Source organism: Chryseobacterium sp. GP-SGM7 (assembly GCF_049166575.1).
In the GTDB taxonomy this organism is placed as follows: domain Bacteria; phylum Bacteroidota; class Bacteroidia; order Flavobacteriales; family Weeksellaceae; genus Chryseobacterium.
This window is the reverse complement of the sequence record NZ_JBMHFF010000004.1, coordinates 1-115343: the sequence shown is the minus strand read 5'-3', so window position 1 is coordinate 115343 and position 115343 is coordinate 1. Positions and strand designations below refer to the sequence as shown.

Below are 115343 nucleotides of genomic sequence, written 5' to 3'. Positions count from 1 at the left end.
TCAACAAACATGAAGACGAAATGCGCCGTCTGATTGAAGAAGTTGAGAAAAAGATGAAGACTCAGAAAAAAGTGGCTGAAGAAAAACCTGAGATTCAGGATGAAGTAAACAGAGAGATCAGCTTTGCTGAAACCCAGGAATTTCATGTCGGTGAAGAGCAAAAAGCAGCTGAAGAAACAGTAGTAAAAATTGCTGAATCAATTGTTGAAGAACAATTAGAAAAAGGAAATTCTGATAAAAAGGTGAAAGATGAGAAAGAAGAAATGAATTCAGCTTGGAAGCCAATGAGCCTTGAATCTCATCCTCTAGATTCTTTTAGCAGAAAAATTGAAGTTAAATCTGAAGAGGTTTTAAAAACTAAAGATGCCAAAGATACTTCTGAAGAAAATGTTTTAGAAGAAAAGAATTCAGAAATTGTTGATGAAGCTGAAAATATTGAAGAAAATCTGGAAACTGAAGAAACTTCAACAGAAAAAAATAATGTTCCTGTGATGAATGTTTCATTCTTTGGAAATGATATTTCAAGTTTGCCGATTAAAAAGCAAGAGGAAAAAGAACAGCCTGTTGAAAAAATTCAGAAACCTATTTTAAGTACAGAATCTAAAATTCTGGACGACAGTAACGTTCCCGGATTCATCAATACTTGGCAAAGCTGGCTGAAAATCGACAGAACCGAAGAGGTTGAAAAGATTAAAACTGAGAATAAGAATAAAGTCATTGAATCATTTATTGAAAACAACCCAAAAATAAGTCAGTTAAAAGATGAGGTGAGTTTTGTAGTAAAAGAGAAAACAGACGATATTTCGCACTTAATGACTGAGACATTGGCTAATCTTTATATCGAGCAAAAATTATATACAAAAGCAATCAACGCATTCCAGGTTTTGGTTAAAAAACATCCTGAAAGAAAAGAATATTTTGAAAATAAAATTCAGGAGATTAAAGATAATCGGGGAAAAAATTAAGAAAAATATAAACGGCAGAATTTCAAAGTTCTGCCGTTTTTTATACATTATTTGAAGTTTCTTTTCGTTTCTTTAGCTTTTTTAAAGCTTTTCTTCCTAAAATGACGATTATAATTATTGTTGCAATTGCCAAAAACGCTGCAATTACCGGAACAATCATTGCTAAGATTGCCATAATTCCTGCTCCTGCAGTTTCTGTTGTTCCAACGACTGAATTTCCCAATCCTCCCGTTGTTGCTGTTGAAGCCGCCCGAATTCCTGCGAATCCCGAGCTGATTGTGGCTGCAGTTCCTCCTCCTGCAATCAAAGCCAATCCCCATTGCGAAAATGTACCCAGATCTGCAAACTGACTTGCAAAAAGTAAAGAACCGGCAATTGTCGCCATGGGAACGGAGACTGTGTCTAGAAAATTATCGATAACAGGAATATAATATGCCAGTATTTCTGCAACCGTCGCAATTCCGGTTGTAATTAACGCAGGAAGGCCGGAAAGCCAGTCGAAGCTTTCATGCGTTGGAATCCATTGAAAATAAGATGCTAAACTCACCGCAAACATCGGTAAGAAAACTCTGAAACCTGTCGCAGCGGCTAATCCGATGCCAATAAATGCACTCAGAATATATGGGAGATAGGGAATGTGATCAAGCATTTTGATTCGTCAGTTGTTTTCTTAAAGCTACAAAAAATATCAATATATAAGGCAGATTAAACTTTGGAAAATGATTTTGCTCCACAGGAACAAAATCTTTGTGGAAAAAATAATAGCCAAAGAAAATTGCGCTCCGGAGGAGCGCAACAATTATTTATAAATCTAAAAATTTATCTAAACTGACTGTGATTTTTTTTGAGATTGAGACTGACATAATTTAATAAATTCCGCCTCAACATCCTGAAACTTTTCCGGAAGTTCATTAGAAACCCAAAATAACATGGCAATAGTTTTATCTCCAAAACTTTCTCTAAAAAGATCTTTATTTAAACGGTAACATTCTCGTAAAAGCCTTTTAACACGATTTCTATACACTGCTTTTTTGAAATATCTCTTTGAAACCGAAACTCCTAATTTTACATTTTCAGCAGGTAAATCGGCATAATTTTTAAGAATGATGATTCGCAAATTTCCAGAGCTTCTCCATTTACCTTTTGCGAAAAGTAAAGTGATCTCAGTATCTTTTTTGAGTTTTTCCTGTTTTGGATATTTAAAATCAGACATTAATCGTTTTTCACTAGATGATTGATAACTTCCGCAGCAGCATACAACCCAAAAATGGCAGGTAAAAAGCTGATCGTTCCGTAAAAAGATTTTTTATAGTTGCTTCCGTCGGTCATTTTTAAACTGTCTTCATCCTGGATTTCATCAGAAAACACGCAACGAATTCCCTTGTCAATTTTCACCTCTTTAAGTCTTTTTCTGATTTGTCTTGCCAAATGGCAGTGTTGGGTTTTGCTGATGTCACGAACTAAAACTTTGGAAGGGTCAGATTTTCCTCCGGCTCCCATTGAGCTTACAATTTTTATTTTTCTGCGTTTCGCTGCGATAATCAGTGCCAATTTTGGCGTAACACTGTCAATACAGTCTAAAACATAATCGAAATTTCCGCTGTTAAGAATTGTTTCCATCCTCTCAGGGTTCAAAAATTCATTAATTTTTGTAAGATTCAGATTCGGATTAATATCTAAAAGCCTTTCTGCAACCACTTCTACTTTACGTTTTCCTACTGTGGAATGCAATGCGGGAAGCTGTCTGTTAATATTGGTAGTATCTACGGTGTCACCATCAACGATAGTCATGTTTCCTATTCCGGCTCTGGCTAAAAATTCTGCTGCGAAAGAACCGACTCCACCCAATCCCACAACTAAAACCGTTGCTTTATTCAACTTTTCTAAACCTTCTTCTTTGATGAGAAGCTCTGTTCTTTCCAACCAGTATTTATCCATTTTTTATCGTTTCTAAATTTTCTACAATTTGTTTGTTGAGATTTTCTAAAGAAATTTCTTTTAATTCTGAAACTTTTAAATATAATTCTTCAATATTAAAATCTTCATTATCTGTTTCTAAAAATATTTTATGTAAAGGAATTATCTTTAAAACATTCTGCAAAGATAGATTATACAAAACGGGTTTCCCAAAACTCAAATAAAAATTATTTTTGAGCAAATCGTCGGCAATGCTTTGTTTTTTATTAAATCCGTGAATAACCATCGCCTGATTTGCATATTTCCTAAATGAAACCACTTCGTAAAACTTCCTCACACAATGAATGATCAAAGGTTTTTTCAAGTCATTTGATCGTTCAATTTGCTTTCTAAAGACATTTTCCTGAGTTTTCTGATCTACCGAAATCAATCCATCCAAACCGCACTCTCCAATAGCGAAACAGTTTTCTGTGAGATTAGAATTTAACCAATTAAATTGATTTTCAATGTTTTGTGTCTGAATATCTTGCGGATGAATTCCAATTGAATACAAATGTTGAGGCGGAGTTTTCCCATACTCCAGATTGTAAATTCCCAGTTCTTTATTTTCTTTATGATGATGAAAATCAAAAAAATCCATATTCAAAAATACTATAATTAAGCAAGATTTAAAATAATTAAACATCAGTTTATAGATCTGTTTAAAATTGCTAACTTTACTGAAAACGTAATTATGGGAAAGAAATTCTCTGAGAAGCAAATTCATATTCTTGATATTGCCGAAGAACTTATCGCCAGAAAAGGGTATGAAGGAACATCTGTAAGAGATATTTGTACAAAAGCTAACATTAATGTGGCAATGATTTCTTATTATTTCGGGTCTAAGGAAAAGATGATGTCTTATCTTTATCAGTACCGGGTTTTGAAAACGAGAGAGAATTTTTCGGAATTTGCAGACACTATTAAAGACGGCAGACCGGAAATGCAGATGAAAGAAATGATTAAATATATTGTCAGTCAGCTTTTCAGATACAATTATTTTCATGGTTTTGTGACTCAGGAACTTCGCCACACAGAAAATTTAAAAGATGAGCTTTTAGATTTTTATCAGCTTTTCGTAAGAAAATTAGATGAAGTTATTAAAAAAGGGGTTACTACGGGAGTTTTTACTTTCACTCCAAAACCTGAAGATATTTTGACAACGATTATCGGTTCTACTTTATTTGTCATCAGAAATAAAAACTTCTATGAATTGTATGTTCCTCATAAAGATGATGAAACATACAGCAAGGAAGCTGAAAAAAAGGTGAGAATGAATCTCTTAATGAATGTTTTTGCAGTTTTGGGTTACGCAGCTGACTAATTTTACGTTAAATAATCATAAAAAAAAAACTTTTAGCAAAAAAGTTATATTTTTGCAAATTAATAGGTCGGTAAACCCGAGAACTGTTACATTTTATATGAAAAAGTATATTTTAGGTATTTTCGCTATTGCTGTTTTGGCAGCGTGCAAGAGTCAGCAGGAAAAAGCATTGAGAAGTGCAGACAAAACCTTTATTCTTAAAGCTGCAAACGAAAATTTTGCTAAAAAGAAGTGGAAAAATGCTTTGGCACTTTACGACAGACTTCCCAATTTGGTTGCGGGTACAGATGATGCTCCGAACGTAGTTTTTAATTCTGCGTATGCCAATTACTATGATAAAAATTACAGATTAGCTGGAAATCAGTTTAAAAATTTCTCAGTAAGTTTTCCTCAGGACAGCAGAAAAGAAGAAGCTGCTTATATGTCTGCATTGTGCTACTACAACGGCTCTATGGATTATAACTTAGATCAGTCGAGTACAGAATTGGCAATTAATGAGCTTCAGGAATTTTTAAATAATTACCCGACTTCTGAAAGATCAAAAAATATCAGTACATTAATTGATGAACTTTCTTATAAACTGGAGTTCAAAGCCTACGAAAATGCTAAGCAGTATTATAAAATGGCAGATTACAAAGCTACATCTACCGCTTTTGAAAATGTTTTAGATGATTTTCCAAGTACTAAGCTTCGTCCGAAGATCTATGATTATATGATGAAAGCCCGCTATTCTCTTGCTATGGGATCTACTTATGAGCTGAAAGATGAGCGTATAGAAAGTGCTTTGGCATTTACAAGACAGGTTGAAAAAGAGCTTCCGGATACAGAATATTCTAAAACAGCTTTAGATTTAAGACAAAAACTGGAAAAAGAAAAGAAAGATTTTGTTATCGTTAAAAAGCAAAACGAAGAGCGAATTGCATTGTTTACTGCAAAACAGAAAAAGATTGCAGATAGGCTTGCAGAGCAGAATAAAACAGAGCAGCATATCAAAGATCAAATCTCAAACGAGAAGCAGGCAATGCAAATGCAAAGAGATAGTGCGGCGTTGCAAACTCCTCCTCCTGCGGCGACTTTCAAAATCCAAAGATAATTCGTAAATTTGCCAACTTATAAATAATTAATTTTCTCAAAATGAGCGTAAAAGATACAAAAGCAGAAGTAAATACTATTACTTACGATAAAGACAAGATTGAAGACAAGGTAGGTTCAATCTATGAAGCTATTGTAATCATGGGGAAAAGAGCAGAGCAGATCAATGCAGAAATCCGTACTGAATTACACAATAAATTAGACGAATTTGCTGTTCATAACTCTACTTTGGAAGAAGTTTTTGAAAACAGAGAGCAGATCGAAATTTCAAAACATTACGAAAAACTTCCAAAACCAACATCTATCGCGATCCAGGAATGGCTGGATGATGATGTTTACTTCAGAAAAACTGAAGACAGAAAATAAAAACAATTTGATTTTTATAAAATCTAAGGTCATAGAAGATTCGGTTCTTTTATGACCTTTGCTGTTTGATATATACAGATAGATTTAATAAAAAAATAAGTAAATTAGTGCTTTAAAAAAATCTACATGAGTATTTCCGGGAAAAAGATTCTCATTGCCGTTTCTGGTGGAATAGCTGCGTATAAAATTCATTTCCTTATCAGGGATTTGGTGAAAAAAGGGGCAGAAGTTCAGGTGATTATGTCTCCTGATGCGGAACATTTTGTAACGAAACTGAGTATTTCCACATTATCAAAAAATCCCGTATACACTGAATTTTACAGCGACAACGGAACCTGGAACAGCCACGTAGAAATGGCTCTTTGGGCAGATGTAATGATTGTTGCACCTTGTACGGCAAATACTTTGGCGAAGATGATTCACGGGATTTGTGATAATCTGTTGATTGCAACGTATATGTCTGCAAAATGTCCTGTTTTCATAGCTCCGGCAATGGATCTGGATATGTATCAACATCCCTCGACCAAGAATAATTTGAAGGTTGCAGAAGAATTCGGTCATACTGTAATTCCTGCCGAAAATGGTGAATTAGCGAGTGGTTTGATCGGACAGGGAAGAATGGCAGAACCGGAAACGATTGTTAAAACTGTTGAAGAGTTTTTTAATTCAGATCAAAAAAAATCATTAGAAGGGAAGACGGTTTTAATTACGGCGGGTCCAACTTATGAAGCGATTGACCCCGTTCGTTTTATTGGAAATCATTCATCCGGGAAAATGGGTTTTTCATTAGCGGAAGAAGCGGCAAAAAGAGGTGCGAGAGTGATTCTGATTTCAGGACCGAGTTCTTTAAACGCTGCTCATCAGAATATAGATTTGCATAGAGTTACGTCAGCAAAAGAAATGCTCAACAAAGTTTTTGAATATTACGAGACAGTCGATATTGGAATTGCAAGCGCAGCTGTTGCAGATTATGCTCCGAAAGTGGTAGCTTCAGAAAAAATTAAAAAAAATGAAGATACCTTTTCCATTGAATTAATCAAAAATCCGGATATTCTGAAAACAATGGGCGAGAAAAAAACACATCAGTTTTTGGTAGGTTTTGCTCTGGAAACTCAGAATGAGGAAGAAAATGCAAAAGGAAAACTGGCTAAGAAAAATTTAGATATGATTGTTCTGAATTCACTTCGTGATGAAGGTGCTGGTTTTAAAAACGATACCAACAAAATTAAAATATTTACCAAAACAGAAAAACTGGAATTTGATCTGAAATCAAAAGAAAATGTAGCGAAAGACATTCTCGATTGCATTGAAACTCAACTTTTAAAATAAATGTTATAAATTTCCGTTTTCAATTTTTAATTAGATAATGAAAAAAATAATTATACTCTTCTTTCTCGCAGTATTCAATTTCGGGTTTTCTCAGGAACTTCTCGCTACGGTGCAAATCAACAATCAGCAAGTACAGGGAAGTAATCAGAGTGCTTTTAAAGCTTTGGAAAAAAGTCTCAGAGATTTTATTAATAATACGAGCTGGACAGGAAAAAAACTTCAGAATTTTGAGAAAATCAAGTCAAATTTTGCGATTGTTATAAGCAATCGTGATGGAAATAGATTCACGGCACAGATTGTTGTTCAGGCGGTTCGTCCAGTTTTCAACAGTTCTTATGAATCTCCTTTACTAAATTTAAAAGACAATAGATTTGCTTTTGAATATGCTGAAAATGAGAATCTTATTTTTAATGAAAGACAGTTTTCAGGTAAAAATTTAATCGATGTTATCAGTTTCTATGTATATGTGATTTTGGGTTACGATGCAGACAGCTTTCAGTCGATGGGTGGAAGTCAGTGGTTTTCAAAAGCACAGCAAATTGCTCAGAATTCTCAAAACAGAGGATATGAAGGATGGAATCAGATTAACGAACCAAGAAGCCGTTCAATTTTAATCGGTGAGATTCTTAATCCGAATATGAGCCAGTTGCGTTCTACGATTTATACATATCACAGAGCAGGTTTGGATGGATTATTTAATCAGGACCAGACGCAGTCTAAGAAAATTATTTTTGATGCGATTATGCAGCTGAAAACCTACGAAAACTCTTTCCAGCAAAATTATTTTTTCAATCTTTTTATGGATACAAAAGCAGATGAAATTTTTAATATTTTTAATTCTGGTAATAATGGCTCTATAAATATTAACGATCTTAAGCAACAGATGATTATTTTTTCACCGAAAAACTCAGAATCTAAGTGGAATAAATGGAAGTAAGGAGCATAATTATTAAATTTTCTAACTTCTAAATTTTATATTTGCAGTAACAAACGTAATCTGCTTCTGATCTATGCTTTCAAGAATTTACATTAAAAATTTTGCTCTTATCGATGCGCTCGAAGTGTCTTTAAAGAATGGTTTACAGGTGATTACCGGCGAGACGGGAGCAGGTAAATCTATCATTTTGGGCGCACTGAGATTGATTTTAGGCGAAAGAGCAGATATAAAATCAATTTCTAAAACTGAAGAAAAAAGTATTGTAGAGACAGAATTTGAGCTGAATAATCAGTTTAAAAAATTCTTTATTGAAAATGATCTCGATTACGAGCATCAAACGATTATCAGACGAGAAATTTTACCTTCAGGGAAATCCAGAGCATTTATAAATGATGTTCCGGTGACTTTGGACATTCTGAAAGAACTCACTTCTCAGCTAATTGATATTCATTCTCAATTTGAAACCTCTAATCTTTTCACTTCAGAATATCAGTTTAAAATAATTGACGGACTTTCTGATAATAAAAAATTGATTGATGATTATCAACGTGATTTTTATGAATATCAAAACTTAAAAACTCAGCTTAAAAAATTTCAAACCCAGCTTTCTGAAAATACTAAAGAAAGTGATTATAAGCAATTTCTACTGAGTGAACTGGAAGATTTGAAAATGGATGATGTAAATTATGAAGATTTGCAAAATCAGCTTTCTGTACAGGAAAATGCAGGAATGATCTCTGAAAATTTAGCTCAGCTTTTATCGAGATTTCATCAGGAAGAAATCGGAATATTTTCATTTTTTAATGAAGCGAAATCTAAACTTTCTAAAATTGCCGAAGTTTCAACCAATTTTTCTGAACTTAATGCAAGACTGGAAGGTTCTTTTGTCGAATTAAAAGATATTATTTCTGAACTGGAAGATGAATCTGAGAAAATAGAAATGAATCCTGAAACGTTGGCTCAGCTTTCAGAGTTTAACAATAAAATAAATACGCTTTTCCTTAAACATAATGTTTCAGAAATTGAAGCCTTAAGGAAAATCAGAGATCAGCTTTCGGGTGAACAAAAAGGAACGGCAGAAATTGAAGTTTACATTACGGAAATTATCGAAAATATTTCTAAAAAAGAAAAATCGCTTGAGTCTTTAAGTCAGAAACTTTCAAAAAACAGAAAGAAAAGTATTCCTGTTTTCATTAAAAAAGCAGAAGATCTGCTTAAAAAACTCGGACTTGAAAAAGCGAAAGTTGATATTGAAATTAAAGATTCGTCAGAATACAATCAATTTGGGAAAGAAAATATTCAATTGTTGTTTCAGGCAAACTCAGGGTTTCCTTTAAAACCTATTCAGACTGCAATTTCGGGCGGAGAAAGATCCAGAGTGATGCTTGCTGTTAAAAAAATTATCGCAGAAAGTGACGAACTTCCAACGCTTATTTTAGACGAAATCGATACCGGAGTTTCCGGGAAAGTTGCCGAAGAAATTGGAAATCTGATGCGTGAAATGTCTGAAGGTATGCAGCTGATCGTTATTTCTCATTTGGCACAAGTTGCTGCAAAAGGAAATGACAATTACAAAGTATTAAAACAAGATGTAGCAGGAAAAACCCAGTCGACTATTATTCCTCTCAGTGAAGAAGAAAAACTAAATGAAATTGCGCAGCTACTTTCAGGAAGTAAAATTACTGAAGCTGCTTTAACGCAGGCGAAAGAATTGATCGGTTGATTTAATACTTACTTACTAAATTAGGGATATTCAAATGAAATAAGTAAGTTGTTGAGAATCAGTCGGATTCATGTTTTTTTTGTTATTTGGGATATTCAAATGAAATAAAACTAAGCCCAATATGGAATATATGAAGCGAATTTTTTTGAAGCACTATCAGGATCGTTAGGTTTTATTAGTCCACTTTCAATTGTTTCAGCAATAATTTTGGAAGCAAAGGAAACGTTATTTTTGGATATATTAAATCTTTTTCTTACGGATTGATTATTTACGGCTTGGTTGTTAATATAATTAAGGCAAGTATGTTGGTAACAAGCTCTTATTCTATCTTCTGAACTCATTTTTGTCAATGGAGTTGGAGCATATATTATAACCCTCGTATAGTCATCCCCTTTTATAAATTTTGGAGCAGGTAATTGAAATATCTCAATAGCATTAATAGCTCTATCAACTCCACTACCCCTTTCTTCACAAATATTTAATCTTCTCATAAGAGATGCTAACTTTTCATTTCTAGATTTGGGAGCTGTGTCGATGAAACGATTAATATCTACTAAGGGAACTCCTGGATTAGTTATTTCAAGTCTGTCTTCAAATATTTCAATCATAATTCCTGTACCAGAAATAGTCAAATCTTGATGTATTAATGCGTTTGCAACAAACTCTCTAATAGCAACATCTGGATACATCTTTACTTTTCGTCTTAATGCATTTTCAATTACTTCGTTTGTTGGCAGTTGATCCATTATATAGTTTACAAGACCTTCAAATCCAGATGCATATCCTTTAATTCCTTCTTGTTCTTTAATAGCATTAATCCTACTTGTTCCTTTGTATATAATTACTCTGATGGCTTTACGTTGTAAGCTTTTAAATTCTCTAAGATCTTTAGAAAAAAGAATAGCTCCTAAATTGAGAATATCCCAATTATTATTCCTATTAGATTTAATCAAATCTTCAATTGCCAAGGTTTGTAATAATCCTTGCTTTGTGTCTGGAAGTCTCTTTTCTTGTAAAGAAAAATAACTATCAAAATCAACGTACTGAATTACTTCATCATCATTGACATCACTCATTGCTATTTGCATCTCGAAATCAATACCTGTCGATACGGCAAGCATATGACGAAATTCTAAATTAGAAATTTTAACAGTTTGTCCAGCACTTCTTTTATAACTTTGAAATATATCTTTACCCCTTAGATAAACAGGTTTTTCAATATGTTCAGGAATATGAATAATTAAAATTGATGCATTTTCAAAATCGATTACAGCATGGTCAATTGATATTGGTTGTGCTAAATTATTTCTAGCAATATTCCCCAATTTTTTTACAATCTCATCAATTTTGGATTTATCTAAACTGTGGGGAATTCCATTGTCATTTACTCCAAAAACGAGATATCCTCCGTTTGGATTATTTGCAAAGGCGGATATATGTTGCGCTATTCTTTCGCTTTTATCGGAAAGATCACTCTTCCAATCTAATTCATTAAGTTCTTGTGGAACAGGTTTAAGACTACGTATTAATGTTTGTTTAGCAGTTTCTATCCAATTACTCATAAATAAATTAGTTTAATCAAATTTAAAAAAAATAGATTTGAACTACAATATATATAATAAAGGGTATTTTTTTTATTCTCACAACTTTTCTTATTTTTGAGAAAATCCTTCACAATGAATTTTAAACCAATATTATTAACCGCTGGAGTTTTGTTTTCAGCAACTTTTTACGCTCAGAAAATGAATTATCCTAAAGCTATTATAGGAAATCAAACCGATACATATTTTGAAACAGCCGTCGCAGATCCGTACAGAGATTTAGAAAATGATTCAGAACCAACAAAAAAATGGGTGGATGAAGAAGTCGCTTTTAGTCAGAGATATTTGTCGCAAATTCCTTACAGACAGGAAGTTGTAAAGCAATTAACTGACATCTGGAATTACGAAAAGATTGGCGCACCTTTCAAAGAAGGAGATTTTACCTATTATTACAAAAACAACGGACTTCAGGCGCAATCAGTTTTGTACAGAACCAATAATAAAACAAAAGCAACGGAAGTATTTTTAGATCCAAATAAATTTTCTGAAAAAGGAACGACTTCTCTTGCCAATTTATCGTTCAACAAAAAAGGAAATTTAGCAGCTTATTCAATCTCAGAAGGCGGTAGCGACTGGAATAAAATTATTATTCTTGATGCGATCACTAAAAAACAAATCGACGAAACGATTGTTGATGTAAAATTCAGCGGGGTTGCGTGGAAAGGTGATGAAGGTTTCTATTACTCAAGCTACGATAAACCGAAAGAAGGAACTGTTTTGTCTGGAATGACAGATAAACACAAGGTTTATTATCATAAATTAGGAACAAAGCAATCTGCTGATCAATTAATTTTTGGTGGAGAAAAAACGCCAAGAAGATATTTAGGAGCTTATCTTTCCGAGGATGAAAGATATCTGATCATTTCTGCAGCAAACGCAACGAACGGAAACGAAGTTTTCATTAAAGATTTAAAGAAAAACGGTGATTTTATCCAAATAAACAAAGGTTTTGATATCAACGCAAATATTGTCGATACCGATGGTGACAATCTTTATATTTTCACAGATAAAGACGCTCCAAATATGCGTCTGGTAAAAACAAACATTCAAAATCCTTCACCAGAAACCTGGAAAAATGTTATTCCTGAAACGGAAAATGTATTGGGAATTTCTGGCGGTGGCGGTTATTTTTTCGCAACATATATGGTTGATGCGATCGATAAAGTAAAGCAATTCGATAAAAACGGGAAATTAATCAGAGAAATTTCTCTTCCCGGAAAAGGGAATGTGGGAGGTTTCGGAGGTAAAAAAGATGAGAAAGAAATGTACTATTCTTTCAGCAATTATATTACACCCGGAACAACATACAAATTCAATGCAGATACCGGAAAATCTGAAGTTTATCAAAAACCGAAAGTGAAATTTAATCCAGAAGATTATATTTCAGAACAGGTATTTTACACTTCAAAAGACGGAACAAAAGTTCCGATGATGATTAATTACAAAAAAGGAATCAAGCTCGACGGGAAAAACCCGACTATGCTGTATTCTTACGGTGGTTTCAATATCAGTTTACAGCCATCTTTCTCGGTAGTTAACGCAATCTGGATGGAAAATGGTGGGATTTATGCCGTTCCAAACATTCGCGGAGGTGGAGAATACGGTAAAAAATGGCACGATGCGGGAACGAAAATGCAGAAGAAAAATGTATTTGATGATTTCATCGCTGCCGGAGAATATTTGCAGTCTAAAGGGTATACTTCTAAAGAATATATGGCTCTTTCAGGAAGATCAAACGGTGGATTATTGGTTGGTGCAACGATGACGATGCGTCCCGATTTGGCCAAAGTTGCTTTCCCGGGAGTTGGCGTTCTTGATATGTTGAGATACAATAAATTCACAGCAGGAGCAGGGTGGTCTTACGATTACGGAACTGCTGAAGACAACAAAGAAATGTTTGATTATTTAAAATCTTATTCGCCTGTTCATAATGTTAAATCAGGAACTTGTTATCCATCAACAATGATCATTACAAGCGATCATGATGACAGAGTTGTTCCGGCGCATTCATTCAAATTCGGAGCAGAATTACAGGAAAAACAGAAATGTGCTAATCCAATTTTGATTAGAATTGAGAAAAATGCAGGTCACGGAGCGGGAAGAGCAACAGACCAAGTAATTAGCGAGAATGCTGATTTGATTTCTTTTGCTTTGTATGAAATGGGAATTAAAAAGCTTGGGAAATAGAATTAAGCTTTCTTAATTGAAATCATCAATGAATGTAAAAGATTTAGTGCCGAAAGAAAAAGGAGACAACAAAAACATTGAGAAACTTAAAACTCTCTCATTTGAAGAGATTGAGCCGATTATTCCTGATTTATTAGTTTGGCTTCAAGATATTAATTGGCCGATTGCAGGTGATGTTGCTAATGTATTACAACCATTTACAAAGAAACTAACTCCTTATCTGATGGAAATTTTCAAAACCAATGATGGTCTGTGGAAAATGTGGATTTTAACATTTTTCGGAAAAGAAACAAAAGATGAAATTTTATTAAAAGAGATTAATAGAATAGCTAAAAATCCGACGTTTGACGAGATTGACTGTGAAGTCAATTTGGAAGCACAAGCAATTTTAGATGGGAAATATGTCTAGATCAATTAATGATAAAGCGATTTTGTAGAAATATAAAATCGCTTTTTGTTTTGTCAAAGAAATATTTCTTGCAATACATTAATCCTGTAAGATGAAGATCATTGTTGGAAATATTTTACACAACGTAAAAAAATCTAAGATTAAATTCTTTGATACTAATGTGTTTAAAATTCTTCGTTTAAAATTGAAAATCAACCACAAAACATTCCCCCAAAAATGCTTACTTTTAAAATCTTAAATCAAAACTCATGAGAAGGGAAATTCAAAACAAAAATCCCCAGTTTAGCCTTTCAGAAAAGCATTTTGAAATCTATCAGTTCGAGAAAGACGGACTTGAATTAAAGTCAAAGTACGCTCCAGAAGATATAAAAGATAAAACAATTGCAGACAGTTCTCCGGGAATTGCGCCTTACATGAGAGGTCCTTACTCCACAATGTACGTTCAGAAACCGTGGACGGTTCGTCAATATGCAGGTTTTTCTACTGCGGAAGAATCGAATGCTTTTTACAGAAGAAATTTAGCGGCAGGACAAAAAGGGCTTTCTGTAGCTTTCGATTTGGCTACACACCGAGGTTATGATTCTGATCATGCGAGAGTTGTGGGAGACGTAGGAAAAGCTGGTGTTGCGATTGATTCAGTGGAGGATATGAAAATTTTGTTCAATGAAATTCCTTTGGATGAAATTTCGGTTTCCATGACGATGAACGGTGCGGTTTTGCCGATTCTGTCTTTTTACATTGTGGCAGCGGAGGAGCAGGGCGTTTCTCAGGATAAGCTTTCAGGAACCATTCAGAATGATATTTTGAAGGAATTTATGGTTCGTAATACTTACATCTATCCACCAACTCCTTCGATGAAAATTATTGCTGATATTTTTGAATATACTTCTAAAAATATTCCGAAATTCAACTCAATTTCAATTTCAGGGTATCACATGCAGGAAGCGGGCGCAACGCCGGTTTTGGAAATGGCTTATACTTTAGCTGACGGTTTGGAATATGTAAGAACAGGAATTAAAGCAGGAATGAATGTGGATGATTTCGCTCCAAGATTATCCTTTTTCTGGGCAATCGGGATGAATCACTTCATGGAAATTGCAAAAATGCGTGCTGCAAGATATATTTGGGCAACATTGTTGAAACAGTTTAGCCCACAAAATCCGAAATCTTTAGCTTTAAGAACACACTCACAGACTTCGGGTTGGTCTTTAACAGAGCAGGAACCATTTAACAATATTACCCGAACTGCGGTTGAAGCATTGTCTTCAGCTCTAGGCGGAACTCAATCTTTACATACAAATGCTTTGGATGAAGCAATTGCACTTCCTACAGATTATTCGGCGAAAATTGCAAGAAATACACAGATTATCCTTCAGCAGGAAAGCGGAATTTGTGATGTCGTAGATCCGATGGGAGGAAGTAATTTGGTGGAATCTTTGACTCAGCAAATGATTGAAGAAGCGATGAAGTACATTGATGAGGTGGAAAAAGAAGGCGGAATGACAAAAGCCATCGAAGCAGGAATTCCAAAAATGAGAATTGAGGAAGCGGCTGCAAGAAAACAGGCGAAAATTGACAGCAGCGAAGAATTTATTATTGGTGTAAATTCTTTTAAATCTGCTTTAGAGCAAACTCCAATAGAGATTTTAGATATTGATAACACAGAAGTTCGCAGAAAACAAATTGAAAGATTAGATTCAATAAAATCAAGTCGAAATTCTGAATCTGTTGAGCAAATTTTAAATGAAATCCGGGAATCTGCAAAAACCGGTAATGGAAATCTTTTAGCATTATGTATCGAAGCAGCCCGCAGGAGAGTTACTTTAGGTGAAATGAGTGATGCAATGGAAGAAAGTTTCGGACGTTATAAAGCGAATATCAGAACAATTCAAGGAGTTTACGCAATGAATGCAGGAAAAAACGAATACTTCGGAAAAGCTCTGGAGCTGACTCAAAAATTTGAAGAGCAAGAAGGTCGTCGGCCAAGAATTATGGTTGCAAAAATGGGACAGGATGGTCATGATCGTGGTGCAAAAGTAGTTGCAACGGCATTTGCAGATATGGGATTTGATGTGGATGTCGCACCATTATTTCAAACTCCGGAAGAAGTGGCAAAACAGGCGGTTGAAAATGATATTCACATTTTAGGTGTTTCAAGTTTGGCAGCTGGTCACAAAACTTTGGTTCCGCAGGTAGTTGAAGAGCTGAAAAAACTTGGAGCTGATGATGTTACAATTGTTGTCGGAGGTGTAATTCCTCAACAAGACTATGAATTTTTATATGCCAACGGAGCTGATTTTATTTTCGGTCCCGGAACAAATTTACCGAAATGTGCGGTTGATATCTTGAATCGATTTCTAGATTAAAATGTGATTAAAATCCAATAAGTTGCACGACGTTTGCACTGTAAGTTGTAACTAAAATAAAATATTATGGCTTATACAGTAATTTCAGTATTTCCGGAGACTGTTGATACAGCGGAAATCAAAACACAACTTATCAATAATGGATTTCAGGAAGCAGATGTGGTAGTTTCCACTTCAAAATTTGATAATGATTCTACTTCTGAAGATTATCAGGAAGATGAAAAAACAAAAAGTTTCTGGGATCACATTTTTGTCAATGATAATGAGATTTTAGCAGCCTACAGTAAGCAAAGTGTAGGGAAGATTAATTTGGTAGTTTATGCATCCACTCTTGTAGAAGCGCAAAATGCCAAGAAAATTTTAGATCAGCACGGCGCTTTAAAAATTTATAATAAGCCATCTTTCAATGAATCAGATTTTGAAACAGCAGGATTGCCGGAAGATGTGTACAACGGAATTATCGCAAAAGCAAAACACAATGTTTACTTTTTAGATGAAGAAAGGGTTTATTCGCCAAAAAGCAGAGGAATGGGAGATACCATGGATGGTTTGGGATCAAAAGATTAAAAATTAATTATTTAATGAATCTTAAAAATATATTGAAGCCCGCAAAAAGAAATTTTTTTCTTTTTGCGGGCTTATTTTTTATAGGATTTTTATTATTCGGAGCTATTGAAAAACAGAGAAATTTCCCTAAACCAAAGGTCTCAGCCGATATCAATTTAGTACAAAAAACATTTGAATGCTCTTGTTGAGACACCAGAGTTTCGCAATCATAAAAATATAGAACAACTTAATTCTGTTGCGGGCTATATCTTTAAAAATTTCAATGAATATAGCAATAATGCTAATTTTCAAGAGTATATGGTAGATGGCAAAATGTATAAAAATGTCATTTGTTCTTTTGGGACAGAAAATAAAAAAAGAATAATTATTGGTGCTCACTATGATGTTTGTGGTGATCAAAAAGGAGCTGATGATAATGCAACAGGCATTACTGCGCTTTTAGAATTGGCCAGAATGTTGAAAGGCCAGAAACTTAATTATAGAGAATCAATGTATACTCATATAAAATACCAATGCATTTATCCTTCTTGATTATCAGCATGATGAAAAGAAAAGATTTCTGAATTTTTTTTTTGCAAATTAAAAAATTCCTATATCTTTGCATCTGAAAATCAAGTTTAACCAATTAAAAAACAACGAAGCAATGTTCAAATTTAATTTACATTCATCAGTAGGATTGCCTTTTGCAAAGGCAAGGCTTCGTGGTTTGGTACACTCATAGAATAACAGTATATTGAAATATCAAAACCCGAAGTCATAAGATTTCGGGTTTTTTATTGCGCAATATTTCAAACTCAAAACAAGTTTCCCCGAAATCTTTTTTATAAAATTTTTAGGAGCTATTTCCCGCTTTCCACTATATCTTTTTTGCCAATGCTTTTTTCCAAGCCATGCAAAAAAAAGGATGTCGTTGCAATCGGGGCTATTAATAATGCTCTGCCAATTAGTAAACCTCATAGGTTTCAAAAACCTATGAGGTTTGAATCAACGACCAACTAAAAATCAAGTTGATAAACAGTTAATGTGATTTATGGAAGTCCAGCTTCAAATATCTCACCTTAATTTCTAAATTTATGGAAAAAGATAATCTTTTGCTTTTTAGATTACGAAGTCTGAGAAGCAGAAAAAGAATAATAAGAAAAGATGTAGAAAAACAGATCAGACAAAAGTATAAACGGAGTGATGATCTTTGTGAATTAAGAAGGAAAATCCCGTTAATGCCTCTCAAAGAGCCATATCAAAAAGGATTTGTAAGATTTTTCGTGGTAAGAGATGATGTGAAACGTTCCAAAGATGCTGATTTTTTTGATGGAATTCTGAACAAAATCAATACAAAAATGTATTCTCCAACCCGAAAATTTTTAAAAAAGAAAAGAAAATTCGGACGAAGAATCTATGTTGAAAGAGAGCAGAAATTGGTTCAGCTTTCAGTTCATCAATGGAACGATCCAAAATTGGCATTAACAATCAGAGAAAAGCAATATTTCCTCAGAATAGAAAACTATTGTCCGATCAGAAAGAAATACAACGTTTATTACAAATTTATCGAACCATGGAGATTTGTGTTAAGAGTGAAACCCAATATAATCACTCATTATAAACCTTTAAATTCAGATTTGGATAAAGAAATCGACGAACTCGATTCTTATTTAGGTCAACATAAAATTCGGGGAATTATCCATAAAACAATTTATGGCAGATCAAATTCCTGGAAAGATAGATACAAACGTGATCCGTTGAAAAGCAGAAAATGCTTTCACTACGAAATGTCTGCAACAGAGTTTGCAGAAAGTTTAGAAGACAGTTATGTCTAAAATTTTAAAACAAAAACAATGGGAAATTTAAAACTAAAAGGAAAAGATATATTAAAATTAGGCTATCCAAATAATCAGAGTGTCAACATTGCTCTGGAAGTAATGAAAAGAAACTTCGCCACTAAAAATATTCATCAGGTGAAATCTTTATTAAAGGAAATCCAGCAAAATCCGGAAAAATTTGAAAAAGATTTAACCTTCGGACAAATTGCAGAAGCTTTGCTTTCATCTAAGAAAACAGAAAAAAGAATGCTCAATACAAATCGTGCCTCTTTCCAGATTTTCGGAAACAATATTTCAGATGAAGCAAAAAACCAACTCTACACCGCTTTGAAACTGCCGATTGCAATACAGGGAGCTTTAATGCCCGATACACACAGCGGTTACGGACTTCCAATTGGTGGAGTTCTCGCCGTGGAAAATGCTGTAATTCCTTACGGAGTCGGAATGGATATCGGTTGCAGAATGTCGCTCAGTATTTTGGATACTCCTATTTCATATCTTGACGGATCGAGAGATAAATACGAAAAAGCTCTTGCCGAACACACCAAATTCGGAATGTATGAAACGCATAAATCTCACGTCGATCATGAAATTTTCAACAGAGATACGTTTGATTTGATTCCGATTTTGAGAAGATTAAAAGGAAAAGCCATCAAACAAATGGGAAGTTCCGGCGGTGGAAATCACTTTGTAGAATTCGGGGAAGTGGAAATTACGGACGAAGACCAACAAATGAATCTTCCAAAAGGAAAATACCTTGGAATTCTTTCGCACAGCGGTTCGCGTGGATTGGGAGCAGAAATCGCCCAGTATTATTCGAGAGTTGCAACAGAACAATGTCCGTTGCCGAAAGAAGCACAAAACTTTGCCTGGCTGGATTTGAATACGCATCTCGGAATCGAATACTGGACGGCGATGAACCTCGCGGGAGATTACGCTTCGGCTTGTCACGACGATATTCACAGAAGATTGGTGAAAGCAGTTGGCGGAAGAGTGAAAGCCAGAATCGAAAACCATCACAACTTTGCGTGGAAAGAAATCCACCACGGAAAAGAAGTGATTGTTCACCGAAAAGGCGCCACTCCAGCCAACGAAAATGAATTGGGAATGATTCCAGGTTCGATGACCGCAAAAGGTTTTATCGTACGGGGAAAAGGAAATCCAAATTCTTTAAACTCAGCTTCACACGGAGCCGGAAGGGAATTTTCAAGAGGAGAATGCAGAACCCGTTTTACTCAAAATGACATTAAGAAAGAATTAAAATTCAAAAATGTCACTTTAATGGGCGGAAATGCCGAAGAAGCACCAATGGCGTACAAAGACATCAATGAAGTGATGAACGCTCAAAGTGAACTGGTCGATATTCTCGGAACTTTTCAACCTAGAATCGTGAAGATGGACAAATAATTTATCAAGAAACCTTCAAGGTTTCAAAAACCTTGAAGGTTTAAATTAAAAACAAAATGGACAAAACCATACAAATAACCTCGGGAAGAGGACCTTTAGAATGTCAATGGATAGTTGCTAAAGTTCTGAAGGTTTTTCTTGAGGAAGCAAGACAAAGTAAAATAGATTACGAAATCATCCATCGTAAAAATGGTGATGAAAACCTGACTTTGAAATCTGTGACTTTACTTTTAAAAGGAAAAGAAGTCAATGAATTTCTAAAATCCTGGCTCGGAAGCATTCTTTGGATTGGAAAAAGTACTTTCAGAAAACTCCATAAACGAAGCAATTGGTTTATCGGAATTTTCGAAATGGAAGATTTGGAGAAAATTAATTTTAATGAAAAAAATATTCAGTTTCAAACAGCGAGAAGCCAGGGAAGTGGCGGACAAAACGTGAACAAAGTAGAAACCGCAGTTCGTGCAACGTATCTGAAAACCGGACAAAGTGTTTTCGTGCAGGATTCTCGTTCGCAATTGGAAAATAAAAAACTTTCGATTATCAGATTAAAAGAAAAGGTGATGGAATTTCACATTCAGCAATTAGAAAGAAGAATGCAGGAAACGTGGAATAATCACTTGAATGTTCAGCGTGGAAATCCCATCAGAACATTTTCAGGATCCGATTTTAAAAAGAATCATCAGAAAAAATCTTTTAAAAAGGACAGTCCATAAAAAATGGATTAATTAATTTTACATATCATTGGAATAAACCCTCTGCCTTTCATAGAAAGATAGAGGGTTATTTTATAGAGAATTGTGAATTTTATTACGATTTTATTTAGATGAAGCGGGGGCTTTTTTCTCTTTTTTAGCATAATATACACCTGCCAATATTATTATTATCCCAAGAATTTCTTTTAAAGATAGGGTTTCTCCGAAAATAAAATATGCATAAACAGCTGCAAATACAGGTTGGCTTAAAATAATGACAGAAGAAAGCAAAATGCTAATTTTCCCCAAACAATAGCTTAATAATCCTTGTCCTAACAGTTGAGAAAATAAAGCTAATCCTATTAATATGGATAATTCTTTGACGTTTGGCGGAAATATTATTGTTTCAGTGGTTTGCGCAGCAATTAATAATACAGGAATAGAGCCTAAACCGCTGATAAACATAAGTGTAGCTGCGTCAATTTTTAATCTGACTTTATATACACTTAGTAAAAATAAACCATAAAATACGGATGCCAGAAAGGCCAAAAAATCTCCTTTATAGTTTCCACTGCTAGAAATACTTAGTTTTCCGGACATTAAAAGCAGAATACCAAGAATAGAAATTCCTAAACCCAGTAAAAAATTCTTGCTGGGCTTTTCTTTAAACAAAAAATAAGATAAAGGTATCGTTGTAAAGGGGACTAAGTTTACAAACAGATTAGCATTTGCCACCGATGTAAGATGGAAAGAAGTATTCCAAAGTATCAGGTCAATTGCCAAGAAGACTCCACTGAATAAAATAATGATCCATGATTTTTTATCTACAGTTTTTATTTTTTTATACACAAAAGGTAATAAGAATATCAGAGAAAAAAGGATTCTGAATAAAGCTGTGTTAATGGGCGGAAGACTGCTTAATTTCACAAAAATACCACCTGTGGCTAAACACATTACAGCTAAAAATGCTAGAAGAATTGTAATATTAAATTTCATCAATTTATTTTTTGTTTAGCAAATCTCTACATTTAGTAAAAACAAATTACTTTTGTAATTAAAGAATTTTATCAAAAAACTTTCATTTCTAAATAATTATGCAGCTAGATCAATTACATCATGCTATTTTGCATGAGCTACAAATAAATTCTCGTTTTTCTAATACTGAAATCGGGAAAAAAATTGGGCTTACAGCTCCGGCAGTAGCTGAACGAATTCGTAAAATGGAAGAATCTGGTATCATAAAGTCTTTTACTGTAAACTTAGATTTTGAAAAATTAGGTTTTAATGAAAATGTAATCATCGGAATTGATATCCCTTATTGCGATATCCCACCATTTTTAAAAGAAATTGAAGATATAAACGGCATTCTGAAAGTGATGAAATCTACCGGGGATTTCTGTCTTATTGTACATTTAGTATCTAAAAGTGTTTCTCAATTAGAAGAAATTATTACTCGTTTCAGCAAGCATGGAAAAACATCCACATTTCGGATATTGGCATTTCCCTTAGAAAAACATATGGTGAGAATAGATTAAAATTATACTAAGAATTATATAAAAAATTTGAATTTTATGATAATTAATCACGAATTTCTAAAATTATTACTGCTGAATTCTTAGTAAAATACTTTGATCACCTCAGAACAGAAGACAGGATACATTATTACAAAATGTTTTTCTTCAAAGAAAATATTTTGTAATAATGTAATATTAAAAGAAGATAATTTTACAAGTCATAAGAATCAATGCTCTAAAAAGGCGACCTGCAATTAGTTTCGAGGAAAGCTCGAATAATTTACTATTTTGTATGATTCTTAAAACTACAAAAACTAAAGATTTACTCCTGAAAATAATGATTTGATTTTGGAATTAAAGTAAATGATTTCTATATAAAACAATTTTTCAGGAACAATATTTTTGAGGGCTTATTTTTTATTTACAGAAATCAAATAATCATAGACCATTTGATGCTGCTCATCACTCAATTTCGCTTTTGATGCCATTCTGCTTAATGTTTTTACCCATCCTTGGTCGTCATGTTTCGCAGGATCCGGTAATTTGTGACATCTGTTGCATGAATTTTCGAAAACCGTTTTTCCTTGGGCTAAATGTTCAGCCGAAGAAAATTTTGGTCCGGTTACGGCGGTACTTTTCGGCCCGCAGGAAACCATAAAAGCAGATCCTAAAATCATACTCAAAGCTACTTTTTTCATAATGATATTTTTTGCTGGTTGAATGTTTATTTTTTTACAGAAACCACATAATCATAAACCCACTGGTGTTGTTCCTCAGTCAGTTTTGCTTTTGGCGCCATTGCATTCATAATTCCTACCCATTGTACAGAAGTGAATTGCGTGGGTTCATATAATTTATGGCATCTATTGCAAGACGATTCGTAAATTGTTTTTCCTTGTGCGATCTGTTCTGCTGTACTTGTTGCAGATTTTGGAGCTTCGGCTACAGTAGTTGCTTTTGGAGTACAAGAAACTAATAAAACGAGAATAACAGTTGCTGATGCAAATAAACTTTTCATGAATTTTTATTGTTTAAAACAAAAATAATCAATTTTGCAGGCGATTGTTACCAAGATGTTTAATTTAGAAGCATTAAAATTAACGAACTTTTACTCGGATTTTGAAGCTTATTTTATATTTTTGAATTAATGAAAATTTCAACGGAAGACTTTATTAATGGTATTAAATCAGGCAACAAACGTCTGATTGCGAAAGCCATAACTTTAGTTGAAAGTATAAAACCGGAACACCGAAATCAGGCAGAAGACCTTCTGAAAAAAATTCTTCCTTTAACCGGAAAATCAATACGGGTGGGAATTACGGGAGTTCCCGGAGCGGGAAAATCTACTTTTATCGAAAATTTTGGTAGACTTGCAATTTCACAAGGAAAGAAAGTGGCGGTTTTAGCCATTGATCCAAGTTCTGCCATCAACAAAGGAAGTATTTTAGGCGATAAAACCAGAATGGAAGAATTGGCAAAAGAAGAAAATGCTTTCATTCGTCCATCCCCAAGTTCAGGTTTTTTGGGTGGTGTTGCCAATACCACTTTTGAAACGATGATGATTTGCGAAGCGGCAGGTTATGATTATATTCTAATTGAAACTGTTGGAGTGGGGCAGTCTGAAGTTTTGGTTGCCGATATTACGGATGTTTTTTTATTTCTAAAAATTATCGGTGGCGGAGACGAACTTCAGGGCATCAAACGCGGAATTATGGAAATGGTAGACGTAATTTTCATTAATAAAGTTGAAGAATCTAATCTTCAGAAAGCAAAAAATACTAAACTAGAACTAAAGCGTGCCTTAGATTTTCTTCCATTAAAAGAAAAAGACTGGAAAGTTCCCGTTTTATTGGGTTCGGCTTTAAATAATAAAGGTTTGAATGAAGTTTATCAAAAAATTGATGAATTTATCTCTTTAAAAAAGAAAACAAAACGTTTTGATGAGGTTAGAACGCAACAATCTGAAAAACGCTTTGAATATTGGGTTCAGGAATATATTCTGAGCATAATGAAGAAAGATGATTTCGTAGAAGAAGCGTATATTCAGCATAAAAAAAATGCTTCAGACTTGATTTCCAATCCAAGTACTGAAGCAAAATTATTTGTAGAAAAATTCCTTAAGAAAAATTAAAGCTTCTCTTTTTCTTTTATTTCTTCGTTTTTAGAGATGTAACCATCATAAGAAATGGGCTGTCTGTCATTACTTCTGACAGATGTTGAAGCCTTTCCGTTTTTAAAAATTTCAATATTGATATCGCTTACATTTTTCACATCATTCGGTTTTATTTTATACACCCAATTTCCTTTTTTGCTGCGGGATTTTGTAAGTGTATAATCTTTAGAAATAAATCTGTAACTGTTATCTGTTGTTCCGTAATTTGGGTTGAAAGTTCTGCCAAAATAAGGTAATACAACATCCAAATTATTTTTTTTAATTTCTATAGAATATCCTTCCCCCGATAAATCAAAAATCCTTTGACCCGCTGCATTGGGCATAGAATTGGCAATATTAACGACATCCTGATTCATAGGAAAAGCTCTGTCTGCATGAAATGTGAATTCATCCGAACTTACCAGATTATTTACTGTTTGTGGATCAGTCTTTTGCGCAGTGCAGTTTTGAAAAAACAAGATAATGGTACAGGCTGATATGATTTTTATATAATTTTTCATGATACTAAAATTAGTAATTATTGATATCAAAATACGTGCAAAAATAAATATTAATATTTTTTTGGAATAGAAATTGTTAAGGTTCAAATATAATAAGCAAATTATGAAAATTACTCATCTTTTAGGAATAGGTGCAATTGCTTTAACAGTAGCTGCATGTACAACGAATCCGATGACCGGTAGAAAGTCTTTACAAATTGGAACCTTAAATTCTGAAATTACAGCAAGTGCGGTTCAACAATATCAACAGACTCTGAAAGAGTCGAAAGTGGTGACCGGAGCTCAAGCTACAATGGTAAAAAAAGTTGGAAATAGAATCAAAACTGCGGCCGAAAAATATTATGCAAGTATAGGTAGAAGTGCCGATCTTTCCGGATATCAGTGGGAGTTTAATCTTCTTCAGGATAACCAAATTAACGCATGGTGTATGCCGGGCGGAAAAGTGGCCGTTTACACAGGAATTCTTCCAATCACAAAAGATGAGACAGGACTTGCTGTAGTAATGGGACATGAAGTTTCTCACGCTTTAGCGGGTCACGGAAATGAAAGAATTTCGCAGGCAATGGTTGCACAATATGGCGGTCAGATTTTGGGAGGGTCAATCTCAAATGGACAACTAGCAAAGGTGTTTGAAGCAGCTTACCCAATAGGTTCTCAGGTTGCACTTTTAAAATATGGCAGAACCCAAGAGTCTGAAGCTGATGAAATGGGTTTAAATTTAATGGCGATTGCAGGATATGATCCAAAACAGGCAATTCCTTTCTGGAGCAGAATGGAAGCTGCATCTTCGGGAGCAAGACAACCAGAGTTTTTATCGACTCACCCAAGTCCGCAAACGAGAATAAGTGACATACAAAAAGATTTACCCAAAGCTTTGGAGTATTACAGAGCTGCAGGTGGAAAAGGATAATTTATATTAAAACTTAAACCCTTTCTTAATTAAAGTGAGTAAAGGGTTTTTAATTCTAAAAATTTATATATGAAAAGTCTATCAGTAATCGGAATAATACTTCTTGCAGTATCGGCTTTATTATTTTATCTCACGACAGATTTTACCGTGGAAAAAATAACTATTTCTCACATCATGGGAGTAATGGCAGGAATCGGAATAGGTTTAATATTCGGCGGAATGGTAGGTTATGTAAGTAAGGGCAGTGCTATAAAAGCTGAGGCAAAAAGAAAAGAGTTTTTGCAACTACAAAAAGATAAAGTGGAGCTTGAAAAACAGGCTTTGGAAATTGAAAAACGCAAGGCTGAGCTTGAACAGCAAAATGAAAATCCTCAAATTTAATTTGAGGATTTTTTTATGAGTTTATTATTAGAATTTATATCCTAAACCTAATAAAAATAAGCTTGATCTGTTATCATAATCAATTTCCTGGCTTGATCCGGCTATATTATTGATGAATTTTCTCTGATCTTTAGAAAACGCTCCTTCATATCTTGCCGAAAGAATAATTTTCTTTATTTCACTCTGTACACCTAATTGATATCCTACCGTGAATTCCTTAGCATCAACTTTCTGAACGAAATTATCAAAATTATCGCTTTTTGCTAAATTGAAACTTCCAACAGGCCCTGCATAAGCACTTAATAAGTTTCCTAATACATTTACACCAACCAAAACCGGGATGTCTACTCTGCTGTTTTTAGCTTTAATGGTCGTTTGAGCTGCATTTACATCATTTTGAACGGTAACTTCATTGCTGAAATTGGTATAATAAATTTCCGGCATTAAATATAATGCGGTTGGCAAATCTATTTTTAAAGATAAACCCACATTGAAACCCGTGATATTCTTTCCATTCTGTTCTACAGTATTTGATGCTGCAGTTTTAAAATTTTTCCAAGAAGCGGAACTTGTAGGTATTGCTACGTTAGCTTTTGCTGCAAGAGAAATCTGTGCCGAAGCAAAAAACGAGAAACTTATGAATGCTGCACTAATTATTTTTTTCATTGTCGTCAATTTTTGTAATTGTATTTTCAATAGTTTTATTATTCTCTAATAAATACTCTCTCAATTCTTTAAACAGTTCTGATGAATAAACGAAATCGATCAGATTTTTATTTCCTGCGGTAATAAGAACGTCTTTATTTCCTTCCCATTCTTTTATGCCTAATCTGAGATAAACAATTTTTTCCCCGATCGTCATCACAGAGTTCATATCATGCGTATTAATAATCGTAGTGGTATTGTATTCCTTGGTGATTTCAAGCAGTAGATCATCAATTACATTTGATGTATATGGATCTAAGCCTGAATTCGGTTCATCACAAAAAAGGTATTTCGGGTGATTCACAATGGCTCTTGCAATGGCTACACGCTTTTGCATTCCTCCTGAAATTTCTGATGGAAATTTTCTGTTTGCTTTATCTAAATGTACTCTTCCAATTACTTCAAAAACTCTTCGTTTTTTTTCTCTGAAAGTAAGATTGGTAAACATATCAAGCGGAAACATAATGTTTTCTTCCACCGTTAAAGAATCAAACAGAGCACTTCCCTGAAAAAGTGTTCCGATTTCAGAGCGTAAATGCTGCTTTTCTTCACGGTTCATGATATTAATGTCTCTGCCGTCAAACAAAATTTCTCCTGATGAAGGCTGGTAAACATTCAATAAGCTTTTTAGGAAAACTGTTTTTCCGGATCCACTTTGCCCGATGATAAGGTTTGCTTTTCCTTTTTCGAAAGTTGTTGAAATTCCTTTAAGCACTTCAACATCACCAAAACTTTTTTTAAGATTTTTTACCTCAATCATCAGCTTAATATTAATTGTGTTAAAAGTAATTCAGAAATAATGATGAAAACCATCGTCCAAACCACCGCTTGTGTACTTGCTCTACCGACTTCCAATGAACCACCTTTCACAAAATATCCGAAATAAGAAGGAACAGTGGCAATCACAAATGCAAAAACAATGGTTTTAGTAAATGCGTAGTATATGAAAAGGTTTGGCATATACATCTGGATTCCGGTGATGTAATCTGCAGTCGTCCAGCTTCCTGTAATAATTCCGGCAAGATAACCGCCTCCAATACCAAAAACGATACTGATCGCAATTAAAATAGGGTTAAAAATTAAGCACGCAATAATTTTAGGTAAAATTAAGAAATTGGGAGAGTTTACTCCCATAATATCTAAAGCGTCGATCTGCTCGGAAACTCTCATTGTACCGATTGTAGATGCAATATATGATCCTACTTTTCCTGCTAAAATCAAACTGATAATTGTTGGTGCAAATTCCAAAATTAAAACCGCTTTCGTTGCATATCCTACAAAAGCCGGTGGAATAGGGAATGATGAAGCATCAAAATTATTAAACATCTGAATTGCCACAACTGCACCCACAAATATAGATGTAAATATTACCAACCCAAAAGAATTGACTCCCAAATCGTTTATTTCACGCATAAACAGTTTCCAGAAAACTCTCATTTTCTGAGGCTTTTGGATAGATTTACCGATAAGAATCATATATTCTCCTACCGCTGTAAAAAACTTTTTTAACATGCTGCTAAATTAGACTATTTTTATTTAATTAAACCAACGTTGAAGTCGGCTGATATTAAGCTTATTTTGCGTTTTTATCTCCTTTTATAACCAGTAAAATAGTTTTTAAGATAATTACTAGATCTAAAACAAAACTCCAGTTTCTTACGTAAAATGCATCAGCCAAAATACGTTTGCTCATTTCAATTTCAATGTCTCCTGCATCTCCTCTCAAACCATTTACTTGTGCTAAACCGGTAATTCCGGGATTGGTGTGACTTCTCAAACTGTATCTTCCGATTTTAGGTTTATAATAATTATCAACCGCCAACATATGTGGTCTTGGTCCTACTACAGACATTTCGCCTTTTAAAACATTGATAAACTGCGGCATTTCATCAAGACTTGTTTTTCTTAAAAACTTCCCGATTTTTGTTATTCTTGAATCATTCTCACTCGTTGTTTTCTTCATTGAATCTTCATTCACAATCATCGTTCTGAATTTGATGCAATTGAAAACCTCTTCATGGAAACCATACCTCTTTTGAACAAAAAAAACAGGACCTTTAGAACCTCTTTTAATTAAAAAAGCGATTAATGGAAATAACCACGAACAGATAAATAGCAAAATAAAGACCGAAAAAATCAGATCAAATATTCTTTTCAATAAATAGTTAGAATAATAATCTAATGGATGTTTTGTTTGCGTTAAAACAGGCTGTGTCTGAATGTAGTCTAAATCATAAAAGAAAAAATTATTCTTAGAAATATTAGGAATTAAAGAAATATGAACTTTATTCGCTTCGGCTAATCTGAAAATTTTATCCTGCATTTCTTCGTCAAACGAATTTTCGGTAGGAAGGAATAAAGTGTGAATTCCGTTTTTTTTCCAAAAATCAACCAGTTTTTCAGGATAAATTTCAGAAGAATTGTAGCCGAATATTTTGTAGCCGAAATCTTTTCTCTCTTCAATTATCTTTTTTAATACCTCTGTAGAGTTATTTTCGCTCAAAAACATCACATTCCTGTGGTTGATTCCCATTGTACGAAAGTGCCTTATCAAAAAATAAACAGCCGACTTTAGTAAAAATATGAAACAGAAAAGATAAAGTGATAACCAGGTTAATTCTGAACCAAAAAACTGATTGCTGCTAACTTTTCGTATAAGAACCAAACCGATTATAAACAATAAAAAATGTATAATAACACGTTCTACAAACAAAATGTAAGTGAGATTTCTGGAGATATTATAAATTTTTGTTCTGCCGCTCAACAAAACCCAAAATGAAACAACCAAAAGCAGGGGAAAAGAATTTTCGTACCAAATATCCTGATTATGAACCAGATCACGGTTTGTATTGATAAAATAGAATACAAAAACCCCTGCAATAACCAGAAGGTCGAGCAAAATGATTAAGGATTTCAGATATCGGGAATATCGTATTCTTTGCATTAATCTTTAATAGAACGCAGAAGCTAATATAAGAATTTTATGGAATATTCAAGTATTTATGGGTTTGAACAGACGCCTGCCAACGAGGATTTGCCAAAATAAAGTCTGTCATTTTCGGATACATTTCATCACGTTTGCTCCATTCGCTCTGAAGATATAATCTGCAGTTTTCTGAAACTTTTGCAGCCTGTTCCTGAGCAAATTTAAAATCGTTATTGTTAAAAATAATTACTTTCAGTTCGTGAGCATTGTGATAGACTTCTTCTTTTGGCAAGCCTGTTTTTTTCGGTGAAAGCGTAATCCAGTCTAATTCTCCACTCATCGGATAAGCTCCTGAAGTTTCAATGTGAATGGTACATCCCAATTCTTTTAATTTTGAAGTTAAAATATCAAGATTCCACATTAAAGGTTCGCCACCTGTTAAGACAATTGTTTTACAATGTTTTGCTGCAGTTTCTGCGATTTCCTCAGCATTCATTAAAGGGTGAAGATTAGGATCCCAGCTTTCTTTCACGTCGCACCAATGACAACCTACGTCACAACCTCCTAATCTGATGAAATATGCTGCTTTTCCTGTATGAGCACCTTCTCCCTGAATAGTGTAAAAATGCTCCATCACCGGGAGCATTTTACCTTCTTTTAATAATATATCTTCTACTAAATCCATTTTGTTATTCCAAACCTTCAAGGTTTCAAAAACCTTGAAGGTTTAATTAATTAATCGTTGTAAACCGAAGTTTTGTAAGCAATGATGGTATTTTTCATCAGCATTGCTCTTGTCATAGGACCTACTCCTCCCGGAACCGGTGTAATCCAGCTTGCTTTTGCAGAACAACTGTCAAAATCTACGTCACCTGCCAAATAATATCCTTTTACAGAATCGTCATCAACTCTCGTAATACCTACGTCAACGATTACTGCTCCGTCTTTGATCATTTCACCTTTCAAAAAGTGAGGGTCACCTAAAGCTGTAATCACAATGTCTGCTTTTCGGGTGTATTCTTCGATGTCTTTTGTGTAAGAGTGTGTTAAAGTAACCGTTGAGTTTCCCGGAAAATCTTTTCTTCCCATTAGAATGCTCATCGGTCTTCCCACAATTTTACTTCTTCCGATGATTACGCAGTCTTTACCTTTTGTTTCGATATTATATCTTTCCAGTAAAGTTAAAATTCCGAATGGAGTAGCAGGCAGGAAAGTATCCATTTCCAAGGCCATTTTTCCAAAATTGGTAGGATGGAAACCGTCAACATCTTTCCGTGGATCAATCGCGTTGATAATTTTCTCCTGATCGATTTGATCTGGTAAAGGCAACTGAACGATAAATCCGTCAACTGCTTTAGATTTATTCAATTCATCAATTTTCTCCAACAATTCAGATTCTGAAACTGTGCTTGAAAATTTTATTAAGCTTGATTGAAAACCAACTTCTTCACAGTCTTTCACTTTTGCATTGACATAAGCTTTACTTGCCCCGTTGTTCCCAACAAGAATAGCCACCAAATGCGGAGCTCTTCTTTTGCTTTCTAAGATTTTATCAACTTCAACCTTTATTTCTGCTTTTATTTCTTTGGAAACTTTTAATCCGTCAAGAATTTCTGCCATTTTTACTTTTATTACTTTTTTATTATTAGATTTTAAGGATATTTTTCTGGATTCTGATGGGTGCAGAAAACAGAGAGGATATTTACAATGTTTTCTTTTTCATCAACATCAAATAAAACTAAATAAGGCAGTTTCTTTAAAGGAATTGCTCTTACATCTCTATATTTAACTGCAAAAAAAGGATTTATTTGTAAAGATTTATAAGCATCAAATAATTTCTTCCTAAAACTTTTAGCTGCAGATTGAGATTGCAGTTTATAATATTTAATGGCTTCATCAATATTATTGTTTGCAATGGGAGAAACTAAAATTTTAAATGCCATATTTTTCTGAAATTTCCTTTAGAGATTCGAATGCATCTACAAACTGTGATCTGTCTTGTTGTAAAGCATTATCAATCACCCTTTTCATTTCTTCCGTTAATTCAAAGTCTTCCTCGTTTTTTTCAAAGCTGATTTTCATTTTTTTTAAAAGATTCTCCATTAAGGTTTCTTCTTCCTTATTTTTCAGATGTATTGTAATGGTACTCATATCTTTTATTTTTATCAAAATTAATGAAAATCCGCAAGAATTATTTATTCGATTTATAATAATTAATCAACCCGTTTGTTGAAGAATCGTGGGAGCTAACTGTCTCATTATTTTCAAGTTCTGGAAGGATTTTATTGGCTAAAACCTTTCCTAACTCCACACCGAACTGATCGAAACTGAAAATATTCCAAATTACACCCTGAACGAAAATTTTATGCTCATATAAAGCAATTAATTGACCTAATGAAAAGGGAGTTAATTCATTGAAAATTATTGAGTTAGTTGGCGTATTTCCGTGGAAGACTTTATAATTTAATAAGAAGTCGATTTCTTCCTCAGATTTTCCTGAAGCTTGTAATTCTGTTTCCACTTCTTCTTCATTTTTACCAAAAGCCAATGCTTCTGTCTGAGCGAAAAAATTGGCTAATAATTTATCCTGATGATCAGAAACTTTATTCGGGCTTTTTGCGTAGGCAATAAAATCCGCAGGAATTAATTCTGTTCCCTGGTGAATCAGCTGATAGAATGCGTGTTGTCCGTTGGTTCCAGGTTCGCCCCAAATAATTGGTCCCGTTTCATATTCTACAAACTCACCGTTTCTGTCGACACATTTTCCGTTGCTTTCCATATCACCTTGTTGAAGATAGGCTGCGAATCTGTCTAAATATTGAGAATATGGAAGAATTGCATGCGTTGTAGCTGCGTAAAAATTACGATACCAGATTCCTAAAAGTCCCATCAAAACAGGAATGTTTTCAGAAAAATCTGCAGTTTGGAAATGTTGGTCTGTATTTTCAGCACCTTTTAACAATTGCTCAAAATTTTCATAACCAACTGCAAGTACTATACTCAAACCAATCGCACTCCACAAAGAATATCTTCCGCCAACCCAATCCCAGAATTCGAAGATGTTTTCTTCTGCAATTCCGAAGTCTTTAACGGCTTGAACGTTAGTTGATAAAGCTACAAAATGCTTTGCTACGTCTTCCTGTTTTCCGGCTTTTAAAAACCAGTCTTTCGCAGAATTGGCATTGGTCATTGTTTCCTGGGTCGTAAAAGTTTTGGAAGCAATTATGAATAAAGTGGTTTCAGGGTTTAAGTTTTTTACTACTTCAGCAATATGATTTCCGTCTACATTAGAAACAAAATGTACATTTAATCTTGTTTTAAAATGTTTTAAAGCAGAAACTATCATTACGGGGCCCAAATCGGAACCTCCAATCCCGATATTCACAATATCTGTAATTTCCTTTCCGCTAAAACCTTTATGATTTCCTGAAATTATGCTTTCAGAAAAAGACTTCATGTGATCTAAAACTCTTTTGATCTGAGGTTTTATGTTTTCACCGTCAACCAAGATCTCTTTATCAGAAAAATCTCTTAAAGCTGTATGCAAAACCGCTCTTCCTTCTGTTTCGTTGATTTTATCACCTGAAAACATTTTAGAAATAGCATCCTTCAACTGACATTCTTCTGCAAGATTTAACAATAATTCTTTTGTTTTCGCATCAATTAAATTTTTAGAATAATCAAATAAAAAATTGTCTTTTTTAATTGAAAACTCTTCAAAACGGTTCGGATTATATTGAAAAAGACTTCTCAGTTCAAAATCGTTGTCCCCGAAATGTTCATCAAGTGTTTTCCAGCTGTTGGTTTGTGTAGGATTTATTTTAGATAGCATATTTAAAGTTTGTAAAGAATTTTTAATAAAAATTAGAATAAATTTCGATAAAATCCGTGTTGTTAAATTATGATTTGCAAATTTACGGAATTTTCGTGCAATGATGTTAATTGTGAATTAAAAATCGATTTAACTAAAATAATGGCGGTAAAAATAAAACCTCTGCAAAAAGCAGAGGTTCAAAAGTATATATAGATAACCAGAAGGTTAGATTGCCATTTATTTTTCAGAAGTTTTAATTATCTCTTTATTAGATTTGTTTTTTCGGTAAAAGTAAAATACCACACCGCCAATTATTAATAATGGCCAGATTACAATCAGTCCGATAATAAGTCTTTGAATTAAATAATATCCTTCTATAAAAGCGTTTTTTGCACTGTAAAAGAAATCAAATTTATATTTATTATCAATATTTGTAGAGTTTGTCACTGCGATTTCGGCAATTCGAAGTTTGGGTTCTTTTATATAAATATCAACGGTACTGTATTTTAAATGATCTGTTACATCAAGATTAGCGAGTTGTTGTAGGTTGTTTTCGGACATATTTTGATCACTCAATTTCACTTTGTCTTTTGTGGTTTTAAGCTCAGAGATATTTTCTCCGGTTTTCTTTATTCTTTTACCTTCCATTTCAGCATATTTAATGCTTGAAGTCACATCTTCTGCACTGATAATTCTTGAATTCAGGAAAAGTTTTTTATCATTAATTAATGTTAAAAGTTCACCTAATTTTTCGGTGGGAACTCTTACCTGCATAGAATTTTCAGTCTGATATTTTTTTACAAGCGTTGCGTTTTCGTCGGAAGTGTTGTAAGTTTCTTCAGAAATTACTCTGCTATGTAAATTACTGTTTGTAACGAATCCTCCCAATTCCTGAACCGATTTTTCGATAGAAATTGTTGCATCATAAACATCTTTTACTTCCATATTCACATTGGCAGTTTTGATAAATTGTTTTTCTTTCATTGTCATCGTTGCAACTGATGAAACACTGTCGGAAATATTTACCGAAACCGAATCTGTAGATGTCGATAAGGCGTAGTCACTTGTTATTGTTTCACCTTTTTTACAGGAGTAAATTCCTAAAAAAATTGCTGTTGCAATACATAATTTGATGTAGGTCGTTTTCATAATATTTGATTTTAATGTTTTTGCTTAAACCAAAGTTCCATCAGAATGTTTTGTAATATTTGAATATTTGAGGTAAACATTTTGTAAATAAATAATTGAATTTAAATAGCTGCAATACAGTTAATTGTAAAGCTTTCTAAGTTGTGCGAGTGGTATTTCGGATTGATTTTTGCTGATGATTTACAAAATTAAATCTCAAATAATATGTCTAAAACTTTTTCTAAAATCAGAAACGCTATAGAATTATTTAAATCAATTGATTTTGATCAGCTCGGGGAAATTTCTCAAAAAGTAAATCTTCCAAAATTGATGGAGAATTTTTCCAAACTTGATGAGAAACAGCTCAAAGGAATGATGAAAATGCTCGATCCGAATAAGAAAAAGAAAGAGCTTCCGCCTATTGATGGCGATTTTTACGACATTTACCACACTTTGACTCCTGAGCAAAGAGAAGTTCAGCTGAAAGTAAGAGCGTTTATGGAAAAAGAAGTAAAACCTCTGGTGAATCATTACTGGTTGAGAGACGAATTTCCGCATGAATTAATTCCTAAATTCCAAAAATTAGATATTTGCGGAGTAACATATGAAGGATACGGCTGCAAGGGAATGCCTTTTTTAATGGAAGGTGTCATTGCTATGGAAATGGCTAGAATTGATGCATCCATCGCAACATTTTTTGGTGTACAGTCTGGTTTGGCGATGGGTTCGATATACATTTGCGGCTCGGAAGAACAAAAACAAAAATGGCTTCCTCAAATGCAGAAGTTCGAAAAAATAGGAGCTTTTGGTTTGACAGAGCCGGAAGTGGGTTCCGGAGCAGCGGGAGGATTAACGGTTACCTGCAAAAAAACTCCTGAAGGCTGGATTTTAAACGGAGAAAAAAAATGGATTGGAAATGCCACTTTTGCCGACATAATTATTATTTGGGCAAGAGATTTAGATGACGGCGAAGTAAAAGGTTTTATCGTTGAAAAAGATAATCCCGGGTTTTCAGTGGAAAAAATAAAAGGAAAAATGGCATTAAGGATCGTTCAGAATGGACTGATTACTTTAAAAGATTGCTTGGTTACAGAAGAAAACCGTCTTCAGAATGCCAATTCATTTAAAGACACTGCGAAAGTTTTGAGAATGACAAGAGCCGGAGTTGCCTGGATGGCGACAGGTTGCGCAAGAGGAGCTTACGAAAGCGCTTTGCAGTATACAAGAACACGGGAACAATTTGGAAAGCCTATTGCTTCTTTTCAAATGATTCAGGGGCATTTGGTAGAGATGCTTTCTAATTTAACGGCTATGCAAACAATGGTTTTCCGGCTTTCTGAAATGCAGGATGAAGGAATTTTAAAAGACGAACACGCTTCGTTAGCGAAAGTTTTCTGTACCATGAGAACGAGAGATGTCGTTTCGAGAGCACGAGAAGTAATGGGCGGAAACGGAATTTTACTTGAATATGATGTTGCAAGATTCGTTGCCGATGCAGAAGCAATTTATTCTTACGAAGGAACGAAAGAAATCAATTCACTGATTGTTGGTCGTTCTATTACCGGATTCAGTGCGTTTGTATAAGATAATGTGAATGGTCAATTGTTAATTCGCTTTGCTTGTCAATTTTTAAATATTCACTTGCGAAGCAAAATTCACTATTGACCATTGACTTTTTCTATTTCAACAAAGCTTTATATTTGTCTTTATTATCGATAATCATCCAAATATTGATAAGGAAAAGAACTCCTGCAATCGACATTCCCATTTGGGATTTGTCTATTGTGAATACGTGAAGAACAATTCCGACCATTACCGGCAAAATTACTATTGCTCCTAAAGCTCTGGTTTTTGGGAAAATAAATAGTAACCCCCCAATCACTTCAACGGCTCCGACTAATGGCATTAGCCAGTGCAATTGATTAAATGCGTCGAAAATTTTCATTTGCTCCGGAGTAAGTTTTGGCATTGGCATATAATGTAGAAATTTATCTAACCCTGCATTGATAAACATTAATCCGAATAAAAGACTGATAATGAATTTGATAATTTTCATGAAATTGAATTTTTATTAAATTTAAATAAAATTTCAATTCATTGTTCGAAAAATATTAAAAATTAAAATTCATCAAAAATTGCTCATTGCTAATGTCCTAATCCATTTCCTTCAAAGTAATATTCTTAGAAATCTTGTAGCTTTTCTTTTTCTTGTTTGGTTTTTCATCTTCACCGAGAAGTTTTCCCCAAGGTTGTAAACCTTCCACTCTTTCAAAAATAATTTTAATAATAGCAATTGCAGGAATGCACAGAAACATACCTGAAATCCCCCAAAGATGTTCGCCTACAAGAATTCCGATAAAAGAAAATAATGCGTTGATTTTTACTTTTGAACCAACCACAAATGGAAGAACAATATTTCCATCAATCACATGAACGATCACATAGCCGATCGCGACATAAATGCAGGTTGAGATGCTTCCCGTAGCAAATGCGATAAAACATGAAATAATTAGCGAAATACAAATTCCGATGTAAGGAATAACGTTAAGTAAGCCTGTTAAAACGCCTAATAAAATGGCATATTTTACGCCTAAAATAGTTAGAACTATTGTTGTAAGAACAGAAACTATAATTACCTGAAGGCACAATCCGATAATATATCTTTTCGTCATAATTCTGACTTCTGATACTACTTCCTGAACGCTCGCTTTATGTTTTTCATTGAAAACATTAACGATGAAGTTGTTTAAAATCCTTCTGTAATTTAATATAAAAATGAAAAATAAAATGAAAAATGCCAAAAATCCCAAGCTTGAAGAAAAAATTCCGAAAGTAAATCCTAAAATCACTCCTGATGAAGATAAAAGTTTGCTTAAACCTTGATCTAAATAATCAAGTTGCTCATCTATTTTCACATTGAAAGTATGCGAAACCCAGGTCTGCAGATTATGAAATACCAAATTAAACTGTTTCGTTAAATGCGGAATATCTCTGCTGAAACTTGAAATCTGTGACCCGAAAAAGAACATCATTCCCGTTAAAATAACCAGCAGCATCGTCACCGAAACAATGGTGGAAATTGACCTTGGAAGCATCAATTTTCGTTCTAAAAAATTAGCAATTGGTAAAAAAAGCATTGCCATTAAGAATGCTAAAAAGAATGGTGCCAAAATGCTCTGTCCTAAATGAATAAGATAACCGATTCCGATAATAGATATGATTGCTAAAGCTAGTTTTGGGAGAAAAGGAAGTTTAAAAAAGTTCATGGTAAAGTTTTTTTCTACACATAACAAAAACCTCACCGTTTCCGATGAGGTTATAGATTTATGAATAAAAAATTATTTTTCGATAGCTAATTCAAGGACTTCATTCATCCAGCTTACATAGTTTACCTTCAGGTTTTTCAGGTAATCATGTTTGATTTCTTCTACGTCTTTTCTGTTGGCTTCACACAAAATCACTTCTTTTATTCCTGCTCTTGTTGCGGCTAATAATTTCTCTTTGATTCCGCCTACCGGTAGCACTTTTCCACGTAATGTAATTTCTCCGGTCATCGCAAGATGAGGTCTTACCTTTTTGTTTTTAAATGTAGAAACCATAGAAGTTAACATGGCAATTCCCGCTGAAGGTCCGTCTTTTGGCGTTGCGCCTTCAGGAACGTGTACGTGAATGTTTTTCTTTTCCAAATCATCTTCGCTGATGCCTAAATCTTCATGTTTCGCTTTAATATATTCCAAAGCAATGGTTGCAGATTCTTTCATCACGGTTCCCAGGTTTCCGGTCATCGTAAGATTTCCTTTTCCGTTACTGATTAAGCTTTCAATGAATAAAATATCTCCACCAACGCTTGTCCACGCCAAACCGGTTACAACTCCGGGAACATCCGTAAGCTCAGATAAACTTTTCGGTCTTGGAACGCCTAAAATTTCATCCACTTTATTGATGGAAATCTTAGCATCATATTCTTTTACTAAAGCAGTCTGCAACGCTACCCAACGAGCAATTCCGGCAATTCTTTTTTCTAAGCTTCTTACACCGCTTTCAGAAGTATGTGCTTCGATGATGTGTTTCAGTTCAGGATTTCCTAGCTTGAAAGATTTTGCTGTCAAACCATTTTCGTCCTGCTGTTTTTTTATTAAATGTCTCTTTGCAATCTCGATTTTTTCTTCCAGAGTATAACCTGCAATCTGAATGATTTCCATTCTGTCTAACAGCGGCGTCTGGATTGTAGAAAGTGAGTTTGCTGTTGCCAGAAACATAACTTTAGACAAATCATAGCCCAATTCAAGGAAGTTGTCATAAAAAGCATTGTTTTGTTCAGGATCAAGAACTTCAAGCAAAGCCGAACTCGGATCGCCGTGCATTCCTTTTCCTACTTTATCGATTTCATCTAAAACAATCACAGGATTTGATGTTCCTGCTTTTTTAATAGACTGAAGAATTCTTCCGGCCATTGCGCCGATATAGGTTTTTCTGTGACCACGAATTTCACTTTCGTCATGAAGTCCGCCCAGAGAAACGCGCACATATTTTCTTCCCAAAGCATCTGCAACCGATTTTCCTAAAGAAGTTTTACCAACTCCGGGAGGACCTACCAATAATAAAATTGGCGATTTCATATTATTTTTCAATTTTAAAACAGCCATATGTTCTAAAATTCTTTTTTTAATGTCTTCCAAGCCAAAATGCGCTTTATCTAAAACTTTCTGCGCTTTTTCAATATTGAAAGTATCTTTTGTAAAAGTTTCCCAAGGTAAATCTGTAAAGAAATCCAGATAATTTCTCTGAACATTATAGTCCGGTGAATTCGGATTTTGACGTTGAAGTCTGTTAATTTCCTTTTGGAAATGTTCTTCAACTTCAGGTTTCCAGTCTTTGGTGTCAGCTTTTTTAATTAAATCTTCAACATCACTTTCCGGACCGCCACCCAATTCATCCTGAATTGTTCTTATTTGCTGGTTTAAGAAGTACTCTCTCTGTTGTTTATCAAGATCTTTTGAAGTTTTCTGATGAATCTGGTTTCTCAGCTCCAGTTTTCTGAAGTCTTCATGCATCATTTCGTAGCACGTATTGGCTCTTTGCATCAGGCTTTTTTCCTCCAGAAGTTTTTGCTTTTCCGGATAGGGGAAATTGGCATTTGTACTGATGAAATTTAATAAATCGTCATTATTACTGATGTTTTTTATCGCAAAATTCGCAGCATTCGGAATGTTTGGGTCGAGCTCAATAATTTTTAAGGCCAGATCTTTTACATTTTCCAATAATGCTTCATATTCCTCTTTGTTTTTGGCCTTTATGTCTTTTAATTTAGTGATTTCAGCTTTAAAATAGGGCTTAAAATCTACGATTTTCTTGATTTTGAATCGGTGAAAACCTTTTGTGATTGCGGTAATATTTCCTTCAGGAAGTTTAATGATTTTAATAATTTTTGCTAAAGTTCCTGTCTGATAAAGATCTTTTTCGGTAGGTTGCTCAATGTCTGAGTTTTTCTGGCTTACAATACCAATGTAATCACCGTTTTGCTGAGCTTCTTCAAGGAGCTGTATTGATGTTTTTCTTCCCGCAGTAATAGGAATTACCACATTCGGGAACATTACCATATTTCTTACCGGAAGTATTGGGAATATGTCTTGATCTGAGCTTTTTTCGTTGTCAACGTTCAGGTCAGAAAGATTGATTTCTTCGGCAACAATATTAAAACCGTCGCCAAGAATATCCTCAAAATTTATATCTTCAAATTCTGTCATAATAATTCGAATGACAAATTGTCATTTTCAGTTAAATTCGTTATAATGATATTTCACAATATGCTTCAGAAAAGCATTATATATGAACTGTGCATAAATTTGTCAAGATTAATGCCATTTCTTAATCGCTAAGAAATATGGTCAAAATTTCCATTTTAAGAGTATTTGAATTTTAAAAATTAAAAACACGACTTATATTTCTGTAATTTCTTAAAAATGTGTATTTTCGCACACTGATATAAAAACTATATTTATAAAATGGCAATTTTAGGACAGATTAGAAGTAAACCTTGGCTATTGATGGGAGTTATCGCATTGGCACTTTTGGCTTTTTTGGTAAATCCTGACAGTATTGATAAGGTTTTCGGAAAAAACCCTGATGTTTTAGGAAAAGTAAATGGTGAGAAAATTACCCGTGAAGAGTATAACGATCAGCTTTTCGTACTGCAGCAGCAAGCTGAGCAACAACAGCAACCAAAAACAGGACTTGAAGAGCAGGCTTGGCAATTGCTTGTACAATCAAAATTGGTAAAGCAGCAATTTGAAAAAATGGGCTTCGAAATGACAGATGATTTGTTCTGGAATCAAATTCAGTACGATCAGATGTTCGCTCAAAACCAGCAGTTGTTTGACGAAAAAGGAAATTTCAAACTTCAGGAATTGAAAAAAGAAGTTGAAACTTTACAAAATACAAACCCTGAAGCGTACAGCCAATGGTTGAAAACAAAAAAAACCATTGAGTACAGAATTATGGCAAGACAGGTTTTTGCTAATATTTCTACAGGTATTACAACAGGTAAAAAAGAGGCTGAAGAATTAATGAAAGAAAGAGATCAGCTTGCTGATATCGATTTCGTGAAAGTAGATTATGCTTCTTACCTTCAGAAAAATAAGATCAAAGTTTCGACTGAAGATTTAAAAAAATATATTGATCAACATCCTGTACAATTCAAAACTGAACCAAGCAGAAACTTAGGAATTGCATTTTTCCCTTCACTGCCAAGTGCTGCTGACGAAGCTGCAGTACAGAAAGATATTACAAAAATCTTTTCAGGAGGTACTGATGCAAGTGATGGAAAGGAAAACTTTCAGAATACTACAAATGACTCTATGTTTGTAATGGCAAATTCAGATATGCCTTACAATAATGCATACGTTCAGGCCAACCAACTGCCTCAAGGTCTGAAAGGTAAAATTGAAACTGCTGCAATTGGGCAGGTTTTCGGTCCTTACAAAGAACAGAATCTTTATGTACTTTCTAAATTAATCGACAAAAAACCTTCTGATTCTACATTGTCAAATCACATCTTAATTTCTTATAAAGGTGCTGAAAGATCTACAGCAACAAGATCAAAAGAAGAGGCTAAAAAAATTGCCGACAGTTTAATGGCTGTAATTAAAGCTAATCCTGCAAAATTTGCTGAAGGTCTTAAACTTTCTGACGAACCTGGTGCTGCTGAAAGAAATGGAAGTGTGGGTTGGACTACTCCGCAAAGTCAGTTTGCTCCGGGATACTTAGCATTTTTGGCTAATAATCCTAAAGGAACAACTGGTTTAGCCGAAACAAACTTTGGTTACCATATTATCAATATTGAAGATAAAAAATCGGGAGCAATGGGCTATAAAATTGCTCACATCGTGAAAACAATAAAACCTTCTGAAGCTACCGAAGCTGATGTTGATAAAAAGGCAAGAAGATTTATCCAGCAGATTCAGGGGAAATCTTTCAACGATTTTGTAAATATTGCTAAAAAATCAAACTACCAATATTCTAATGCCAAAACTGCAAAAAGATTTGACGGGCAGTTGCAAGGTTTAGGAACTGATAAAGACGGAGAAATTATTGCATGGGCTTTTGATAAGAAAAGAGAAAAAGGCGATACAGAATTCTTCACCGTGGAAGGTACAGGTGATAAAATTGTTGTTTATCTAAACGGAAAACAAGAAAAAGGCCTTGCTGATCCTGAATCTGTAAGAGAGCAAATTGAAACAGTGGTTCAGAATAAAATGGCTGCAAAACAGATTGCAGAGAAAATCGGAAAAGCAGGAAGTTTAGATCAGGTTGCTAAAACTTTTGCAACAACAAAACAGTCTGCACAGGTTAATATGCTTAATCCTTCTGTAGCCGGAGCAATGGAACCTAAAGTTGCCGGTGCTGCATTTGGTATTGCAAAAGGAAAAACTTCAAACCCAATTGAAGGTGGAACCGGAGTTTATGTAATCGTTAAGAAAAACGAAACAGTAAACAAGCAACCAGGTGATGCAAAACAGTTTACAGAATCTGTTACTCAGAGAAACCAAGGAATGTTTGGTCAGTCTTGGTTGAAGAGTCTACAAGATAATGCAGATATCGATGACTATAGAATCGAAATCTGGAGTAAGATTGGAAACCAACAATAAGAATCTGATTTTAAAAATATAAGAGCGCCAAAATTATTTTGGCGTTTTTTTTGTATTTAACGCAGAGGAATAAAGAGATGCATTAATTTTAAATGTATTATATTTGCTAACATTAGAAAAAATTTAACAAGTGAAATTCAGTAAAGAATTAAAAGCTGGTTTGATCTCGCTTTTGGCCATTATCGGCTTCGTGATTTTATTTCAGTTTATGAAAGGCAGAAGCCTTTTTACTACCGACAATATATTTTACGCAAAATATGATAACGTAGAAGGTTTAACGCAATCTTCTCCGGTTTCTATCAATGGTTTGAAAGTAGGACAGGTTGATAAAATCATTCCTAAGACTGCTAAAGATGGAAAACTAAATTTTATCGTAAAGATTACCGTAGATAACAAGTTTGAATTTTCAAAAAATTCAAACCTTGAGATTTTCGAACCTAGCTTGATGGGCGGTAAAGAAATGAGAGTTAATCTTTTCTACGGTGGTCCTATCGCAAAAGACGGAGACACTCTGCAAGGTGCTTTCAAATTGGGAATGATGAACAGTCTTTCTTCACAGGTTGGTCCCGTAAAAGATCAGCTGCAAACTGTTTTACACAGAGTAGATTCTTTGATGGCCAATGCCAATCAGGTGATGAATGCTCAAAACAGAGAAGAAATCAAAGTTTTGCTTCATAACCTTAATAAAACCGTTGGAGCATTAGAAACTACAGCAGGAAGCGTGAACAGATTGGTGGGAAACAACGATCCAAAACTTCAGAAAGTTCTTGATGAAGCAAGTCTCACCATGAAAAGTGGTAAAGTTACGTTAGATAAATACGGAAATCTTGCGGAAAGTATCGATACAAAACAATTGAATCAAACAATTGCAAATTTAGACCAGACAGTTGGAAAATTGAATAATGTAGTTTCCGGAATTGATAAAGGCGAAGGAAGTTTAGGTAAAATCATGAAAGACGATCAGTTATATAACAATCTGAATTCTGCTTCTACAAACCTAAATTCTCTTATTGAAGATATGAAAGCCAATCCTAAGAGATACATCAATTTCTCAGTTTTCGGTAAGAACAGTAAAGACTAATAACTACTTTATGCAGTATCTTGATAATGTATTATTCCTGATTTTATTGATTGCAGGATTCGGATTATTTGGAAAAAGTCTTCTGAAAATCTACAGAAACATCAGATTAGGAAGAGAAATCAACAGAAGTGACAGAAAAGGAGAGCGATGGGAGACTATGGCTCGTGTTGCAATGGGACAAAGCAGAATGACAGCAAGACCAATTGCCGGAGTTCTCCACCTTTTCGTGTATGTTGGTTTTGTCATCATTAACATTGAATTAATCGAAATTATTGTTGACGGTATCTTTGGAACTCACCGTTTCTTATCAACAGTTTTCGGACATACTTTTTACAATTTTTTCACGGCAACTTTAGAAGTTTTAGCGCTTTTAGTAATTATCGGAGTTGTGCTTTTCTTTATCCGCAGAAATTTCTATGGCGTGAAAAGATTGACGATGAAAGAGCTTTTCGGATGGCCGAAAAATGATGCAAATTGGATTTTGATTATCGAATTTGCTTTAATGGTTGCTTTTTTCACAATGAATTCTTCAGATTTCATTTTACAGCAACGAGGAATTTTGGCAGCACACGGAAGTTTTCCAATCAGTCAGATAACTTTAGTTCCGTTTTTAGAGATTTTCAGTTTTGATAATATCTTTTTAGAAATTGTTGAAAGAGGAGCTTGGTGGTTTCACTTTGTTGGAATCCTGTTCTTCATGAATTATCTTTATTATTCTAAGCATTTACATATTATTCTTGCTTTTCCGAGTACTTGGTACGCCAACCTTGATTTGTACGGGAAATTCAATAATCTTGAATCGGTTACCAAAGAAATCAAGTTAATGATGGATCCGAATGCAGATCCTTACGCTGCTCCGGCGGAAGGCGCAGAAGAAGCTCCTTCAAAATTTGGTGCAGAAGATGTTTTTGATTTGAATCAGGTTCAATTACTGAATGCATATTCTTGTACAGAATGTGGAAGATGTACTTCGGTTTGTCCGGCAAATATTACGGGTAAAAAATTGTCTCCGAGATTGATTTTAATGAAAACCAGAGACCGTTTGGAAGAAGTCGGAAGAAATATCGACAAAAACGGAAAGTTTGAGGACGATGGTAAAAAATTACTGAACGACTATATTACCAAAGAAGAACTTTGGGCTTGTACTACTTGTAATGCTTGTACGCAGGCTTGTCCGGTACTTTTAGATCCGCTATCCATTATTTTCGAGATGAGAAGATTTTTGGTAATGGAACAATCTGCAGCGCCACAGGAATTAAACCTGATGATGACGAATGTAGAAAACAACGCCGCACCTTGGCAATACAATCAGGCGGATCGTCTGAATTGGGCAAATGATTAATTAATCTAACAATGTAAAAATGTAGCAATGTAACAATCATTAATAAACTGTTATATTGTTCTATTGATAAATTTGAAACGGATATGGATTTCAATATAAAAACAATGGCGGAATACGCAATGGAAGGCAAATCTCCGGAAGTTCTTTTCTGGGTAGGATGTGCCGGAAGTTTCGACGACAGAGCCAAAAAAATAACCAAAGCTTTCTGCAAAATTTTAAATAAAATCGGAGTTGAATTTGCTGTTCTCGGTCAGGAAGAAAGCTGCACCGGTGATCCCGCAAAACGTGCAGGAAACGAATTTGTATTTCAGATGATGGCAATGACGAACATTGAAGTTCTGAATGCTTATGAAGTGAAAAAAATCGTAACGGCTTGTCCGCACTGTTTTAATACTTTAAAAAATGAATACCCTAATCTGGGTGGAAATTATGAAGTGATTCATCATACTCAATTCTTAAGACAATTGATGAATGAGGGCAGACTGAAAATTGAAGGCGGAACTTTCAAAGGCAGAAGAATTACTTTCCACGATCCTTGTTATTTAGGAAGAGCAAATGGAGAGTACGAAGCTCCGAGAGAGCTTTTAGAAAAATTGGATGCTGAACTAATTGAAATGAAGCGTTGCAAGACGAATGGTCTTTGTTGTGGTGCGGGTGGAGCACAAATGTTTAAAGAACCTGAAAAAGGGAAGAAGGACATCAACATTGAAAGAACTGAAGAAGCATTGTCATTCGAGCCGAAAGTGATTGCAACGGGTTGCCCGTTCTGTAATACCATGTTAACAGACGGAGTGAAGCATTTCAATAAAAATAATGAAGTGGAAGTAAAAGATATTGTAGAACTTTTGGCAGAAGCTGAAGATTTATAAATGTTTTTCTGAAAGGATAAATCTTGTGTGTATGAAATCACCATGATTTGGAAACGCAAATAATGATAGAGAACCACGATTGCATATGTCCTTTAAATAACTAAAACCTACATATGAAATTAAAATGGGGTTTATCCTTTCTTTTCTTCATCATTGGATTAAGTTTTCTTACTTATTCCTGTTACCAAAACAGAGTTTACGATTGGGATTTGCCGGGTTATTTAGGCAGTATCTATTCCTGGGACTTTCCGGATAATCCTCAAAAAGTACATGAGCTTACTTATTCAAGTATGAAAAGTGAAGCTCCTGTAAAAAGCTATAACGATATTGTAGGTCTTAATTTACCCAACAAAGTATTCGAAAAAAATTCCAGTGCATTTTCTGAACAAATTCCTTACTATAAAATAAAAGTGGGCTTTAATGCTGCAGTTTATGTTTTTTATAAATGCGGTTTTTCAGCACCTACATCTGTGTTGCTAGTCAATATTATTGCTTATTTTGTTTCCGGGATTCTTCTGTTTTTCTTTCTTAAGTATATTTTTCGGGATAATTATTTTATAGCTCCGATTCTTTCACTCTTCGTTATGGGGATTCCTGCGATGCGGGGAATGGCTGAAAATCCGACACCCGATATGTTTTTGCTGGTATTTATGATGCTTTTTCTAATAAGTGTCCTTCAAAAAAGAAGTGTCTTACTACAATTTGTGCTTTTATTGAGCTGTGTATTAATTCGGCCGGATTACATTTTATTTGCATTGACTTTTTTGTTTGTTCGCTTTATTTATGAATATTTAAAAAAATCGAAAAAAATTAATTATTATCTTGTTGTGCAAGGTTTTTTACTTGTTACAATTTATATTTTCATCTTAAAAATGTATCATTATCCGGGTTGGAAGGATGTTTTTTATGACAGTTTTATTTCCAGACGAGTTGTTATTTCAGCTGAAAAAGCAGATTTCACATTTAAGCAATATTGGGATATTCTGATTTTTAAATTAATAAATTTTAAAAGAATAACACTTATTTCCTCCGTTTTGGTTTTCTTGATTTTTTATTTTTCAAAAGGCTTATGGATGAGAACTTTGGCGGTTTTATTTTTTGTCAATATTTACATAAAATTTATTTTCTTTCCGGATGGCGGAACTTTAAGATTTTTTTTAGGATTTGTAATTTTACTTTTTATGGTTCTTCTTTACGTTTTAAGCAAAAAATATGATGGTTTTAAACTCAGGAAAATTGCGTAATTTTATACTTTAATTTATGCAAAATGAAAATTGAAGAATCTAATATTGTTGAAGCAAACGATTACAGAGTTATCATATATCCAGCCTCAAGACCTTTCACTACCAAAGAAGCCAAAGTAATTACCGAAAAATTATACGACTTTTTAGCAGGTTGGGCAGCGCACGGAAAACCTCTTTCCTCATCATTTAAAATCGAAAAAAATCATTTTATCATTATCTGTGTAGATGAAGAGAAAGAAATGGCTTCAGGATGCAGCATTGATGCTTTAGGCAAAATAATGAGAGAAATTGATGCCGAATATCAATTGGGATTATTCGACAGAATGAAAGCCAGTTTTGTAGAAAACGGTGAAGTAAAAACACTGAAATTAATTGATTTCAAAAATAAAATCAGAAGCGGAGAATTATCAAAAGACATTGAGGTTTTCGACTTTTCTAAAAATACCTATCTTGAGTTTTTAGGGAATTTCCTTTTACCATTTAACAAAAGCTGGGCGGTTACTATAAAATAATATTTTTGAAAATACTGTTTATCTCTTCATGGTTTCCCAATAAGGTAGAACCTACAAACGGAAATTTTGTACAACGTCATGCCGAAGCTGCCGCGCTTTTAAATGATGTTGAAATATTGCATTCCATCGGAGATTTCCACCAGAAAGAAAAATTCAGAGTAGAAGAAAATATTGTTAATGGAATCAGAACCTTAATTGTATATTATAAAAATTCAAAAAATCCGGTTCAGAATTTTTACCGTCGTATGAAATCTTATCAGATAGGATTTTTAAAAATGAAGAAACCTGATGTGGTTCATGCGAACGTGATGCATAATTCAATGCTTTTTGCAGTATATCTGAAGAAAAAATATAATATTCCGTATGTGATTACTGAACACTGGACTGCTTTTCAGGAAAACGCCTTAGATTCTCTGGGTTTTACTGGAAATTATATTGCGAAAATTATTGGAAATAATGCTTCAAAAATTTTGCCTGTCTGTAAACGATTGGAAAGAGGAATTAGAAACAACGGCGTAAAAACTCCCATGGAGATTATTCCAAACGTTGTTGATACCGATGTTTTTAAGATCAGGAATGATGAAGGAAAAAGAGGTAAATTTCTCCATATTTCAAGCCTCACTTACATGAAAAATATTCCGGCTATTTTGGATGTTTTTCTTAAACTGCACAAAAACGGATATGAATTTGAACTTTCGATTGGCGGTGATGGAGACACAAAACCGATCGCTGATTTTATCACTGAAAACAATTTAAGCAAAAAAATAAATTATTTCTCCACGCTTTCACATCGTGAAGTTGCCGATAAAATGAGGGATCACGATGCATTTGTTTTATTCAGCAGGTATGAAAATCAGCCTTGTGTTATCAGTGAATCGATGAGTGCGGGATTATTCGTTTTCAGTTCTGATGTTGGTGGAATTTCAGAGTTTTTTCCGGATCAATTTGGAGTTTTAATTCAAAAAGATGATTCTGAAAGTCTTTATAAAGCCATAGAAAATTATTTACAATATAAAACTGAAGCAGCTTCCACTCAAGAAATGCATAATTATGCTGAAAGAAATTTTGGTAAAAAAGCGATTTCAGAAAAATTTGATAAAAACTATCGTCAGATTCTGCAATCATGAAAGCTTTTATCCACGATTTTATAGCAAAAAAAGGAATTTGGGTAGGTTCATCGCTTCTCATATCAAGGCTTTCTGCTTTTTTGCTTACTATTTTTGTGGCAAGAATTTTAACGAAAGAAGATTTTGGAGCCGTCACTTTTGGATTAAACTTTCTGACGATTTTTCTTGCTTTTTCTGGCTTTGGAGCTTCACAGGGAGTTTTAAGATTTGGATCTGTCATAAAAGATCAAGAACATAAAAGAAACTTATTCAGATATGCTTTTTCTTACGGCTTGATTTATAATTGCGTTCTTACTCTAATCATGCTTTTAGCGGCAATATTTTTATATTGGAATGAAATTCCGAAAATCGAAATCATTGCGCTTTTCAGCATTCGTTTTTTGGGAATGTATCTTGTAGAGCAGAAAAAAGCAGAATACAGAGCTCAGCATGACAATCAGTCTTTCGCCAGACTGGATATTTTTCTGTCAGTTTCTGCTTTGGTTTTAGGAATTGCGATGACTTATTTTTTAGGAATGAAAGGTTTTATGGCAAGTTTATGTATTGCTCCGTTCTTCCTTTTTTTTTATAATTTTAAATTAAATTTTTCCTTAAAAAAGTTTCATTTCGAAGATTTTACAACAAAAGAATTCTGGCGGTTTTCATGGACAACGGCTTTAACAACACAAATTGGCGAGCTTGTTTTTATTTTAGATATATTTTTTATCGGATTGCTAATGAATGATCATGACGTGGCAAACTATAAAGTGAGTTCAATGATTCCGATGAACATTTTGGTTCTCGGTTTCATATTTATGCAGACCGAATATCCGAAACTTTGTCAGCATCACAGAGACAAAAAGTATCAATATCATTTCATTTTCAATTACTGGAAGCTTTTTGCAGTCTTGAGTATTTTCATTTTAGGAATTGGTTTTTTCTTTGAAAACGAAATTCTGGCAATCTTTGGTTCACAATATAAAGACATTGGAATATACAGGATACTTTTATTAGGAGCTGTTGCATCACTTTTATTCAGAGTTTTGTTTGTCTATATGCTTGCTTCGATCGGAAAACCGATTTGGAATCTGGTGATTTCGATTTTTATGCTGGTTCTCACATCTTTAAGTTTATATTTCATCATTCCTCAATACGGTTTACTGGGCGTTTCATATGTCACTTTGGGTTGTCTCAGTTTATCAGGTATTTTACCAATGTTTGCGTATTTTTACGAATCTAAAAAACTTTAAGATATGTGCGGAATATGCGGTTATTATTCATTTAAGAAAGAAATTTCTTCTAAAAATATATTAGAGATGAATAATGCCATCCGTCACCGTGGTCCGGATGATGAAGGTTTCTGGATTTCTGATGGTTTTTATGGGAAATCATTTTCAGGAAATGATTCTACGCAGAAAATTAAAGGAACTTTCCCTCTTTTAAATGAAGCTTCTTCAAAAATTGCTTTAGGTTTTCGTAGACTTTCGATTTTAGATTTGTCGGAAAAAGGCCATCAACCGATGCTTTCAGAGGATGAAAAAATTACCATTACGTTCAACGGTGAGATTTATAATTTTAAAAAAATCAGAAAACAACTTGAAGACTTAACTTATGAGTTTACAAGCCATTCAGACACCGAAGTTATTCTGAAATCTTACGAAGAGTGGGGAACGGAAATGTTTTCTAAATTCGATGGGATGTTTGCGATTGCCTTGGTTGATTTAAACGAACAGAAACTTATTTTAGGTAGAGATCGAGTTGGTTTAAAACCTTTATTTTATTTTAAAAATAACGATGTTTTGGTTTGGGCTTCAGAAATAAAATCTATTCTGAAAAATCAATTCATCAAGTCGGAAATCAACTGGAATGGAGTTTATACCAATTTTCTTTTTCAGACAACCTTAGCTCCGGAAACGTGTTTTCAGAATATCTATTCATTAGAGCCGGCTTCTTTTTTAAGTTTAGATTTGCATCATTTAGAAATATCCAAAGAAATTTATTGGAATTTTCCGTCTGATAAAAATGAAAACATTACAGAAACTGAAGCAGTTGAAAAAGTCGATCAATTGCTTTCCGAAAGCGTAAAAGAACAGCTTTTTGCCGACGTTCCTGTTACAAGTATGATGAGCGGCGGAATCGATTCTACATTGATTACTGCGAAATCCAAACCATTTAAAGGTGATATTAATGCATTCACCATCTCGTATCAGTTTTCTGAAAGTGAAGTTGAAAATGCTTCGTTATTAGCTGATAAAATTGATATTGAACATCACGTAAAGAAAGTTTCTGATGATGAAATTTTGGATCAATTAAAAGAAAATATTCAGCATTTTGAAGAACCTTACAGCAGTCTGGAAGTATTGATAAATGCAGCAGAATATGCAAAGAACCTTGGTTTCAAAGTTGTTTTAAGCGGAAACGGAGCTGATGAACTTTTTGCAGGGTATTCTCATTCTTTAAAGCTGAACAAATGGCTATCAATGAGAAATTTCAATTTTATCCGTCATTTAATTTTTACCAATAATGATTTTTCAAGAAAAGTGAAAAACTATTTTTCTCAGGACGATATGATGGATTTTTTCAGGCAAAGCCAGGTTGGAATGAAACCTGTTGAAGCTAAATCTATTTTTACTAAAAATATTCTTAATTCAATTCGAACCAATTTAAGCGACAAGAAATTATCTGAAAGCAAAGATTATCAAGGACTTTTTGAATATGATATAAAATATTCTCTCTCTTCGCATCACGTTTTCAGAGATGATTTGAGTGCGATGAAGTATGGCGTTGAATTCCGTTATCCTTATCTGAGCAATGATCTGATCGATTATGTTTCTTCATTACCTGAAAAATTGCGGTATAATGGAATTCAGAATAAGCCATTGTTAAGAAAAGTTGCTGAAAAGTATCTGCCGCCAGAAATTTTAAAAATGCCGAAGCGTGGATTTTCTTTTCCGTTATCACATTTTATTAAAACCGAACCGAAAGTCAGAGCTTTTATCGTTGAGCATTTAAACAGCCTGAAAAACAGAAATTTTTTCAATGCTGAAGTAATTGATCTGTGGTGGAGCAATCAAAAAAATGAGTATGATTGTGTGAAAATCTGGCAATTGGTGACTTTTGAACTTTGGTATCAGAAATATTTTGAGAATGAATAAACTTTTTTTTTCATTAATATTTTATCTTTGTGGTAATGAAGAAATTATTTCCATTATTAATGCTTATCGGTCTCTTGCTTCTCAGTTGTGGAAGTGATGACGATTCTTTGCAGAAAATCGATCAGCTTTTTCATCTGTACATCAAAGATTCTACAGGGAAAGATTTGCTGAATCCTACAAAAGTAGGATCTTTTACAGGCCTTTCTTTGAATGACGAATTGGCAGCCAATGATAATGCACCCGTAAATTTCAATCGTAAAATGCTTTCAGATTCTACTTATTATATGGAATATTTGGCAGGAGCAACCAGACAGTTTGTTGAAGATTCTCCCGATGGAAGCAAAATATATAAATCCGAGATCGAAGTTTCATTAACAAAAAAGCTGTCCGAAACGCAAAATGCTCCCGTAGTTTTGGATAAGCTTGAAATATTTTATCGCTCCTCACCCAATATTTTTGAAGTTTCAAGAGTACTTTACAACAGTCAATTGGTATTTTCTAAAGTTCAGGATCAGCCAAATGAGGTCACAATCATAAAATAATCTTAGATTTGCAGGAATTCTGTCGGATGACGGAAGCTGGATGATGAAATCCTAACAACAAACATCTAACACCCAACAAAAATGTTACAGGTTCAATTTTTGCGCGACAATAAGGAACGCGTTTTAGAAGGTCTTCAGAAAAGACAATTCAAGAATCTTGAGTTGGTAGACGAGGCGATCGTTACCGATGAAGAAAGAAAGAAAATTCAGTTTGAATTAGATTCGCAACTTTCCGAAATCAACAGAATTTCCAAAGAAATTGGTATTTTAATGAAAGAAGGAAAAAGAGAAGAAGCAGAATCATCCAAATCTAAAACAGCCCAGTTCAAAGAGTCGAGCGCAGAATTGAAATCTCAGTTGGAAGCAATTGAGAAAAGATTGCTGGATATTTTATATCAAATTCCAAATGTACCTTACAAACGGGTAAAAGCAGGAGTTTCTGCAGATGATAACGAAATTATTTACCAGTCTCATGATGTGGAAGGTTTAGGGGAAGGAGCAATTCCTCACTGGGAACTGGCAAAAAAATACAACCTGATCGATTTTGAATTGGGCGTGAAAATTGCCGGAGCAGGTTTTCCTGTGTATTTCGGGAAAGGAGCGAGATTGCAGAGAGCTTTGGTTCAATATTTTTTAGATAAAAATACAGATGCAGGTTACCTTGAAGTAAATCCGCCTCACGTTGTGAATGAAGCTTCAGGGTACGGAACCGGTCAGTTGCCGGATAAAGAAGGGCAGATGTATTATATTAATGCCGATGATTTATATCTGATTCCAACAGCGGAAGTTCCGGTAACGAATTTATACCGCGATGTTTTATTGGATGAAAAAGATCTTCCGATTAAAAATACTGCGTTTTCTCAGTGTTACAGAAGAGAGGCGGGAAGTTACGGTGCTCATGTAAGAGGCTTGAACCGTCTTCACCAGTTTGAAAAAGTAGAAATTGTAAGACTGGAAAAACCTGAAAATTCTTATGCTGTTTTGGAAGAAATGGTAGAGCATATCAAGAGTATTTTAGAAGACCTTGAATTGCCTTACAGAGTCTTGAGACTTTGCGGTGGCGATACAGGTTTTGCTTCTGCAATGACCTATGATTTTGAGGTTTGGAGTGCCGCTCAGGAAAAATGGCTGGAAGTAAGCTCAGTTTCAAACTTTGAAACGTTTCAGGCAAACCGATTGAAATGCCGTTACAAAGCAGACGGTAAGTCTCAGCTGGTACATACTTTAAACGGATCTGCAATGGCATTGCCAAGAATTATGGCGGCTTTGCTGGAGAATAATCAGACTTCGGAAGGCATTAAGCTTCCTAAGAAAATCGCTGAATACGCGAGATTTGAATTGATTGATTAAATTTTAATCTTATATAAATAAACCCACCGAAGTTCGGTGGGTTTTGTCATTTTGGGTTAAATAGTCAAAAATAGTTGGTAAAAATCTATGTATTGCCTATTGTTACTGATGATTTAGAAAGTTTATTGAACTTTGTTTCAATAAAATTTTTTATGGCTGAAAATTCAAAAAAATAGTTCTTGGAGTTGCAAAAGTCTGGATGTAATTTCTTAGGGAAAGCAAAACGGGAAGTGTCATTTTAAATGTAAAAACTGTGGCATTTATTTTACTTCAGAGAATAAATTTGTAAGCCTGAAAACAAAGAAATTTGGTTTAAAAAATGGATCGTCGAACAGACTTATGAGCAGATTTCAGCATAATCAGGATATTCGGTAAGTACTCTTCAGCGGTATTTTAATGTGATGCTTGGAAACGCTCCAAAGCTCTGTTACAGCCAGAACAAGGAAGTTTTTTTGCTAATAGATGACTTACTTTTCCAATAAAATCTGTTGGCGGTGTACAGAGACAATGTTTTTAAACAAACTCAGCTTTACAGAATTACTGACGGAGAGCATTACGAAGAACTGAAAGAGGATTTGGAAAACATTCTGAATTTAGGAATAAAAATTGGCGGGATAACCTGCGATGGTGACAAATCTCTACTGAAAGCCATCCGAAAAGTCTGTCCCAAAGTTTCTGTTCAGAGATGTCTGGTACATATTCAAAGGATGTGCAAAATATGGCTTTCTGCTTATTCAAAATCTGTAGCTGGTTTTGATTTGCGTGAAATTGTCTGCAAAATTCATCTTATTGATAATGAAGTTGAAAAGCAATATTGGATCAAAGAATTTTTGGATTGGTCTGAGAAGTATAAAGATTTTCTGAATGAAAAATCATACAGCCAGGAAACCGCAAGATATTGGTACACGCACAAGATAGTAAGAAGATGTTTTTCAGTCGTCAGAAAGGCTCTACCCAATATGTTTATCTTTCTGCAAAATCCTAAAATTCCCAAAACAACCAACAGCACAGAGTCTTTTTTCGGTCATCTGAAAGGTAATCTCAATATTCATCGGGGACTTACCAAAAAGTCGAAGAAAAAAGTTTATCCAATGGTATCTTTTTTATAAAAATCTAAAGTCGTAAAAGGTTTTTTAAGCCATAGAGCTCTTCCAATATTTTACAAAAAAGGATGGCAAAAGCCATCCTCTAAACTATTGTTTACAGCGTTGATTGTATTGCTGATAAACGAATGCGTTCGTAATCTTCGTAAAGCATTCGCTTTATCTCAATTATTCCTCAGCATTGCTTACTTCCTCTTCCAACCAACCGCCAAATATTACGAATTATTTTTGTGAAAAACACCAACTATTTTTGACCACATTACCAAAAATAATGTTCAGAAAAATTTCAGACCGTTTTTGTTTTATTTCAAAGCTTTTTTGACTTCCTTTCCTACTTCTTTACCTGTTTTTTCATAGGCTGCAGATATTCTACCGTATTCCATTCCGTAATCTACCTTACTTCCGGTTCCTTCAATTTTATCGCCTTTAAATGTTGCTAAAATATTTGAAGGATTTGCTGTTTCCACAATCGTAATTTCTGCAGATAACTTTCCTGGCTGTGTTATGAAGCCACTCCACCCTGCGTACATCCATGTTGGATGAATGATTAAAGTGTATTTCGCTTCAATATTTCGGGCAAATTTAATTTTCTTTGATTTATTTAAACCTTCAATAAATTTTTCTATCCAAATTGTTTCCACATGTTGTTCCCAAGTGTCAATCCAGGTTTTCCAAGATGCTTCACCTTTTTTAGCTACCGTTTCCTTGTGTCTTCTTTCTAAATATTCGGTTTGCGAAAAATTTTCAGCCTGAAATAAAGGCTCTCCATAATTAAGCTCTACATTTACTTCAGTTTGACCTTTTAAAAAGCTAAGATTTCCAGAAGTTAACGAAAGGTTTTGAGCAAAATTTGATGTCGCAATTGCTACAAACAAAAGCAGAAATATTTTTTTCATAGTTTATAAATTAAGACCACAAATATAATATTTGAAATGAAATTTAGTCTTAATTTTATGCTAATATTTCCATCTTTATAGAATAAAGTTTACCTCAAATCGATAAACGTAATTGGTTTTCTGGAATTTGGATGAAAAACGGTTTTAGATAAAATATCAAAATCTACCAATTCAATTTTCGGACTGACTCTCAATTTTGCACGAAAATGATCTCTCACTTCATTCACAAAATCATCGCTATTATTTTCTGTACTTAATTTGATAATAATTTCATCCAAGCCAATTTCGTTAGACTGAATCATGATCTGATAACATGAAATTCCGTTAAAATCGTTCAGAATATCGTTCATCGCAGGTGGATACAAAGTTGTTCCTTTATATTTAATCATCTGCTGTTTTCTGCCGATAACCGGACCTAATCTCATCGTATTTCTCCCGCATTTGCACGGTTCGTGATGCGATTTTACAATATCACCGGTTTTAAACCTAAGTAGAGGAATCGCTTCAACTCCTAAAGTTGTGATCGTTAATTCTCCGCTTTCACCATTTTTCACAGGATTTCCTTCATCATCAAGAATTTCTGTAATGATTAATTCCGGATGTTGATGCCCTCCATTTTGCAATTCACATTCTGTAAACGCCGTACTCATTTCGGTTGAAGCATAGGTTGAATATAATTGAATATTCCATTTCTCTTTAATTTTTCGTGAAAGAATATTATCTGTGAAATCCTGATTTTTAAGACTTTCCCCAATGCAAATTGCTCCAAAAACACTTGAATTTTTATAATCTAAGTTGTTTTTTTCTGCGTAATCAATCATTTTCAATAAAAATGAAGGAACCGTAATCAAATATTTTGGTTTGTATCTGAAAATAGAGTCCCATTGCAATTCCGGAATTCCGGGTCCCATCCTCACAACGCTTGCTCCCATTTTTCTGAGGCCGAGAAAATATGCCAAGCCGGCCATAAATCTTTTATCAATTGTGGTAATCATCTGCACAACATCACCTTTTTTAATTCCGGCGCAAGCAAAAGAAATGGCTTCATTGTAAGCCAGTCTCTCCAAATCTTTATCAGACAAGCCGAAAGTCACCGGATCACCTAAAGTTCCTGAAGTTGTACTGTAATCTACAATCTGATTTTGTGGAATACAAAAAAAATCGTCATTATTCTGTTGCAAATCATCTTTCTTTGTCGTCGGAATCTTTTGTAAATCTTCCAGAGTCTGAATATCAGAAATGTGAATATTATTTTCTTTAAATAATCTTTGATAAAATGGCGAATTGCTTTCAAGATATTTTAAAAGCTCTTTCAGTTTTTCTTCCTGAAAAGTTTTTATTTCCTGAATACTTGATTTTTCGATTGAAGGATAAAGTTCCAAAGGTTTATTTTTAAAAGACAAATTTATTTAATTTAAAATTAATTGTTTCCCACAGATTGAACAGATTTTCACAGATAATAATATTAAAAATTGAAATCTGTGTTATCAGTAAAATCTGCGAGAGTAAAATTAGGTTTCCAACAAAACACAAATCTTGCTTGGTAAACCTATCATAAATTCATATTTCACAATGCGCATTCTCGATTTCTTTACAAAAGCTTTCAACAACTTTTTAATAGACTGTATCAAAATAAAACATATATTATAAACCGACAAAATTCACTAAATTTGCCAACTTGATTAATCAACGAAATTGAGAAATTATAATGAGCCAATTTAAAGAATATAAAAACCTTAATCTTATCAACATCGCCGAAAATGTTTCGGAATTCTGGAAAGTAAACAATACTTTCGCAAAAAGCGTGGAAACACGTGAGGGAAAACCTGAGTTTGTATTTTACGAAGGTCCGCCTTCAGCAAACGGAATGCCCGGAATTCACCATGTTATGGCGAGAGCGTTGAAAGATATTTTCTGCCGTTACCAAACGCAAAACGGAAAACAGGTTTTCCGTAAAGCAGGTTGGGACACACACGGACTTCCTGTAGAACTTGGAGTAGAAAAAGAACTCGGAATTACTAAAGAAGATATTGGCAAAAAAATTTCGATTGAAGATTACAACAAAGCGTGTCGTGAAGCAGTAATGCGTTATACCGATGTGTGGAATCATCTCACCGAAAAAATCGGATATTGGGTAGATTTGGAAGATCCGTACATCACGTACAAATCAAAATACATGGAAACGGTTTGGTGGTTGCTAAAGCAGTTATACAGCAAAGAATTGTTGTACAAAGGGTACACCATTCAGCCTTATTCGCCAAAAGCGGGAACCGGACTTTCTTCTGCGGAATTAAATATGCCCGGAACGTATCATGATGTGACCGATACTACGATTGTTGCTCAGTTTAAAGTTAAAAAAAATTCTTCAGAATTATTCAACGATGTTGACGGTGATGTGAGTATTTTAGCGTGGACGACAACGCCATGGACTTTGCCTTCAAACACAGCTTTAGCGGTGGGAAGAGATATTGAATATTATGTAGTGAAAACTTTCAATCAATATACTTTTGAGCCAATAACTGTAGTTTTGGCGAGAGTTTTATTGGAGAAAAATTTTGGTAAAAAATATGTGGAAGGAACGGATAAAGATTTAGCCAACTACACTTCAGACAGCAAAACAATTCCTTTTAAAATTGTAAAAGAATTTACCGGAGATCAATTAGCCGGAACCCAGTACGAGCAGCTAATCCCTTGGTTTACTCCAAATGAAAACGCCGAGAAAGCATTTAGAGTTATCGTCGGAGATTTTGTTACGACAGAAGACGGTACAGGTATCGTTCACATTGCGCCTACTTTTGGTGCAGATGATGCAAGAGTTGCAAAAGAAAATGGAATTCCGCCCATGTTGATCAAAGACGAGAACGATAACTTGGTTCCGTTGGTAGATTTACAGGGTAAATTCATCAAAGGCGAAAATGTTCCGGAATTATTCTCAGGAAAATATATTAAAAACGAATATTACGACGAAGGAACTGCACCGGAAAAATCCTGGGATGTAGAATTGGCAATTTTATTGAAAACAGAAAACAAAGCTTTCAAAGTAGAGAAATACGTTCACAGCTATCCTCATTGCTGGAGAACTGATAAACCTGTTTTATATTACCCATTGGATTCCTGGTTTGTGAAAATGACCGCCGTGAAAGACAGATTGGTTCAACTGAACAAAGAAATCAACTGGAAACCAAAATCTACTGGTGAAGGCCGTTTTGCCAACTGGATTGAAAATGTAAACGACTGGAATCTTTCCCGCTCAAGATATTGGGGAATCCCTTTACCAATCTGGAGAACAGAAGATTTAAAAGAAGAAAAAATTATCGGTTCCGTAGAAGAATTATATAATGAAATCGAGAAATCTATCAAAGCTGGTTTGATGAAAGACAATCCTTTCAAAGGTTTTGAGATTGGAAATATGTCTGAAGAAAACTACTCTTTGGTAGATTTACATAAAAATATTGTTGATAAAATCGTTTTGGTTTCAGATTCAGGACAGGCGATGAACCGCGAAAGTGACCTAATCGACGTTTGGTTTGATTCTGGCTCGATGCCTTATGCGCAGTTGCATTATCCTTTTGAAAATAAAGAATTAATTGATACGCATAAAGCTTTCCCGGCAGATTTCATCGCTGAAGGAGTTGACCAGACTCGTGGTTGGTTTTACACGCTTCATGCGATCGGAACAGCAGTTTTTGACTCAGTTGCTTATAAAAATGTGATGAGTAACGGACTTGTTTTAGACAAAAACGGTCTGAAAATGTCGAAATCGAAAGGTAATGCAGTTGATCCATTTGAAACACTTGCAGATTACGGGCCGGATGCAACGCGTTGGTACATGATTTCCAATGCAAATCCTTGGGAAAACTTAAAATTCGACAAAGACGGAATTGATGAAGTAAGAAGAAAATTCTTCGGAACACTTTACAACACGTATTCTTTCTTCACTTTATATGCGAATGTTGACGGATTTAAATATTCTGAAAAAGATGTTGAAAACAGACCTGAAATCGATCGATGGATTTTATCTGAATTAAATCTTTTAATTAAAGAAGTAAAAGCATTTTACGAAGATTATGAACCTACAAGAGTTGCAAGAGCAATCAGCACTTTTGTGAATGATAATTTGAGTAACTGGTACGTAAGATTGTGCAGAAGACGTTTCTGGAAAGGAGATTATTCTGATGACAAAATCTCTGCTTATCAAACTTTATATACCTGTCTGGAAACTGTTGCAAAATTATCTGCACCAATTGCACCGTTCTTTATGGATCAGTTGTATCAGGATTTAAACAAAGTGACAGGAAAAGACAGCAATGAATCGGTACATTTAACGGATTTTCCGGTTGCTGACGAAAATTTAATCGATCAGGATCTGGTTGAAAAAACACATTTGGCGCAAAATATTACAAGTATGGTTTTCTCTCTGAGAAAGAAAGAAAATATAAAAGTGCGTCAACCGTTACAAAAAGTCTTGATTCCTGTGCTGGATGACAAAACTGAAGAGCAGATTTTAGCCGTTGCAGAATTAATTAAACAAGAAGTTAATGTTAAGGAATTGCAATTGATTAATGCTGAAGAAGCTTCTCATTTAATTATAAAACAGATCAAGCCTAACTTTAAAACTTTAGGTTCGAGACTTGGAAAAGATATGAAAGTGGTTGGTAATGAAATTACTAATTTTTCAGCAGAACAGATTTCTTCTTTAGAGAAAAACGGAAGCATCGAAATTCAGGGATATGAAATTACTGTGAACGATGTAGAAATTTCCACAAAAGATATTCCGGGCTGGACAGTGACTTCAGACGGAAAAACAACTGTGGCATTAGATTTGACACTGACAGAAGAGTTGAAATCTGAGGGGATCGCAAGAGAATTTATTAACAGAATTCAGAACATCAGAAAAGATAAAGATTTTGAATTAACAGACAGAATTAATATCTTTTTGGAAGAAAATTCACCATTTTTGGAGCAGATCAAACAAAATGAGGAATATATTTCATCTGAAGTCTTGTCAAACAAAATAGAAATTGTATCTTCACTATCAAATTTTAACGAAATCGACATTGATGAGCTAAATTTTAAAGTGAATATTGAAAAAAATTAATATAAAGGTATTGTTTTTTCAAATTCCAATTCATAATTTTATTAAAAGAAAAAAAACATGCAAGACGAAAGAGTAAGATATAACGACTCTGATTTACAAGAATTTAAAAAGATAATCAGAGAAAAAATAGATAAAGCTGAAAGAGATCTTCAGTTGATAAGAGAAAGTTTTATTAACGATCAGAATAACGGTACGGATGATACTTCACCGACTTTCAAAGCCTTTGAAGAAGGAGCAGAAACATTGAGCAAAGAGCAGAATTCTATTCTTGCAGGAAGACAGGAAAAATTTGTACGTGACCTGAAAAATGCTTTAATCAGAATTGAAAACAAAACATACGGCGTGTGCAGAGTAACAGGAAAACTGATCCCGAAAGAAAGACTTTTGGCGGTTCCGCATGCTACTTTGAGCATTGAAGCTAAAAATATGCAGAGATAATTATTTTTTATATTATTTTTGTAAATAATTAATTGGGTTTATAATTTGTTTTACGACATTTTATAAACCTAATTTTTAATTATATCTATGACTGAATTTTTAATTTTAGCCGTGATTGTAATTGCTGTTTTATGGTTTTTCAACAGAGAAAAAATAAAGCAGAGATTTTTCCCTGAAAAAGAAAAAAATTACACCATTGACGATAAATTTAATTCAGAGAAAAGAGAAAGAGAAAAGGAAATCGACCATCTTCTGAGTAAAATGGGCAAAAACGGAATCAACGATTTGTCTGCAAAAGACAGAAAAAGACTCGACGAACTTTCTAGGCATTAATTTTAAATAAATCGTTGTTAAAGCTGTATTTAGATTTAAACTTCGATTACAAACCAACTATAATGGAAGCATTAATTGTACACCCAAAAAACCAAATGGAGCTGAATGCGCTGAAAAGCGTAATGAAAGACATGGGAATTCGTTACGAAAAATTTCACACGAGAGGCGCAAAAACCCAAAATTTCGAGCCTAGAACTCCTGCAAATAAAGAAAAACCTGCAAGAAATTTCAAAGATAAACCAAAGCCGAATTTGTAATGAAGAAGATTGCAATTATCACTTTTCTTATTTTGTTGATCGATCAGGCATCAAAAATTTATATTAAAACGAATTTCAATCTTAATGACAGTATTCCAGTTTTTCCGGGATTTAAATTGACATTTGTTGAAAATCCTGGGATGGCGTATGGTTTTCATTTCGGGGGATTGCTTGGTAAATATTTTCTGGTGATCGTTCGTATTTTCCTGATTGGAGGAATGATTTACTTGTTTAATAAATGGCTTAAAAGAGGTGAATCTAATTATCTGATTATTCCAATGTCTATTATTTTTGCAGGAGCTATCGGAAATTTAATTGACGGAATGTTTTACGGATTAATTTTCGACAGCGGAATGGTCTATGACGAAAGCGTTAATCAATGGATTGGTTACGGCGGAGTTTCTAAACTGGTTTCTTTCGGTGACGGTTACTCTACTTTTATGAAAGGATGCGTGGTTGATATGCTTCATTTTCCTTTGGTAGATTGGTATGTTCCTGAAAGCTGGCCTTTGATTGGCGGAAAACATATAGAATTTTTTAAATATATTTTTAATGTTGCCGATTCAGCCATCACAGTCGGAGCTGCACTACTTTTAATTTTCAGAAAAAAAGCTTTTCCGAACGGACTTGAATTTTAAAATATTTAATACGTAGATTTTTATTATCTTTTAAGGACATATTTAATCCCATAATTTTTATCGGTTTTTGTGTTGCCAACTCATAGGGATTTCATACTTTTATAAAAACTTCAAGGTATAAATGTATGAGAAAATTTATAAAAAATACAATCAAAATTTTCCTGTTACTTTTCGTGGCAGGAATTATTTTTATTATCTGGTCAAACTTTACGATTAATAATCAGACGGAAGATTACGTCTCTTACAGTATTCCCAGATTACCTGATGAAAAAACCGGACTTCTTTTAGGAACAAGTAAAACTTTATCCGACGGTAATCCAAATGCCTATTTCTTCAACCGAATTGAAGCTGCTGTAGAATTATTCAAATCAGGAAAAATTCAAAATATCATTGTAAGCGGAGATAACTCTAAAAAAGACTACAACGAGCCTGAGGAAATGAAAAACGAACTCATTAAAGCCGGAGTTCCAGCCGATAAAATTTTTGAGGATTTTGCAGGTTTCCGAACTTTGGATTCTGTTTTAAGAGCTAAGGAAATTTTCGGACAAAATTCATACATCATTATTTCGCAAAGATTTCACAATGAAAGAGCGGTTTATCTTGCAAGAAAAAACGGAATTGAAGCTTGGGGTTACAACGCAGCAGATGTCAACAAATATGCAGGTTTAAAAACCAATGCAAGAGAAAAACTGGCAAGAGCAAAAGTCTTCTGGGATTTTATTTTTGGAGTAGAGCCGAAGTTTGGCGGGGAAAAGATTATGATACCATAATTCTCTTTCCCACAGATGACACAGATTTCCACAGATCTCATCTTACAGTTTCCAGTAATAATAGAATCTGCTCAATCGGAAAAATCTGCGTGAACTATAATTACCGCTGTAAATTTCCACAATCATCTGTGCAAATCAGTGCAATCTGTGGGAGAAATACTTAAATTTGCATTTCAATAATTTTATAAATAATTTTTAAAAAAATGTCAAGAATTCTTACCGGCATACAAGCCACCGGAACACCGCACCTTGGTAACCTTTTGGGTGCAATTATTCCTGCGATAGAGCTTTCTAAGCAGTCAGGAAACGAATCGTTTTTATTTATTGCGAATCTTCATTCGTTGACGCAGATAAAAGATGCAAAAGAACTTAAAAACAACACCTACGAGATTGCTGCGGCTTGGCTTGCTTGTGGATTAGATACCGAAAAAACATTCTTTTACAGACAGAGCGACATCCCTGAAACCTGTGAACTTTCTTGGCATTTATCATGTTTTTTTCCTTATCAGAGATTGACTTTGGCGCATTCATTTAAAGATAAAGCAGACCGCTTACAGGATGTAAATGCAGGTTTGTTTACCTATCCGATTTTGATGGCGGCAGATATTTTATTATACAGCGCAGAAATTGTTCCTGTAGGAAAAGATCAGCTTCAGCATTTGGAAATTGCCCGTGATGTTGCTTCAAGATTTAATAACCAGATGGGTGAAGTTTTAGTTTTACCTCAAGCTGAATTGCAGGAAGACACCAAATACGTTCCCGGAGTTGACGGACACAAAATGTCTAAATCACGAGGAAATATCATTAATATTTTCTTACCTGAAAAAGAATTAAAAAAGCAGGTAATGAGCATCGAAAGTGATTCTAAAACTTTAGAAGAGCCAAAAGATCCATCAACAGATAAGACATTTGCAATTTATGAATTGATTGCAACTCCTGAACAAACCGAAGCGTTGAGAGCAAAATATTTAGCAGGAAATTTCGGTTATGGTCATGCTAAAAAAGAGCTTTTAGATTTAATTTTGACAAGATTTGAAAAGGAAAGAGAATTATTTTCTTATTACATGAATAATCTTGATGAACTGGAAACAAAACTTCAGGAAGGAGCAGCTAAAACGAGAGTTGTTGCAACGGAAACGATTAAAAGAGTAAGAGAAAGTTTGGGAATTTAGTTCTTGAATTTTTTGCGAAAAACAATAGCCATTCAGATTGAATGGCTATTGTTTTTCAAGAACATCATATTAGTTATTAAAATATTTCGTCATTTTCACATAAGTAAGTTATCAAACGTTTCTATTTATCCTTGGCGCTATCAGCGTCTTTTTTTATTTTTATTTCAACTTCCTGTATTACATTTTCAGTCTTATTATAAAAAGGATAAAGCAGTTCTTCATCAGCATGTTTTCCGGAAGTATCAGAACCATTTGGTGTGGAAACCAAAATCATATTCCATCTACCGTCTATACCGATATAAAATTCTTTATCAGCATATCCCTCATGCATTTTCAGGCATTCTTTTACATATTCAATAATATGATAACGGGACGAAGATTCAATTTTCTTCATATCATCAATATCTACAAGAACGAGAAGCTTATTTCCGTTTGATTTGGAAAAATATTCTATTTCATCCTGATTTACAGTATCCCCCAAAAGCATATCCATACACTCTTTTAAATAAAAAGATGTACTATCTATTTTCATTTCAGGTTTTCTTGTTGCTTTGCTCAAATCTGATTTTAGCAAAACTTTCCTTTTATCTTCAGGTTTTTCAGGCTCATCCTTAGATCTAAACCATCCCACAACAGCAGTTCCCAGAAGAAAGATAATTCCCAAAAAAATAATAAAGCAGCCGCAGCCATGCCATATTGGTCTCGGATTCGGATTTACTCTCTGTTGAGAATCAAAACTCTGTTCCATTTGAGGAGTAAACTGTTTATTTTCCAGCACAAAATTGGAGTTGCAGTTTGTGCAGACCGCAATATTCTTTTTCGAAGTAGGAATTACAGGAATGAAAAAGAAATGTGCATATTTCGCAACCGTTCCTGCAACCATCGTATTCGTTTGATGGCAAATAGGACATTCACAATTGGTAAGAGGATATTGATTTTTAAGTGTAGATTTTCCGGTTCCGAATAAGAAAAACATAGGTTATTGAATTTTTTCAAAAATAAACTTTTTTTTGAAATTTCAAAAAACTATCTCAAATTTTAATGTAAGAAATTTAAAAAAATACATTCTATTTAAAGATAATTCTTTATTTGAAAAAGATGTTTTATCACTTTTAAATTTTCTACTTCTTTATTTTCATTTAAAATATCAAAGAATATACAGTCTATTCCAAATTGTTGAGATCCGATAATATCGGCAATCCAATCGTCGCCAATCAATATACTTTCTTCCTTTTTTGCTTTAGCGAGGTTTAAGGAATATTCAAAAATAGCAGGATTTGGTTTTCTTACACCAACAGAATCTGCACTTGTGATGGTTTTAAAATAATGATCAATTTTAGAAAGAATACATTTTCTTTCAGTCACTTCCTGAAAACCGTTGGAAATAATGTGAAGCGTATAATTTTTACCCTTTAAATAATCTAATATATACTCTGCTCCTTCAACAAGATGATTGTAATTAAGAATTTTGTCTAAAAAATGTTCTTCAAAATACATTGATAATTCCAGGTTATCAATTCCGAAACGGCTGAAAGTATCATAAAAACGGTGTATTCTGAGATAACCTTTATCGATCTCGCCATCTCTTATTTGCTCCCAAAGTCTTTCGTTAATTTCGTGATAAACGGAATGAAATTCTTCAAAATCAATATTGTATTTTAAAGTAATTTCTTCTTTTTCGAAAAGATCTTTTATCGTCAGATAGGCGTTTCTTCGGTGATCCCAAAGTGTATTGTCGAGGTCAAAAAAAATGTGCTGAATTTTCATACAGCACAAAAATAATGATTTTTAATTTTTTGAAAGATGATAATGATTGTTTTTAATCTTTACCACATCAAGATTTTTTGAGAAACTAAGCAAAAAATCAATGGTTTGTTTTTTGGGTTTCAAACTTTTCGATTTTAAAGAGTCGATTTTTTTCATAGGCGAAAATTTCTTTTTTCTTTAAAACGTGAAACATTGTGAAATATTATCTCGTTAAAATAATATTATTCTCTTCCATGATTTTTCTCAGATTGATCAGCGCATATCTCACACGTCCCAAAGTCGTATTAATACTCATATCAGTATGTTCTGCGATTTCTTTAAAACTCAACCCGTCAAAAAACCTGAGTTTTATCACCTCTTGTTGATTCTCAGGAAGGAACTGTAACATTTTCAGTAGATCTTCCTGAATCTGTAAACTTACCAATTGATCTTCAATATTTTCCGAAGGCTCTCTTATTAAATCAAAAATTGAGAATTCATCGTTATCAAAAGTTGTTTCAGAAACTTTTACATTTTTTGCTTTGGCACGAAAATGGTCTATGATAAGATTCTGAGCAATTCTTTTTGCCCAGAGAATAAACTTTCCTTCCTCATTGTAGCGCCCTTCTTTAAGCATGACAATGATTTTGATGAATGTATCCTGGAAAACATCATTTGCAAGATCCTGATCATTTATTTTATACAAAATAAATGTGAATAGATCTCTTTGATGGCGATGGATTAATGTTGATAATGCTTCTTCGTCTCCTTTCTGGTACAGAGAAATTAATAGGCTATCTGTTGATTTCATAACTTTCCTCATTTTTATCCGCCGACAAACGTTTTTCTTGACTAGGATCAAGTATATTTTTAGTTTGCCGCAATCGGTATTAGAGTAAAGTCTTATCTATAAGCATTAAATTATGCTGTAAATATAAATAAAATTTTAATAACTGTTAAGTAATTATTAAATATTCTAAAGAATTATTTAAAAAAATCTACTTTAACATATCATGTAAGAAAGATGTAGGAATATTTAGTGTGAAATTAACATTTACTCCTTTTAATTCTTTCCCGTTTAAACCTGAATTTCCCACAGGAAAAGCATAACCTCCCGTCAAATCTAAAATTCCGAAAAGAGTAACGCCAATTTTTGGAGCAATATATTTATTAGTAGCTTCTGCACCGGCAAGAAAATAATAAGAATGATAAAAATCTACATTTCTTTCAAAATTCAATAAAATATCACCTTGTAATTTAGGCATAATCGCAAATTCAGAATTTGCAGAACCCATCAAAGCAGAAGCTCCCAATCTATAAATAACGTCATCATTTTTTAGAAACAGTAACTTTCCTCCCACTTCTCCAAAGCTTTGATTTTGATAAACATAACCTACATTAATTAATTTATGAACGGTATATTGAGCTTTTACAAAAGTTCCAATAAAAAAGAGAAAAAGTATGGTGATTGCAGATCGCATATTCATTATAAAATATTTAGGATGTAAAAATAAAAAAAACTGCTTTAGCATTTTCATGTTAAAGCAGTTTCTATACCGAAAAGCAGAATTAAATTCCGAAAGCGGATTTAATTTCTTCTACTTTGTCTAATTTTTCCCAAGTGAAGAATTCCAGACCCTCCAAAGTCAGCTCATTTTTATGGCCTTTATTAAAGGTTTTATCAGCTACAAAATGCTCTCTTCCCATGTGACCGTAAGAAGCTGTTTCCTGATAAATAGGATTTCTTAATTTTAAATTCTGCTCGATTGCGTAAGGTCTTAAATCGAAAATTGCAGATACTTTTTTAGCAATCTCACCGTCATTCAAAGCAACTTTAGAAGTTCCGTACGTATTGATGTACAAACCACAAGGTTCGGCAACACCAATTGCGTAAGAAACCTGTACCAAAACCTCATCTGCAAGATCAGCCGCAACTAAGTTTTTAGCAATGTGTCTTGTCGCATACGCAGCACTTCTGTCTACTTTTGAAGGGTCTTTTCCGGAGAAAGCACCACCACCGTGAGCTCCTTTTCCACCGTAAGTATCAACAATGATTTTTCTTCCTGTAAGACCTGTATCTCCGTGGGGACCACCAATTACGAATTTTCCGGTTGGATTGATGTGATATTTGATCTGATCATTAAATAAAGCTTTGATTTCTTCAGTCTGCAAAGCAACTACTCTGGGAATCAAAATATTTTTAATGTCTTCTCTGATTTTGTTAAGCATTTCTTCTTCAGCTGCGAAATCGTCATGCTGAGTAGAAACTACGATAGAATCTATTCTTACCGGCTTGTGATCATCAGAATATTCAATGGTAACCTGAGATTTTGCATCAGGACGAAGATATTTTATTTCAGAATCTTCTCTTCTGATAGCAGAAAGTTCTTTAAGAATAGTATGCGCCAAATCCAAAGCCAAAGGCATATAATTTGCCGTTTCGTTGGTAGCATAACCAAACATCATCCCCTGATCTCCTGCACCTTGAGCGTTTGCTTTTGTTTCGAAAGTTTCGTCAGCAGTTACTCTGTCGACACCTTGATTAATATCAGGTGACTGTTCGTGGATTGCAGAAATAACCCCGCAAGAATCTCCGTTGAACATATATTCACCTTTCGTATAGCCAATTCCGTTGATTACTTCTCTTGCAATTGTCTGAACATCTAAATAAGCATCAGATTTTACCTCTCCTGCCAAAACAACCTGTCCTGTAGTCACCAAAGTTTCACAAGCTACTTTTGAAGTTTTATCGTATGCTAAAAAGTTATCGATCAGTGCGTCGGAAATCTGATCTGCGATTTTATCCGGATGTCCTTCTGAAACAGATTCAGATGTAAATAAATAAGACATATAATTCTTTGTATTTTTAAATTAAAAATATGAAGAAAAAAATGGTAATTGCCCGAAAAAGCTAAAAAGAATTACTGTTTTAGCATTTTTTTAGAGAGGTTGCAATCAGGTCAAATTTTTCCTCGTTCATAAACGTCTGCAAATTTAAGTACTATTTTTTAATACTCAAAACTTTTCATTGTTTATTCTAATTTTCTTGAAATTAATGATTTATGTAAGTATTAAATTCCAGCCAGTTTACTGAGGCTTAATACTTACGTAATCTTTGGGAGCACTATTATAATTTAGTTTAGTATTTAAAGAAGATTTTATAAAAGAGCCCAATTCGTCAATAATCTTCTGCTTAAATGTCGGCTTGTAATAAATAATGCTGATTTCCCTGTATGGGAAAGGCTTTTTGAATCTGTAAACCTTGCTTTTTTGCTCTTCTGAAAGTTGATTTAAAGCTAACTCAGGTAAAATACTGATTCCGCCAACTTTGTCAACCATGTGAACCAAAGTCTGAATATTTGAAGCTAAGAAATCTAAATTTTTAGGTTTCAAAGTATTTTCTTTTAAATGGCAGATATTTTCAAACTGATTTCTCAAACAGTTACCTTCTTCCAAAAGCCATACTTTTTCAACATTTAATTCTTCAGGAACAATAAACGTGTTTTTCTTATTAGCTTCCGTATCAGAACTGTAAATCATCAATTCTTCATTGAATAAAAAGTCCTGATAAAATTCGTTGGCATTGTCATAAGGTGTAGAAATAATTCCCGCATCCAGTTCTCCAGCTTTCAGAGCTTTAATAATATTATCTGTCGTCATCTCCTTTACATTCATCTGAATTTTAGGATTATCCTGCAGGAAATGGAAAATTTCTGTTGGCAGAATAAATGAAGAAACCGTTGGGATAATTCCCAGATTAATTGTTCCTCCCAAAATATTATTCAGCAAATTGGCTTTATTTTTAAGCTCATTTACCGCTTCAATAATTACTTTTGCCTGATCGATAATTTGTAAACCAACATCAGTTGTTCTTATTGGGTGAGTTGTTCTGTCAAAAACCTTCACATCCAGCTCGTCTTCAAACTTCTGTATCATTGCACTCAATGTAGGTTGAGTTATAAAACACGCCTGCGCTGCTTTACCAAAATGTTTGTACTTATCTACGGCGATAAGATATTCCAATTGCTGAATGTTCATTTGATTAATATTATCTATGACAAAGATATGATGTTTTTGGCAGAAGCAATTAAAAATTGGCATAAATTTGATATTGGAAAACGGATATAAATCTCAAATTATAACTATATGGATTCTAAAAAATTAACAACAGGTAGTGGAGCTCCTTATTACGAACATCAGGATTCTCAAACGGTCGGATCCCGCGGTCCGGTTTTATTGCAGGATTTTATTTTGCAGGAAAACCTGGCTCATTTCGTAAGAGAGAGAATTCCGGAAAGAATTGTGCATGCCAAAGGAACAGGCGCATACGGAACTTTTACCGTGACACACGATATTTCACAATACACAAAAGCAAAAATATTTTCAAAAGTTGGAAATTCTTGCAGAATGTTTGCAAGATTTTCTACAGTTGGCGGAGAAAAAGGAAGTGCAGATACAGCAAGAGATCCCAGAGGTTTTGCTTTAAAATTCTACACGGAAGATGGAAATTGGGATTTGGTAGGAAATAACACTCCGGTTTTCTTTATTAAAGATGCTAAGAAATTCCCGGATTTTATTCACACTCAGAAAAGAGTTCCGAAAACCAATCTTAAAAGTGCAACCATGATGTGGGATTTTTGGAGTTTAAATCCAGAATCTCTTCATCAGGTTCTGATATTGATGTCTGATCGTGGAACTCCTTACGGTTACAGACACATGCACGGATTTGGCTCTCACACTTTTTCGATGATCAATGATAAGAATGAAAGAGTATGGGTGAAATTTCATTTTAAAACACAACAGGGAATCAAGAATTTCACTGATGATGAAGCGGTAAAAATGGCAGGTGAAAATCCTGATTTTGCGCAGGAAGATCTTTGTAATGCAATCGAAAGTGGTGATTTTCCGAAATGGAAGGTTTACATTCAGGTAATGACCGAGGAACAGGCGAAAGAATTCAGATGGAATCCTTTTGACATCACTAAAGTTTGGTTTCAAGGAGATTTCCCTTTAATTGAAGTCGGAGAAATGGAACTGAATGAAGTTCCTGTCAATTATTTTGCTCACGTAGAACAATCGACTTTCTCCCCAAGTAATTTAGTTAATGGAATTAGCTTTTCACCAGATAAAATGCTTCAGGGAAGATTATTTTCTTATCCGGATGCACATCGATACAGAGTTGGCGTGAATGCCCATCAACTTGAAGTAAACAGATGCCCGTTTGCTGTAAACAATTATCAGAGAGACGGTTTTATGGCAGATTCTGGTGAATATCAGGATAAACCCAATTATCACCCAAATAGTTTTGATGATATTGTACCCGATTCTTCATATAAAAATTTCGAGTACGAATTAGACAGTAATCACGTTGCAAATTTCAACAGAAATGAAAATGACGATGATCATTACACTCAACCCGGGCTTTTATATACAAAAGCGCTGAACCAGGAAGACAGAGAACATCTTATTAATAATATTGTAGGGAGTATGAGCGGAATTGACGGTCCTAAAAAAGATGAGATTATCAACCGCCAATTATGCCATTTTTTCAGAGCCAATATTGAACTTGGCATGAAAGTAGCATCAGGTTTGAATGTCAATCTTGATATGAATATGATGAATCATTCGAAATAAACTATTAAATAATAAACATTTAAAAAGGGAAAAAAATATTTTTTTCCCTTTTATTTGTAAAAAATTTTTAATTTGCAAGTTCTTAAAGATTAAGAAGATAATGACTTACGAAAATATACTGCTACAAAAGGAAGATAAAACTGCTGTACTTACAATCAACAGGCCTGAAAGTTTGAATGCTTTAAATGCACAAACGATACAAGAAATCAGTTCTGCGCTGGATGATTTACAGTCTGATAATGAAATAAGAGTAATTATTTTGACAGGAAGCAGAGAAAAATCTTTCGTAGCGGGTGCAGATATAAAAGAATTTAGTAACTTTAATCAGGAAAAAGCAGAAGAGTTAGCAAGAAACGGACAAAATATACTTTTTGACAAGATCGAAAACATGTCTAAACCCGTTATTGCTGCAATTAATGGTTTCGCTTTAGGGGGTGGTTTAGAATTAGCAATGGCATGTCACATTAGATATGCTTCAGAAAATGCTAAACTTGGTCTTCCAGAAGTAACATTAGGTCTTATTCCGGGGTATGGAGGAACCCAAAGACTTCCAAAATTAGTAGGAAAAGGGATTGCGAATGAGATGATTTTCTCTGCAAAGATGATTCCTGCACAAAAAGCAAAAGAAATTGGTTTGGTAAATGAAGTTTTTCCTATTGATGAACTTCTTTCAAAAACTGAAGAATTGGCAAGGCTAATAGCTCACAATTCTCCAATGGCAATTTCAAAAGCTATTAAAGCAACCAACCTGTCGGATACAGATAAAGGTTTTGAAACTGAGATTAAATTTTTCGGAGAACTTTTTGAACTTGATGACAAAAAAGAAGGAGTGACCGCTTTCATGGAGAAAAGAAAGCCAAATTTCTAATAGATCATTCACAAATTATTTCGAAAACCGATGCAGATGTACAGTAAGTTTGACAAAGCTTATCTAAAAATGGCTCAGGAATGGGCAAAACTTTCCTACTGCAAAAGAAAACAGGTAGGAGCTCTTATCGTAAAAGATAGGATGATTATTTCAGATGGTTACAACGGTACTCCATCAGGATCTGAAAACTGCTGTGAAGACGAAACCGGCAAAACCCACTGGTACGTTTTACATGCAGAAGCAAATGCAATTTTGAAATTGGCAGGCTCTACACAATCTGCCCGAGGTGCTACATTGTATCTCACTTTATCGCCTTGTAAAGAATGCAGTAAACTGATTTTACAGGCCGGAATTTCAAGATTGGTTTACATTAACGCTTATTCGGATGATGAAGGAATTGGTTTTTTAAAAGAACACCAGGTTGAAATAATACAGGTTTCAGAAAATGAATTAAATATTTAAAAACAAAAAAAACACAACACAATGACTTGGGATGAAAAAATTAAAGATTTTGAAATTTTTCTACGCTTTGAAAGAAATTTTTCCGAAAACACACTTGATGCATACATTCGCGACATCAAAAAATTAAAAGACTATGCTGTAGACGATCTTGAAAATACCAGTCCTGAAAAAATCACCTACGATCATCTTCAGGAGTATATTTTTAAATTATCTAAACAGAAATTCAGTGAAAGATCTCAGGCAAGATGGATTTCTTCCATTAAAGCATTTTTCAGATATCTTTTGGAAGATGAAATTCGTGAAGACAATCCTTCATCTTTATTGGAAGGTCCAAAACTGGGATTGTACCTGCCCGATACATTAAGCCTTGCCGATATTGAAAAAATTATTCAGGCAATAGAAATCAGTTCAGATCTGGGGCGGAGAAATCATTGCATTATCGAAGTGCTTTACGGTTGCGGACTGAGAGTTTCTGAATTGATTGATATTAAAATTTCGAATATCAACTTTAAAGAAAATTATATTAAAATCACCGGAAAAGGCGATAAAACCCGCTTTGTACCTTTAGCACAGTATACTTCAAAACTTTTGAAAGAATACATCAATGAGGTACGCTCTAAATGTAAAATCAATAAAAAGCATGAAGATACCCTCTTTCTGAACAGCAGAGGAACTTCAATGTCTCGTGTGATTGTATTTATTATCATTAAAGAACTTACTGATAAAGCCGGAGTAAGCAAAAAAATTTCTCCGCACACTTTCAGACATTCGTTTGCTACCCATTTGCTGCAAAACGGAGCAGATTTGCGGTATATTCAGGAAATGTTAGGACATTCGAGTATTACAACAACCGGAATTTATACCCATTTAAAAACAGAAGAACTTCGAGATGTGATTTTAAATTTCCATCCGAGAAACTCTAATATCGCTTAATGAAAATACTAAAATTTTGTCCCAATTGCGGAAACGAAACCCTTAATTGGGATGGAGAGAAAAAATGGAGTTGCCCAAAATGCAGCTTCAATTTATATAATAATGTTGCAGGGGCCGTTGCAGTGGTCATCCGTTGTGGTGATGAAGTTTATTTAACGAAAAGAAATCAAGAGCCTAAAAAGGGAAAACTTGATTTGGCAGGAGGATTTGTCGATCCAAAAGAAAGCGCAGAAAACACTTGTAAAAGAGAGCTTTTTGAAGAACTTGAAGTCGAAATAGATGTTAAAAACTTAAAATATCTTACAAGCCTTCCGAATGTTTATCAATACAAAGAGATTGACTATAATACAATTGATTTGTTTTATGAATACAATGTTTCTGAAAAGTTTGAGGCTAATTTAGCCTTATCTGAAATATCTGAAACGCAATGGATTAAAATTTCTGAAATCAATTTAGATGATATTGCTTTTGATTCTCAGAAAATATTTTTTGAAAGTTATAGCAGGAATATTTGATTATCGTATTAAAAAATGAAATTCCCGCAGATTATGTACATCTGCGGGAATTTTTATTACTTGTCAAAATTTAGTAAGTTTTTGAATTTAAAACTTCTTCAAAATATTTAATTAAAACATTTCTGTCATCAATAGTTAGATTTGCCTGATCATGATAGATAATGTAAGCCGGCATTGGCATTACTTTACTTTGAATTGTCTGGATAGAATTTTTAAGCATACTTTGCTTCAAATCTTTATTGTAAGTTTCCCAAATAGAAAAATTAAGATGTTTTCTTCCGTCATTGACGTGACTTTTCACAGACCAAGAAAAAGGTGCGATGTAAGCATATTTCGGATAAACTGTTTCATCTGAATGACAGTCGTAACAAGCATTTTTAATTAAATCTGAAACTTTTCTGGGAGTATTTTTAACATCAACAAAATTCTTTGTTTTATCTACAGGTTTATTCACTTTATCAATAGGAATAAACTGAATAATCGCAAAACCAACTAAACACCAAAATACAATTTTTTTAAATTTCTGCATTATCTTGTTAATTGAAGATTTCTTCCACTTCCTCTGGTTCCGGAATTATTTTGATTGGTTGTATTTCCGGAAGGATTTAAAGATGGTCTTTTTTCAGTAGATTGATTTTTATCCGGTGCACTGCTGTTCGTTTCCATTTTACTTATATCAAGGACTCTAGTATCTTTCAGATCCCAGGTTTCTTTTGAAGTCCATAAAGGTCTAATAACAGCAGTTTTATAATAAATGTAAGAATCTTCTGCAAAAGTTCCGTTTTCGAAATCTGCTTCGTCCCAATATTTGTTTTCATTATTATCTACCAAAATTCTGAGAATATATTCGCCAGGTTTGAGAACATCAAAAGTTATATTACTTCCGCTTGTATATTTCTGATACACAGGTCTTTCACTCGAATCTAAAAGCTGTAACCAGTACTTTTTATCCGGGGCATTTTGGAGAATAATATTTAAAAGCCCGTAGTTTTCAATTTTGTCGACTTCAAAATCGAAACGTTTTGACTCCGTGTTTTTATCAAAATAAGAAGAAACTGTGGTTTTAGGAATCGTCAACTGATATTTTTTACCGGAAACAAAATCCGACTGAATCAAGATTTGGTAAGGATTAGTCTCAGAAATTTTTGCCGTAAAAGGCTGAACGATGGTACTGTCAATTTTTAGAGACCATTTTTCGGGACTAATTTTATCTATAATATAGTTTGATAAGATTTTAAATTCAGTTTTAGGCGGCAATAAAGATCCACCGTTATCACTGTTGATATTCATCACATTCTTTTTATTATATTTATAGAATGTTGAAACGGTATCCTGCACTTTCCCTGTATCATAACTAAATTCCAGTTTTTCGTTGGTTGTTTGCCCCAAATCACTTTTCACGGCATCAAACCAGATTTTCACAGAATCTGATTTTGGAGTATGAGTAACTTTTATTTCTTTTAATTTTTCGCTTACAGGAAGTACTTTCACTTCATCAGGATTTCCTTCAAACAGCATCATTATACCGCCTGCCATGTCTTTAAACTCAGGTTTTTTAAAAGGTTTTTTTGAGGGATAAAGCTTTAATTTTAAACCTGAAATAGATTTCTCAACAGTTACAGTATCTTTTCTGAAAGCAATTTTTTCTTTTCCGGGATTATAAATAGAGTTTTCGTTATCATCATCGAAAGCAATAATCTTGTATTTTCCGGGAGCGAGATAGTTTAATTCGTAATAACCATCGTCGTCAACTTTTGTTATGTAGTAAGGCTTTTGACGATAATCTATGCTGTCTTTCAACTGATAAAGACCTACAACCATTTTATTGTCTGAGCTGTTTTTCTTTTTTATCGTAAAACCATCCGTCACTTCACCACTGATGTATAAATCATCTAATTTTTCACCCGTTGAAAAAGCAAAATTGTAATATCTCAAAGGATTTCCTTCGCTGTTATCAACAATTGCATTTCCGAAGTTGAAATTATACGTTGTATTTGCCTGCAAAGTATCAGTCCATTGAATGACCATAAATTTATTGGCAATATTAGAAGGGAGAATTCTTTTAATGTTCTTTATCGGCGGAGAAATATTAAGGTTTTTATTAATATCCTTCAGCGTAATATATTCGTTAAAATCAATTCGAAGTTCTTTGATGTCTCTTCTTACATTCACTCTCGTCGTATCGATATTTGAACCGACAACCTGCGGAGCCAAAGTATCTTTTGCACCTCCAATTGGCGAACCGACTCTCGCACAAGACTGTACAAGAATCCCAATGATAAATAAAAGAAGAAATCTTTTCATGAAATTATTTGAGCAAAAATAAACATTATTCTCCAAAAACCTCAGTTTGCGTTTTCAAAGTGTCTTGGTGATCTTTCATTATGCTGTGAAGCTTATCTTTCTGAGCCGGAAAATCTTCGAATAATCCTGATAAAGCTAAAGCCGTGTAAACTTTCCCTGAATATTTATTTCCGATGGCAACAATCGTCACTTTTGATTTTAAAAGATGGGCAAACACAGAATTTGTTCCGTGCCACCAACCGTTGTGGTACGTCAGTTTTTCACCATTATCAAATATTTTCATTCTAAAACCTAACCCATAATTATTTTGTCCTGATTTTTCATTACTGTAAGGTGTGAAAACCATCTGCATTAATTCTGGCTTTAAGAAATCCTTAGAAAACATTGCTTTGGAAAAATTCAGCAGATCTCTTGGCGTTGTATACACATTTTTGTCTCCATAAATTAAATCCAATCGGTCTAAAGGATACAATTTGTTTCCGCCGTAATAAAAAGATTGTGAAGCAGTAGGAATATCTTTCTCCTGAAAAATGTACGTATTCGTCATTTTCAAAGGAGTGAAAACCATCTCTTTCATTGCTTGTGGAAAAGGAGTTTTTGTCACCTTTTCAATCAACAGAGCCAAAAGTGCAAAATTGGTATTGCAATACATAAAACCGGTATCAGTATCTCTTGCCAAATCAGGTTTGTATTGAATAAGCATATTTAGAACATCCTGATTCGTGATGTAAGTTTTCGAAAGTTCTGCAGGAGCAGGTTGAATTTTTGTGATAAAATATTCGTATTTCGGAAGCCCGCTTCTTTGGTCTAATAGAGTCTGAACCGTCACATTCGGATAAGGAAATCCTGGAAAAAACTGCGTTAAATGGTCTGATAATTTTATTTTTCCGGCTTCGATTAATTTCATCATTGCCATTGCCGTCATGGTTTTTGAAACTGAAGCAACATGAAGTGCCGTATTTTTATCAATCGGATTCTGATTTCCTTCTCTTGCAAAACCCCGATAATTTTCATAAAGAATATTATCTCCTTGCGCAACCAAGAAACTTCCGCTAAGATTACCATTTTCCCAAACTTTTTTGTAGTACTGATCAATGTAGTTTACAGCCTGTTTTTTATCAACCAGATCAAATTTTTCACCAACAAATACTTTGCTTAAATCTACATTTCCGTAATTGGGGAGATTAGTCGTAGATTCTGTTATTGCAGGATCTTTTTCGGATTTATTTTTACAGGAAAATAGGAATAAAAAAAGGGTTGTAATGAGTACAAAGTTTAGCTTCTTCATGTGTTCAAAAAATGAGTGGCAATTTAATAAAACTCAGTTCAAATATGAATAGGCAATTATCAATTATGAATTATTTAACATAAAATTTCACACCTTAAAAGAGTAATTTGTAACTTGATTTTTGATTTAACAAAAAGAGTCCACAATTTTATCTACAATCACTTGTGCCAATTTCTCTTTGCTTTGATGCGTCCAACCTGCGATGTGAGGCGTTACTATTGCTTTTTCTGAATTTAAAAGATAGTTTAAATCTTCATTGTCTGCTTCAAGATTTTCAAAAGAAGATTTTTCAAATTCCAAAACATCAAGACAAGCACCTTTTACTTTTCCGGATTTTATAGCTTCAACCAGATATTTCGTTTCAATATTTTTTCCTCTTGCGGTATTAACGAAATAGAAGTCATTTTTCATTTCAGAAATAAACTTTTCGTCAATTATATAATGAGTTTCCGTAGTCAACGGAATGTGAAGACTTAAAACTTCAGCTTTTTCCTTTAATTCTTCTAAGCTCACCTGTGTTGCAAACTCATCTGAAAGATTGGGAAGAATATCATGGAAAATTACCCTACAACCAAAACCTGAAAGTCTTTTTGCTGTTGCTTTTCCCATATTTCCGTAACCAATTAATCCTACAGTTTTTCCCAATAACTCATCACCACGATTTTCTTCTCGAAGCCAGATTCCGTTTTTGACTTCATTTGAAGCGATAAAAAGTCGGTTCATTAAAACCAAAAGCATTCCGACAACGTGTTCAGCCACAGAATCACGGTTTCCTTCCGGAGAATTAATTAGTTGAATTCCTAGTTTTTCAGCAACAGGAATATCAATATTCTCCATTCCCGCACCTACTCTTGCGATGAATTTTAAGTTTTTACCCTGTTCCAAAAAATTAGCATCCAAAGGGATTCTGCTTCGGATAATGACGCCATCATAATTTTTAATTTTAGCACAAACCTCATCGTAAGAAGACGTAAAATCTTCTTCCAGAATAAAGTTTTTTTCTAAAAGCTGTTCAGTAATAAGAGGATGGTTTTTGTCTAATAATAGGATTCTCATTTTTTAAACACTAATTACACTAATATTTTTCACGAATGCCACAAATTTATAATGTTCCGTTGATAACTCTTTTAACTCCATTTTTAAAATGAAGTGTATTGAAATTAATCAACATTCCTAATTTACAGTTGCTTAATCGTAAATAAGTAAGGATTTGAGCTAAATGAATATCATTCAATGCTTCAACAGATTTTATTTCTAAAACAAACTTACTTTCAATAAGTAAATCTAATCTATATCCAACATCCATTTTAATATCATCGTAAACCAAAGACATCGGTTTTTGTTTTTCAACAAATAATCCTTCTTTTTTAAGCTGGTAAAACATGCATTCTTCGTATGCACTTTCCAAAAGTCCAGGACCTAAAGATTTGTGAACTAAATATCCTGCTTCGTATACAATTCTTGAGATTTCATTTTCTGAAATAGTAGTTGTCATATTGTGTTTTTATTTAAACACTAATATCACTAATTTTTTCCACAAATATCACAAATCAACCTGAAAACATTTTGATTATCTTTAATATCTAACATCACAAATATCTCAGTAATTAAAAATTTTGTGGAAATTAGTATGAGTTGTCATATTGTTTTTTTATTTAAGCACTAATATCACTAATTTTTTCCACAAATATCACGGATCAACCTAAAAACATTTTGATTATCATTAATATCTAACATCACGAATATCTCAGTAATTAAAAAATTTGTGGAAATTAGTGTGAAAATATTTGTGAGATTTGTGTTTAAACTATTTCGCCTGAAAACAGCTTTTTCAATTCCACAGATTCTGTTGGCTTCATTCTTCCTGAAAGAATTAAAGATAATTCTTTTCTTCTTAATGCTGCATCAAATCTTTCTACTTCTATTTCTGTTTCGGGTTCCATCTGTGGAATTGGAATCGGTCTGTTGAATTCATCCACTGCAACGAAAGTGTAAATTCCTTTATTGGTCTGAATTTTTTTATGATTAATCGGATCATCCAACCAAACATCAACATAAATTTCCATTGAGGTTGAAAATGCACGCGAAACTTTAGATTCCATTACCACAATTCCGCCTTCAGGAATCGGGTGATCGAAAGAAACATGATTTACAGAAGCTGTCACCACTCTTCTTTCGCAGTGTCTTGTTGCTGAAATCGATGCACAACGATCCATTCTTGCCAACAATTCGCCTCCGAAAAGGTTTCTAAGTTGGTTGGTATCATTCGGAAGAACGATATTCGTCATCACTGTAAGAGATTCTGACGCTTTTTTTATTTTTGCCATTTAGGTTTTGATTTTTGAGTTGCCGGAACTTTCACAGATTTTACGGCTGTTTTTTTAATAGAATCCTGAATTAAAGAGTCTTTTTTCAGTTGAACCTGCTTTAAAGAATCATTCAGTCTCATTTGAGCAGAGTCAATCTTTACAGGAATAGTCTTTTCAATTCTTTTGGTTTTGGTTTGTACCGACACATCATCAAAAGACTTTTTTCCGAAAAGCATTTCTCTCTGGGTGTAACCAAAATACAGAATTCCTAACACAGGAATTATGAAAAGAAAAATCCACAGAATAGATTTGTTGAATTTATAATCTTTCTCTTTATTAACAGTGGGAATCGAGCTTTCATCATTTTTAATGTCAGAAAAACGAATTTCCTCCAAGCCATAAAAATCGGGATGATCTGATTCTAAACGGTTTCCTCTGAATGTCAAAATTCCGTCTTCAACGAAAATAGTTCCAAGATTCTGTATTTCTAAAGTCTGTTCCGCCTGAAGTTTTTTCTTCCAGAAATCGGTCTGAACCTGCAGTTCGCTTTCAGCAGAATTTTTAGAAACCCCTTTTTTGGTGCTGACAAAATTTGCCAGATCATCCGATGAAATCTGATAATCTGAGCGAAAAGCAATCTTGCTCGAAGGCGGAAGAATACTTCCGTTTTCAGAATTGATAACTGCTTTGGTATTTTCGAGTGAAAAAACGCCAAATTGCGGAACTACAACGGTTCCGAATTGCTTCAGGTATTCTAAAATGTAAGCTGAAATATTCATTTGACCGCAAATTTATGACTTTTTCGTGACTTTTTGAGAGATTTATTTTTAGTTTAAATTGTTAAAATCATAAATGAATCTTCTTATTAAATCTCCCACAGATTACACAGATTTACACAGATTTTATTTAGTCTTTAACTTAAATCTAATAAAAAAGACTGCCGAAACAGTCTTTAAAAAATTTAATAAGAAACTAACTATAATAATGTGAAATGGTGTTGTATTTTTGATTATTGAATTTTCCAGCTGATTCCGAACATAAAATTCGTTCCGGCCTGAGCAAAATAAATCGGACCGTCGTAAACATAGCCGTTATTTACATATTTCTGATCGAAAATATTATTGACTAAAAGTTTTAAAGCGACATCGTGTTTAGAAATTTTAAAGTCATACTGCACATTAAAATCTGTCAGAAAATAATCTTTCAACAATAAACTCTGTGTTTCCGTATTGTCCAAGTACTGTTTTCCAACATATTGATTCATTAAAGCAAAGTGGAAATTTTTAGTAGGATTAAATTTCAGGCTTACATTAGCAATCACGTTTGGTGAGAAAGAAATTTCAGTATTTCCTAGATTGTTAATTCCGGTCTCGTTTTCAATTCTGAAATCCAGGTTTCTGTTTTGGCTTAAACTTACATTCCCGGAAATTTCCCACTGTTTTGAAAGCTTCGCCAAAGCACCAACTTCAATTCCTCTTCTATAACTTTTCCCGGAATTGGTTCTTATAAATTCTCCGATATTGCTGATCTGCCCGTTTAAAACCAACTGATTCAGATAATACATATAATATAGATTTGCAGTTAAAGCTACCGGACCAAACTGTTTTTCGATTCCTGCTTCTACATCGTGAAGACTTTCAGATTTCACATCATTATTTGATATTAAATCGTCACGATTCGGCTCGCGTTGCGCATGAGCGTAAGAAATAAATACTTTTCCGTTGCCTAATTTATAATTGATTCCGGCTTTAGGGTTGAAAAACAACCAGTTTTTTTTCAGATTCGCACCTTCATCATCACCTTCCATCAAAATTTTGGTATCGTAATCAATATTTCTTAATTGCAAATCTCCGAAGAATTCAAAATCATTTACTTTGATTAAAGCTTTGGCAAAACCGGCAATTTCATTCTTCACCGAACGATTTCGGTAATATTCATGTTGTGGAATTTCTGCAAAGAAAACATCTCTTACATTTCCGTAATGTCTTCCGTAATACTGGTTTCCGACAACCCCGAAATTCAAATCAAGATTATCAAACTTTCCGTATAGAGTAGAAACCACGCCGTAGAAATCATTATTCAGCCATTTTTTTCTGATGAAGTCTGAAGATTTATTTCCATTAAAATCAGGCAAATTATATCTTGCATAAGGATCGCCTTGTTTGTAATTTTCATAATAACCTCGACCTTTTGTGTAGTGAAACGTTGTTTCAAGGTTCCAATTCGTATTTAAGCCTTGTTCCCAAAGTAATTGATAGTGATTTTGTCTGTAATTATCAGTTTCGTTATCATAAAACCCTATAATATTTTCCCAGTTTGCATCATAGATTGCTCCTGATAAATTGGTTCTGGGATTGGTTTCCCAGGTTTGACGGTCAACACCGTTCCACGCCTGATACGTTTTTTCCTTTCCGCCAAAAGCCATCAGACGAAGTTTCGTTTTTCCTTCTTCAAATAATGCTGTGAAATTATAAGAATTCAAATCTGAAGCAGCTCTGTCAATATATCCGTCAGAATGAATAGTAGAATACCTTCCCATCACGGAAAGACGATCTTTCCAAAATTTTCCGGAACCGATTTCTGCAGAATATTTGTAGGTATTAAAAGAACCATAACTGTCATCTGTTTTAAAATAAAACTTGTCTTCAGGCTCTTTTGAAATCACGTTGATACTCGCTCCGAAAGCAGAAACTCCATTATTTGAAGTTCCAACTCCACGCTGAATGACAATTTGCGACGCTGAACTCGTTAAATCCGGAACATTCACAAAAAAAGTTCCCTGACTTTCTGAATCATTGAACGGAACACCATTCATCATCACATTAATTCCTCTTCCTGCAACCCCACGAATTCTAAATCCGGTGTAACCGACTCCGTTTCCTGCATCAGAAGTTGAGATAATTGAGGTTTGATTTTTCAAAAGAATCGGTAAATCCTGCCCAAGATTCCTACTGTCGAGATCTTTTTGAACATTGATGATTTCTTTGGCGACAGGAAGTCTTTTGGTGAAGTTTACAGCTTCAATTTCTCTGACTTTCAGAGAATCCGGGTTTTGAGTTTGTGCGAAACTCAAAGAACTTGCGGTAAGTCCTAAAAAAAATAATCCTTTCATTCTTATAAATTTTAAAAATTTAATGGAATAAAAGGGGCGATTATGATATCAGTAATGAGTGATTGGTAATAAGTAATTCTAATGGATTACTTATTGCTTATTACTCATTGCTCATTTAACTTCCCTAAACAGCATTACCTGTTCCAGGTTCATTGGGTATAATCTCAGCTCCAATCGGGGCACCCCTTTAATTTCAGCGGCAAAATTACAAAAAATATTTAAAACTGGATTAAGGAAAACATTTTCCTCTAAATTTTTATTTAAATCTAATACGAACGGTTATCAGAATCGATATAGTAGTAATTTTTATCATCTTTGGTAACATCAAACATTTTACCTAATTTCCAGCTGTAGTTTCTTTTTATATCTGAATATTCAAATGGAATGACTATTTTATTATTGATGTCAATCACTCCGAATTTATCGTTGTAGGTTGCAACAATCATAGGATTTGACACATCGTCGCCTTCCAAAATATAGAGATACTGATAACTTGGATAAATAGTGAATTGATTTTTATCTGACGCATTTTTAAATTTTGAATCTTCAATAATCCCGTATTTCCCGTTAAGAATATAAGCATGAAATAAAGGTTTTTTTAAATCATACGTACATTTTCCTAAATCATTATTGCTGTATTGATATACTTTTTTGCCTGATTTATTGATTCTAAAAGTAATTCCGCCTTTTTCAACAGTTGCAAAATCTACCGTGCCAAATTTCTTCGCTTTCTCATTAGGAGAATTTAAAAGATTGCAATCTTCACCAAAAAACATCACCAAATCATACTCCGGCAGAATAACAAATTTTCCTTTTTGATTAACAAAGCCAGATTTTCCGTTCTTTTTTTGCGGAATCAATAACGGTATATTTTCATTAACTATTGGAAGACCAGGAGAAACTTTCTTAGTTGTACTTAACTTAGAAATAATTTTTGATTTATTTAAAGAACTCTTATTCAAAGTTTTAGACTGAGAAAAAACAAAGTTTAAAAGTAAGAGCAAAAAACTCAACATCAATTTTCTTAAAATCATCTTTCGCGTAAATTTGTGCCAAAAATAGAAAATATAAAAAACATATTTATAAAGAATCTAAATAATTTAGCATAAGAAAAAAATTAAAATTCCGTATTTTTGGGAACATTTTTAAATGTACGATAATTTTAAAAATGTTTTAAGATCTTATACTTGATTTTTGTCATTTTAAATCTAATAAACGTTTTATCCGAAAAAGAATTTTCTGCGATACTGATTGCAAAGTGAATTCTTACATTTTCAGAGAAAGTCCTTTTTTAATATTTATCCATTAGGACAGATTATTATCTCACATTTTGAGAAATGTTGTAGATTATTCAGCCTGATTCTGCATTTTACAGATGTCTACTTATCAATAATCTACTTTAAACTTATAAAAAAGAACTTCTATTTATGAATATTTATCAGGATTACATCCAAGAAATCGAAGAAAGAAAAAGCCAGGGTCTTCACCCAAAACCAATCGATGGCGCAGAATTATTAAGCGCAATTATTACACAAATTAAAGATAAGAATAACGAATACAGAGCAGATTCTCTGAAATTCTTTATCTATAATACTTTACCGGGTACAACGTCTGCCGCAGGTGTGAAAGCTCAGTTTTTAAAAGAAATCATTTTAGGAGAATCCGTATTAGAAGAAATTACTCCGGCGTTTGCTTTCGAGTTATTGTCTCACATGAAAGGCGGTCCTTCCATCGAAGTATTGTTGGATTTAGCTTTAGGTAACGATCCTGCAGTTGCTAAAGAAGCTGCAAATGTTCTTAAAACTCAGGTTTTCCTTTACGAAGCAGACACCGACCGTCTAAAAGCAGCATTCCACAGCGGAAATGAAATTGCAAAAGAAATCATTGAAAGCTATGCACAGGCAGAATTTTTCACAAAACTTCCGGAAGTTGCCGAAGAAATTAAAGTAGTAACCTACATTGCCGGCGAAGGTGATATTTCTACAGATTTATTGTCTCCGGGAAATCAGGCGCACTCAAGATCAGACCGTGAACTTCATGGAAAATGTATGATATCTCCACAAGCTCAGGAAGAGATTCAGGCTTTACAGGCTCAACATCCTGATAAAAGTGTTATGTTAATCGCCGAAAAAGGAACAATGGGTGTTGGTTCATCCAGAATGTCTGGTGTAAATAATGTTGCACTTTGGACAGGTAAACAGGCAAGTCCTTATATTCCGTTTGTAAATATTGCACCAATTGTAGCGGGAACAAATGGTATTTCACCGATTTTCTTAACTACTGTTGATGTAACCGGAGGAATCGGGATTGACCTTCAAAACTGGGTTAAAGTTTTGGATGCAGATGGAAACGTTGTGCGTAATGAAAGTGGAGAACCAATTCTTGAAGAAAAATATTCTGTTGCAACCGGAACTGTTCTTACCATTAATATCAAAGAAAAAAAATTATACAACGGCGATCAGGAACTGAAAGATATTTCTAAATCTTTCACACCCCAAAAAATGGAATTCATCAAAGCGGGTGGATCTTACGCAATTGTTTTTGGTAAAAAATTACAGACTTGGGCTTCAGGTATTTTAGGAATTGAGATTCCTACAGTGTACGCTCCATCAAAAGAAATTACAAAAGAAGGAGTTGGTCTTACCGCTGTTGAAAAAATATTTAATAAAAATGCTGTCGGTTTAGCTCCTGGAAAAGTGTTGCATGCCGGTTCAGACGTTCGTGTTGAGGTAAACATTGTTGGCTCTCAGGATACAACAGGTTTGATGACTGCTCAGGAATTGGAATCAATGGCTGCAACAGTAATTTCGCCAATTGTAGACGGAGCTTACCAATCGGGTTGCCATACGGCTTCAGTTTGGGATAAAAAAGCGCAGGCAAACATTCCTAGATTGATGAAATTTATGAATGATTTCGGTTTGATTACTGCCCGTGATCCGAAAGGCGAATATCATGCAATGACTGACGTTATTCACAAAGTTCTGAACGATATTACGATTGACGAATGGGCAATCATCATCGGTGGAGATTCTCACACAAGAATGTCTAAAGGGGTAGCTTTCGGAGCTGATTCAGGAACTGTAGCTTTGGCTCTAGCAACTGGTGAAGCATCAATGCCAATCCCGGAATCCGTGAAAGTAACTTTCAAAGGTGATATGAAACACCACATGGATTTCCGTGATGTTGTTCATGCGACTCAATTACAGATGCTTCAGCAATTTGGTGGAGAAAATGTTTTCCAGGGTAGAATTATCGAGGTTCATATCGGAACACTTCCAGCAGATCAGGCATTTACATTTACAGACTGGACTGCCGAAATGAAGGCAAAAGCCTCAATCTGTATTTCTGAAGACGATACATTAATCGAATCATTGGAAATTGCAAAAAGCAGAATCCAGATTATGATTGATAAGGGAATGGATAACCATAATCAAGTTCTTCAAGGATTAATTAACAAAGCAAATAAGAGAATTACTGAAATTAAATCTGGTGAAAAACCGGCTTTAACTCCAGATTCAAATGCAAAATATTATGCAGAAGTCGTTGTTGATCTTGACGTGATCATTGAACCGATGATTGCCGATCCGGATGTAAATAATGATGATGTTTCTAAAAGATATACGCACGATACGATTAGAGATTTAACCTATTATGCAGGTGAGAAAAAAGTAGATTTAGGCTTCGTGGGATCTTGTATGGTTCACAAAGGCGACTTGAAAATTGTTTCTCAAATGCTTAGAAATATCGAAAGAAAGAATGGGAAGGTAGAATTTAATGCTCCTTTAGTGGTTGCTGCTCCTACTTACAACATCATCGATGAATTAAAAGCGGAAGGTGACTGGGAATTATTAGAAAAATATTCAGGTTTCGAATTTAACGATAATGAGCCAAAAGGTGCGGCTCGTACAGAATACGAAAACATCATGTATTTGGAGCGTCCAGGTTGTAACCTTTGTATGGGTAACCAGGAAAAAGCAGAAAAAGGAGATACTGTTTTAGCAACTTCTACCCGACTTTTCCAGGGAAGAGTGGTTGAAGATTCTGAACGTAAAAAAGGAGAATCTTTATTGGCATCTACTCCGGTTGTTGTGCTTTCTTCAATTATCGGTAGAATTCCAAGTATTGAAGAATATAAGGAAGCAGTGGAAGGCATTGATCTGACTTCTTTCGTTCCACCAATAAAAGAATTGGTTGCTGTAGGTCATTAATACAGTTTAAAATTAAGTCTTAAAACTTTTTACATAATAATTGAAAGATTCTAGTCCACCGGATTAGGATCTTTTTTGTTTAGAACATTTCCATTTAAGCCTTATCAGAATTATTTTGATATAAATCAACGAACAAGGTTTTAATTTTTCTTAACTTCATAGTTATAAATAATCTCAGTCATTCATTACATTAATCCCTTTTAATGAATTGGAGGAATAGAATTTGATACCACTTATCGAGAAGATTTTTCACATTAAATATTAATTTTACTGGTGAAAATTTCATTGAAAATAGAAAAATTAAAATAGATATGACTTTCGACATCAACATGATTAAAAAAGTGTACGAACGCTATCCTGAAAGAATTGCAGCAGCAAGACAGATTACAGGAAAGCCTATGACACTTTCAGAAAAAATTCTTTACACCCATCTTTGGGAAGGTAATGCAACCAGCGAATATGAAAGAGGAAACTCTTATGTAGACTTCGCCCCGGACAGAGTTGCAATGCAGGATGCCACTGCACAAATGGCACTTTTACAATTTATGCAGGCCGGAAAAGCCAAAGTAGCTGTTCCTTCAACCGCTCATGCAGACCACCTGATTCAGGCGAGAGTAGGTGCCGAAGCAGATTTACAGGAAGGAATCAATAAAAACTCGGAAGTTTTCAATTTCTTGAGTTCGGTTTGTGATAAGTATGGTATTGGTTTCTGGAAACCGGGAGCCGGGATTATCCACCAGGTAGTTTTGGAAAATTATGCATTCCCGGGAGGAATGATGATCGGAACTGACTCGCACACCGTAAACGCAGGAGGATTAGGAATGGTAGCGATTGGAGTTGGCGGAGCTGATGCCGTTGACGTAATGGCTGGAATGGCCTGGGAACTGAAAATGCCCAAATTAATAGGTGTCAAATTAACGGGTAAAATGTCTGGCTGGACTTCAGCAAAAGATGTTATCTTAAAAGTTGCAGGAATTCTTACTGTAAAAGGCGGAACAGGGTGCATTGTAGAATATTTTGGTGAAGGAGCAGAATCTCTTTCCGCAACCGGAAAAGGTACGATTTGTAACATGGGAGCTGAAATCGGAGCAACTACTTCCACCTTCGGGTATGATGATTCCATGAGAAGATATTTGGCTTCTACTGGAAGACAGGATGTTGTGGATGCAGCCGATATTATTGCAGAACATTTAACAGGTGATCCTGAAGTTTATGCTAATCCGGAACAGTATTTTGACCAAATTATTGAAATTAATCTTTCAGAACTGACTCCTCATTTAAACGGACCTTTCACTCCAGATTTAGCGACTCCGGTTGCTGAATTTAAAGCTAAAGCCGAAGCCAACGGATGGCCTCTGGAAGTTGAATGGGCACTAATCGGCTCTTGTACCAACTCATCTTACGAAGATTTGTCCAGAGCAGCTTCGATTGTGGAAGATGCTGTTGCAAAAGGCGTAAAACCAAAAGCTATTTTAGGAATTAATCCCGGTTCTGAACAGGTAAAATTTACCGCAGAAAGAGACGGATTTATAGATTCTTTCAAAAAATTTGAGAACGCAAGAATTTTTACCAACGCTTGCGGACCTTGTATCGGGCAATGGGACAGAGAAGGTGCTGAAAAAGGAGAAAAAAACTCAATTATCCATTCTTTTAACAGGAACTTTGCCAAAAGAGCTGACGGAAACCCAAATACGCACGCTTTTGTAGCTTCACCGGAAATGGTTGCAGCGGTTGCCATTTCAGGACGATTAGATTTTAATCCGATCACAGACACTTTAACCAATGAAGCTGGTGAACAGGTAAAACTTAACGAACCAAAAGGTTTCGAACTTCCATCAAAAGGATTTGCTGTAGACGACAACGGATATCAGGCTCCATCTGAAGATGGTTCAGGCGTTGTTGTTAATGTAAACCCTACTTCAGACAGACTTCAGTTACTGGAAGAATTTCCAGCCTGGGACGGGAAAAACATTACCGGAGCAAGAGTTTTAATTAAAGCTTTCGGAAAATGTACAACCGATCACATTTCGATGGCCGGACCATGGTTAAAATACAGAGGTCATCTTGATAATATTTCAAACAATATGTTGATCGGAGCAGTAAACGCTTACAACATGGAAACCAATAAAGTTAAAAACGAACTCAACGGTGAATATGGTGAAGTTCCTGCTGTACAAAGAGCCTATAAAGCTGCCGGAATCCCTACGATTGTTGTGGGAGATCAAAATTACGGTGAAGGTTCTTCCAGAGAACATGCTGCAATGGAACCGAGACATTTAGGTGTAAAGGCAGTTTTGGTAAAATCTTTTGCAAGAATTCACGAAACCAACCTGAAAAAACAGGGGATGTTAGGATTAACTTTTGCTGACGAATCTGATTATGACAAAATTCTGGAAGATGACGTTGTGAATTTCCTGGATTTAGACCAATTTGCTCCAGGAAAACAATTAACTTTAGAATTCATTCATACAGATGGGACTAAAGATACGGTAATGGCCAATCACACTTACAATGCACAACAGATTGACTGGTTTAAAGCAGGCTCTGCTTTGAATTTGATAAAGCAACAGGAAAATTAAAATTTCTGTTTAAATATAAAAAAAGCAACTTCGATTTGGAGTTGCTTTTTTTATTTCAGTTTTTCTAAAAAGATTAGATTACTATATTTCTCTCATCGAAATTTCATGTTCAGAAATTAAGATCAATTTTGAACTTTTACTTTATTTACATTTAAAATATATGATGCTATTAACTTGAAGATTTTACAAAAAATATTTCGATTCTGTTTCCTGCAATTTGCTTAATCTTTCTTGAACTTTTATAGCGCTTTTGTAAAATCTAGAGAAGGAAATCGGTTTTTAGCAAATAACATACAACATGATGATGACTGCATAAAAATAAAAATAATAACCTATCTAAAAATTTCCAAATCTACAAACGTCCGTTTTTTTCCGATGAAAATATTTTAAACCGACATATTTCCCAATTGGTCGAAACTCTATTTCATCAAATTGTTATGAGATATAAATTTGTCAAAAATATTTAAAACAAATTATTATGAAACCATACTTATTAATAACTCTATTAGCATTATCAACTTATTTATTCGGACAGAAAAAACCTTCAGAATATTTTCCTGATCCTAAAACAAAAGTTTTGGTTGTGGGTTCATTTCACTTTGATTATCCCAATCAGGATGCTCATAAAACTGAAAAAAGTAACCAGATAGATGTTTTAGAACCTAAGACAGCTGCAGAAATGACAGAACTAATCAATTACATCAAAAAATTTAAGCCTACAAAAATCGCCATTGAAGCATGGCCAGACTGGAAAGCCAACGAAAAATTACAAGAATATAAAAATGGTAGATACAGAGATCAAAGAGATGAACGTTACCAACTTGCCATGCGTGTTGCCGAAGAACTTAAGATCAATGAATTGTACAGCATCGACGCTAATTCAGTTTTAGATGATTTAACAGAAAAATTTGGCAAAAAAGACTCATTATATTTTAAAAATCTCCTAAAAGATTATGATTTCTTAAGTGACGACGCTATTTCTAAACAGTACAATACTTTTATTAAAAATACAGAGCCCAAAAATTTCAAATCACTTCTTGAAATGTTCAAATACATGAACAGTAAGGAATTTCATCAATACGAATATGGAGCCTATTTAACAGGAGATTTCAAATTGAGAGAACATGATGGCGCAGACTTGCTAGCTTTGTACTGGTATAACAGAAATCTTAGAATGTTTAGAAAAATTCAGGAAATACCTAAAAATAATGAAGATAAAATCTTAGTAATTGTAGGAAATGGTCATGCTTCAGTTTTAAGACAGCTTTTTACGTCATCACCTGAATATGATTACACTGAATTTTCATCTCTAGATTCAAAAAAATAATTCTCAAACTTATGTTGAAATGGCTTAAATACAGGATTGAATTAAAGAACTTACTCAAGCAGAAGTACAAACGGGACACTAAATTATCAAACAGAAAAATTGAGTTGATCTTTTAAAAATACTTACTTAGATGGCAATCTGTAAGAAATCAATACAAAAAGTACCAACTTTGAAGAAAAAGGCATAGCTCGGTAAAATTTTGTAACAAAATAGGTTTTTTGTCGTCTAACTGAGTAGATTTAATCACATCATGAAGAAAACTTTATTTACTTTATCAATTGTAGGATCAATTTTAGGATTTGCACAGGAAACGAAAGACAACAAAGAAACCAGCGAAAAAGAAAAACAGATCGAAGGTGTAGTTATTACCAAAACTAAAAAAGCCGTTGAGCAGAAAGCTGACCGTACGATTTTTGATTTTTCTGAGCAACCTAGCTTAAATTCCGGCTCTTTGATGGAAGGAGTGAAAAAACTTCCGGGTTTAGTTGTTTCCGATATGGTGGGAATGATGTATCAAGGGAAACCGCTTGATGTTTATATGGACGGCAGACCTCTGAATATTTCAAGCAATGAGCTAAATGCTTTTCTGGAAGGAATGCCTGCAAATTCCGTTGAAAAAATCGAAATTATTACACAACCGGGAGCAGAATTTCCTGCGACTTCCGGAGGTGCTATTTTGAATATCATCACAAGCAAATCTGCAAAAAATTATCTTACTGCAGTTTATAACGGAGGTTACCGTTTTTCAAGTTACGATAAGTACAGAAGTAGATTTAATAATTCCATTGCGCTGAATTCAAGAAATAAATGGTTTGGATGGCAGGTAAATTTAGGACAATATTATCGTGAAAGTTTATCTCTTTCTGAGTTTGATCAATTAACCAGAAATAATTCGAATTCTTTAGGAAGAACGTATTACATGAATTCTGCCTTTACTTTTGAACTTGGAAAAGACAGATTATTATTAAATTACGACATCAATCACACCAATGGTGGCTCATCAATCATAGCAGATCAATTTTTAAATACTGTAACAAGGTCTCATATAACCAGCGATACTGAAGGTTTACGACAGGAAGTAGCCGCAACTTATCAGAAAAAATTTGATGATAAAAATAAAAAGCTTGATTTTAAGGGGGTTTATTCAAACAACAACTCAGAATTTAATCAGTTTGGGGAGAGATCATTAGAAAATTCATCTTTATTTAATTCATATAATTTCAGAATCGATTATTCTCAACCTTTGAAAATCCTTGACGAAGGTAAGATGAGTTTTGGAGGTTTATATGATCAACAGAATTTTGAAACTAAAAGCGGAAACCTGGTAAATCTAGATTATACAAGACAAACAACTTCCGGGTATTTAGAATTTCAGGCAACATTGAAAAAATTTGATTTCATTGCCGGAGCGAGAGCTGAAAACTATGATATTACGGGAATTACAAGATTTTATGACGTCAATAATGGTTTAAATGAAAAGAATTTAAATCCTTTCAAAAAGTTTAAAGTATTTCCAAATGCAAGTGTGCAGTATAATTTAATGAAGCAGCTTTTTGTAAATTTAAATTATAATAAAAAAATCAGTCTTCCGAGTGTATCTCTTTTGAACCCTAATAATAATACCCTTACAACCGAGACACTTACATCAAACGGTAACCCAAACCTTCAGCCGACCATTTTTGACAATGCAGAAATTAAAATCAGTGCTTTTGATTATGCATACATTGGCTACAATACAAGCTGGGTGAAAAATCAGATTGTACAGAAAGTTTCCAGAGAAGGTAATTTAATTAGAAATGAGCAGTTACAGGTTAACAGTATCCGAACACACAATTTCAATTTTGGGATGCCCATTCCGTTTATGCTTTTCACAACACCTTTCAGCGAACTGATGAAATTTAATGTGAATCCTGATAAAATGAATTTATTGTACGTTTATACAGGGTACCAAATTCAGGAAATGCCGGATCTAAAATCAAAAGGTTTCTGGATTTTCAGTTTGATGGGGCAATTTTTACTTCCTAAAGACATCAGACTTCAGGCAAATTATAATGTGATCCCAAAAGGCGGAAATTTCTATTATTTTGAAATTGAAAAACCACTGAATAACGCTTTAGACATCACGGTTTCTAAAAAGTTTATGAGCGAACGTCTTAATCTTTCGCTGTATGCAAGAGATATTTTTAATCAGAACAAAAGTGTAATTGTAGCTAATTCTTCAGGTGGAAAAGTATTTACATCTAATAAATTTGACAGCAGAAGTTTCGGAGTTTCGGTAAATTATAAAATTCCGACCAAAAACAAACTGGCAAAAGAAGATCCTAATATGGTTAAGCAAACCACTCAAAGCGAGAACAACGGCGGAATTTTACAACAATAAAAATTTTATATAAAAATAAATCGGCTCTAAAATACTAGAGCCGGTTTTGTTTTAAGAATGATTACAATTTATTTTTTAATAACTTTTAATGATTGTAAAGAGCCATCTTTCATTTCAAGAAGTAAAATATACATTCCTTGCGAAAGATCATTTAGTCTTAGTACAGACTCAGGCTTATCAAATGTTTTAATCAATTTACCTGAAATATCAGAAACTTTAATTGTTTTCACAAGATCTGCTCTGCTGATGTTTACAACGTCAGAAAATGGATTAGGATAAACCTGTATCGCATTTTTACTTTCAGTTTCTGCGGTTGAAAGACAATTAGAATCTACTGTGGCTGTAACCATTGTTCTGGCAGACTCACAACCAGAGGTAATTTTCCAGTTATAGAAGAAATAATAATAAATATTTGTGGGGCCTAAATATGCACCGGTAATACTCATAGTACCGGGTACTGTATAAGGATAAGAAATATTACTTGCGTCTCTGTACATATTTGTCACTCCAGTCCAAGCACTCGCTGCTAAACGGTAAGAAGCACCACCCGTGACAGGAAAATTTACTGTAACTGTCTGAGGAACTGATGTTGCAGTCGAATTATAACCAATCACATTTACAGTAGCAGACGTAATAGGTGTTCCTGTAGATGTACGCAATTCAATGGTAACAGTGCCTGCTGTACCTGCAGTGGCCGAATATGGAAATATATCTACTGTATTTAAAGTGAAATCTTTTAAGGCCGTAAATTCAAGATAAGAACCTAATCCTCCTCCAGTAGTTGCATTAGACTCTATCGCAGTTTTACCTACATAAGATGCGCCTGCTGTTGAAGCTGAAACATAGTAAGGAGTTGTTGTGGTTAATGGAGGGGTTACAAATGAAGCTCCTGTTCCCACAGCATTTCCTCCGGTACTGGAATCATACCATTTTATTGTTGCTCCAGTATCTGCTGTTGCAGACAAAGTTGCCGGTTGATTTGGGCAAACCGTGGCACCCATTGTTGAAAGTACTGCAGGAGGTTGACATTGTGTACTGATGATTATTGGTGCTAATGACCAAACGCTTACATTTCCAGCACCACAATTAGACCTTACCCAAACGTAATAAGCTGTTGATGGAGTTAAAGGGCTTAAAATTGCAGATGTCGTTGTACTTTGTTGTGATGGTGTAGTAGTAGAAGTCGGCGCAGTACTCGATGTACTGTAATAAATATCATATCCATTAGACGGATTTGAATTTGATGAAGACCAAGATATATTCCCGGTAGTTGTAGTTGTAGTTCCAGAAAGTAAGTTTGATGGTACCCAGCAAGTTGGTGGAGTCCAAGTGTAAGTTAATCCTGAACTAGGCATTCCCGGAATTGCATTTGAAGTATTAAATGCTTGTGTACTATTATTTGCAGTTCCTGCAGTTGAATTTATGTATTCAAGTGTTGTTGCATTAAGGCGATTGTTAAAATCCGTTGCTGCTGCTCCTCTCAATCCTATTTGTCCCGTTCCTGAAACAGCAGTACTTCCTACCAAATAACTTCCACCATCATAAATCAGTTTAATGATATTTGAAGTTTCCTGTAATCTGATTTGGAATGAAAATGAATATACAGATGTAACAGTTGTAGCAGAGTTCGTTCTGAAATTACTCCACTGTATTACAACCTCTCGATTAGGAGCCGTACCTATTGTTTGCCATGAGATACTTCCTGATTTTGAAGCAACATCAAAAAAACTGCTAATATCTCTACCCCAAACCGAAACTGCTCCTTCATAGGCTGCAGTACTACTTATAGGAGTAGTATTCGTTGTGGTAGGAGCTGTTGAACCAAACGTTATAAAACCATTGGTCGAAACATTTAATGAATTGTAAGAAGTTCCGTTAAAATTAAATCCAAAAGGTAAAGAAACAGGAAAAACGTCACTGTTAAGACTTGCAGCAGAAGTGTTTGCCGTTGCAGCACCTAAAACAGTTCCTGTAATCGGAGTATAAGTTTCCGATGACCGCGCAAAACTGTAAGTACTTACCTGAGCTTTTACAATATTTTGACCTGCAAATAATAAAGTAAAAGCTGCAATCGTGCTCTTTAAGTAATTTTGAGATGATTTTCTTTTAAAAAAAGAACAATTGTAGATTTGTTTCATAGACATCTTAATTTATAATTGAAACAAATATACTAAAATTAATAAATAATCAGCTAAAAACCCGTACCATGAAATAAACAAAAAAGAAACACAATAAAAACTAAAAATTAAATAACAAAAACAGCTATTATATAAAAAAGAAACAATTTAGAAAAATTATTCACAACTCTCCAAATTGCATCATTTTGAGGAACCGGAGCGACAATTTGTACTGCTTCTTTTGTAACAGGATGTATAAACTGGAGCTTTCTTGCATGAAGATTAATTCCGCCATCAGGATTTGAGCGAGGCGCTCCATATTTAAGATCACCTTTAATGGGAACTCCCGTTTTTGATAACTGCGCTCTGATTTGATGATGTCTTCCTGTTTCCAGATCAATTTCCAGCAAAAGATAATTATCTAAAGTTTTAATAACATGATACGTCAAGATTGCTTCTTTCGCTCCGTCTGTAGCTTTAGTGAAAACAATTGCTTTGTTATTTTTTTCGTTTTTCTGTAAATAATGTACCAGTTTCTGACTTTGAGGAATCATTTCTTTAGCTACGACTGCCCAATACGTTTTTTCAATTTCACGGTTTTTAACCATTTGAGTCAGCCTTGAAAGAGCTTTGGAAGTTTTAGCATAAATCACCAACCCGGAAGTTGGTCTGTCGATACGATGAACCAAACCCAGAAAAACATTCCCGGGTTTATTATCTCGTTTTTTAATGAAATTTTTTATTAAATCAAGTAAAGACTCATCGCCGGTTTTATCTCCCTGAACGAGTTGTCCCACTTTTTTGTTAATGACTAAAAGATGGTTGTCTTCATAGACGATTTGTTCTTCCATATTTTATTGACGATACTGCGATCTGCTTATAAAAGAAATAACCACTCCACCCAAAAGACCAATTGTTTTAATGACATTTAAATTGGAGTCCACCGGTAAAAAAGCACCAACAATACACAAACCAGCCGCTGCATACATCGGATACATAAATTTAGGATTCGTCACCATCAACATTCTTCCCTGAACAATAAAGCTGATTCCTATCAAAATATAAAACAGTCTTGCCGAAAGAAAATAATTAATATTTTCCGGAAAAAGTTTAAACCATCCTGCTGCAAGACAGATAATTGCCAAAATAGAGATGATTCCCTGTGCGGTCTGTAAATTATTCCTCATTAGTAACTTTCATTTTGGTTAGGAAAATCAGCATCTTTCACATCTTTTACGTATTGTGAAACTGCTCCCGTGATTTCTGTATATAAATCTAAATATCTTCTTAAAAACTTAGGTGAAAAGCCTTTGTTCATTCCCACCATATCATGATACACCAAAACCTGCCCGTCACAATTTGCTCCGGCTCCGATTCCGATGGTTGGGATAGAAATACTTTCTGTCACTCTTTTAGCCAAATCAGCAGGAATTTTTTCTAAAACAACACCAAAACAGCCCAATTCCTCAAGCAATTTTGCATCGCTGATTAATTTTTCCGCTTCGGCCTCTTCCTTAGCTCTTACTTTATACGTTCCAAACTGATAAATCGACTGTGGAGTCAATCCCAAATGTCCCATAATAGGAATTCCGGCATTGATAATTTTCTTAATTGATTTTGAAATTTCTTTTCCACCTTCAATTTTAATAGCGTGAGCTCCACCTTCTTTCATCATTCTTACCGCAGATTGCAAAGCGATATCCGGATTACTCTGATATGTACCAAAAGGAAGATCTGCAATCACCAAAGCTCTGTCTGTACCTCTCACAACACTTTGGGTATGATAAATCATTTGATCTAAAGTGATGGGAAGCGTGGTTTCAAAACCCGCCATTACATTCGCAGCAGAGTCGCCAACAAGGATTGTATCTACACCTCCCGCATCAACCATTTTAGCCGTTGTAAAATCATAAGCAGTAAGCATGGTGATTTTTTCCTTGTCGAATTTCATTTTACGCAAGGTTTCAGTGGTAACTTTCTTTATTTCAGAATGAACAGACATAATATTTATGATTGTTTTAAAGTTAAAAAAAGCCGACTTTCGCCGACTTCATTGTATTTTGATTTTATAAAACTACGTGTCCTAGTTTCATTAGTTTGTCGTGGTTGAGAATTTTGATATTTCTGCCGTCTACTTCGATGAGCTGATCTCCCTTAAATTCAGAAATCAAACGGATTGCGCTTTCCGTCGCCGTACCGATGATGTTGGCAATTTCTTCTCTCGTTAATGAGATTTTGATGAAACCTTCAGGATCTGTACCCAATTTTTGCTCAAGAAGAATCAGAATTTCTGCTAATCTTTCACGCACTGTTTTTTGAGCCAGGAAAGTAATCGTATTGGAAGATTCTCCCAGTTCGTAAGAAATTTTCTGAAGCATAATGAATGAAAGCTGAGGATCTACTTCCAGTAAATACATAAAAACATCTGCCGGAAGAAAAGTACATTCTATATCAGTCATTGCTTCCGCTTTTGCCTGAAAATTCTCACCACAAAGCAACGCTCTGTAGCCAATGATATCGCCTTCTTTTATAAATCTTAAAATCTGATCTTTTCCGAAAGATCCGGATTTTGACAATTTAGCAGCACCTGTTTCCAGAAAATAAACTCCTTTCGGAATTTCGCCATCATCAAAAATGATATCATGTTTCTGAAAACTAACTTTCTTTTTAGCATTAATATATCTTTCAAAATCAGTATTGGAAAGCCTCTCTTTGAAGGATTTATCGTTAAAAACCCTGGCAAATCTTTCTTCAATAGCAATCTGTTGTTCCTGCGACATTCTTATATGACATTTGTCACAAAAATAGAACATTTTAAATCGATAAACAAAAAAAAATTGTTATAATTTTGTGAGTCAATAATTTATGAAGGTGAGCGAGAACTGTTTTCATTGCGGACAAGGGATAGAAAAAGAAAGAATTTCTTTTGACGAAAAAATTTTCTGCTGTACCGGCTGCAAATCTGTTTATGAGATCTTAAACATCAACAATCTCAGCAACTTCTATGAATTAAATAAGAATGCAGGAATAAGACCTGATGAAAATTCTTCGCAGTTTGATTACCTAGACACTCCTGAAATTTTCGACAGAATCACAGATTTTTCTGAAGGAAATACAAGTTTAGTAACATTCAGAATTCCCGTCATTCACTGTTCTTCCTGCATTTGGCTTTTGGAAAGTCTTCATACTTTGCACAAGAACATTCATTATTCTCAAGTTAACTTTACAAGAAAGACTTTACAGGTTTCATTCAATCATAACGAATTAAAATTAAGTGATTTAGCTAAATTTTTAACGAATCTTGGTTATAAGCCTGCCATCAATCTTGAAACTGCTGATAAAAATGAAGATAATTTAGATAAGTCTTTATTGGTAAAACTGGCAATTGCGGGATTTGCTTTTGGAAACGGGATGTTTTTAGCCTTTCCTGAATATATCGGCGGCGAAGATTTCTGGATGGAACATTACCGGGGTTTATTCAGAATATTGATGTTCTTACTTTCCGTTCCGGTTGTATTTTATTCTGCTTCAGATTATTACAAATCTGCTTGGTATGGTTTAAAAAATAAAATTGTTAACATCGACGTTCCGATCGTTTTGGGGATTTTCGTTTTGTTTGGACGTAGTATTTACGAGATCGCAACAGATTACGGACCGGGATATTTCGATACGCTGTGCGGACTTTTATTTTTTATGCTTTTAGGAAAGATTTTCCAGAAAAGAACGTACAGTTCGCTTTCCTACGACAGAGACTACAAGTCATTCTATCCGATCGCCGTCACTAAAGTTGATTTCCATGGAAAACAGGAGAATATTTTACTTTCTGAAATTAAAATTGGAGACAGAATATTGGTAAGAAACCACGAAATTATTCCGGTTGATGCCATTTTGATTAATGGAAAAGGAAATATCGACAACAGTTTTATTACGGGTGAAAGCGTAAGTATTTCTAAAAATCCGGGTGATAAAATTTTTGCAGGCGGAAAACAGATTGGTTCTTCTTTGGAGCTTGAAGTCATCAAAAACGTAGATCAAAGTTATTTAACGCAACTTTGGAACAAAGAAGCTTTCAAAAAACACGAAACCGGACTTGACACTCTGATCAATAATATCAGTAAGTATTTCACATTCATTATTTTAGGAATTGCATTGGTTGCAGGAATTTATTGGTATTTCATTGATCTGGAAACCATGTTCCAGGTGATTTCAGCAGTTTTGATTATTGCCTGTCCTTGTGCATTGGCATTGTCTTCGCCATTTACTTTTGGTCACATTATGAGGATTTTAGGTCGAAATAAATTCTATGTAAAAGATACTTTAACAATAGAAAAAATCGCAAAGGTCAACGCTTTGGTTTTCGATAAAACAGGAACGATTACGCACAGAAAAAAATCAAACATCAAATATGAAGGTTCTGAAATTCAGGAATTTGATTTGTTAAACATTAAAAGTTTGGTAAAAAACTCCAATCACCCGCTTTCAAAATCTCTGTATGAATTTCTGGATGTTCAGGATGATTATTTTCCTGTTGATCAATTTGAAGAGATTTCAGGAAAAGGTTATGAAGCAAGTGTAAGAAGCAATATGTATAAAATTGGTTCTGCAAAATACAATAATCAAGAGTCTAAAAATCTTGAAACTGCAGTTTACATAAGTAAAAACAATCAATTTATCGGTAAATTTATCTTTAAAAATGAATACCGTGAAAATTTAAGTAATCTTTTCAAAAAATTGATTAATTATAAGGTTTTCATTTTAAGTGGTGATAATTCTTCTGAGGAAAATCAGCTGAAAGAAATCATCCCGAATTACAGCTCTATGGCATTTAATCAAAATCCGGAAGATAAACTGAATTACATCAAAAATCTTCAGGATGAAGGCTTAAAAGTAATCATGCTTGGAGACGGATTAAACGATGCGGGTGCACTAAAACAGAGCAATGTAGGAATTGCAATTTCTGACGACAGCAACAGTTTTACGCCCTCTTCAGATGTGATTATGAATGGTGAAAAAGTTTCTCAACTCGATAATTATCTGAATGTTTGCAAAGGCTCTATCACAATTGTAAAACTGACTTTTTTAATCAGCTTTTTGTATAATGTTGTAGGATTATCATTCGCAGTGTCCGGAAATATGAGTCCACTTTTTGCGGCTTTAATTATGCCGGCAAGTTCGATTACCGTCATTTCATTTACTACCATTTCAACATGGATCCTCGGGAAGAAATATTTCAAAAAACAGACCTGAAATCCCTTATTTAGACTGATTTTAAATTAGTCAAGCCCGCTATTTATTGATATTTGTCATTATTTTTCACTAATTTTGAACCCCGAAAATAGGTTAATTTTGTTGTCAGATGGATATTCTATATTTAATGATCTTATGCAGCGTTTCTTTGGCTGCAGTTTTCCTGGTTATTTTTATAGTAAACGCCAGAAAAGGACAGTTTGAAGACGACGAATCTCCAGCTGTGAGAATACTCTTTGATTCCGGTGAAATAAAGGATAAAAAAGAAACTGGCAACGAAAATAAAAAGGAAATAGAAGATAATAATAAATTTGAAGAAAAAAGTGAATAGTTAATATGGAGACACAAAAGTTTAGTTATGACAACAATATTGTTCGGGCATTCCTATACGCGACCATAGTTTTTGGAATTATAGGTTTTACGTTTGGATTGACGGCGGCATTGATGCTTTTCTATCCAGAACTTCCGGAGTTTTTATTCGGAACTGATGATCCTGGAACCATGAGTCTGCACGGCTCGGAAAGCTTACAGGGTTTAATCAATACACATGGTGCGTTTGGTTTTGGCAGAATAAGAATGCTGCACACCAACACCGTAATTTTTGCATTTGTTTGTAACATTGTTTATGTAGGAGTTTATTATTCTACACAGAGATTATTAAAAACAAGAATGTACAGTGATACACTTTCTTGGTTTCATTTCTGGACATGGCAGTTGATGATTGTAGCCACTTTCATCACCTTCTTTATGGGGATCAATACTTCAAAAGAATATGCTGAGCACGAGTGGCCAATTGATATTTTGATTGCAATTTCCTGGCTTACCTTTGGAATAAACATGATTCTTACCATTAAAAAAAGAAGAGTAAGACACCTGTATGTGGCGATCTGGTTCTATTTAGGAACTTGGGTGGCTGTTTTAATGCTTCATATTTTTAACAACCTAGAAGTACCTTTATCTTTCTCCGGATGGAAATCGTATTCTGCTTATGCAGGGGTAAAAGATGCTATCGTTCAGTGGTGGTACGGTCACAATGCGGTTGCGTTTGTATTGACAACTCCAGTTCTTGGTTTGATGTATTATTTCTTACCAAAAGCAGCAGACAGACCTGTATTCTCGTATAAACTTTCGATTATTCACTTCTGGTCATTAATTTTCGTATACATCTGGGCCGGTCCTCACCACCTTCAGTATACAGCTTTACCAGCTTGGGCTCAGGCAGTGGGAACAGGTTTTTCAATCATGCTTATTGCACCATCTTGGGGAGGAATGCTAAACGGTCTTCTTACATTAAGAGGAGCTTGGGATAAAGTAAGAGAAAATCCTATTCTTAAATTCTTCGTTGTTGCAGTTACCTGTTATGGTATGGCAACTTTCGAAGGGCCGTTATTGGCAACAAAAAACATTAACAAAATTGGGCACTTTACCGACTGGGTAATTGGTCACGTTCACTTAGGAGCATTAGGATGGAATGGTTTCATGGCATTCGGTGTTATCTATTATTTGGTACCTATTATGTGGAGAACCAAAATCTGGTCTGTAAAATTGGCAAACTGGCATTTCTGGTTGGGTACTTTAGGAATTATTTTCTACGCTGTCCCAATGTATATCGCAGGATTTACACAAGGATTGATGTGGAAACAATTTAATCCGGACGGAACTTTATTGTGGAAAAACTGGCTAGATACCGTTACTGCAATTATCCCTTATTATAAATTAAGATTCGTAGGAGGTTTATTCTATCTTTCCGGAGGTTTGCTAATGGTTGTGAATGTTTACAAGACTGTCAGAAAAGGTTCTTTCCAAAAAGAAGTTCCTGCAGAAGCTCCGGCTTTAGCGAATATCAGTAACAAAAGAAAAGAAGGTGAAGGTTTCCATCTTTGGCTGGAAAGAACGCCAATGCTTTTAACAGTATTGTCATTGCTTACTATCTCGATAGGAAGTATGGTAGAAATAATCCCTACTCTTTCACTTAAGAAAAGTGTACCTACAATTTCTGCGGTGAAGCCTTATTCACCATTAGAACTGGAAGGTAGAGATCTGTATATCCGTGAAGGTTGTAATGCTTGTCACTCTCAGATGGTAAGACCATTCAGAGACGAGATTGTAAGATTTAACGGTAAAAACGGACAGTATTCTAAAGCAGGAGAATTTGTTTACGACAGACCATTCTTATGGGGTTCTAAAAGAACAGGACCAGATTTGCATAGAGAAGGTGGCAAAAACCCAAGTTCTTGGCATTACAAACACATGTTTAACCCAAGATCTACCTCTGCAGGTTCTATCATGCCTCGTTACCCTTGGTTGATTGCAAACAATTTAGACAGATCTAAAATGATTGATAAAATCAAGTTTATGAAAAGTACTTACGATGTACCTTATACAAAAGCTCAAATTGACTCTGCAGATAAATGGGCAGATAATCAGGCAGCTAAAATTGTAAAAGACATCTTTGTAGAAGCAGCCGACGTGAAAAAAGTATATGCTAACAGACCTAAAGGAGAATTGGAGAAAAAAGAGATTGTCGCTTTAATTTCTTATTTACAGAGATTGGGTACTGATATCAAAACGACAGAAATAAAAACAGCTAGTAATAACTAAATATTAAAAACCGTCAGATGATTCCTCAAAACTTTAAAGATATATTATCCAATACCGACAATGCAGGTTTTTACCAAACATTGGCTCTGATATTCTTTATGTTGTTTTTCGTTTCTCTTATTATATACGTTTTTAGCAGGCCTAAAAAATATTACCGGGAAGAAGAGCACGCACCACTTGAGGATGACGAAGATGATTTTAATTTAAAAAATTAAACAATTATTATGAAACAAAGAACACCGGTTGTTGTAAACATCTTGATAATAACAGTATTATTAGTAATATTTTATTATTTATTTGTTCAGAGCTACTCGTTTTTAGCTTCACCATATTTCTGGGGAACAGTTGTGATCAGTGCAATTTTAGCGTACATTCACAGTGCAATTGGAGATTTGATTGAAAACAATAAGTTCAAAAAACTATCTGTTGAAGAAAAATCTGCTTATCTTAATGAAAAGAAAATTCCTTTCCTGAAAAGGCAATATGATGCAGCCTTCAAAAAGCAGTCTGATTCTCATGAAAAAGATATCCTGATTGACCACGGTTTCGACGGAATTATGGAATTGGATAACCAGTTACCAAAATGGTGGTTAGGTTTATTCTACTTCGGAACTGTATTTTGTATCGTTTATATCTGCGCTTATGCATTTACAGACTTTGCTCATCCAATCAGTGAATACGATAAAGAATATAAAGAGCAGATGGCTGCAATTGAAATTTTTAATGAAAGCCAGCCTCCTATTACAATCGAAACAGCAGTATTTTCTGAAGATAACATCGCAGCAGGTGAAGAAGTTTTCAAGAGCAACTGTGTATCTTGTCACTCAGATGGTGGTAAAGGAGGTATCGGTCCTAACCTGACAGATAATTTCTGGCACAATCAACCTGAAAAAACATTGTTCAAAAACGTATTTCATGTTGTTGAAAATGGGGTAACAGGAACTGCAATGCAGGCTTGGGGTAAAAACGGAGTTTTAACAGGAACAGATATTCAGAATGTTGCCGCTTACGTTTACTCAATTAACCAGATGAAAAAACCAATCACTGTGGCAGAAGGTGGTGCACCTCCATACGGTGATGAAGCTCATTGGGAAAAACAGTAATTAAAAAATAAAAATATATGGAAAAAGCATAATTTGTTATTAGATAAAAATAGTAACGAATTATGTTTTTTCTTTTTATAAAACCTAGATAAAATGTCAAAAATAGATGAAGAAGTCGCTCGTGGCGGACAGGGACAGGTTTTAGACCCTGAAACCTATAGAGATTCTATAGGCACAATGGAACAATCCGGGAAAAGAAAATGGGTTTTTCCAAAGAAACCGAAAGGTAAATACACCAACAAAAGAGAATTCGTAAGCTATATTCTCCTGGTTGTTTATTTTGCAATACCATTTATCAAAATTAATGGAAACCCATTCTTTTTGTTTAATGTTATTGACAGAGAATTTTTCATTGCGGGACAGCCCTTTTATCCTCAGGATTTTTTTATCCTTACTTTAGGTGCTATTGCTTCTCTTATTTTCATTATCATCTTTACGATAGCATTCGGAAGAATTTTCTGTGGGTGGATTTGCCCTCAGACAATTTTTATGGAATCTGTATTTCGTAAAATAGAATACTGGATTGATGGAGACCGTAACAAGCAGATGAAACTGGACAGGCAGGAATGGAACTCTGAAAAAATCTGGAAAAGAAGTCTGAAATGGTCAGTCTATGTTGTTATTTCCTTAATCATTACTCATTTCATGTTTATGTACATTGTGGGATATGAGGAAGTCATCAATATTATTTCTCAGGGGCCATTTGCCAATCCTACCAACTTTATGGTGATGATTCTTTTTACCGCTGCATTTTATTTTGTATTTGCGTGGTTCAGAGAGCAGGTTTGTACATTGGTTTGTCCGTACGGAAGATTACAGGGCGTTTTAATTGATAAAGAAACCATCAACGTTTTTTATGATTTTAACAGAGGTGAAAACCGTTCTAAATGGAGAAAAGGTGAAGACCGAAAAGCTGCGGGAAAAGGAGACTGTATCGATTGTTATCAGTGCGTCGTAGTGTGCCCTACAGGAATTGACATCAGAGACGGGCAACAATTAGAATGTGTAAACTGTACTGCATGTATCGATGCCTGCGACGAAGTCATGGAAAAAGTAGGTCTTCCGAAAGGATTGGTAAGATACGCATCTGAAAAAGAAATCGAAACAGGAACTCCTTACAAGTTTACTGGAAGAATGAAAGGTTTTGCGGTAGTTTTAGTTCTGCTGGTTGGATTTTTAGGATTTTTACTATACAACAGAGGTGAAATGGAAGCAAAATTCATCAAACCTGCCGGAAGCACATTCTTTGTAAGAGACGGAAAAATTATCAACACCTACAATTACACTTTCCTGAATAAAACCAACGACAAAAAAATTGTTACCGTAAAAGTAATTGATCCTGCTCATGCAGAAATAGGTTTCAGTGCATCAAGCAAAATTACTGTTGACAGAGATAAAATTTCAAAAGGAACCATCAATATCAGTTTCCCGGAAGCTGAAATGAATTTATCCAAGCAAAATATCACGATTGGTGTTTACGACATGAATGGTAAATTGATCGACTCTTATCAAACCTATTTTGAAGGTCCTTTTAAATTACAGTTTTAATATTTTAAGTTTTACAGCATGAAAAATTTCACTTGGGGACACGGCGTGTTTTTAGCTTTAGCCTCATTCATTATATTTATTTTATCGATGTTGTTCTTATTTCCAAACGGACAAAAAAACTCTGAAATGGTTACAGAACATTATTATGAAGAAGAGCTTCAGTATCAATCAGTAATTGATGCCAAAAAACGTGCAGACGATCTGGCTGAAAAACCGGTTTATTCTCAATCTCCTTCAGAAATTAAACTAACTTTCCCTGAAAACATTAACAATTCAAACTCTAAAATCAGTTATGTTTTAAACCGATCAGATGACCAGAATTTAGATGTAAAAAGAAAAGAAACGTTAGACGCAACCCGTTCATTCACCATTCCAAAAGCAGTTTTAAAAAACGGAAACTACACCTTAAGACTGATGTGGACAAAAGACAAAGTCGATTACAGGCTCGACTATGACGTGATATGGAAATAGCCTTGATTATCTCTGCCATTGGTTTAGGTTTCGCATCCGGTTTTCACTGTATCGGAATGTGTGGTCCCATTGCGCTGTCGATGGGTTTAACCAAAAAGCAGGCAACCAATTATTATCTTCAGAATCTCACGTACCAGTTCGGAAGAATTTTTACGTATGCATTTTTGGGAGCAATTCTCGGAATAATCGGACAAGGCTTTGAAATGGCGGGCTTTCAGCAATATCTTACGATTGGAGTAGGAATTTTGTTGATTTTAATGGCCTTATTTTCATTTGGTGGAAAAGATTTTGCCTCAAAAATTCCTTTTATCTCTAAATTTCTTTTTAAAGTTAAATCCAACTTAGGAAAACTGCTTCAAAAAGCCGACTACCGCTCAAGATTTACCACAGGAATTTTAAACGGATTTCTACCCTGCGGAATGGTCTATATGGCGTTAACAGCAAGTCTCGCAAGCGGAGGAATCTGGCAAAGCGCTTCTTACATGGCATTATTCGGTTTGGGAACACTTCCATTTATGTTTACCGTAGTCCTGGTTGGAAATTTAATTAACCAGTCATTCAGGATTAAAGTATTAAAATTCATTCCTCTTGTAATGATTATCCTCGGTGGGTTATTTATTCTTAGAGGTCTCGATCTTGGCATTCCTTACATTTCTCCACCATCGGAAGCAATGAAGGTTTCTCCGGAGCATGATATTAATTGTCATAACATAGATCCCAATCATAAACATAGTGTGGAGACTTGTCATTGATTATAGTTCTGTTTCTTATACAAAACAGAACATTAGATAACAAAAACCCATCGCAATTGCGATGGGTTTTTGTTATCTGCGATATGATAAAATTGTGCACAAGCAAAGGAGTATTTGATAAATATATTTTTTACTCCTGTTGAGCTTGAGTATTGAATTTCAAGTTTCAGAGCATTAAAATTAAATAGCATAAGTCAAAACACCCCAAAGTATAAATAATATTGTAGCAATGAAACCAGTTAGAATATCTTTCTTTTCTTCTTTGTCAAAATCTATCTGATGTGCTAAATCTTGTTTTTTTATACTAAATTTATAAATAAATATAAGCCGTATTATGCTACCCACAAGAGCAATCATATTAATATCCAATCCCATTTAATTATTCATTTTCCATTGTTTTATTAATAGCAGTTTTTGAAGCTGCTTTAATTCCCATTTTTAGACCTATATTGGCTGCAGTATTTTTTACTAAATTTAATTTTGTCCCAACACCCAATGTCATTGCATCAACAGCCGGCATAGCCATTTTTTCCATTTTTTCCTTTTCAGTCATTATAGTTTTACCATCTATTATTCCATTGTCTTAACCAAAGAACCATTCTTACCCCCCAAAAAGTCATATCCATCTTTACGTGAATGTTTTCCATTCTTCCTTGCTTATACATTTCTCCATGAACCTTGCTTAAACCTTTAAAAAAATATCCCAAAAATTGAAATCCTTCAGCAGGTTTCGAAATGATATTATCTGCTGCAAAATTCCATGTTTTCCTAGCCGTGGAGGGTTCTTTTCCATCAGGACAACAATTATTTTGATTAGCTTCTCTGTCAACAGTGTTAAAATCACTTTTTCTGTTGTAATCATATCTTGCATCATATCATTACCAAATCCAGCATCACCACTTTGAAAACCGATTCCAAAATCTATTCCCCATTTAAAGCTAAAAATATCTCCTAATGTACTAAAGATATTGCTATCGCCGTACGATTGCGAATAATTAGTTGACCAATGAAAACTGAAATCAAAGTATCCAGAATAGAAATCTCCTTCTTCACTCCATGTGGATGTACTAATTTAGCGTCCAGTTAAAGTTAAGGATAAACCCTTAATTTTAACTTATGAAACGAGAGCGAAAAATCTACGATCCTGCTTTAAAACCAAAGCAGTTCAACTAAGCAAAGAACGAACTAATGTGTCAGAACTCGCAAGGGAATTGGGAATCGCAGTCACGCTGCTTTACAAATGGCGTAAAGAGTATGAAGAATTTGGAGAAGGAAGTTTTCCGGGGAATGGAAAACTAAAACTAACACCCGGGCTCTTTCCTTTAAGATTAAGTCTTATCCTTTTGTTGTTGTAATAGTTGATATATTCTTTTATTCTTTTTTCAATTCGTTAATGGTTTTGAATTTTCTGGTGTAAAACATCTCAGACTTTAGAGTTCCGAAGAAGTTTTCTATGATTGCATTATCCAGACAGTTTCCTTTTCGGGACATACTTTGGATGATTCCCTTTTCTTTTAATAAATGCTGATAGGCTTTCATCTGATATTGCCAACCCTGATCTGAGTGAAGAATGATATTTTCTGTATTTTTTATTTTCCTGAAACTCTTTTTCAGCATATTCACAACCTGAGCAAAGACAGGCCTCTCTGAGAGTTCATAACTGATGATCTCGCCGTTGTAAAGATCAATTATTGGAGATAAATACAGTTTATTTCCGGAGACATTAAACTCCGTAACATCAGTTGCCCATTTTCTGTTGGGCTGATTGGCCTTGAAATTCCTCTTCAGGATATTGGGCGCGGTAAGACCAAGTACTCCACGATAGGATCTGTATCTCTTCACTCTGATGATGCTTTTAAGGTTCAGGGTTTTCATCAATCTCAAAACAGTTTTATGATTAATGACAATGCCTTTTTGCCTTATTACCATAGTAACCCTTCGGTATCCGAACCTGCCTTTATGCCTGTGATAGACCTGTTTAATCAATGCTTTTATCTTAACATATTTATCTTTCTTCTGAAGCATTTTCTGATGATAATAAAAACTGCTTCTCGCCATAGATGTACAATCCAGCAAAATTGCAAGATCGAATTCCTGCCTCAATTCCTCTATAATCTGGGTCTTTTCCTTGCCAGAATTAAGGCGTCCAGCTTTTTTAGAACAGCAATTTCGGCGCGCAATCTTTCGTTCTCCAAAAGCAGTTCTTCCTCGCGGCTCAGTGGTTTGTCGGATTTTCTTTTCTTACGTTTATAGTCGCTCATTATTTTTGGTCTTCCTCCGGATTTATTTTCTAAACCTAAGATACCGAATTTTTCGTAATTCCTCTGCCAGTTGATAATACTTGATCCAGCAGCGATATTAAACTTCAAGGCCGATTCTTTTACTGAAAACCTGCCTGTACTGATTGCATGTAGAACTTTCATCTTAAACTTTACACTATACTTCCGATTGCTTTTACGCTCAAGCCCTGCAAGCCCGTAAAGCTCATAAAATTTCACCCATTTGCGAACCATCGCTGCATCTAACCCAAGATCGTGTGCTACTGATGATGCAGAACGTAAATCCCTGATAATTGTTTCTACACAATCTTTCTTAAATTCTAAACTATACTTTGATATGCCCATAAATAAAATGCCCCTAAAAAGTGTCTAACTTTTTGGGGGCAGTACATTTGCGAGGGTTTTTTATTTATCTGCCACACGATATAATCGTGCGGGAGCGGGGGTTTTTATTATATCAGTCACGGATTACAAATCCGCGACATCGGGTTGGCAAATCCGCGAGATCGGGTCCTGCAATGCTCAACCGTTTTAACGATATCGAAAAACTTGATCCGGAAAATAAAAAACATTTGCTTTCTGTGGTGGATGGATTTATTCAGGCTCTTAAAATTAAAAATATTGCTGCACTTTAATTCTGTTTCCGTATACAAAACAGAACGCTTTATAACACGAAACCCACCGCAATTGCAGTGGGTTTTTATTATCTGCCACACGATAAAATTGTGCGAGAGCGAGGGGGGGATTTATCCATAACATGGATTATTTTGTTTAGTATTACATTTTGGACATTTTACTACACCATTATTATTAGTTATTTCCCAAGAATTATCACAATTAAAACACATTACCCAATTATCTCCGACAGAAACAGCACTTTCCAATTGATCATTAGGGTATTCATTATCAATTAAATTTTGATATTTTTGGAAAATAACATTTGCATTGCCAATGTTTTCCATCATTTCTTCTTCAAAGAATTTATTACATTTCCATTCTCTAAAAGTAATTAGGTTTGGAAATAAAGGATATATAGGATAATTCTCTTTACCTGTAAAGCCTTCCCAGTATTTTGACATTCTATCGTCTGTAACAATAAAAAATTCAGAAGGATAATTATGAGGATAAATATTTCCTTCTTCATCAATAATGAAAAAATTTATTCGCCCCTCCTCTGTATATTCTATTGCATAAACAGTATACTCTTTTCCTATTGTTAATGGAAAACGGTCATAAGGTATTTGCCAGTTTATTTTATAGTTTACTTTTTCTGGATTGTCTATTTTAGTATATTTAACCTTCATTTTGAAATTTTTAATTCTTAAGGATAGCGATGTCCTCTACTTTTAGCATTTGTCCCATCTTTTATTTTAAATCCTGAACGTTTCCCAGTTTGATTATTAATATCATAATGAACCTCTGTTTTTGTACCATCACCATGATCATGAGTATGTTTCATTTTTGTATTGTGATTATACTTAGGGTCTTTGAGTTTTCCACTCATAATTGTATCTCCTTCACCTGATTCTGCTTCTTCAATAGCTAATTGTTCTTGCAAATCTTTTGGATCATATCTTGCATCAGGTTTTCCTTCTTGAGGCACTTTTACACCATTTACATCAGTACTATCTGTTTCTGCACTTGATTTTGACCCTGCATTAGATTCTGCATTATCCGTATGTCTATACATCATTGGATCAATACGGGTTGGCTGATAGGTTTCATTAGTATCTATAAAATCGCCGATAACATACCATGAAGCAACCGCAAAAAAAGAGAACAACGCAAATTGAGCATTTCGTGACATCACACTAGCTGCAGCAACTGGAGAAACTCCCTTTGTAACAACTTCATCTATATCTGTAAATGTTTTTCCTCCTTCTAAAAGCTGTACAGTTGCTCCATCTATCCTATAAGATCCTGTTGGTCCAACATAATTCCAACCTTCAGGCGTATTGCTTTTTCTTGTAACATTTGGATCCCATCTATATCTATTGGTGGTCGGATTATGAATCCAGTCAGAGACTTCTTCGCCAGACATTCCCGTAGGATCAGCAAAAGTTATAGGGTTATTCCAAACGTAGCTGTACGTTTCCTGAGTGTATTGGCTTCGTGGATCTACCACACCCCATCTCCCAATATCCGGCATATAAAATCTTGCGCCGTAATCATACATTCCTGTCTCTTGCAACTCTTTACCGTTATACTTGTATTGATAACTCGGGTTTCCAGCAGTAGGATTATATCCTTCATGCTTTAAACCAAACGGGTAATAGTTATTTTCTTCAAGAACTTCTGCGCTTGTACCATTGTTAAAATAGCTTAATCTCACATTTCCCAAATGGTCTGTATAATTGTAAATATACTTATTATTTTCGAAATTAAAATATCCTTCCGATGTGGGAACAAACTTGAGTTCCGGATTTCCTGAGTAAGAAAAAGTAATACTTTTTTCGTACTGAAAACCATCCAGATAATCGGTTTCCGTCTTAGCAATGAAGTTCGTTACAATCCAGTCTTTATAGGTGTATATTTTTTTGAGCTTGATACCGTCTGCTCGGTAAGTATTGGTGGTGCTGAGATAAATCTCTGCCTGTCTTCCTCCCGTAGCCACAAATTGATCTGATTTTATATAATTAGGTAAATTCAGATAATTGTAACGTATTTCCAGAATATTTTTATCCTTATGGCTCTTCATATTTCCGTTAAGATCATACGTTATCGCATTTCCTGATGTATCGGGATATCCTTTGTAGTTTTGGGAAGTATCGGTAACGGTGCTTAATCTGTTGCTTTGATTATTATTTTCATATACATAATCAAGATTGTCAATAGCTGTAGCAAAAGCATTTCCGTCTTTAGATGCTGACCTTTTTAAGTTTGTAATATTTCCGTTAAGATCATAATCTATTTTCTCGAAATATTCTTTTGCCGTAGGATTGTCATCACGTTGATAAAAACCTGCTTTCAAACGGTTGAGACCATCATAAACATAGCCATATCTTCTGAGATTATCGCCTGTTGTTGTGTTTGTTCTCCAGTCTATTTCAGCAATATTACCGTTGTATTTTGGCTTTACTTGAAGGTTTAAAAAATCGGTGTTGGGGTTTTCCAGTCCTTCCACCTGATTATACTTTATTTTATATCCAAATAAATCTCCGCCAGTTAAGTCATTGGGATTGTTGACCTGCGTCATCCAACCTCGGATGTTGTAGCTGTAATCGATGGTTTGTAAAGGTGTTGCAATATTGGTTTGCTAAAAAACAATTTTATTTGGTTATTGATGCTCTGGTAAAAGATTTTAAAACTAAACAAGCATATTCGTAGAAAATTACTCTATTCTATAAAACACAAAAACCCACCGCAATTGCGATGGGTTTTTATTTATCTGCCACACGATAAAATCGTGCGGGAGCGATGGAAATTAGATGATTGATGATAATTGTTTTTTTAAAAAATCTTTACTAAAATTTTTTATATTATCATAGTCAACAATTGTTTCTATATTTTCGCGGACATCTTCATTTTCAAAATCTACATTATTATATAATGTAAGTATATCAGCGATATAACTCATTAAATAAAAATCCAATCTATCATCTATAAAATCTTTATATAATTTTACGACAGTATCCCTATTAATAAAAAGTGTCTCGTTAGAGTAATCAAAATTAACATTAACAGAAGAACCTTTTTTTGACATTTTTATTTTGTATGATTCAACATCATCTTTGTACTTCTCTAATAAATCAATTGCAGAAATTTTATTTTGCAAATAGTTCAATAAATCACTTTGTTTCATAATTTTTAATTAGCGGGTCTTCCTTCAGGACCTCCTGTTAATGGTTTTCTATGTTGAAATTTATTCGCACGGTCATAAGAATCTTTGTAAGTTTTTATAACCTTCCCATCTTTATTCTTTACTCTAGTATACTCAGCTCTAGACTGTCCAGGGCTTTGCTTAGATGGTCGCACTTCTGTAGTTTTTGTGTATTTCCCCTCTTTGCCAACTGTTGTAGTTGTTTTTGATTTTTGGACTTTATTTGGCGAACTAGAAGATGAAGAACTACTATTTGATGAGTTTTTAGAATTATCATTCTGCATATTCTTGGAAGAATGATACACCATTGAAGTTCCAAGACCTACTTTTAGTGTTCCTGACAGGATTAATCCTCCACTTACTACAGCTCCCGGTACTCCGGCAATTGTTCCAACTCCTGTTGATGATGCAGCACTAGAGGCTATTAACCCAGTAGTCCCAGCTCCAATATCTGTACCTCCTGTATACATCAATAAACCACCAGCTATGAAAGATGTCGTGTTTCCTGTTCGTACTCCCTCATTATATGCAGCCGAACCATCATTATATTTTTGCGCCAGGTTACCTCCAGTTACATTATCCATCATGGATAAAGCAAATCCTTTTATATTACTACAACAATCTTCTGTACCATCTTCCGGAGCTCTTCCATCAGGATCAGTTAATTTTATAGGATTATTATAAACATAAGCATAAGGATCCTCTGTATCTTCAACCAATGGATCCAACTGCATCCATCGTCCAACATCCGGCATGTATTGTCTCCAGCCATAATCATACATTCCGTAGTCTACACTACTTTTCAAGATTTCTCTACTCAAGTTTTTCTTGCGCGAGGCTTTTCACTGTGAACTTCTTCGCTTGCTCGCTTTTCTCAAAAGTACAGTTTTTTCTTTTC

General features: G+C 34.3%; 110 protein-coding genes, 1 pseudogene and 1 riboswitch (1 of these 112 running past the window's edge). Of the genes and pseudogenes, 58 read left to right on the top strand and 53 right to left on the bottom strand.

Going from position 1 to position 115343, the window contains the following annotated elements; translation table 11 throughout:
- On the top strand, nt 1-965 hold the 3' end of the coding sequence (locus ACOOWA_RS15400; protein WP_421376569.1) for a hypothetical protein. 1156 nt of this gene lie to the left of the window's left edge; 965 of the gene's 2121 nt are visible here — the last part of the coding sequence; its start codon lies beyond the left edge, outside the window; the stop codon is at nt 963-965.
- Nucleotides 966-1005: 40 nt separating this feature from the next.
- On the opposite strand, the gene ACOOWA_RS15395 is transcribed toward ACOOWA_RS15400, so the two are convergent.
- The 4 genes from ACOOWA_RS15395 to ACOOWA_RS15380 form a co-directional block, all read right to left on the bottom strand.
- Nucleotides 1006-1614, bottom strand: a complete 609-nt coding sequence (locus ACOOWA_RS15395; protein ID WP_421376567.1) for a DUF4126 domain-containing protein — start codon at nt 1612-1614, stop codon at nt 1006-1008.
- A 174-nt stretch (nt 1615-1788) separates the two neighbouring features.
- A complete protein-coding gene (gene rnpA / locus ACOOWA_RS15390; protein WP_421376566.1) occupies nt 1789-2178 on the bottom strand; it encodes a ribonuclease P protein component in 390 nt (129 codons plus the stop codon).
- Nucleotides 2178-2903, bottom strand: coding sequence for a tRNA threonylcarbamoyladenosine dehydratase (locus tag ACOOWA_RS15385; RefSeq protein ID WP_421376565.1), 726 nt, complete (start codon nt 2901-2903; stop codon nt 2178-2180). Before ACOOWA_RS15385 ends, rnpA begins: the two co-directional genes overlap by 1 nt.
- A complete protein-coding gene (locus tag ACOOWA_RS15380; RefSeq protein ID WP_421376564.1) occupies nt 2896-3522 on the bottom strand; it encodes a TatD family hydrolase in 627 nt (208 codons plus the stop codon). Before ACOOWA_RS15380 ends, ACOOWA_RS15385 begins: the two co-directional genes overlap by 8 nt.
- A 93-nt stretch (nt 3523-3615) precedes the next feature.
- Between ACOOWA_RS15380 and ACOOWA_RS15375 the strand changes: the two genes are divergently transcribed.
- The 6 genes from ACOOWA_RS15375 to ACOOWA_RS15350 all read left to right on the top strand — a co-directional run bounded on the left by ACOOWA_RS15375 (nt 3616) and on the right by ACOOWA_RS15350 (nt 9692).
- The gene (locus tag ACOOWA_RS15375) at nt 3616-4245 is read left to right on the top strand and encodes a TetR/AcrR family transcriptional regulator (protein ID WP_421376563.1); all 630 of its coding nucleotides are present in this window, start codon (nt 3616-3618) and stop codon (nt 4243-4245) included.
- Between the two features lie 97 nt (nt 4246-4342).
- Complete coding sequence (locus tag ACOOWA_RS15370; RefSeq protein WP_421376561.1) at nt 4343-5338, top strand: outer membrane protein assembly factor BamD; 996 nt, start codon at nt 4343-4345, stop codon at nt 5336-5338.
- 41 nt (nt 5339-5379) lie between these two features.
- Entirely contained in the window at nt 5380-5703 is a 324-nt protein-coding gene (locus ACOOWA_RS15365) for a DNA-directed RNA polymerase subunit omega (protein WP_421376560.1), read from the top strand.
- A 126-nt stretch (nt 5704-5829) separates the two neighbouring features.
- Complete coding sequence (gene coaBC / locus ACOOWA_RS15360; protein WP_421376559.1) at nt 5830-7032, top strand: bifunctional phosphopantothenoylcysteine decarboxylase/phosphopantothenate--cysteine ligase CoaBC; 1203 nt, start codon at nt 5830-5832, stop codon at nt 7030-7032.
- A gap of 37 nt (nt 7033-7069) precedes the next feature.
- Nucleotides 7070-7969, top strand: coding sequence for a DUF4835 family protein (locus tag ACOOWA_RS15355; RefSeq protein WP_421376558.1), 900 nt, complete (start codon nt 7070-7072; stop codon nt 7967-7969).
- Nucleotides 7970-8042: 73 nt separating this feature from the next.
- On the top strand, nt 8043-9692 hold the full coding sequence (locus tag ACOOWA_RS15350; protein ID WP_421376556.1) for a DNA repair protein RecN: 1650 nt from the start codon (nt 8043-8045) through the stop codon (nt 9690-9692).
- Nucleotides 9693-9802: 110 nt separating this feature from the next.
- Here the strand turns inward: ACOOWA_RS15350 and ACOOWA_RS15345 are convergent, their stop codons facing one another.
- Entirely contained in the window at nt 9803-11254 is a 1452-nt protein-coding gene (locus tag ACOOWA_RS15345; RefSeq protein ID WP_421376555.1) for an ATP-binding protein, read from the bottom strand.
- Nucleotides 11255-11434: 180 nt separating this feature from the next.
- On the opposite strand from ACOOWA_RS15345, the gene ACOOWA_RS15340 reads away from it, so the two are divergent.
- The 8 genes from ACOOWA_RS15340 (at nt 11435) to prfH (ending at nt 20759) form a co-directional block, all read left to right on the top strand.
- A complete protein-coding gene (locus ACOOWA_RS15340) occupies nt 11435-13480 on the top strand; it encodes a prolyl oligopeptidase family serine peptidase (RefSeq protein ID WP_421376948.1) in 2046 nt (681 codons plus the stop codon).
- Nucleotides 13481-13508: 28 nt separating this feature from the next.
- The gene (locus ACOOWA_RS15335; RefSeq protein WP_421376553.1) at nt 13509-13889 is read left to right on the top strand and encodes a DUF5071 domain-containing protein; all 381 of its coding nucleotides are present in this window, start codon (nt 13509-13511) and stop codon (nt 13887-13889) included.
- Nucleotides 13890-14137: 248 nt separating this feature from the next.
- Complete coding sequence (scpA, locus tag ACOOWA_RS15330) at nt 14138-16255, top strand: methylmalonyl-CoA mutase (RefSeq protein ID WP_421376551.1); 2118 nt, start codon at nt 14138-14140, stop codon at nt 16253-16255.
- Nucleotides 16256-16321: 66 nt separating this feature from the next.
- Nucleotides 16322-16822: a hypothetical protein gene (locus ACOOWA_RS15325; RefSeq protein ID WP_421376549.1), complete on the top strand. Its 501-nt coding sequence runs from the start codon at nt 16322-16324 to the stop codon at nt 16820-16822.
- Between the two features lie 171 nt (nt 16823-16993).
- Complete coding sequence (locus ACOOWA_RS15320) at nt 16994-17353, top strand: M28 family peptidase (RefSeq protein WP_421376547.1); 360 nt, start codon at nt 16994-16996, stop codon at nt 17351-17353.
- Between the two features lie 542 nt (nt 17354-17895).
- Nucleotides 17896-18636, top strand: coding sequence for a hypothetical protein (locus ACOOWA_RS15315; protein WP_421376546.1), 741 nt, complete (start codon nt 17896-17898; stop codon nt 18634-18636).
- An 18-nt stretch (nt 18637-18654) separates the two neighbouring features.
- On the top strand, nt 18655-20046 hold the full coding sequence (locus tag ACOOWA_RS15310) for an RtcB family protein (protein ID WP_421376545.1): 1392 nt from the start codon (nt 18655-18657) through the stop codon (nt 20044-20046).
- A gap of 56 nt (nt 20047-20102) precedes the next feature.
- On the top strand, nt 20103-20759 hold the full coding sequence (gene prfH, locus ACOOWA_RS15305) for a peptide chain release factor H (RefSeq protein WP_421376543.1): 657 nt from the start codon (nt 20103-20105) through the stop codon (nt 20757-20759).
- A gap of 102 nt (nt 20760-20861) precedes the next feature.
- On the opposite strand, the gene ACOOWA_RS15300 is transcribed toward prfH, so the two are convergent.
- A complete protein-coding gene (locus ACOOWA_RS15300; RefSeq protein WP_421376541.1) occupies nt 20862-21734 on the bottom strand; it encodes a DMT family transporter in 873 nt (290 codons plus the stop codon).
- A 98-nt stretch (nt 21735-21832) separates the two neighbouring features.
- On the opposite strand from ACOOWA_RS15300, the gene ACOOWA_RS15295 reads away from it, so the two are divergent.
- On the top strand, nt 21833-22273 hold the full coding sequence (locus ACOOWA_RS15295) for an Lrp/AsnC family transcriptional regulator (protein ID WP_421376540.1): 441 nt from the start codon (nt 21833-21835) through the stop codon (nt 22271-22273).
- A gap of 389 nt (nt 22274-22662) precedes the next feature.
- Here ACOOWA_RS15295 and ACOOWA_RS15290 read toward each other — a convergent pair whose 3' ends face one another.
- The gene (locus tag ACOOWA_RS15290; RefSeq protein ID WP_421376539.1) at nt 22663-22950 is read right to left on the bottom strand and encodes a cytochrome C; all 288 of its coding nucleotides are present in this window, start codon (nt 22948-22950) and stop codon (nt 22663-22665) included.
- Nucleotides 22951-22976: 26 nt separating this feature from the next.
- Nucleotides 22977-23270, bottom strand: coding sequence for a cytochrome C (locus ACOOWA_RS15285; protein WP_421376537.1), 294 nt, complete (start codon nt 23268-23270; stop codon nt 22977-22979).
- A gap of 129 nt (nt 23271-23399) precedes the next feature.
- Here ACOOWA_RS15285 and meaB point away from each other — a divergent pair, with 129 nt between their 5' ends.
- On the top strand, nt 23400-24383 hold the full coding sequence (meaB, locus tag ACOOWA_RS15280; protein WP_421376536.1) for a methylmalonyl Co-A mutase-associated GTPase MeaB: 984 nt from the start codon (nt 23400-23402) through the stop codon (nt 24381-24383).
- Here meaB and ACOOWA_RS15275 read toward each other — a convergent pair.
- Complete coding sequence (locus ACOOWA_RS15275) at nt 24380-24925, bottom strand: DUF4251 domain-containing protein (protein WP_421376535.1); 546 nt, start codon at nt 24923-24925, stop codon at nt 24380-24382. The genes meaB and ACOOWA_RS15275 overlap by 4 nt on opposite strands.
- Nucleotides 24926-25028: 103 nt before the next feature.
- Here ACOOWA_RS15275 and ACOOWA_RS15270 point away from each other — a divergent pair, with 103 nt between their 5' ends.
- Together ACOOWA_RS15270 and ACOOWA_RS15265 are read left to right on the top strand one after the other, a co-directional pair.
- Nucleotides 25029-25835 carry a M48 family metallopeptidase gene (locus ACOOWA_RS15270; protein ID WP_421376533.1) on the top strand — a complete coding sequence of 269 codons (807 nt, stop codon included), beginning with the start codon at nt 25029-25031 and terminating at the stop codon, nt 25833-25835.
- 69 nt (nt 25836-25904) lie between these two features.
- The gene (locus tag ACOOWA_RS15265; RefSeq protein WP_421376532.1) at nt 25905-26216 is read left to right on the top strand and encodes a hypothetical protein; all 312 of its coding nucleotides are present in this window, start codon (nt 25905-25907) and stop codon (nt 26214-26216) included.
- A gap of 27 nt (nt 26217-26243) precedes the next feature.
- Here the strand turns inward: ACOOWA_RS15265 and ACOOWA_RS15260 are convergent, their stop codons facing one another.
- From ACOOWA_RS15260 to ACOOWA_RS15215, 10 genes are all read right to left on the bottom strand, one after another.
- Nucleotides 26244-26882 (bottom strand): outer membrane beta-barrel protein, encoded by a 639-nt coding sequence (locus tag ACOOWA_RS15260; protein WP_421376530.1) that lies wholly within the window; start codon nt 26880-26882, stop codon nt 26244-26246.
- Nucleotides 26866-27681, bottom strand: coding sequence for an ABC transporter ATP-binding protein (locus ACOOWA_RS15255; protein ID WP_421376528.1), 816 nt, complete (start codon nt 27679-27681; stop codon nt 26866-26868). The genes ACOOWA_RS15260 and ACOOWA_RS15255 overlap by 17 nt, the downstream gene beginning before the upstream one ends.
- On the bottom strand, nt 27681-28433 hold the full coding sequence (locus ACOOWA_RS15250) for an MlaE family ABC transporter permease (RefSeq protein ID WP_421376527.1): 753 nt from the start codon (nt 28431-28433) through the stop codon (nt 27681-27683). The genes ACOOWA_RS15255 and ACOOWA_RS15250 overlap by 1 nt, the downstream gene beginning before the upstream one ends.
- A 61-nt stretch (nt 28434-28494) precedes the next feature.
- Complete coding sequence (locus tag ACOOWA_RS15245; protein ID WP_421376525.1) at nt 28495-29865, bottom strand: exopolysaccharide biosynthesis polyprenyl glycosylphosphotransferase; 1371 nt, start codon at nt 29863-29865, stop codon at nt 28495-28497.
- Between the two features lie 37 nt (nt 29866-29902).
- Nucleotides 29903-30532: a 7-carboxy-7-deazaguanine synthase QueE gene (locus ACOOWA_RS15240; protein WP_421376523.1), complete on the bottom strand. Its 630-nt coding sequence runs from the start codon at nt 30530-30532 to the stop codon at nt 29903-29905.
- Nucleotides 30533-30582: 50 nt separating this feature from the next.
- Nucleotides 30583-31467, bottom strand: a complete 885-nt coding sequence (locus ACOOWA_RS15235) for a bifunctional 5,10-methylenetetrahydrofolate dehydrogenase/5,10-methenyltetrahydrofolate cyclohydrolase (protein ID WP_421376521.1) — start codon at nt 31465-31467, stop codon at nt 30583-30585.
- Between the two features lie 32 nt (nt 31468-31499).
- On the bottom strand, nt 31500-31790 hold the full coding sequence (locus ACOOWA_RS15230; RefSeq protein ID WP_421376519.1) for a type II toxin-antitoxin system RelE/ParE family toxin: 291 nt from the start codon (nt 31788-31790) through the stop codon (nt 31500-31502).
- A complete protein-coding gene (locus ACOOWA_RS15225; RefSeq protein ID WP_421376517.1) occupies nt 31780-31998 on the bottom strand; it encodes a hypothetical protein in 219 nt (72 codons plus the stop codon). Before ACOOWA_RS15225 ends, ACOOWA_RS15230 begins: the two co-directional genes overlap by 11 nt.
- A gap of 40 nt (nt 31999-32038) precedes the next feature.
- On the bottom strand, nt 32039-33679 hold the full coding sequence (gene pgi, locus ACOOWA_RS15220) for a glucose-6-phosphate isomerase (protein WP_421376515.1): 1641 nt from the start codon (nt 33677-33679) through the stop codon (nt 32039-32041).
- A 219-nt stretch (nt 33680-33898) separates the two neighbouring features.
- On the bottom strand, nt 33899-34810 hold the full coding sequence (locus ACOOWA_RS15215; RefSeq protein WP_421376513.1) for a DUF4349 domain-containing protein: 912 nt from the start codon (nt 34808-34810) through the stop codon (nt 33899-33901).
- 204 nt (nt 34811-35014) lie between these two features.
- Between ACOOWA_RS15215 and ACOOWA_RS15210 the strand changes: the two genes are divergently transcribed.
- Nucleotides 35015-36373, top strand: coding sequence for an acyl-CoA dehydrogenase family protein (locus ACOOWA_RS15210; RefSeq protein ID WP_421376511.1), 1359 nt, complete (start codon nt 35015-35017; stop codon nt 36371-36373).
- Between the two features lie 94 nt (nt 36374-36467).
- On the opposite strand, the gene ACOOWA_RS15205 is transcribed toward ACOOWA_RS15210, so the two are convergent.
- From ACOOWA_RS15205 to lon, 3 genes are all read right to left on the bottom strand, one after another.
- Nucleotides 36468-36845, bottom strand: a complete 378-nt coding sequence (locus ACOOWA_RS15205; RefSeq protein ID WP_421376509.1) for a MauE/DoxX family redox-associated membrane protein — start codon at nt 36843-36845, stop codon at nt 36468-36470.
- A 97-nt stretch (nt 36846-36942) separates the two neighbouring features.
- A complete protein-coding gene (locus tag ACOOWA_RS15200; protein ID WP_421376507.1) occupies nt 36943-38055 on the bottom strand; it encodes an AI-2E family transporter in 1113 nt (370 codons plus the stop codon).
- Between the two features lie 72 nt (nt 38056-38127).
- A complete protein-coding gene (lon, locus tag ACOOWA_RS15195) occupies nt 38128-40536 on the bottom strand; it encodes an endopeptidase La (protein ID WP_421376506.1) in 2409 nt (802 codons plus the stop codon).
- Nucleotides 40537-40794: 258 nt separating this feature from the next.
- Here lon and ACOOWA_RS15190 point away from each other — a divergent pair, with 258 nt between their 5' ends.
- From ACOOWA_RS15190 to ACOOWA_RS15135, 12 genes are all read left to right on the top strand, one after another.
- Nucleotides 40795-42936 carry a peptidylprolyl isomerase gene (locus tag ACOOWA_RS15190; RefSeq protein WP_421376504.1) on the top strand — a complete coding sequence of 714 codons (2142 nt, stop codon included), beginning with the start codon at nt 40795-40797 and terminating at the stop codon, nt 42934-42936.
- A gap of 130 nt (nt 42937-43066) precedes the next feature.
- Complete coding sequence (locus ACOOWA_RS15185) at nt 43067-44017, top strand: MlaD family protein (protein ID WP_421376502.1); 951 nt, start codon at nt 43067-43069, stop codon at nt 44015-44017.
- Nucleotides 44018-44027: 10 nt separating this feature from the next.
- The gene (locus ACOOWA_RS15180) at nt 44028-45359 is read left to right on the top strand and encodes a 4Fe-4S dicluster domain-containing protein (protein ID WP_421376500.1); all 1332 of its coding nucleotides are present in this window, start codon (nt 44028-44030) and stop codon (nt 45357-45359) included.
- 83 nt (nt 45360-45442) lie between these two features.
- Complete coding sequence (locus tag ACOOWA_RS15175) at nt 45443-46228, top strand: (Fe-S)-binding protein (RefSeq protein ID WP_421376498.1); 786 nt, start codon at nt 45443-45445, stop codon at nt 46226-46228.
- Nucleotides 46229-46341: 113 nt separating this feature from the next.
- A complete protein-coding gene (locus ACOOWA_RS15170) occupies nt 46342-47472 on the top strand; it encodes a hypothetical protein (RefSeq protein WP_421376497.1) in 1131 nt (376 codons plus the stop codon).
- Nucleotides 47473-47495: 23 nt separating this feature from the next.
- Complete coding sequence (locus ACOOWA_RS15165; protein ID WP_421376495.1) at nt 47496-47984, top strand: hypothetical protein; 489 nt, start codon at nt 47496-47498, stop codon at nt 47982-47984.
- Between the two features lie 5 nt (nt 47985-47989).
- Nucleotides 47990-49111, top strand: coding sequence for a glycosyltransferase (locus ACOOWA_RS15160; protein WP_421376494.1), 1122 nt, complete (start codon nt 47990-47992; stop codon nt 49109-49111).
- Nucleotides 49108-50340, top strand: coding sequence for an oligosaccharide flippase family protein (locus ACOOWA_RS15155; RefSeq protein WP_421376492.1), 1233 nt, complete (start codon nt 49108-49110; stop codon nt 50338-50340). Before ACOOWA_RS15160 ends, ACOOWA_RS15155 begins: the two co-directional genes overlap by 4 nt.
- Before the next feature lie 3 nt (nt 50341-50343).
- Complete coding sequence (gene asnB, locus ACOOWA_RS15150; protein WP_421376490.1) at nt 50344-52245, top strand: asparagine synthase (glutamine-hydrolyzing); 1902 nt, start codon at nt 50344-50346, stop codon at nt 52243-52245.
- A gap of 35 nt (nt 52246-52280) precedes the next feature.
- Entirely contained in the window at nt 52281-52787 is a 507-nt protein-coding gene (locus ACOOWA_RS15145) for a hypothetical protein (RefSeq protein WP_421376488.1), read from the top strand.
- Between the two features lie 81 nt (nt 52788-52868).
- A complete protein-coding gene (gene serS / locus ACOOWA_RS15140) occupies nt 52869-54137 on the top strand; it encodes a serine--tRNA ligase (RefSeq protein ID WP_421376487.1) in 1269 nt (422 codons plus the stop codon).
- Nucleotides 54138-54631: 494 nt separating this feature from the next.
- Complete coding sequence (locus ACOOWA_RS15135) at nt 54632-55246, top strand: transposase (RefSeq protein WP_421376486.1); 615 nt, start codon at nt 54632-54634, stop codon at nt 55244-55246.
- Between the two features lie 296 nt (nt 55247-55542).
- Here ACOOWA_RS15135 and ACOOWA_RS15130 read toward each other — a convergent pair whose 3' ends face one another.
- Nucleotides 55543-56136, bottom strand: a complete 594-nt coding sequence (locus tag ACOOWA_RS15130; protein ID WP_421376484.1) for a hypothetical protein — start codon at nt 56134-56136, stop codon at nt 55543-55545.
- A gap of 89 nt (nt 56137-56225) precedes the next feature.
- Nucleotides 56226-57518, bottom strand: a complete 1293-nt coding sequence (locus ACOOWA_RS15125) for a phenylacetate--CoA ligase family protein (protein ID WP_421376947.1) — start codon at nt 57516-57518, stop codon at nt 56226-56228.
- Between the two features lie 326 nt (nt 57519-57844).
- Between ACOOWA_RS15125 and ileS the strand changes: the two genes are divergently transcribed.
- From ileS to trpS, 7 genes are all read left to right on the top strand, one after another.
- Nucleotides 57845-61234 carry an isoleucine--tRNA ligase gene (ileS, locus tag ACOOWA_RS15120; RefSeq protein WP_421376482.1) on the top strand — a complete coding sequence of 1130 codons (3390 nt, stop codon included), beginning with the start codon at nt 57845-57847 and terminating at the stop codon, nt 61232-61234.
- 57 nt (nt 61235-61291) lie between these two features.
- Nucleotides 61292-61672: a TraR/DksA family transcriptional regulator gene (locus tag ACOOWA_RS15115; protein ID WP_421376480.1), complete on the top strand. Its 381-nt coding sequence runs from the start codon at nt 61292-61294 to the stop codon at nt 61670-61672.
- An 87-nt stretch (nt 61673-61759) separates the two neighbouring features.
- Nucleotides 61760-62005 carry a DUF6576 domain-containing protein gene (locus ACOOWA_RS15110; protein ID WP_421376479.1) on the top strand — a complete coding sequence of 82 codons (246 nt, stop codon included), beginning with the start codon at nt 61760-61762 and terminating at the stop codon, nt 62003-62005.
- 62 nt (nt 62006-62067) lie between these two features.
- Nucleotides 62068-62262, top strand: a complete 195-nt coding sequence (locus ACOOWA_RS15105) for a DUF2683 family protein (protein WP_421376477.1) — start codon at nt 62068-62070, stop codon at nt 62260-62262.
- Complete coding sequence (locus ACOOWA_RS15100) at nt 62262-62900, top strand: lipoprotein signal peptidase (RefSeq protein WP_421376475.1); 639 nt, start codon at nt 62262-62264, stop codon at nt 62898-62900. Before ACOOWA_RS15105 ends, ACOOWA_RS15100 begins: the two co-directional genes overlap by 1 nt.
- A gap of 125 nt (nt 62901-63025) precedes the next feature.
- Nucleotides 63026-63670 carry a SanA/YdcF family protein gene (locus ACOOWA_RS15095; protein WP_421376473.1) on the top strand — a complete coding sequence of 215 codons (645 nt, stop codon included), beginning with the start codon at nt 63026-63028 and terminating at the stop codon, nt 63668-63670.
- Between the two features lie 203 nt (nt 63671-63873).
- Entirely contained in the window at nt 63874-64842 is a 969-nt protein-coding gene (gene trpS / locus ACOOWA_RS15090) for a tryptophan--tRNA ligase (protein WP_421376471.1), read from the top strand.
- A gap of 121 nt (nt 64843-64963) precedes the next feature.
- Here trpS and ACOOWA_RS15085 read toward each other — a convergent pair whose 3' ends face one another.
- From ACOOWA_RS15085 to ACOOWA_RS15060, 6 genes are all read right to left on the bottom strand, one after another.
- Nucleotides 64964-65818 carry a zinc-ribbon domain-containing protein gene (locus ACOOWA_RS15085; RefSeq protein WP_421376469.1) on the bottom strand — a complete coding sequence of 285 codons (855 nt, stop codon included), beginning with the start codon at nt 65816-65818 and terminating at the stop codon, nt 64964-64966.
- 95 nt (nt 65819-65913) lie between these two features.
- On the bottom strand, nt 65914-66609 hold the full coding sequence (locus ACOOWA_RS15080; protein WP_421376467.1) for a YjjG family noncanonical pyrimidine nucleotidase: 696 nt from the start codon (nt 66607-66609) through the stop codon (nt 65914-65916).
- Nucleotides 66610-66811: 202 nt separating this feature from the next.
- The gene (locus ACOOWA_RS15075; RefSeq protein ID WP_421376465.1) at nt 66812-67399 is read right to left on the bottom strand and encodes an RNA polymerase sigma factor; all 588 of its coding nucleotides are present in this window, start codon (nt 67397-67399) and stop codon (nt 66812-66814) included.
- Between the two features lie 187 nt (nt 67400-67586).
- Nucleotides 67587-68069, bottom strand: a complete 483-nt coding sequence (locus ACOOWA_RS15070; protein ID WP_421376463.1) for a hypothetical protein — start codon at nt 68067-68069, stop codon at nt 67587-67589.
- 88 nt (nt 68070-68157) lie between these two features.
- A complete protein-coding gene (gene metK / locus ACOOWA_RS15065) occupies nt 68158-69438 on the bottom strand; it encodes a methionine adenosyltransferase (RefSeq protein ID WP_421376461.1) in 1281 nt (426 codons plus the stop codon).
- 237 nt (nt 69439-69675) lie between these two features.
- Nucleotides 69676-70626 carry a LysR substrate-binding domain-containing protein gene (locus tag ACOOWA_RS15060; protein ID WP_267264204.1) on the bottom strand — a complete coding sequence of 317 codons (951 nt, stop codon included), beginning with the start codon at nt 70624-70626 and terminating at the stop codon, nt 69676-69678.
- Between the two features lie 108 nt (nt 70627-70734).
- Here ACOOWA_RS15060 and ACOOWA_RS15055 point away from each other — a divergent pair, with 108 nt between their 5' ends.
- From ACOOWA_RS15055 to ACOOWA_RS15035, 5 genes are all read left to right on the top strand, one after another.
- Nucleotides 70735-72222, top strand: coding sequence for a catalase (locus ACOOWA_RS15055; protein ID WP_421376459.1), 1488 nt, complete (start codon nt 70735-70737; stop codon nt 72220-72222).
- Between the two features lie 100 nt (nt 72223-72322).
- Nucleotides 72323-73090: an enoyl-CoA hydratase-related protein gene (locus ACOOWA_RS15050; protein ID WP_421376457.1), complete on the top strand. Its 768-nt coding sequence runs from the start codon at nt 72323-72325 to the stop codon at nt 73088-73090.
- Between the two features lie 30 nt (nt 73091-73120).
- The gene (locus ACOOWA_RS15045) at nt 73121-73552 is read left to right on the top strand and encodes a deoxycytidylate deaminase (protein ID WP_421376455.1); all 432 of its coding nucleotides are present in this window, start codon (nt 73121-73123) and stop codon (nt 73550-73552) included.
- 21 nt (nt 73553-73573) lie between these two features.
- The gene (gene xerD / locus ACOOWA_RS15040) at nt 73574-74485 is read left to right on the top strand and encodes a site-specific tyrosine recombinase XerD (protein ID WP_421376453.1); all 912 of its coding nucleotides are present in this window, start codon (nt 73574-73576) and stop codon (nt 74483-74485) included.
- A complete protein-coding gene (locus ACOOWA_RS15035) occupies nt 74485-75000 on the top strand; it encodes an NUDIX hydrolase (RefSeq protein WP_421376451.1) in 516 nt (171 codons plus the stop codon). The genes xerD and ACOOWA_RS15035 overlap by 1 nt, the downstream gene beginning before the upstream one ends.
- Nucleotides 75001-75070: 70 nt before the next feature.
- On the opposite strand, the gene ACOOWA_RS15030 is transcribed toward ACOOWA_RS15035, so the two are convergent.
- The 9 genes from ACOOWA_RS15030 to ACOOWA_RS14990 form a co-directional block, all read right to left on the bottom strand.
- Nucleotides 75071-75529: a heme-binding domain-containing protein gene (locus ACOOWA_RS15030; RefSeq protein ID WP_421376449.1), complete on the bottom strand. Its 459-nt coding sequence runs from the start codon at nt 75527-75529 to the stop codon at nt 75071-75073.
- A complete protein-coding gene (locus ACOOWA_RS15025; protein WP_421376447.1) occupies nt 75529-77304 on the bottom strand; it encodes an Ig-like domain-containing protein in 1776 nt (591 codons plus the stop codon). The genes ACOOWA_RS15030 and ACOOWA_RS15025 overlap by 1 nt, the downstream gene beginning before the upstream one ends.
- Nucleotides 77305-77329: 25 nt before the next feature.
- The gene (locus ACOOWA_RS15020; RefSeq protein ID WP_421376445.1) at nt 77330-78592 is read right to left on the bottom strand and encodes a serine hydrolase domain-containing protein; all 1263 of its coding nucleotides are present in this window, start codon (nt 78590-78592) and stop codon (nt 77330-77332) included.
- A 126-nt stretch (nt 78593-78718) separates the two neighbouring features.
- Nucleotides 78719-79648: a 2-hydroxyacid dehydrogenase gene (locus ACOOWA_RS15015; protein ID WP_421376443.1), complete on the bottom strand. Its 930-nt coding sequence runs from the start codon at nt 79646-79648 to the stop codon at nt 78719-78721.
- A 46-nt stretch (nt 79649-79694) separates the two neighbouring features.
- Nucleotides 79695-80087, bottom strand: coding sequence for a GxxExxY protein (locus tag ACOOWA_RS15010; RefSeq protein WP_421376441.1), 393 nt, complete (start codon nt 80085-80087; stop codon nt 79695-79697).
- 307 nt (nt 80088-80394) lie between these two features.
- Nucleotides 80395-80919, bottom strand: a complete 525-nt coding sequence (locus ACOOWA_RS15005) for an acyl-CoA thioesterase (protein ID WP_421376439.1) — start codon at nt 80917-80919, stop codon at nt 80395-80397.
- Nucleotides 80907-81680, bottom strand: coding sequence for a hypothetical protein (locus ACOOWA_RS15000; RefSeq protein ID WP_421376437.1), 774 nt, complete (start codon nt 81678-81680; stop codon nt 80907-80909). Before ACOOWA_RS15000 ends, ACOOWA_RS15005 begins: the two co-directional genes overlap by 13 nt.
- A gap of 230 nt (nt 81681-81910) precedes the next feature.
- Entirely contained in the window at nt 81911-84013 is a 2103-nt protein-coding gene (locus ACOOWA_RS14995) for a TonB-dependent receptor (protein WP_421376435.1), read from the bottom strand.
- Between the two features lie 102 nt (nt 84014-84115).
- Nucleotides 84116-84210, bottom strand: a riboswitch (TPP riboswitch).
- A gap of 69 nt (nt 84211-84279) precedes the next feature.
- Nucleotides 84280-85047 (bottom strand): WG repeat-containing protein, encoded by a 768-nt coding sequence (locus ACOOWA_RS14990; RefSeq protein ID WP_421376433.1) that lies wholly within the window; start codon nt 85045-85047, stop codon nt 84280-84282.
- Between the two features lie 393 nt (nt 85048-85440).
- Here ACOOWA_RS14990 and ACOOWA_RS14985 point away from each other — a divergent pair, with 393 nt between their 5' ends.
- From ACOOWA_RS14985 to ACOOWA_RS14970, 4 genes are all read left to right on the top strand, one after another.
- Entirely contained in the window at nt 85441-88221 is a 2781-nt protein-coding gene (locus tag ACOOWA_RS14985) for a bifunctional aconitate hydratase 2/2-methylisocitrate dehydratase (RefSeq protein WP_421376431.1), read from the top strand.
- Between the two features lie 311 nt (nt 88222-88532).
- Nucleotides 88533-90800 carry an aconitate hydratase gene (locus ACOOWA_RS14980; protein WP_421376429.1) on the top strand — a complete coding sequence of 756 codons (2268 nt, stop codon included), beginning with the start codon at nt 88533-88535 and terminating at the stop codon, nt 90798-90800.
- 478 nt (nt 90801-91278) lie between these two features.
- Nucleotides 91279-92127, top strand: coding sequence for a DUF5694 domain-containing protein (locus tag ACOOWA_RS14975; protein WP_421376427.1), 849 nt, complete (start codon nt 91279-91281; stop codon nt 92125-92127).
- A 250-nt stretch (nt 92128-92377) separates the two neighbouring features.
- On the top strand, nt 92378-94507 hold the full coding sequence (locus ACOOWA_RS14970) for an outer membrane beta-barrel protein (protein WP_421376425.1): 2130 nt from the start codon (nt 92378-92380) through the stop codon (nt 94505-94507).
- Nucleotides 94508-94575: 68 nt separating this feature from the next.
- On the opposite strand, the gene ACOOWA_RS14965 is transcribed toward ACOOWA_RS14970, so the two are convergent.
- From ACOOWA_RS14965 to ACOOWA_RS14945, 5 genes are all read right to left on the bottom strand, one after another.
- Nucleotides 94576-96645, bottom strand: coding sequence for a T9SS type A sorting domain-containing protein (locus ACOOWA_RS14965; RefSeq protein ID WP_421376424.1), 2070 nt, complete (start codon nt 96643-96645; stop codon nt 94576-94578).
- Nucleotides 96646-96752: 107 nt separating this feature from the next.
- On the bottom strand, nt 96753-97475 hold the full coding sequence (locus ACOOWA_RS14960) for an RluA family pseudouridine synthase (protein WP_421376422.1): 723 nt from the start codon (nt 97473-97475) through the stop codon (nt 96753-96755).
- 3 nt (nt 97476-97478) lie between these two features.
- On the bottom strand, nt 97479-97811 hold the full coding sequence (locus ACOOWA_RS14955; protein ID WP_421376420.1) for a hypothetical protein: 333 nt from the start codon (nt 97809-97811) through the stop codon (nt 97479-97481).
- Nucleotides 97811-98626, bottom strand: a complete 816-nt coding sequence (gene panB / locus ACOOWA_RS14950) for a 3-methyl-2-oxobutanoate hydroxymethyltransferase (RefSeq protein ID WP_421376418.1) — start codon at nt 98624-98626, stop codon at nt 97811-97813. The genes ACOOWA_RS14955 and panB overlap by 1 nt, the downstream gene beginning before the upstream one ends.
- 64 nt (nt 98627-98690) lie before the next feature.
- A complete protein-coding gene (locus ACOOWA_RS14945; RefSeq protein WP_421376416.1) occupies nt 98691-99404 on the bottom strand; it encodes a Crp/Fnr family transcriptional regulator in 714 nt (237 codons plus the stop codon).
- 91 nt (nt 99405-99495) lie between these two features.
- Here ACOOWA_RS14945 and ACOOWA_RS14940 point away from each other — a divergent pair, with 91 nt between their 5' ends.
- From ACOOWA_RS14940 to ACOOWA_RS14905, 8 genes are all read left to right on the top strand, one after another.
- A complete protein-coding gene (locus ACOOWA_RS14940) occupies nt 99496-101871 on the top strand; it encodes a heavy metal translocating P-type ATPase (protein ID WP_421376945.1) in 2376 nt (791 codons plus the stop codon).
- A 109-nt stretch (nt 101872-101980) separates the two neighbouring features.
- Nucleotides 101981-102202, top strand: coding sequence for a cbb3-type cytochrome oxidase assembly protein CcoS (gene ccoS, locus ACOOWA_RS14935; protein WP_421376414.1), 222 nt, complete (start codon nt 101981-101983; stop codon nt 102200-102202).
- Between the two features lie 5 nt (nt 102203-102207).
- The gene (gene ccoN, locus ACOOWA_RS14930) at nt 102208-104472 is read left to right on the top strand and encodes a cytochrome-c oxidase, cbb3-type subunit I (RefSeq protein WP_421376412.1); all 2265 of its coding nucleotides are present in this window, start codon (nt 102208-102210) and stop codon (nt 104470-104472) included.
- A gap of 17 nt (nt 104473-104489) precedes the next feature.
- On the top strand, nt 104490-104687 hold the full coding sequence (locus ACOOWA_RS14925) for a cbb3-type cytochrome oxidase subunit 3 (protein WP_421376411.1): 198 nt from the start codon (nt 104490-104492) through the stop codon (nt 104685-104687).
- Nucleotides 104688-104696: 9 nt separating this feature from the next.
- Nucleotides 104697-105575, top strand: a complete 879-nt coding sequence (locus ACOOWA_RS14920; protein ID WP_421376409.1) for a cbb3-type cytochrome c oxidase N-terminal domain-containing protein — start codon at nt 104697-104699, stop codon at nt 105573-105575.
- Between the two features lie 93 nt (nt 105576-105668).
- Nucleotides 105669-107123 carry a cytochrome c oxidase accessory protein CcoG gene (ccoG, locus tag ACOOWA_RS14915; protein ID WP_421376407.1) on the top strand — a complete coding sequence of 485 codons (1455 nt, stop codon included), beginning with the start codon at nt 105669-105671 and terminating at the stop codon, nt 107121-107123.
- An 18-nt stretch (nt 107124-107141) separates the two neighbouring features.
- Complete coding sequence (locus ACOOWA_RS14910; RefSeq protein ID WP_421376405.1) at nt 107142-107594, top strand: FixH family protein; 453 nt, start codon at nt 107142-107144, stop codon at nt 107592-107594.
- A complete protein-coding gene (locus tag ACOOWA_RS14905) occupies nt 107585-108346 on the top strand; it encodes a sulfite exporter TauE/SafE family protein (protein ID WP_421376403.1) in 762 nt (253 codons plus the stop codon). The genes ACOOWA_RS14910 and ACOOWA_RS14905 overlap by 10 nt, the downstream gene beginning before the upstream one ends.
- A gap of 180 nt (nt 108347-108526) precedes the next feature.
- Here the strand turns inward: ACOOWA_RS14905 and ACOOWA_RS14900 are convergent, their stop codons facing one another.
- From ACOOWA_RS14900 to ACOOWA_RS14890, 3 genes are read right to left on the bottom strand one after another with little or no spacing between them, the layout of a single operon-like run.
- Nucleotides 108527-108721 carry a hypothetical protein gene (locus tag ACOOWA_RS14900; RefSeq protein ID WP_421376402.1) on the bottom strand — a complete coding sequence of 65 codons (195 nt, stop codon included), beginning with the start codon at nt 108719-108721 and terminating at the stop codon, nt 108527-108529.
- Nucleotides 108722-108725: 4 nt separating this feature from the next.
- Nucleotides 108726-108899, bottom strand: a complete 174-nt coding sequence (locus ACOOWA_RS14895) for a hypothetical protein (RefSeq protein ID WP_421376400.1) — start codon at nt 108897-108899, stop codon at nt 108726-108728.
- A gap of 7 nt (nt 108900-108906) precedes the next feature.
- Nucleotides 108907-109053 carry a hypothetical protein gene (locus tag ACOOWA_RS14890; RefSeq protein ID WP_421376398.1) on the bottom strand — a complete coding sequence of 49 codons (147 nt, stop codon included), beginning with the start codon at nt 109051-109053 and terminating at the stop codon, nt 108907-108909.
- Between the two features lie 483 nt (nt 109054-109536).
- On the opposite strand from ACOOWA_RS14890, the gene ACOOWA_RS14885 reads away from it, so the two are divergent.
- On the top strand, nt 109537-109701 hold the full coding sequence (locus tag ACOOWA_RS14885; protein ID WP_421376396.1) for a transposase: 165 nt from the start codon (nt 109537-109539) through the stop codon (nt 109699-109701).
- Between the two features lie 14 nt (nt 109702-109715).
- Here ACOOWA_RS14885 and ACOOWA_RS14880 read toward each other — a convergent pair.
- A pseudogene (locus ACOOWA_RS14880) lies at nt 109716-110461 on the bottom strand (IS3 family transposase); the annotation flags it as partial.
- The gene (locus tag ACOOWA_RS14875; protein WP_421376394.1) at nt 110455-110970 is read right to left on the bottom strand and encodes a transposase; all 516 of its coding nucleotides are present in this window, start codon (nt 110968-110970) and stop codon (nt 110455-110457) included. The pseudogene ACOOWA_RS14880 and the gene ACOOWA_RS14875, both read right to left, overlap by 7 nt.
- 20 nt (nt 110971-110990) lie before the next feature.
- Between ACOOWA_RS14875 and ACOOWA_RS14870 the strand changes: the two genes are divergently transcribed.
- Nucleotides 110991-111260, top strand: coding sequence for a hypothetical protein (locus tag ACOOWA_RS14870; RefSeq protein WP_421376392.1), 270 nt, complete (start codon nt 110991-110993; stop codon nt 111258-111260).
- A 111-nt stretch (nt 111261-111371) separates the two neighbouring features.
- Here the strand turns inward: ACOOWA_RS14870 and ACOOWA_RS14865 are convergent, their stop codons facing one another.
- From ACOOWA_RS14865 to ACOOWA_RS14850, 4 genes are all read right to left on the bottom strand, one after another.
- Complete coding sequence (locus ACOOWA_RS14865; RefSeq protein ID WP_421376390.1) at nt 111372-111929, bottom strand: hypothetical protein; 558 nt, start codon at nt 111927-111929, stop codon at nt 111372-111374.
- A gap of 17 nt (nt 111930-111946) precedes the next feature.
- On the bottom strand, nt 111947-113821 hold the full coding sequence (locus tag ACOOWA_RS14860) for an RHS repeat-associated core domain-containing protein (protein ID WP_421376388.1): 1875 nt from the start codon (nt 113819-113821) through the stop codon (nt 111947-111949).
- A gap of 228 nt (nt 113822-114049) precedes the next feature.
- A complete protein-coding gene (locus ACOOWA_RS14855; RefSeq protein ID WP_421376386.1) occupies nt 114050-114427 on the bottom strand; it encodes a hypothetical protein in 378 nt (125 codons plus the stop codon).
- Nucleotides 114428-114432: 5 nt separating this feature from the next.
- Complete coding sequence (locus ACOOWA_RS14850; protein WP_421376384.1) at nt 114433-115266, bottom strand: RHS repeat-associated core domain-containing protein; 834 nt, start codon at nt 115264-115266, stop codon at nt 114433-114435.
- Between the last annotated feature and the right edge of the window lie 77 nt (nt 115267-115343).

Bases quoted from the DNA above. Each gene is read 5' to 3' on its own strand.
- ACOOWA_RS15035 (WP_421376451.1), top strand. From the start codon at position 74,485: ATGAAAATACTAAAATTTTGTCCCAATTGCGGAAACGAAACCCTTAAT.
- ACOOWA_RS15255 (WP_421376528.1), bottom strand. From the start codon at position 27,681: ATGATTGAGGTAAAAAATCTTAAAAAAAGTTTTGGTGATGTTGAAGTG.
- ACOOWA_RS15395 (WP_421376567.1), bottom strand. From the start codon at position 1,614: ATGCTTGATCACATTCCCTATCTCCCATATATTCTGAGTGCATTTATT.
- ACOOWA_RS15170 (WP_421376497.1), top strand. From the start codon at position 46,342: ATGAAATTAAAATGGGGTTTATCCTTTCTTTTCTTCATCATTGGATTA.
- ACOOWA_RS15340 (WP_421376948.1), top strand. From the start codon at position 11,435: ATGAATTATCCTAAAGCTATTATAGGAAATCAAACCGATACATATTTT.
- ACOOWA_RS15005 (WP_421376439.1), bottom strand. From the start codon at position 80,919: ATGGCAAAAATAAAAAAAGCGTCAGAATCTCTTACAGTGATGACGAAT.
- ACOOWA_RS15265 (WP_421376532.1), top strand. From the start codon at position 25,905: ATGAAAAGTCTATCAGTAATCGGAATAATACTTCTTGCAGTATCGGCT.
- ACOOWA_RS14985 (WP_421376431.1), top strand. From the start codon at position 85,441: ATGAATATTTATCAGGATTACATCCAAGAAATCGAAGAAAGAAAAAGC.
- ACOOWA_RS15225 (WP_421376517.1), bottom strand. From the start codon at position 31,998: ATGAGTACCATTACAATACATCTGAAAAATAAGGAAGAAGAAACCTTA.
- ACOOWA_RS14860 (WP_421376388.1), bottom strand. From the start codon at position 113,821: ATGACGCAGGTCAACAATCCCAATGACTTAACTGGCGGAGATTTATTT.
- ACOOWA_RS14975 (WP_421376427.1), top strand. From the start codon at position 91,279: ATGAAACCATACTTATTAATAACTCTATTAGCATTATCAACTTATTTA.
- meaB (WP_421376536.1), top strand. From the start codon at position 23,400: ATGAAAATTTCAACGGAAGACTTTATTAATGGTATTAAATCAGGCAAC.
- ACOOWA_RS15285 (WP_421376537.1), bottom strand. From the start codon at position 23,270: ATGAAAAGTTTATTTGCATCAGCAACTGTTATTCTCGTTTTATTAGTT.
- ACOOWA_RS15165 (WP_421376495.1), top strand. From the start codon at position 47,496: ATGAAAATTGAAGAATCTAATATTGTTGAAGCAAACGATTACAGAGTT.
- ACOOWA_RS14910 (WP_421376405.1), top strand. From the start codon at position 107,142: ATGAAAAATTTCACTTGGGGACACGGCGTGTTTTTAGCTTTAGCCTCA.
- ACOOWA_RS14895 (WP_421376400.1), bottom strand. From the start codon at position 108,899: ATGACTGAAAAGGAAAAAATGGAAAAAATGGCTATGCCGGCTGTTGAT.
- ccoS (WP_421376414.1), top strand. From the start codon at position 101,981: ATGGATATTCTATATTTAATGATCTTATGCAGCGTTTCTTTGGCTGCA.
- ACOOWA_RS15295 (WP_421376540.1), top strand. From the start codon at position 21,833: ATGCAGCTAGATCAATTACATCATGCTATTTTGCATGAGCTACAAATA.
- ACOOWA_RS14920 (WP_421376409.1), top strand. From the start codon at position 104,697: ATGAAACAAAGAACACCGGTTGTTGTAAACATCTTGATAATAACAGTA.
- ACOOWA_RS15335 (WP_421376553.1), top strand. From the start codon at position 13,509: ATGAATGTAAAAGATTTAGTGCCGAAAGAAAAAGGAGACAACAAAAAC.
- ACOOWA_RS14955 (WP_421376420.1), bottom strand. From the start codon at position 97,811: ATGAGGAATAATTTACAGACCGCACAGGGAATCATCTCTATTTTGGCA.
- ACOOWA_RS15190 (WP_421376504.1), top strand. From the start codon at position 40,795: ATGGCAATTTTAGGACAGATTAGAAGTAAACCTTGGCTATTGATGGGA.
- ACOOWA_RS15020 (WP_421376445.1), bottom strand. From the start codon at position 78,592: ATGAAGAAGCTAAACTTTGTACTCATTACAACCCTTTTTTTATTCCTA.
- ACOOWA_RS15110 (WP_421376479.1), top strand. From the start codon at position 61,760: ATGACTGAATTTTTAATTTTAGCCGTGATTGTAATTGCTGTTTTATGG.
- ACOOWA_RS14875 (WP_421376394.1), bottom strand. From the start codon at position 110,970: ATGGGCATATCAAAGTATAGTTTAGAATTTAAGAAAGATTGTGTAGAA.
- ACOOWA_RS15355 (WP_421376558.1), top strand. From the start codon at position 7,070: ATGAAAAAAATAATTATACTCTTCTTTCTCGCAGTATTCAATTTCGGG.
- ACOOWA_RS14945 (WP_421376416.1), bottom strand. From the start codon at position 99,404: ATGTCGCAGGAACAACAGATTGCTATTGAAGAAAGATTTGCCAGGGTT.
- ACOOWA_RS15130 (WP_421376484.1), bottom strand. From the start codon at position 56,136: ATGAAAAAAATATTTCTGCTTTTGTTTGTAGCAATTGCGACATCAAAT.
- serS (WP_421376487.1), top strand. From the start codon at position 52,869: ATGTTACAGGTTCAATTTTTGCGCGACAATAAGGAACGCGTTTTAGAA.
- scpA (WP_421376551.1), top strand. From the start codon at position 14,138: ATGAGAAGGGAAATTCAAAACAAAAATCCCCAGTTTAGCCTTTCAGAA.
- ACOOWA_RS15345 (WP_421376555.1), bottom strand. From the start codon at position 11,254: ATGAGTAATTGGATAGAAACTGCTAAACAAACATTAATACGTAGTCTT.
- ACOOWA_RS15060 (WP_267264204.1), bottom strand. From the start codon at position 70,626: ATGAACATTCAGCAATTGGAATATCTTATCGCCGTAGATAAGTACAAA.
- ACOOWA_RS15095 (WP_421376473.1), top strand. From the start codon at position 63,026: ATGAGAAAATTTATAAAAAATACAATCAAAATTTTCCTGTTACTTTTC.
- rnpA (WP_421376566.1), bottom strand. From the start codon at position 2,178: ATGTCTGATTTTAAATATCCAAAACAGGAAAAACTCAAAAAAGATACT.
- ileS (WP_421376482.1), top strand. From the start codon at position 57,845: ATGAGCCAATTTAAAGAATATAAAAACCTTAATCTTATCAACATCGCC.
- ACOOWA_RS15315 (WP_421376546.1), top strand. From the start codon at position 17,896: ATGGAAAAAGATAATCTTTTGCTTTTTAGATTACGAAGTCTGAGAAGC.
- pgi (WP_421376515.1), bottom strand. From the start codon at position 33,679: ATGCTATCTAAAATAAATCCTACACAAACCAACAGCTGGAAAACACTT.
- asnB (WP_421376490.1), top strand. From the start codon at position 50,344: ATGTGCGGAATATGCGGTTATTATTCATTTAAGAAAGAAATTTCTTCT.
- ACOOWA_RS15070 (WP_421376463.1), bottom strand. From the start codon at position 68,069: ATGCGATCTGCAATCACCATACTTTTTCTCTTTTTTATTGGAACTTTT.
- ACOOWA_RS15260 (WP_421376530.1), bottom strand. From the start codon at position 26,882: ATGAAAAAAATAATTAGTGCAGCATTCATAAGTTTCTCGTTTTTTGCT.
- ACOOWA_RS14980 (WP_421376429.1), top strand. From the start codon at position 88,533: ATGACTTTCGACATCAACATGATTAAAAAAGTGTACGAACGCTATCCT.
- lon (WP_421376506.1), bottom strand. From the start codon at position 40,536: ATGACAGAATTTGAAGATATAAATTTTGAGGATATTCTTGGCGACGGT.
- ACOOWA_RS15080 (WP_421376467.1), bottom strand. From the start codon at position 66,609: ATGAAAATTCAGCACATTTTTTTTGACCTCGACAATACACTTTGGGAT.
- ACOOWA_RS15015 (WP_421376443.1), bottom strand. From the start codon at position 79,648: ATGAGAATCCTATTATTAGACAAAAACCATCCTCTTATTACTGAACAG.
- ACOOWA_RS14855 (WP_421376386.1), bottom strand. From the start codon at position 114,427: ATGAAACAAAGTGATTTATTGAACTATTTGCAAAATAAAATTTCTGCA.
- ACOOWA_RS14865 (WP_421376390.1), bottom strand. From the start codon at position 111,929: ATGAAGGTTAAATATACTAAAATAGACAATCCAGAAAAAGTAAACTAT.
- prfH (WP_421376543.1), top strand. From the start codon at position 20,103: ATGGACAAAACCATACAAATAACCTCGGGAAGAGGACCTTTAGAATGT.
- ACOOWA_RS15270 (WP_421376533.1), top strand. From the start codon at position 25,029: ATGAAAATTACTCATCTTTTAGGAATAGGTGCAATTGCTTTAACAGTA.
- ACOOWA_RS14970 (WP_421376425.1), top strand. From the start codon at position 92,378: ATGAAGAAAACTTTATTTACTTTATCAATTGTAGGATCAATTTTAGGA.
- ACOOWA_RS15100 (WP_421376475.1), top strand. From the start codon at position 62,262: ATGAAGAAGATTGCAATTATCACTTTTCTTATTTTGTTGATCGATCAG.
- metK (WP_421376461.1), bottom strand. From the start codon at position 69,438: ATGTCTTATTTATTTACATCTGAATCTGTTTCAGAAGGACATCCGGAT.
- ACOOWA_RS14990 (WP_421376433.1), bottom strand. From the start codon at position 85,047: ATGATTTTAAGAAAATTGATGTTGAGTTTTTTGCTCTTACTTTTAAAC.
- ACOOWA_RS15180 (WP_421376500.1), top strand. From the start codon at position 44,028: ATGCAGTATCTTGATAATGTATTATTCCTGATTTTATTGATTGCAGGA.
- ACOOWA_RS15300 (WP_421376541.1), bottom strand. From the start codon at position 21,734: ATGAAATTTAATATTACAATTCTTCTAGCATTTTTAGCTGTAATGTGT.
- ACOOWA_RS15275 (WP_421376535.1), bottom strand. From the start codon at position 24,925: ATGAAAAATTATATAAAAATCATATCAGCCTGTACCATTATCTTGTTT.
- ACOOWA_RS15210 (WP_421376511.1), top strand. From the start codon at position 35,015: ATGTCTAAAACTTTTTCTAAAATCAGAAACGCTATAGAATTATTTAAA.
- ACOOWA_RS15235 (WP_421376521.1), bottom strand. From the start codon at position 31,467: ATGGCAGAAATTCTTGACGGATTAAAAGTTTCCAAAGAAATAAAAGCA.
- ACOOWA_RS15380 (WP_421376564.1), bottom strand. From the start codon at position 3,522: ATGGATTTTTTTGATTTTCATCATCATAAAGAAAATAAAGAACTGGGA.
- ACOOWA_RS14925 (WP_421376411.1), top strand. From the start codon at position 104,490: ATGATTCCTCAAAACTTTAAAGATATATTATCCAATACCGACAATGCA.
- ACOOWA_RS15290 (WP_421376539.1), bottom strand. From the start codon at position 22,950: ATGAAAAAAGTAGCTTTGAGTATGATTTTAGGATCTGCTTTTATGGTT.
- ACOOWA_RS15240 (WP_421376523.1), bottom strand. From the start codon at position 30,532: ATGGATTTAGTAGAAGATATATTATTAAAAGAAGGTAAAATGCTCCCG.
- ACOOWA_RS15375 (WP_421376563.1), top strand. From the start codon at position 3,616: ATGGGAAAGAAATTCTCTGAGAAGCAAATTCATATTCTTGATATTGCC.
- ACOOWA_RS15310 (WP_421376545.1), top strand. From the start codon at position 18,655: ATGGGAAATTTAAAACTAAAAGGAAAAGATATATTAAAATTAGGCTAT.
- ACOOWA_RS15030 (WP_421376449.1), bottom strand. From the start codon at position 75,529: ATGCAGAAATTTAAAAAAATTGTATTTTGGTGTTTAGTTGGTTTTGCG.
- ACOOWA_RS14900 (WP_421376402.1), bottom strand. From the start codon at position 108,721: ATGGGATTGGATATTAATATGATTGCTCTTGTGGGTAGCATAATACGG.
- ACOOWA_RS15155 (WP_421376492.1), top strand. From the start codon at position 49,108: ATGAAAGCTTTTATCCACGATTTTATAGCAAAAAAAGGAATTTGGGTA.
- ACOOWA_RS15075 (WP_421376465.1), bottom strand. From the start codon at position 67,399: ATGAAATCAACAGATAGCCTATTAATTTCTCTGTACCAGAAAGGAGAC.
- ACOOWA_RS15350 (WP_421376556.1), top strand. From the start codon at position 8,043: ATGCTTTCAAGAATTTACATTAAAAATTTTGCTCTTATCGATGCGCTC.
- ACOOWA_RS15325 (WP_421376549.1), top strand. From the start codon at position 16,322: ATGGCTTATACAGTAATTTCAGTATTTCCGGAGACTGTTGATACAGCG.
- trpS (WP_421376471.1), top strand. From the start codon at position 63,874: ATGTCAAGAATTCTTACCGGCATACAAGCCACCGGAACACCGCACCTT.
- ACOOWA_RS15045 (WP_421376455.1), top strand. From the start codon at position 73,121: ATGCAGATGTACAGTAAGTTTGACAAAGCTTATCTAAAAATGGCTCAG.
- ACOOWA_RS15370 (WP_421376561.1), top strand. From the start codon at position 4,343: ATGAAAAAGTATATTTTAGGTATTTTCGCTATTGCTGTTTTGGCAGCG.
- ACOOWA_RS15050 (WP_421376457.1), top strand. From the start codon at position 72,323: ATGACTTACGAAAATATACTGCTACAAAAGGAAGATAAAACTGCTGTA.
- ACOOWA_RS15105 (WP_421376477.1), top strand. From the start codon at position 62,068: ATGGAAGCATTAATTGTACACCCAAAAAACCAAATGGAGCTGAATGCG.
- ACOOWA_RS15175 (WP_421376498.1), top strand. From the start codon at position 45,443: ATGGATTTCAATATAAAAACAATGGCGGAATACGCAATGGAAGGCAAA.
- ACOOWA_RS15145 (WP_421376488.1), top strand. From the start codon at position 52,281: ATGAAGAAATTATTTCCATTATTAATGCTTATCGGTCTCTTGCTTCTC.
- ACOOWA_RS15200 (WP_421376507.1), bottom strand. From the start codon at position 38,055: ATGAACTTTTTTAAACTTCCTTTTCTCCCAAAACTAGCTTTAGCAATC.
- ACOOWA_RS14995 (WP_421376435.1), bottom strand. From the start codon at position 84,013: ATGAAAGGATTATTTTTTTTAGGACTTACCGCAAGTTCTTTGAGTTTC.
- ACOOWA_RS14965 (WP_421376424.1), bottom strand. From the start codon at position 96,645: ATGAAACAAATCTACAATTGTTCTTTTTTTAAAAGAAAATCATCTCAA.
- ccoG (WP_421376407.1), top strand. From the start codon at position 105,669: ATGTCAAAAATAGATGAAGAAGTCGCTCGTGGCGGACAGGGACAGGTT.
- ACOOWA_RS14905 (WP_421376403.1), top strand. From the start codon at position 107,585: ATGGAAATAGCCTTGATTATCTCTGCCATTGGTTTAGGTTTCGCATCC.
- ACOOWA_RS15230 (WP_421376519.1), bottom strand. From the start codon at position 31,790: ATGGCATTTAAAATTTTAGTTTCTCCCATTGCAAACAATAATATTGAT.
- ACOOWA_RS15215 (WP_421376513.1), bottom strand. From the start codon at position 34,810: ATGAAAACGACCTACATCAAATTATGTATTGCAACAGCAATTTTTTTA.
- ACOOWA_RS15250 (WP_421376527.1), bottom strand. From the start codon at position 28,433: ATGTTAAAAAAGTTTTTTACAGCGGTAGGAGAATATATGATTCTTATC.
- ACOOWA_RS15245 (WP_421376525.1), bottom strand. From the start codon at position 29,865: ATGCAAAGAATACGATATTCCCGATATCTGAAATCCTTAATCATTTTG.
- ccoN (WP_421376412.1), top strand. From the start codon at position 102,208: ATGGAGACACAAAAGTTTAGTTATGACAACAATATTGTTCGGGCATTC.
- ACOOWA_RS15365 (WP_421376560.1), top strand. From the start codon at position 5,380: ATGAGCGTAAAAGATACAAAAGCAGAAGTAAATACTATTACTTACGAT.
- ACOOWA_RS15205 (WP_421376509.1), bottom strand. From the start codon at position 36,845: ATGAAAATTATCAAATTCATTATCAGTCTTTTATTCGGATTAATGTTT.
- ACOOWA_RS15025 (WP_421376447.1), bottom strand. From the start codon at position 77,304: ATGAAAAGATTTCTTCTTTTATTTATCATTGGGATTCTTGTACAGTCT.
- panB (WP_421376418.1), bottom strand. From the start codon at position 98,626: ATGTCTGTTCATTCTGAAATAAAGAAAGTTACCACTGAAACCTTGCGT.
- ACOOWA_RS15085 (WP_421376469.1), bottom strand. From the start codon at position 65,818: ATGTTTTTCTTATTCGGAACCGGAAAATCTACACTTAAAAATCAATAT.
- ACOOWA_RS15000 (WP_421376437.1), bottom strand. From the start codon at position 81,680: ATGAATATTTCAGCTTACATTTTAGAATACCTGAAGCAATTCGGAACC.
- coaBC (WP_421376559.1), top strand. From the start codon at position 5,830: ATGAGTATTTCCGGGAAAAAGATTCTCATTGCCGTTTCTGGTGGAATA.
- ACOOWA_RS15385 (WP_421376565.1), bottom strand. From the start codon at position 2,903: ATGGATAAATACTGGTTGGAAAGAACAGAGCTTCTCATCAAAGAAGAA.
- ACOOWA_RS15115 (WP_421376480.1), top strand. From the start codon at position 61,292: ATGCAAGACGAAAGAGTAAGATATAACGACTCTGATTTACAAGAATTT.
- ACOOWA_RS15010 (WP_421376441.1), bottom strand. From the start codon at position 80,087: ATGACAACTACTATTTCAGAAAATGAAATCTCAAGAATTGTATACGAA.
- ACOOWA_RS15055 (WP_421376459.1), top strand. From the start codon at position 70,735: ATGGATTCTAAAAAATTAACAACAGGTAGTGGAGCTCCTTATTACGAA.
- xerD (WP_421376453.1), top strand. From the start codon at position 73,574: ATGACTTGGGATGAAAAAATTAAAGATTTTGAAATTTTTCTACGCTTT.
- ACOOWA_RS14960 (WP_421376422.1), bottom strand. From the start codon at position 97,475: ATGGAAGAACAAATCGTCTATGAAGACAACCATCTTTTAGTCATTAAC.